Annotated in this window: 88 protein-coding genes and 2 pseudogenes (1 of these 90 running past the window's edge); 43 read left to right on the top strand and 47 right to left on the bottom strand. The window is 62.0% G+C overall.

Going from position 1 to position 90,820, the window contains the following annotated elements:
- On the top strand, nucleotides 1-426 hold a 426-nt coding region (locus tag B2S33_RS12445), incomplete at its 5' end, for a methyl-accepting chemotaxis protein (protein WP_288650381.1).
- A 480-nt stretch (nucleotides 427-906) separates the two neighbouring features.
- Here the strand turns inward: B2S33_RS12445 and B2S33_RS12440 are convergent.
- Together B2S33_RS12440 and B2S33_RS12435 are read right to left on the bottom strand one after the other, a co-directional pair.
- Complete coding sequence (locus tag B2S33_RS12440; protein WP_280076647.1) at nucleotides 907-1,167, bottom strand: hypothetical protein; 261 nt, start codon at nucleotides 1,165-1,167, stop codon at nucleotides 907-909.
- Nucleotides 1,168-1,352: 185 nt separating this feature from the next.
- Nucleotides 1,353-1,487: pseudogene (locus B2S33_RS12435) on the bottom strand (IS5/IS1182 family transposase); the annotation flags it as partial.
- A gap of 284 nt (nucleotides 1,488-1,771) precedes the next feature.
- Between B2S33_RS12435 and B2S33_RS12430 the strand changes: the two are divergent.
- On the top strand, nucleotides 1,772-2,266 hold the full coding sequence (locus tag B2S33_RS12430; protein WP_027913797.1) for a hypothetical protein: 495 nt from the start codon (nucleotides 1,772-1,774) through the stop codon (nucleotides 2,264-2,266).
- 135 nt (nucleotides 2,267-2,401) lie between these two features.
- Here the strand turns inward: B2S33_RS12430 and B2S33_RS12425 are convergent.
- From B2S33_RS12425 to B2S33_RS12405, 5 genes and pseudogenes are all read right to left on the bottom strand, one after another.
- Nucleotides 2,402-2,672: pseudogene (locus B2S33_RS12425) on the bottom strand (IS630 family transposase); the annotation flags it as partial.
- 215 nt (nucleotides 2,673-2,887) lie between these two features.
- A complete protein-coding gene (guaA, locus tag B2S33_RS12420) occupies nucleotides 2,888-4,465 on the bottom strand; it encodes a glutamine-hydrolyzing GMP synthase (protein ID WP_023533313.1) in 1,578 nt (525 codons plus the stop codon).
- Nucleotides 4,466-4,575: 110 nt separating this feature from the next.
- Nucleotides 4,576-6,045 carry an IMP dehydrogenase gene (gene guaB, locus B2S33_RS12415; protein WP_023533362.1) on the bottom strand — a complete coding sequence of 490 codons (1,470 nt, stop codon included), beginning with the start codon at nucleotides 6,043-6,045 and terminating at the stop codon, nucleotides 4,576-4,578.
- Between the two features lie 135 nt (nucleotides 6,046-6,180).
- Nucleotides 6,181-6,732 carry a hypothetical protein gene (locus B2S33_RS12410; protein ID WP_027913795.1) on the bottom strand — a complete coding sequence of 184 codons (552 nt, stop codon included), beginning with the start codon at nucleotides 6,730-6,732 and terminating at the stop codon, nucleotides 6,181-6,183.
- Nucleotides 6,733-6,780: 48 nt separating this feature from the next.
- On the bottom strand, nucleotides 6,781-7,548 hold the full coding sequence (locus B2S33_RS12405) for a sulfite exporter TauE/SafE family protein (RefSeq protein WP_288650379.1): 768 nt from the start codon (nucleotides 7,546-7,548) through the stop codon (nucleotides 6,781-6,783).
- 100 nt (nucleotides 7,549-7,648) lie between these two features.
- On the opposite strand from B2S33_RS12405, the gene B2S33_RS12400 reads away from it, so the two are divergent.
- The 4 genes from B2S33_RS12400 (at nucleotide 7,649) to leuA (ending at nucleotide 12,923) form a co-directional block, all read left to right on the top strand.
- Nucleotides 7,649-8,557, top strand: a complete 909-nt coding sequence (locus B2S33_RS12400) for a LysR family transcriptional regulator (protein WP_049695560.1) — start codon at nucleotides 7,649-7,651, stop codon at nucleotides 8,555-8,557.
- Between the two features lie 75 nt (nucleotides 8,558-8,632).
- A complete protein-coding gene (gene xseA, locus B2S33_RS12395) occupies nucleotides 8,633-10,012 on the top strand; it encodes an exodeoxyribonuclease VII large subunit (RefSeq protein ID WP_023533297.1) in 1,380 nt (459 codons plus the stop codon).
- A 3-nt stretch (nucleotides 10,013-10,015) separates the two neighbouring features.
- Nucleotides 10,016-10,843, top strand: a complete 828-nt coding sequence (locus tag B2S33_RS12390) for a M23 family metallopeptidase (RefSeq protein ID WP_027913793.1) — start codon at nucleotides 10,016-10,018, stop codon at nucleotides 10,841-10,843.
- A 406-nt stretch (nucleotides 10,844-11,249) separates the two neighbouring features.
- A complete protein-coding gene (leuA, locus tag B2S33_RS12385; protein WP_023533308.1) occupies nucleotides 11,250-12,923 on the top strand; it encodes a 2-isopropylmalate synthase in 1,674 nt (557 codons plus the stop codon).
- Between the two features lie 196 nt (nucleotides 12,924-13,119).
- Here the strand turns inward: leuA and B2S33_RS12380 are convergent, their stop codons facing one another.
- Genes B2S33_RS12380 through zwf form a run of 3 tightly spaced genes read right to left on the bottom strand, consistent with a single transcriptional unit; the run spans nucleotide 13,120 to nucleotide 15,999 of the window.
- Nucleotides 13,120-13,800, bottom strand: a complete 681-nt coding sequence (locus B2S33_RS12380; protein WP_288650378.1) for a bifunctional 4-hydroxy-2-oxoglutarate aldolase/2-dehydro-3-deoxy-phosphogluconate aldolase — start codon at nucleotides 13,798-13,800, stop codon at nucleotides 13,120-13,122.
- A gap of 17 nt (nucleotides 13,801-13,817) precedes the next feature.
- Nucleotides 13,818-14,543, bottom strand: coding sequence for a 6-phosphogluconolactonase (pgl, locus tag B2S33_RS12375; protein WP_414707716.1), 726 nt, complete (start codon nucleotides 14,541-14,543; stop codon nucleotides 13,818-13,820).
- Nucleotides 14,530-15,999 carry a glucose-6-phosphate dehydrogenase gene (gene zwf, locus B2S33_RS12370; RefSeq protein WP_027913791.1) on the bottom strand — a complete coding sequence of 490 codons (1,470 nt, stop codon included), beginning with the start codon at nucleotides 15,997-15,999 and terminating at the stop codon, nucleotides 14,530-14,532. The genes pgl and zwf overlap by 14 nt, the downstream gene beginning before the upstream one ends.
- A gap of 211 nt (nucleotides 16,000-16,210) precedes the next feature.
- On the opposite strand from zwf, the gene hexR reads away from it, so the two are divergent.
- Nucleotides 16,211-17,074 (top strand): DNA-binding transcriptional regulator HexR, encoded by an 864-nt coding sequence (gene hexR, locus B2S33_RS12365; RefSeq protein ID WP_173645906.1) that lies wholly within the window; start codon nucleotides 16,211-16,213, stop codon nucleotides 17,072-17,074.
- Here hexR and B2S33_RS12360 read toward each other — a convergent pair.
- The 11 genes from B2S33_RS12360 to edd form a co-directional block, all read right to left on the bottom strand.
- Complete coding sequence (locus tag B2S33_RS12360) at nucleotides 17,067-17,921, bottom strand: D-hexose-6-phosphate mutarotase (protein WP_023533397.1); 855 nt, start codon at nucleotides 17,919-17,921, stop codon at nucleotides 17,067-17,069. The two genes, hexR and B2S33_RS12360, sit on opposite strands and share 8 nt — an antisense overlap.
- A 116-nt stretch (nucleotides 17,922-18,037) precedes the next feature.
- Entirely contained in the window at nucleotides 18,038-19,330 is a 1,293-nt protein-coding gene (locus B2S33_RS12355) for a carbohydrate porin (protein ID WP_225806717.1), read from the bottom strand.
- 100 nt (nucleotides 19,331-19,430) lie between these two features.
- Nucleotides 19,431-20,585: an ABC transporter ATP-binding protein gene (locus tag B2S33_RS12350; protein ID WP_288650376.1), complete on the bottom strand. Its 1,155-nt coding sequence runs from the start codon at nucleotides 20,583-20,585 to the stop codon at nucleotides 19,431-19,433.
- 3 nt (nucleotides 20,586-20,588) lie between these two features.
- On the bottom strand, nucleotides 20,589-21,434 hold the full coding sequence (locus B2S33_RS12345) for a carbohydrate ABC transporter permease (RefSeq protein ID WP_023533435.1): 846 nt from the start codon (nucleotides 21,432-21,434) through the stop codon (nucleotides 20,589-20,591).
- Entirely contained in the window at nucleotides 21,427-22,335 is a 909-nt protein-coding gene (locus tag B2S33_RS12340) for a carbohydrate ABC transporter permease (RefSeq protein ID WP_023533407.1), read from the bottom strand. The genes B2S33_RS12345 and B2S33_RS12340 overlap by 8 nt, the downstream gene beginning before the upstream one ends.
- Nucleotides 22,336-22,565: 230 nt before the next feature.
- Nucleotides 22,566-23,852: an ABC transporter substrate-binding protein gene (locus tag B2S33_RS12335; protein WP_027913787.1), complete on the bottom strand. Its 1,287-nt coding sequence runs from the start codon at nucleotides 23,850-23,852 to the stop codon at nucleotides 22,566-22,568.
- A gap of 103 nt (nucleotides 23,853-23,955) precedes the next feature.
- Nucleotides 23,956-25,206 (bottom strand): AGE family epimerase/isomerase, encoded by a 1,251-nt coding sequence (locus B2S33_RS12330; protein WP_280077966.1) that lies wholly within the window; start codon nucleotides 25,204-25,206, stop codon nucleotides 23,956-23,958.
- A 141-nt stretch (nucleotides 25,207-25,347) separates the two neighbouring features.
- Complete coding sequence (locus B2S33_RS12325) at nucleotides 25,348-26,802, bottom strand: ATP-binding protein (RefSeq protein WP_027913785.1); 1,455 nt, start codon at nucleotides 26,800-26,802, stop codon at nucleotides 25,348-25,350.
- A complete protein-coding gene (gene gltR / locus B2S33_RS12320) occupies nucleotides 26,783-27,508 on the bottom strand; it encodes a two-component system response regulator GltR (RefSeq protein WP_027913784.1) in 726 nt (241 codons plus the stop codon). The genes B2S33_RS12325 and gltR overlap by 20 nt, the downstream gene beginning before the upstream one ends.
- A 72-nt stretch (nucleotides 27,509-27,580) precedes the next feature.
- A complete protein-coding gene (locus B2S33_RS12315) occupies nucleotides 27,581-28,543 on the bottom strand; it encodes a glucokinase (RefSeq protein WP_027913783.1) in 963 nt (320 codons plus the stop codon).
- Nucleotides 28,540-30,366 carry a phosphogluconate dehydratase gene (gene edd, locus B2S33_RS12310; RefSeq protein WP_027913782.1) on the bottom strand — a complete coding sequence of 609 codons (1,827 nt, stop codon included), beginning with the start codon at nucleotides 30,364-30,366 and terminating at the stop codon, nucleotides 28,540-28,542. The genes B2S33_RS12315 and edd overlap by 4 nt, the downstream gene beginning before the upstream one ends.
- A gap of 262 nt (nucleotides 30,367-30,628) precedes the next feature.
- On the opposite strand from edd, the gene gap reads away from it, so the two are divergent.
- From gap to B2S33_RS12280, 6 genes are all read left to right on the top strand, one after another.
- Nucleotides 30,629-31,630, top strand: coding sequence for a type I glyceraldehyde-3-phosphate dehydrogenase (gap, locus tag B2S33_RS12305; protein WP_027913781.1), 1,002 nt, complete (start codon nucleotides 30,629-30,631; stop codon nucleotides 31,628-31,630).
- A gap of 185 nt (nucleotides 31,631-31,815) precedes the next feature.
- The gene (locus tag B2S33_RS12300) at nucleotides 31,816-32,331 is read left to right on the top strand and encodes an RNA polymerase sigma factor (RefSeq protein ID WP_288650374.1); all 516 of its coding nucleotides are present in this window, start codon (nucleotides 31,816-31,818) and stop codon (nucleotides 32,329-32,331) included.
- Between the two features lie 79 nt (nucleotides 32,332-32,410).
- On the top strand, nucleotides 32,411-33,379 hold the full coding sequence (locus B2S33_RS12295; RefSeq protein WP_145280577.1) for a FecR family protein: 969 nt from the start codon (nucleotides 32,411-32,413) through the stop codon (nucleotides 33,377-33,379).
- 182 nt (nucleotides 33,380-33,561) lie between these two features.
- The gene (locus B2S33_RS12290; protein ID WP_288650372.1) at nucleotides 33,562-36,150 is read left to right on the top strand and encodes a TonB-dependent receptor; all 2,589 of its coding nucleotides are present in this window, start codon (nucleotides 33,562-33,564) and stop codon (nucleotides 36,148-36,150) included.
- 146 nt (nucleotides 36,151-36,296) lie between these two features.
- A complete protein-coding gene (locus tag B2S33_RS12285; protein WP_288650371.1) occupies nucleotides 36,297-36,881 on the top strand; it encodes a biliverdin-producing heme oxygenase in 585 nt (194 codons plus the stop codon).
- Between the two features lie 60 nt (nucleotides 36,882-36,941).
- Nucleotides 36,942-37,355, top strand: a complete 414-nt coding sequence (locus B2S33_RS12280) for a YbaN family protein (RefSeq protein ID WP_027913776.1) — start codon at nucleotides 36,942-36,944, stop codon at nucleotides 37,353-37,355.
- On the opposite strand, the gene arcD (B2S33_RS12275) is transcribed toward B2S33_RS12280, so the two are convergent.
- Nucleotides 37,335-38,762 carry an arginine-ornithine antiporter gene (gene arcD / locus B2S33_RS12275; RefSeq protein ID WP_028687067.1) on the bottom strand — a complete coding sequence of 476 codons (1,428 nt, stop codon included), beginning with the start codon at nucleotides 38,760-38,762 and terminating at the stop codon, nucleotides 37,335-37,337. The genes B2S33_RS12280 and arcD (B2S33_RS12275) overlap by 21 nt on opposite strands.
- 423 nt (nucleotides 38,763-39,185) lie before the next feature.
- Between arcD (B2S33_RS12275) and arcD (B2S33_RS12270) the strand changes: the two genes are divergently transcribed.
- From arcD (B2S33_RS12270) to gltS, 7 genes are all read left to right on the top strand, one after another.
- The gene (gene arcD, locus B2S33_RS12270; protein WP_288650370.1) at nucleotides 39,186-40,613 is read left to right on the top strand and encodes an arginine-ornithine antiporter; all 1,428 of its coding nucleotides are present in this window, start codon (nucleotides 39,186-39,188) and stop codon (nucleotides 40,611-40,613) included.
- A 31-nt stretch (nucleotides 40,614-40,644) separates the two neighbouring features.
- Nucleotides 40,645-41,898, top strand: coding sequence for an arginine deiminase (gene arcA / locus B2S33_RS12265; RefSeq protein ID WP_145280581.1), 1,254 nt, complete (start codon nucleotides 40,645-40,647; stop codon nucleotides 41,896-41,898).
- A gap of 66 nt (nucleotides 41,899-41,964) precedes the next feature.
- The gene (locus B2S33_RS12260; RefSeq protein ID WP_027913772.1) at nucleotides 41,965-42,975 is read left to right on the top strand and encodes an ornithine carbamoyltransferase; all 1,011 of its coding nucleotides are present in this window, start codon (nucleotides 41,965-41,967) and stop codon (nucleotides 42,973-42,975) included.
- Between the two features lie 88 nt (nucleotides 42,976-43,063).
- Nucleotides 43,064-43,993, top strand: coding sequence for a carbamate kinase (arcC, locus tag B2S33_RS12255; RefSeq protein ID WP_280076654.1), 930 nt, complete (start codon nucleotides 43,064-43,066; stop codon nucleotides 43,991-43,993).
- A 47-nt stretch (nucleotides 43,994-44,040) separates the two neighbouring features.
- Entirely contained in the window at nucleotides 44,041-44,409 is a 369-nt protein-coding gene (locus B2S33_RS12250) for a DUF5064 family protein (protein ID WP_027913770.1), read from the top strand.
- 71 nt (nucleotides 44,410-44,480) lie between these two features.
- Nucleotides 44,481-45,989, top strand: coding sequence for a sigma-54-dependent transcriptional regulator (locus B2S33_RS12245; RefSeq protein ID WP_027913769.1), 1,509 nt, complete (start codon nucleotides 44,481-44,483; stop codon nucleotides 45,987-45,989).
- A 165-nt stretch (nucleotides 45,990-46,154) separates the two neighbouring features.
- Nucleotides 46,155-47,354, top strand: coding sequence for a sodium/glutamate symporter (gene gltS, locus B2S33_RS12240; protein WP_288650368.1), 1,200 nt, complete (start codon nucleotides 46,155-46,157; stop codon nucleotides 47,352-47,354).
- Nucleotides 47,355-47,432: 78 nt separating this feature from the next.
- On the opposite strand, the gene B2S33_RS12235 is transcribed toward gltS, so the two are convergent.
- The 3 genes from B2S33_RS12235 to B2S33_RS12225 all read right to left on the bottom strand — a co-directional run bounded on the left by B2S33_RS12235 (nucleotide 47,433) and on the right by B2S33_RS12225 (nucleotide 50,049).
- Complete coding sequence (locus tag B2S33_RS12235; protein WP_110606857.1) at nucleotides 47,433-47,699, bottom strand: bacteriocin immunity protein; 267 nt, start codon at nucleotides 47,697-47,699, stop codon at nucleotides 47,433-47,435.
- A 105-nt stretch (nucleotides 47,700-47,804) separates the two neighbouring features.
- Complete coding sequence (locus B2S33_RS12230) at nucleotides 47,805-48,071, bottom strand: bacteriocin immunity protein (RefSeq protein WP_110606858.1); 267 nt, start codon at nucleotides 48,069-48,071, stop codon at nucleotides 47,805-47,807.
- Complete coding sequence (locus B2S33_RS12225; protein WP_288650367.1) at nucleotides 48,061-50,049, bottom strand: S-type pyocin domain-containing protein; 1,989 nt, start codon at nucleotides 50,047-50,049, stop codon at nucleotides 48,061-48,063. Before B2S33_RS12225 ends, B2S33_RS12230 begins: the two co-directional genes overlap by 11 nt.
- Nucleotides 50,050-50,603: 554 nt before the next feature.
- Between B2S33_RS12225 and gcvH the strand changes: the two genes are divergently transcribed.
- The 5 genes from gcvH to B2S33_RS12200 all read left to right on the top strand — a co-directional run bounded on the left by gcvH (nucleotide 50,604) and on the right by B2S33_RS12200 (nucleotide 56,206).
- Nucleotides 50,604-50,987, top strand: coding sequence for a glycine cleavage system protein GcvH (gcvH, locus tag B2S33_RS12220; protein ID WP_280076655.1), 384 nt, complete (start codon nucleotides 50,604-50,606; stop codon nucleotides 50,985-50,987).
- 11 nt (nucleotides 50,988-50,998) lie between these two features.
- Entirely contained in the window at nucleotides 50,999-53,854 is a 2,856-nt protein-coding gene (gene gcvP / locus B2S33_RS12215) for an aminomethyl-transferring glycine dehydrogenase (RefSeq protein ID WP_027913766.1), read from the top strand.
- A gap of 82 nt (nucleotides 53,855-53,936) precedes the next feature.
- Entirely contained in the window at nucleotides 53,937-55,058 is a 1,122-nt protein-coding gene (gcvT, locus tag B2S33_RS12210; protein ID WP_027913765.1) for a glycine cleavage system aminomethyltransferase GcvT, read from the top strand.
- Between the two features lie 357 nt (nucleotides 55,059-55,415).
- The gene (locus B2S33_RS12205) at nucleotides 55,416-55,628 is read left to right on the top strand and encodes a cold-shock protein (RefSeq protein WP_027913764.1); all 213 of its coding nucleotides are present in this window, start codon (nucleotides 55,416-55,418) and stop codon (nucleotides 55,626-55,628) included.
- An 89-nt stretch (nucleotides 55,629-55,717) separates the two neighbouring features.
- Nucleotides 55,718-56,206 carry an RDD family protein gene (locus B2S33_RS12200; protein WP_027913763.1) on the top strand — a complete coding sequence of 163 codons (489 nt, stop codon included), beginning with the start codon at nucleotides 55,718-55,720 and terminating at the stop codon, nucleotides 56,204-56,206.
- Nucleotides 56,207-56,300: 94 nt separating this feature from the next.
- Here the strand turns inward: B2S33_RS12200 and lptG are convergent, their stop codons facing one another.
- Entirely contained in the window at nucleotides 56,301-57,362 is a 1,062-nt protein-coding gene (gene lptG / locus B2S33_RS12195) for an LPS export ABC transporter permease LptG (RefSeq protein WP_023533306.1), read from the bottom strand.
- Nucleotides 57,355-58,470 (bottom strand): LPS export ABC transporter permease LptF, encoded by a 1,116-nt coding sequence (gene lptF / locus B2S33_RS12190; protein WP_288650366.1) that lies wholly within the window; start codon nucleotides 58,468-58,470, stop codon nucleotides 57,355-57,357. The genes lptG and lptF overlap by 8 nt, the downstream gene beginning before the upstream one ends.
- A gap of 301 nt (nucleotides 58,471-58,771) precedes the next feature.
- On the opposite strand from lptF, the gene B2S33_RS12185 reads away from it, so the two are divergent.
- The 5 genes from B2S33_RS12185 to rlmF all read left to right on the top strand — a co-directional run bounded on the left by B2S33_RS12185 (nucleotide 58,772) and on the right by rlmF (nucleotide 65,238).
- A complete protein-coding gene (locus B2S33_RS12185; protein ID WP_028687060.1) occupies nucleotides 58,772-60,265 on the top strand; it encodes a leucyl aminopeptidase in 1,494 nt (497 codons plus the stop codon).
- Between the two features lie 48 nt (nucleotides 60,266-60,313).
- Nucleotides 60,314-60,742, top strand: a complete 429-nt coding sequence (locus B2S33_RS12180; RefSeq protein ID WP_280077970.1) for a DNA polymerase III subunit chi — start codon at nucleotides 60,314-60,316, stop codon at nucleotides 60,740-60,742.
- A 5-nt stretch (nucleotides 60,743-60,747) separates the two neighbouring features.
- A complete protein-coding gene (locus B2S33_RS12175; RefSeq protein ID WP_280077971.1) occupies nucleotides 60,748-61,095 on the top strand; it encodes a DNA polymerase III subunit chi in 348 nt (115 codons plus the stop codon).
- Nucleotides 61,096-61,309: 214 nt separating this feature from the next.
- Nucleotides 61,310-64,156 (top strand): valine--tRNA ligase, encoded by a 2,847-nt coding sequence (locus tag B2S33_RS12170; protein WP_110606862.1) that lies wholly within the window; start codon nucleotides 61,310-61,312, stop codon nucleotides 64,154-64,156.
- A 128-nt stretch (nucleotides 64,157-64,284) separates the two neighbouring features.
- Nucleotides 64,285-65,238, top strand: a complete 954-nt coding sequence (rlmF, locus tag B2S33_RS12165; protein ID WP_027913759.1) for a 23S rRNA (adenine(1618)-N(6))-methyltransferase RlmF — start codon at nucleotides 64,285-64,287, stop codon at nucleotides 65,236-65,238.
- Nucleotides 65,239-65,288: 50 nt separating this feature from the next.
- Here the strand turns inward: rlmF and B2S33_RS12160 are convergent, their stop codons facing one another.
- On the bottom strand, nucleotides 65,289-65,570 hold the full coding sequence (locus B2S33_RS12160) for an HU family DNA-binding protein (RefSeq protein WP_003255106.1): 282 nt from the start codon (nucleotides 65,568-65,570) through the stop codon (nucleotides 65,289-65,291).
- Nucleotides 65,571-65,942: 372 nt separating this feature from the next.
- Between B2S33_RS12160 and yejK the strand changes: the two genes are divergently transcribed.
- Nucleotides 65,943-66,950, top strand: a complete 1,008-nt coding sequence (gene yejK / locus B2S33_RS12155; protein WP_027913758.1) for a nucleoid-associated protein YejK — start codon at nucleotides 65,943-65,945, stop codon at nucleotides 66,948-66,950.
- Here yejK and B2S33_RS12150 read toward each other — a convergent pair.
- The gene (locus B2S33_RS12150; RefSeq protein WP_104926496.1) at nucleotides 66,931-67,266 is read right to left on the bottom strand and encodes a GIY-YIG nuclease family protein; all 336 of its coding nucleotides are present in this window, start codon (nucleotides 67,264-67,266) and stop codon (nucleotides 66,931-66,933) included. The genes yejK and B2S33_RS12150 overlap by 20 nt on opposite strands.
- Before the next feature lie 36 nt (nucleotides 67,267-67,302).
- Here B2S33_RS12150 and B2S33_RS12145 point away from each other — a divergent pair, with 36 nt between their 5' ends.
- Nucleotides 67,303-68,175, top strand: a complete 873-nt coding sequence (locus B2S33_RS12145; RefSeq protein ID WP_288650364.1) for a hypothetical protein — start codon at nucleotides 67,303-67,305, stop codon at nucleotides 68,173-68,175.
- Here the strand turns inward: B2S33_RS12145 and B2S33_RS12140 are convergent.
- From B2S33_RS12140 to B2S33_RS12085, 12 genes are all read right to left on the bottom strand, one after another.
- Complete coding sequence (locus B2S33_RS12140) at nucleotides 68,154-68,639, bottom strand: nuclear transport factor 2 family protein (RefSeq protein WP_027913755.1); 486 nt, start codon at nucleotides 68,637-68,639, stop codon at nucleotides 68,154-68,156. The two genes, B2S33_RS12145 and B2S33_RS12140, sit on opposite strands and share 22 nt — an antisense overlap.
- 75 nt (nucleotides 68,640-68,714) lie before the next feature.
- Nucleotides 68,715-69,995, bottom strand: coding sequence for a CynX/NimT family MFS transporter (locus tag B2S33_RS12135; RefSeq protein WP_280077973.1), 1,281 nt, complete (start codon nucleotides 69,993-69,995; stop codon nucleotides 68,715-68,717).
- A gap of 123 nt (nucleotides 69,996-70,118) precedes the next feature.
- On the bottom strand, nucleotides 70,119-71,165 hold the full coding sequence (hisC, locus tag B2S33_RS12130; protein WP_128610213.1) for a histidinol-phosphate transaminase: 1,047 nt from the start codon (nucleotides 71,163-71,165) through the stop codon (nucleotides 70,119-70,121).
- A gap of 2 nt (nucleotides 71,166-71,167) precedes the next feature.
- Nucleotides 71,168-72,493, bottom strand: a complete 1,326-nt coding sequence (hisD, locus tag B2S33_RS12125) for a histidinol dehydrogenase (protein ID WP_110606866.1) — start codon at nucleotides 72,491-72,493, stop codon at nucleotides 71,168-71,170.
- A 126-nt stretch (nucleotides 72,494-72,619) separates the two neighbouring features.
- Nucleotides 72,620-73,255, bottom strand: a complete 636-nt coding sequence (gene hisG / locus B2S33_RS12120) for an ATP phosphoribosyltransferase (protein WP_023533364.1) — start codon at nucleotides 73,253-73,255, stop codon at nucleotides 72,620-72,622.
- Between the two features lie 121 nt (nucleotides 73,256-73,376).
- Complete coding sequence (gene murA / locus B2S33_RS12115; protein ID WP_027913751.1) at nucleotides 73,377-74,642, bottom strand: UDP-N-acetylglucosamine 1-carboxyvinyltransferase; 1,266 nt, start codon at nucleotides 74,640-74,642, stop codon at nucleotides 73,377-73,379.
- Nucleotides 74,643-74,665: 23 nt separating this feature from the next.
- Nucleotides 74,666-74,905, bottom strand: coding sequence for a BolA family protein (locus B2S33_RS12110; RefSeq protein ID WP_019471361.1), 240 nt, complete (start codon nucleotides 74,903-74,905; stop codon nucleotides 74,666-74,668).
- A gap of 117 nt (nucleotides 74,906-75,022) precedes the next feature.
- Nucleotides 75,023-75,328, bottom strand: a complete 306-nt coding sequence (locus B2S33_RS12105; RefSeq protein WP_027913750.1) for an STAS domain-containing protein — start codon at nucleotides 75,326-75,328, stop codon at nucleotides 75,023-75,025.
- On the bottom strand, nucleotides 75,325-75,972 hold the full coding sequence (locus B2S33_RS12100; protein ID WP_027913749.1) for an MlaC/ttg2D family ABC transporter substrate-binding protein: 648 nt from the start codon (nucleotides 75,970-75,972) through the stop codon (nucleotides 75,325-75,327). Before B2S33_RS12100 ends, B2S33_RS12105 begins: the two co-directional genes overlap by 4 nt.
- A 9-nt stretch (nucleotides 75,973-75,981) precedes the next feature.
- The gene (gene mlaD / locus B2S33_RS12095) at nucleotides 75,982-76,467 is read right to left on the bottom strand and encodes an outer membrane lipid asymmetry maintenance protein MlaD (protein ID WP_023533426.1); all 486 of its coding nucleotides are present in this window, start codon (nucleotides 76,465-76,467) and stop codon (nucleotides 75,982-75,984) included.
- Entirely contained in the window at nucleotides 76,467-77,264 is a 798-nt protein-coding gene (gene mlaE, locus B2S33_RS12090; RefSeq protein WP_023533432.1) for a lipid asymmetry maintenance ABC transporter permease subunit MlaE, read from the bottom strand. The genes mlaD and mlaE overlap by 1 nt, the downstream gene beginning before the upstream one ends.
- Nucleotides 77,264-78,073 carry an ATP-binding cassette domain-containing protein gene (locus tag B2S33_RS12085; protein WP_023533446.1) on the bottom strand — a complete coding sequence of 270 codons (810 nt, stop codon included), beginning with the start codon at nucleotides 78,071-78,073 and terminating at the stop codon, nucleotides 77,264-77,266. The genes mlaE and B2S33_RS12085 overlap by 1 nt, the downstream gene beginning before the upstream one ends.
- A 247-nt stretch (nucleotides 78,074-78,320) precedes the next feature.
- On the opposite strand from B2S33_RS12085, the gene B2S33_RS12080 reads away from it, so the two are divergent.
- From B2S33_RS12080 to B2S33_RS12035, 10 genes are all read left to right on the top strand, one after another.
- Nucleotides 78,321-79,295 (top strand): KpsF/GutQ family sugar-phosphate isomerase, encoded by a 975-nt coding sequence (locus B2S33_RS12080; protein ID WP_027913746.1) that lies wholly within the window; start codon nucleotides 78,321-78,323, stop codon nucleotides 79,293-79,295.
- 11 nt (nucleotides 79,296-79,306) lie between these two features.
- Entirely contained in the window at nucleotides 79,307-79,831 is a 525-nt protein-coding gene (locus tag B2S33_RS12075) for a KdsC family phosphatase (protein WP_027913745.1), read from the top strand.
- 8 nt (nucleotides 79,832-79,839) lie between these two features.
- Nucleotides 79,840-80,412, top strand: coding sequence for an LPS export ABC transporter periplasmic protein LptC (lptC, locus tag B2S33_RS12070; protein ID WP_028687057.1), 573 nt, complete (start codon nucleotides 79,840-79,842; stop codon nucleotides 80,410-80,412).
- Nucleotides 80,399-80,923: a lipopolysaccharide transport periplasmic protein LptA gene (gene lptA, locus B2S33_RS12065; RefSeq protein ID WP_023533341.1), complete on the top strand. Its 525-nt coding sequence runs from the start codon at nucleotides 80,399-80,401 to the stop codon at nucleotides 80,921-80,923. The genes lptC and lptA overlap by 14 nt, the downstream gene beginning before the upstream one ends.
- Complete coding sequence (lptB, locus tag B2S33_RS12060) at nucleotides 80,924-81,649, top strand: LPS export ABC transporter ATP-binding protein (protein ID WP_288650362.1); 726 nt, start codon at nucleotides 80,924-80,926, stop codon at nucleotides 81,647-81,649.
- 175 nt (nucleotides 81,650-81,824) lie between these two features.
- A complete protein-coding gene (locus B2S33_RS12055; protein ID WP_288650361.1) occupies nucleotides 81,825-83,318 on the top strand; it encodes an RNA polymerase factor sigma-54 in 1,494 nt (497 codons plus the stop codon).
- 81 nt (nucleotides 83,319-83,399) lie between these two features.
- Nucleotides 83,400-83,708, top strand: a complete 309-nt coding sequence (hpf, locus tag B2S33_RS12050; RefSeq protein WP_003255135.1) for a ribosome hibernation-promoting factor, HPF/YfiA family — start codon at nucleotides 83,400-83,402, stop codon at nucleotides 83,706-83,708.
- Nucleotides 83,709-83,720: 12 nt separating this feature from the next.
- Complete coding sequence (gene ptsN / locus B2S33_RS12045; protein WP_027913742.1) at nucleotides 83,721-84,185, top strand: PTS IIA-like nitrogen regulatory protein PtsN; 465 nt, start codon at nucleotides 83,721-83,723, stop codon at nucleotides 84,183-84,185.
- A 2-nt stretch (nucleotides 84,186-84,187) separates the two neighbouring features.
- Entirely contained in the window at nucleotides 84,188-85,042 is an 855-nt protein-coding gene (rapZ, locus tag B2S33_RS12040; protein WP_023533444.1) for an RNase adapter RapZ, read from the top strand.
- 19 nt (nucleotides 85,043-85,061) lie between these two features.
- Nucleotides 85,062-85,334, top strand: a complete 273-nt coding sequence (locus B2S33_RS12035) for an HPr family phosphocarrier protein (RefSeq protein ID WP_027913741.1) — start codon at nucleotides 85,062-85,064, stop codon at nucleotides 85,332-85,334.
- Between the two features lie 85 nt (nucleotides 85,335-85,419).
- On the opposite strand, the gene B2S33_RS12030 is transcribed toward B2S33_RS12035, so the two are convergent.
- The 6 genes from B2S33_RS12030 to pmbA form a co-directional block, all read right to left on the bottom strand.
- Entirely contained in the window at nucleotides 85,420-86,307 is an 888-nt protein-coding gene (locus B2S33_RS12030) for a ZIP family metal transporter (RefSeq protein WP_288650382.1), read from the bottom strand.
- An 11-nt stretch (nucleotides 86,308-86,318) separates the two neighbouring features.
- Nucleotides 86,319-86,930: a superoxide dismutase gene (locus B2S33_RS12025; protein WP_028687054.1), complete on the bottom strand. Its 612-nt coding sequence runs from the start codon at nucleotides 86,928-86,930 to the stop codon at nucleotides 86,319-86,321.
- Nucleotide 86,931: 1 nt separating this feature from the next.
- On the bottom strand, nucleotides 86,932-87,360 hold the full coding sequence (locus B2S33_RS12020) for a hypothetical protein (protein ID WP_028687053.1): 429 nt from the start codon (nucleotides 87,358-87,360) through the stop codon (nucleotides 86,932-86,934).
- Between the two features lie 27 nt (nucleotides 87,361-87,387).
- Nucleotides 87,388-88,764 (bottom strand): class II fumarate hydratase, encoded by a 1,377-nt coding sequence (locus B2S33_RS12015; RefSeq protein WP_288650360.1) that lies wholly within the window; start codon nucleotides 88,762-88,764, stop codon nucleotides 87,388-87,390.
- Nucleotides 88,739-89,158 (bottom strand): hypothetical protein, encoded by a 420-nt coding sequence (locus tag B2S33_RS12010; protein WP_027913736.1) that lies wholly within the window; start codon nucleotides 89,156-89,158, stop codon nucleotides 88,739-88,741. Before B2S33_RS12010 ends, B2S33_RS12015 begins: the two co-directional genes overlap by 26 nt.
- Before the next feature lie 149 nt (nucleotides 89,159-89,307).
- Entirely contained in the window at nucleotides 89,308-90,654 is a 1,347-nt protein-coding gene (pmbA, locus tag B2S33_RS12005) for a metalloprotease PmbA (RefSeq protein ID WP_027913735.1), read from the bottom strand.
- Nucleotides 90,655-90,763: 109 nt separating this feature from the next.
- On the opposite strand from pmbA, the gene yjgA reads away from it, so the two are divergent.
- A protein-coding gene (gene yjgA, locus B2S33_RS12000) for a ribosome biogenesis factor YjgA (protein ID WP_023533376.1) crosses the window boundary here: on the top strand, nucleotides 90,764-90,820 show its 5' end (the start). It continues 465 nt past the right edge of the window; the window shows 57 of its 522 coding nt (coding positions 1-57); it begins with the start codon at nucleotides 90,764-90,766; its stop codon lies beyond the right edge, outside the window.

The raw sequence follows: 90,820 nt of genomic DNA, 5'->3' as shown, positions 1-90,820 counted from the left end.
GGCGAACAAGGCCGCGGCTTTGCGGTGGTAGCCGATGAGGTGCGCACGCTTGCCGGCCGTACACAAACGTCTGCCAACGAAATCCAGGAAATGATCACCCATCTACGCGAGGCATCGTACGCTGCGGTCACCACCATGCAGCACGGTGCGCAGCGCACTCGCGAGTCGGTGCAGCAGGCCGTGGGCGTGGCCACGACCCTGGGCACCACCGTGGGTAGTTTCGACGACATCGTCCAGCGCGCCCAGCAGATCGCCGTCGCCGCCCAGGAGCAGAGCCACGTGACGCAGGAAATCAACGAGCTGGCGGTACGGATCCATGCGGCCAGTGAAGAAGGCGCCCGGGATGCGAGTACGCTCAGGGAGTTGGGCAAGGGGATGCAGTCGATTTCGGCGCGGCTGGGTGGGTTGAGTCGCGGCGGTCGTTAGGGCTTGGGCTTGGGCTTGGCAGCCAAGCATTGAGTGAAAGGCTGTTATCCAATGCAAATGGGGCCGCTAAGCGGCCCCGTCCCTTCCGGCCTCCTGTAAGGGAGCCGAAAGCGCTTCAGCGCAATAGCTCGGTGGCCAACACGCTGTTGCTAAATGGCGTGGATCACGCCCACGCTATTCCAAAAGCAGCCTTTCGTCTGCGTCGTCTCAATAGCCAATCTCGGCCAGTCGAGCAAATGCATGGTAGTGGCTATGAGATCAAGGGTGATTCATGGCGCCTGAGTTGGGAACCCATACTGGCTTGAATGAGCCAGCAGAAGCTGGCTCTTTCTTTTCTAGAGAACTACTTCAGGATCGGGATCTCAGCCAATCTACCCTTGAGCGTGATGGCGTCTCACGGCAGGTGCTCGGTGATACCCAAACCAACCACATCAGTCGCCTTGGATACACCGTTGATTAATCGCACGCCTTGGGCGACGCTCATTTTCCCTGCAGGGAAGCCTCGTAAGGGTCGCAGGCCGGGTTAGGCTCGCCGAAGAAGACCGAGCGACACTCAGTCGGATCCAGGACATCCAGATCGAATTGGATGGCCGGATGCTTGATCTCGTTGACGCGGTTCCACTCCAGCACGCTTGCACTAGATAAGATCTGCGCTTCTGGCGGCGCAACGTTCAGGCTATAGCGCTCGATGAACTCAGCCCCCTGACATGTCAGACCATCGTTCCGCAGCCATGCGAACATCACCTTCTTCGGTCAATATGCACCTTCACCTGCGCAGCGAGTGGGGTGTTTTATAAGTACCATGGAAACATCAATTACCCAGCGCTCTTGCTACACGAGCGACCCGTTGAATTTGCCTTGGTTCAACCGGCGCGCCGCCAGCCAAACGACACCCCCATCATGCATCAGCACTTGCATTCGGGAAGTAGCGACAGGCCTTTATCTTGAAGATAACCGTTAATGACCGCGAGCCTCGCGCAGGTCAGTGGATGCTATTCCAGTAGGTGCCGGAATGTCATGTTCGTGATGTCTTCAGGTATCGGGGCCCTCAGGGTAAGGCGGTCAGGCGTCATCACACTGCAGGACTTGACCGGCGACTTCCTCTCCGCGGCCATTACGCTAACACGGCGGTTAATCAACTGATATTTTTGCCAGTATGAAAATCTATAAGGGCGCATTACGTTAGGTACGACGAAAGACAGACTTGAAAACCTAGACAGGCTGCACGCGTCTATTTTTCAATGAGTTCGATTTTGTCTTCTGCGTCATTAACAATGACGCTGGGGCATGAAAATACTGTCTTTTTCCACAGCTGTAACATTCATCAACAGGATAGAGGTGTCTTATGGGAAAGCGAAGAGAGTCTGCCTTTAAACTTTACTTTGGCTATGACGAGAATAACTCTAAAGCCATTGTGAGGTTCACCGATGATGATGGGCTAGGTATCGGTCTTGACGGTGGCGATGTAGCCAAGACGACGGCGGGTGCAATCTACAATAAGGACAGATATGGACGCGCCTTTCGCACAGATCACACCGAAGGCAAATTAAGGTCTACGTTATGGGTTGAAGTTGTAGACAGCTGGGAAAAAGACGGTAACTGGGGTGGTTACCTTAAGGTTGCCTGCGAGCACTTGAAGGGTCAGTACATCGATAGCACAAAAGGATGGGTGAGGCCCTACAGTAAAAAGTTCGACCCCGTGACGTTCGTCGACAAGGGCGATTATTACGAGATCTGGCAAAGAGAGCCTGGGACGGGTAGGCCATTGAGTATTGAGGGGGGGGTCTTGAGGTTCATGGATGACAAGACGAATATTGGCCATTGGAATATCAAGGACTAAATAGCAAAGACCCGTGTTCCGCCTGGGTAGTTCGTTAATCTAAAAGCCTCTGAATCGTTGGGCTATTTATTCAAAAAGATAACGAACTACCCGTTCAGGGCACTCGTGTGGTGCTTCATAAGTATCATGGAAACATCATTTGCCCAGCGCGCTTGCTGCACGAGCGACTGAGAGGAGGCTGTCACCAGCCTTCTCATGCCACCGGAATGGTTTCGGAGTCTGGTTGACGTTTCCAAGTAGTGCTCAATCGATGCTTCTAGATCTTGACGCTAACCTGTGCCTGCCGCTTGATCCATTTCTCGCTCAGCGTTGAGAAAAAGCGCTCGACCCCATTCAGGCACGAGGCCGGAGTCGGTGTGAAGTGCATGTTGTAGCGCGGACGCGCCGCGAGCCAGGCCCTGACTTTCGATACAGTGTCAATACTGAGGCAAACGACATGGTATTGAGCGTCATGCATGGCATTAGATGCAGTCAATACCCCGTACCATGTCACACAAACACCGTGCTTGGCGATGCAGAACTCTATCCGAATTTGCCAAACGCAAAAAGCCAAAAGCCCGCAATTACGCGGGCTTCAGGGCATTTTTTGCTAGATCGTGCCGGGCTATACCGGACGCAGGATCACTCCCACTCAATCGTCGCCGGCGGCTTGCTCGACACGTCGTAGGTCACCCGCGAGATACCGTCGATCTCGTTGATGATACGGCCGCTCACGGTTTCCAGCAGTTCGTAAGGCAGATGAGCCCAACGCGCGGTCATGAAGTCCACGGTCTCGACGGCGCGCAGGGCGACGACCCAGGCGTAGCGACGGCCGTCACCGACCACACCAACCGATTTCACTGGCTGGAACACCACGAAGGCCTGGCTGGTCTTGTGGTACCAATCAGCCTTGCGCAGCTCTTCGATGAAGATATGGTCCGCGCGACGCAGAATGTCGGCGTATTCTTTCTTCACTTCACCCAGGATGCGCACACCCAGGCCCGGGCCTGGGAATGGGTGGCGGTAGACCATGTCGTAGGGCAGGCCGAGTTCCAGGCCGATCTTGCGCACTTCATCCTTGAACAGCTCACGCAGTGGTTCGACCAGCTTGAGGTTCATTTCCTCCGGCAGGCCACCGACGTTGTGGTGGGACTTGATCACGTGGGCCTTGCCACTCTTGGCGCCAGCCGATTCGATCACGTCCGGGTAGATGGTGCCCTGGGCGAGGAACTGGATGTTCGGCAGCTTGCTGGCCTCGGCATCGAAGATGTCGATGAAGGTGCGGCCGATGATCTTGCGCTTCTTCTCCGGGTCGGCTTCGCCGGCCAGGTTGTCGAGGAACTGCTGTTCAGCGTCGGCACGGATCACCTTGACGCCCATGTTCTCCTTGAACATGGCCATCACCTGGTCACCCTCGTGCAGGCGCAGCAGGCCGTTGTCGACGAAGACGCAGGTCAGCTGGTCGCCGATGGCGCGGTGCAGCAGGGCCGCGACCACCGAACTGTCCACGCCGCCGGACAAGCCGAGCAGGACGTTGGCCGAACCCACTTGCTCACGCACCTGGGCGATGGCGTCCTCGACGATGTTGGACGGGGTCCACAGGGCTTCACAGCCGCAGATGTCCTGCACGAAACGGGACAGGATGCGACCGCCCTGTTTGGTGTGGGTCACTTCCGGGTGGAACTGCACGCCGTAATAGCCGCGCGTGTCGTCGAACATGCCGGCGATCGGGCAGCTCGGGGTGCTGGCCAGTACGTGGAAACCGGTCGGCAGCTGGGTGACCTTGTCACCGTGGCTCATCCACACGTCCAGGCCCAGTACGCCGTCGGCGTCGATATGGTCCTCGATGCCGTCGAGCAGGCGGCTCTTGCCGACCACGTCCACGCGGGCATAACCGAACTCACGCAGGTCGGACCCTTCGACCTTGCCGCCCATCTGTTCGGACATGGTCTGCATGCCGTAGCAGATGCCCAGCACAGGCACGTTCAGGTCGAACACGGCCTGGGGTGCACGGGGGCTGTTGGCTTCGTGAACCGACTCGGGGCCACCGGCGAGGATGATGCCGCGCGGGTTGAATTCGCGGATCGCTTCATCGTCCATGTCGAACGGGTGCAGTTCGCAGTACACGCCGATCTCGCGCACGCGGCGGGCGATCAGCTGGGTGTACTGGGAGCCGAAATCGAGGATGAGGATCCGGTGAGCGTGAATATCGAGGGCCATGGGGAATCTCTGATTCAGCTGCGAGCTTGAAGCTGCAAGCTGCAAGTTGATCGGGGAAAACGCAGTGGCTGCGCGAACGCAGCCACCGTCTGGAGCTTACCGCTGAGCAATCAGCCAACCCGGTAGTTGGGGGCTTCCTTGGTGATCTGCACGTCGTGGACGTGGGACTCGGCCATGCCGGCGCCCGTGATGCGTACGAATTCCGGCTTGGTGCGCATCTCTTCGATGGTGGCACTGCCGGTGTAGCCCATGGACGAACGCAGGCCGCCCATCAGCTGGTGAATGATCGCGGCCAGTGCGCCCTTGTACGGCACGCGGCCTTCGATACCTTCGGGGACCAGCTTCTCGGCACCGGCCGAGGAGTCCTGGAAGTAACGGTCGGAGGAGCCTTGCGACTGCGCCATGGCGCCCAGCGAACCCATGCCACGGTAGGCCTTGTAGGAGCGGCCCTGGAACAGTTCGACTTCGCCCGGCGCTTCTTCGGTACCGGCGAACATCGAACCCATCATCACGCAGCTGGCACCGGCGACGATGGCCTTGGACAGGTCACCGGAGAAGCGGATGCCGCCGTCGGCGATCAATGGCACACCGGTGCCTTCAAGGGCGGCGGCGACGTTGGCGATGGCGCTGATCTGCGGCACGCCGACACCGGCCACGATACGGGTGGTGCAGATCGAGCCAGGGCCGATACCGACCTTGACCGCGTCCGCGCCGGCTTCGGCCAGGGCCTTGGCAGCCGCGCCGGTGGCGATGTTGCCGCCGATCACCTGCACCTGCGGGTAGGTTTGCTTGACCCAGCGCACGCGCTCGATCACGCCCTTGGAGTGCCCGTGAGCGGTGTCGACCACGACCACGTCCACGCCAGCGGCGACCAGGGCGGCAACACGCTCGCCGGTGTCCTTGCCGGTGCCGACAGCAGCGCCAACGCGCAGACGACCCTGGTCGTCCTTGCTGGCCAGTGGGTAGGCCTTGGCCTTCTCGATGTCCTTGACGGTCATCATGCCCTTGAGGCTGAAGTGCTCGTCGACGATCAGCACTTTCTCGAGGCGGTGCTTGTGCAGCAGCTCGCGCACCTCGTTCTTGTCCGCGCCCTCGCGGACGGTGACCAGGCGTTCCTTGGGCGTCATCACTTCGCGGACCCTGGCGTCCAGGCGGCTTTCGAAGCGCACGTCGCGGGAGGTCACGATACCGACCAGGTCACCGTTTTCCAGCACGGGCACGCCGGAAATGTTGTTCAGGCGCGTCAGGTCGAACAGATCACGCACGGTGGCGTCGGCCTCGATGGTGATCGGGTCCTTGACCACGCCAGCCTCGAACTTCTTGACCTTGCGCACTTCGCCGGCCTGTTGCTCGATGGTCATGTTCTTGTGGATGATGCCGATGCCGCCTTCCTGGGCCATGGCGATGGCCAGGCGCGCTTCGGTGACGGTGTCCATGGCAGCGGAGACCAGCGGGATGTTCAGCTCGATGCCACGGGTCAAACGGGTCTTGAGACTGACTTCATTGGGCAGTACCTCGGAATAACCAGGTACAAGGAGAATATCGTCGAAGGTCAGGGCTTCTTGGCTGATACGCAACATCGCGGGGGCTCCCGGGCGGGAAAAATGGAAGCGCGCCATTATACTCATGCGTGCCGTGCCACTCAATGTAAATCAAGCCTGAAGTTACAAGTGGCCGTTGCTGCCCTGCGCGCTACCGCCCTGCCCGGCCGCTCGTCAGGCGAGCCGGACCTGCACCACCGCCACCGGTTGGTCCAGCCAATCGGCGAAGCTGTCGATGAACGCCTGGGTGAACCCGGCATCGCCCCAGTTGTTGAAGATGAAGCCCAGGTTGGAAAAGGCACAGGGTTGCAGGAACAGAAAGCCGTTGATGTCGTCTTCGAACCCGCACAGCGGGCACGTGAAGTTGTCGCTGACCCCAGGCATCCACTCTTCCAGGCTGTCGAACAACGGCTCGCCCACTTCCCGCCGGCACTGCGGGCAGCCTGCCTCTTCCTTGAAGCCCTCGGTGGGCGTATAGATGCAGCGCTTGAGCATCACCTCAAGGCCGTTGACCGGCGCACCGAAGGGCAGTTTGTCGGGGTGCAGCGCCACCTTGCGAGCACCTGGCCCAAGGGCATGGGCCATGCGGTTGCCGGTACGCCCGCAGGTGGTCAGCTGCTCTTCCACGACCTTTTCGCGGACCAGCCAGCGCAGGATGGCGCGGGCGCGGGCCTCGTGCACCGGGACGGTGGACTGCCTGGGAACGATGATGCTTTGGGTATTCATGAGCGGGACAAGCCTTGGATCGGGTAGTCGGCCAATTCTACCCCCTGCTCAAGCGCTCACATAGCGAGCGATGAGCGCCAGGCCGCTGGCCAGCACCAACCAGGTGACCAGCCGCACGAAGACCTCGCGTGACAGCCTGTGCGCGAGCCTGCGCCCAGCCCACAGGCCGATGACCATCACCGGCAACAGGCAGGCCGCCATCAGCAGCAGTTGTCGATCGGCGTAGACACCGGCGACCAGGAACAGCGTCAGGCGCACCAGGGTGCTGCAAGTGATCAACGCGCTCTGGGTGGCGCGCACCTGCGCCTTGTCGGGCAGGCGAGCGCTCAGGTAAAGGGCGTAGAGAAAGCCGCCACTGCCGAACAAGGCCCCGAACAGCCCGCCCACGGTGCCCATTGGTGCCGCCCACCACCCGGCAAGCGAGGCCGGGCGTACCTTCAGCGCCAGGCTATAGAACGCGTAGGCGGTGATGAACAGCCCCATCAGCAGCATCAGCAGGTCCGATTTGAGCTGCAGCAGGAACACAACGCCCAGGGTGCACCCCAGCGCCATGAACGGCAGCAGGCGCAGCAATTCGCCCCGTACCACATCGCGCCGCGAGGGCAGCAGGTTGCCGAACGCCGCCACGAAATCGAGCAACACCAGCAAGGGAATGATCTGCGACAGCGGCATGAAATGGATCAGCACCGGGCCTGCCACCAACGCCGTGCCGAAGCCGGCGATGCCGAACACCACATAGGCCGCCGCGATACCCAGCACGATGGGTAGCCAGTCAAGCCCCGAGAACGGTAGTGCTATGGCGAAGTCAGCAAGCATCGGCGCATTGTCCTTGAAGGTTCAGCGCACCATAACCAAACCCGTGTCATGCCGGCTAATATGCAATCTCGCCTTGATCCATCTCGAAATGGCATCGCTCATGATCTCGACCCGTCAGTTACGTTACTTCGTGGAAATTGCCGAATGTGGCAGCTTCAGTGCTGCGGCCGAACGGCTGTATGTCGCCCAGTCCGCCCTCAGCCGCCAGGTGCGCGAGCTTGAATTGCAGCTGGACACGGCGTTGTTCGAACGCACGGCCAGGTTGCCTCGCCTGACCGATGCGGGCCGGGCGTTCCTGCCGCGTGCGCGCAACCTGCTGCTGGACCTGGACAAGGCTGGCGAGCTGGCCCGAGCCGTTGGCCAGGGCCTGCGCGGCAGCCTGAACATCAGCCACTCCAGCACGGTGCCGCTGACCGGTCGGTTGCTTGAGCACTTGGGTGAGTACTTGCGGACCAACCCAGGCGTGAGCATGGAGATCGCCCAGCTGTCCTCCGAAGGGCAGCTTGCAGCCCTGGCCGAAGGTCGCCTGGACATCGGGCTGCTGAGACTGCCGGTGCTGCGTCAGCACGATGGGTTGTGCGTCGAGCCGCTCTTCGAAGAGCCCCTGCTGCTGGCGCTTGCCCCTACCCATGAGCTGGCAGCGCGCGATTGCATCGCCTTGGCGGAGCTTTCGAGCCAGCCGTTCATCTCCATTCCCCACCACCAACGCGGTGGCCTGAGCTATCTGTCTGCCGAGCTGTGCATGGCGGCGGGGTTCTTTCCCCAGCCTGCGCGGGTGGTGTCGCGCAAGACCACGCAGTTGCAGCTGATCCAGGCGGGGTTCGGGGTGGCTTTGCTGCCACGCTGCATGCAGGACATCGCCCCTCCTGCGCTGCGGTTCATCCCGCTGACGGACCCCGGCTGCGTCAGCACCGTCGCCATCGCTCACCGTCGCGATGCCGGGCCGCTGGTTAGCCAGTTCATCGAGCACATGACCTGCGCAGCTTCGGCAATCGGTACGCCAGGGTAGGCACCCGCGATCCAGGTCAGTTCCTGATCGACCGGGCACGACACCCGGCCCCCTCATCCTTTATAGTGCCTTCCCATGATCAAAGACCCTTTCGAACGCCTCGGCCTTGACCGTGATGTGCTCACCGTCAGCCAACTCAATGGCCGCGCCCGGGTGCTGCTGGAAGACGTTTTCCGCAGCGTGTGGGTGGAGGGCGAGATTTCCAACCTGGCCCGGCCGGCCTCCGGTCACATGTACTTCACCCTCAAGGACAGCGGTGCCCAGGTGCGCTGCGCCCTCTTCCGGCAGAGCGCCACGCGGGTGCGCCAGGCACTGCGTGATGGCCTGGCGGTACGGGTGCGCGGCAAGGTGTCCCTGTTCGAAGGCCGTGGCGACTATCAGCTGATCCTCGATACGGTGGAGCCTGCTGGCGATGGTGCGCTGCGCCTGGCTTTCGAGGCGCTCAAGGAAAAGCTTGGCGCCGAGGGCTTGTTCAGCACCGACAGCAAGCGCGCGCTGCCTGCGCATCCCCAGCGTATCGGCATCATCACCTCCCCCACCGGGGCCGTGATCCGCGACATCATCAGTGTGTTCGCCCGTCGCGCGCCCCAGGTGGAGTTGAACCTGATCCCCACCGCCGTGCAGGGCCGCGAAGCCATCGCCCAGATCGTGCGGGCCATTCGCCTGGCCGACAGCCGCGGTTTCGACGCATTGATCCTGGCCCGCGGTGGCGGTTCGCTGGAGGACCTGTGGTGCTTCAACGAGGAAGCCGTGGCGCGCGCCGTGGCCGCGTGCAAGACGCCGATCGTGAGCGCCGTGGGCCATGAAACCGACGTGTCGATCAGCGACTTCGTAGCCGACGTGCGTGCCCCTACCCCGTCTGCTGCGGCCGAGCTGCTTGCTCCCGACAGCAGCGGGTTGCAGCATCGCCTGGACGGCCTGCAACGGCGCCTGACCCTGCGCATGCAGAACCGGTTGGTGCATGATCGCCTGCGCCTGGAGTCGCTGATTCGCCGCTTGCGCCATCCGGGCGAACGCCTGCGTCAGCAGGCTCAGCGCCTTGATGACCTGGACATGCGCCTGCGCCGTGCCTTCCTGCACAACCTCAATCAGCGCCGCGAGCGCCTGGTGCGCCTGGAGACGCGCCTGGCTGCGCAACATCCCGGGCGCACCCTGGCCCTGCTGGGCCAGCGCCTGGACAGCCTGGCCGAGCGACTGCCACGGGCCATGCGCGACGTGCTCAAGGACCGGCGCCAGCGCTTCCAGGCCCAGCTACAGACCCTGCAAATTGTCAGCCCCCTGGCGACGCTGGCGCGCGGCTACAGCATTCTGCTCGACGAACAAGGCCAGGCCATCCGCAGCGCCGAACAGACGCGCAACGGCCAGCGCCTCACCGCACGCCTCAACGAAGGCGAGCTGCAGGTGCGGGTCGAAGATAACCACCTGACTCCGGTCACGCTCTCACTTCTGGATTGACCCATGCCCCGCTTGCTCGCGTCACTGCTCGCCCTCGCCTTCACCGTCCTGAGCGCCACAGCCCAGGCCAGCTACATCACCCGCACGCTGAACAAGCCGGTGCCCGGCGGCGTTGCAGTGGTCGACCTAGGGCCGGCAGCCAGTGCCCCCAGCGCACGCTTCGATGGCAAGCCGGTGCTGGTGGTCAAGGAACAGGACAACTGGTTGGCCATCGTCGGTATCCCCCTGACCCAGAAGCCTGGGCAGGCGGTGGTGCAGCAAGGCAGCCGAAGCCTGCCCTTCACCGTGGGCCACAAGCAGTACCCCGAACAGCGCATCACCTTGAAGAACACCCGCCAGGTCAACCCCAATCCGGCCGACCTCAAGCGCATCGATCGCGAACTGGCCGAGCAGATCAAGGCCTACCGCAGCTTCAGCCCGGCATTGCCAAGCAACCTGATCCTCGACAAGCCGGTCAATGGGCCGCTGTCGAGCAAGTTCGGCGTGCGCCGGTTCTTCAATGGTGAAGAGCGCAACCCCCATGCGGGCCTGGATTTCGCCGTACCAGCGGGTACGCCGATCAAGACGCCAGCCAATGGCAAGGTGATTCTGGTAGGCGATTATTTTTTCAATGGCCGCACGGTGTTCGTCGACCACGGGCAGGGCTTCATCAGCATGTTCTGCCATATGTCCAGGATCGACGTGCAGAACGGGCAGCAGCTGCGTCGTGGCGATGTGGTCGGGCGCGTTGGCTCAACGGGGCGCGCGACCGGGCCGCACATGCACTGGAACGTCAGCCTGAACGATGCGCGTGTTGACCCGGCGATCTTCATCGGTGCCTTTCAGCCCTGAGGCCGGGCTGACTCTGCGTCGATAGACCCTTGAGCCGCCCGACGAAACGGGCGGCGGTTGCCGGGCCAACGCAGATCTGAAGCCCTTCTGAACGGTTGACACACCATTGCGCCAAAGAAAAATACTGCGCAACAGATGCAAAGCATTCAAATGCTAGCCACAAGAAAATCTCGCAATAGCGCTTTTTTTGAGCATTTCTCTCAATTTTTTTTCAACGCTTGCCAACCCTCAGCCCACTGGTTAGGGTTGAGGCCATGAAAACCTTCAGCACCCTCATCTTGCTCCGACAACATCGCAGCCTCTGCCTGGTCAGCGCTCGACTACCAGGCTGAATCGCGTCGCCTCGCCCCCACCTCGTTACTGCTCGGCAGGCCCGATCTCGGCCGCACATAAAAGGATTGCTTCCATGACCATGCTCAAAGACCCTTCGAAGAAATACCGCGCCTTCCCCACCATCGACCTGCCCGACCGTACCTGGCCGTCCAAGACCATCACCGAGGCGCCCATCTGGTGCAGCTCGGACCTGCGGGACGGTAACCAGTCGCTGATCGAGCCGATGGATGCGGAGAAGAAGCTGCGGTTCTGGAAGACCTTGGTGCAAGTGGGCGTGAAGGAAATCGAAGCCTCCTTCCCTTCGGCCTCGCAAACCGACTTCGACTTCGTCCGCACCTTGATCGAAGACGGTCATATTCCAGAGGACACCACCATCCAGGTGCTGACCCAGGCGCGTGAAGACCTGATTGCCCGTACCTTCGAGTCCCTGCGCGGCGCCAAGAAGGCCATCGTTCACCTGTACAACGCCACCTGCCCGGCTTTCCGCCGCATCGTCTTCAACCAGGACAAGCAGGGCGTGAAGGACATCGCGGTAAACGCAGCCAAGCTGTTCGTCAAATACGCCGCACAGCAGCCGGACACGCACTGGACATTCCAGTACTCGCCCGAAACCTTCAGCGCTACCGAGATGGAATTTGCCAAGGAAGTGTGCGATGCGGTCATCGAGGTGTGGAACCCCACGCCCGAACACAAGATCATCCTCAACCTGCCGGCTACCGTCGAAGTCGCCACGCCCAACGTGTACGCCGACCAGATCGAATGGTTCTGCCGCCACATCAACCGCCGTGACAGCGTGATCATCAGCCTGCACTGCCACAACGACCGGGGAACCGGCATCGCCGCGACCGAGCTGGGCCTGATGGCCGGCGCCGACCGTGCCGAGGGCTGCCTGTTCGGCAATGGTGAGCGTACCGGCAACGTCGACCTGGTGACGCTGGCCTTGAACCTGTACACCCAGGGCATCGATCCGGGCCTGGATTTCTCCGATATCGACGGTGTGCGCAAGGTCGTCGAAGAATGCAACCAGCTGCCGGTACACCCGCGCCACCCGTACGTAGGCGACCTGGTGCACACAGCCTTCTCCGGCTCGCACCAGGATGCCATTCGCAAGGGCCTGGCCAAGCAGCAGGAAGGCGAGCTGTGGGAAGTTCCGTACCTGCCGATCGACCCGGCCGATATCGGCCGTAGCTACGAGGCCGTGATTCGCGTCAACAGCCAGTCCGGCAAAGGCGGCATCACCTACCTGCTCGAGCAGGAATACGGCATCAGCCTGCCGCGCCGCATGCAAATCGAGTTCAGCCAGGTTGTGCAGGGCGAAACCGACCGCCTGGGCCTGGAAATGACGGCGCAGCAGATCTACAGCTTGCTGCACAAGGAATACTTGCAAGCCAATGCGCCATACGCGCTGGTCAGCCATCGCCTGCAGGAAGAAAACGGCCACAGTGCCGTGGAAGTGGAAGTCGCTGGCGAAGGCGAGACCACGCTGCACTGGCGCGGCAAGGGCAATGGCGCCCTGGAAGCCCTGGTTGCCGGCCTGCCGGTTGCCGTCGAAATCATGGACTACAACGAACATGCCATCGGCGCCGGCACCAACGCCAAGGCAGCGGCCTACATCGAGTTGCGTGTAGCCGGCGGGCGTCCTGTGCACGGTGTGGGTATCGATGAAAACATCACCACAGCCAGCTTCAAGGCCCTGTTCAGCGCGCTGAACCGCTCGCTGAGCCAGCAAGAGGCCAAGGCGGCCTGAGTGCTGTCAGGGAGAAAGCGGCCTCTTTAGCCGATGTTGTTGACTCGGGATTGTTGGGGCCGCTTTGCGGCCCCAACGTTCTAAAGGCACACTTACCTCTACCGTCTACGCGCTCACCACCCGCAAGCGGCAAACGGCAGGCAAAAAAATGGGCGCCGACCAAGCGCCCAAAAAGCCGTAAAGCACACACCGAAATTCAGTGACCGTCCACCAGCGCCATGGCCTCGGCACTGCAGGCCTCGATGCGAGCCCAGTCGCCATTCTTGATCCAGCTGCTGTCGAGCATCCAGGTGCCGCCTACACACATCACATTGGCCAAGGCCATGTAATTGCGCACGTTGGCCGGGTTGACGCCGCCGGTGGGGCAGAAACGGATATCGCCAAACGGGCCGGCAAAGGCTTTGATCGCCGCCACGCCACCGCTGATTTCGGCGGGGAACAGCTTGAAACGGCGGTAGCCCAGCGCGTAGCCCATCATGATTTCGGACGGGGTGCTGACACCCGGCAGCAATGGGATTTCGCTCTCCACACCTGCTTGGAGCACATCCTGGGTAATGCCGGGCGTGACGACGAACTGGGCGCCAGCGGCCTCGACGGCTGCAAACATGGCGCGATCGAGCACCGTCCCGGCGCCTACACACAGTTCGGGGCGCTGCTCACGCAGCACTTCGATGGCCTTCAGGCCATGCTGTGAACGCAGGGTCACTTCCAGCGTGCGGATACCGCCGGCTGCCAGGGCATCGGCCAGTGGCAGGATGTCCTGTTCGCGGGCGATGGTGATCACCGGCAGGATGCGCGCCGCTTCGCAGATGGCGTCGACCCGCGCGGCCTTGTCGGCCATCGAGAGCTTGGGCTGTGGACGTTCGAGGGTGATCATTGCTGTGGATCCTTGGCTCATGGGCACCAGTAGATGTCCAGGGGTGCGTGAAGAAAAGCGCGAATGGGCATTTCGGCGAAGTCGTCATCCGCCAGCGCGGCGCGCAGGGTAGCGAGTTTGCCTGGCCCTTGCACGGACAATGCGGTGAACCCTGCCGTGGCCAGCAGCGATCGGGTCATGGAAAGACGCTGATGGGGAACGGTTGGCGCCATTAGCGGTAGGCAACGGCGGGGATTGTTTGGATCAAGGCCCTCGGCCAAGTTGGGACTGGCTGGGAACAGCGAGGCCGTATGGCCATCGTCACCCATACCCAGTACCAGCACGTCGATGGGCGGCAGATCGGCCAGGGCGCGATCGGCCTGCTCTGCAGCTTCTTCCAGCGAAGGCGCTTGCTGGTACAAGCCAATGAAGCGCGCTTGGGCGGCCTGCCCTGTGAGCAGGTGCCGGGCCAACAGGCCGGCATTGCTGTCGGCGTGCTCCACCGGCACCCAGCGCTCATCGGCAAGGCTAACCGTCACCTTGCTCCAGTCCATGTCCTGCTTGGCCAGTTGCTCGAGAAAAGGCACCGGGCTGCGTCCACCAGACAGCACGACGCAGGCCTGGCCTTTAGCGTCGATGGCCGCCCGCAGGCGCTCACTCACATCCTTGGCCAATGTGTCAGCCAGGGTGCTTGCGTCGGGCAGTTGATGCACCTCGGTGCTCGTCGGAAACTGCAAGTCGGACAATGTTTCAGATGTCGCCATACCAGGCCCTCCCATCGCGGGTGATCAAAGCAATCGAGCTCATTGGCCCCCAGCTGCCCGCAGCATAGGGCTTGGGGGCGTCGCCTGTGTTGCGCCAGCCGGCAATCAGCTGGTCACACCACTTCCAGGCGTACTCGATTTCGTCCTTGCGCACGAACAGGTTCTGGTTGCCCCGCATCACTTCAAGCAGCAAGCGTTCATAGGCGTCCGGAATCCGCGCGCTACGCCAGGCGTCGGAAAAATTCAGTTGCAGCGGGCCACTGCGCAGTTGCATACCCTTGTCCAGCCCTTGCTCCTTGGTCATCACGCGCAGGGAGATACCTTCGTCCGGCTGCAGGCGAATGATCAACTTGTTGCCCACCTGCAAACGCTGTTCCGGGGCAAAGATGTAGTGCGGCGTTTCCTTGAAGTGGATGACGATCTGCGACAGCTTTTGCGGCATGCGCTTGCCGGTGCGCAGATAGAACGGCACGCCCGACCAGCGCCAGTTGCGAATGTCGGCGCGCAGAGCGACGAAGGTCTCGGTGTCGCTCTGGCTGTTGGCGTTGTCTTCTTCAAGGTAACCCGGCACCGGCTTGCCATCGCTGTAGCCGGCAATGTACTGGCCGCGCACCACCCGCGTGCTCAACCCGTCTCCGGTGATTGGCGCCAGCGCCTTGAGCACCTTGACCTTCTCGTCGCGAATGGCGTCGGCCGACAGCTCGCTCGGCGGGTCCATGGCAATCAGGCACAGCAATTGCAACAGGTGGTTCTGGATCATGTCGCGCAACTGCCCGGCCTTGTCGAAGTAGCCCCAGCGACCCTCGATACCCACCTTCTCCGCCACCGTGATTTCCACGTGGGAGATGGAGTTCTGGTTCCATTGGGTTTCGAACAGGCTGTTGGCGAAGCGCAAGGCGATCAGGTTCTGTACCGTCTCCTTGCCCAGGTAGTGGTCGATGCGATAGACGCGGCTTTCGGGAAAGAACCGCGCCACGGCATCATTGACCCGGCGTGAGGACTCAAGGTCGTGACCGATCGGCTTCTCCAGTACCACACGGGTGCGCTCGCTCAGGCCCGCCTTGTCCAGGTTTTCGCTGATGGCACCATACACAACGGCGGCCGTGGCGAAGTAGGCGATCAGGGGATGCCCGTCAGGCACTTGCGCGGCCAGGGCCTGATAGCCTTCTGGCTGCAGAAAATCCAGGTGCTGGTAATCGAGCCTTGCCAGGAAGCGCTCGAGCGCCGGAGCCTCGATGTCGGCCTCGGGCACATGTTTGCGCAAGTGGGCTTCGATGCTGTTCAGGTGATCCTGGGCGCTGCCAGCCTCACGCGCCAGCGCCAGCAGGCGCGTCTGGGCGTGCAATAGCCCGGCGCGGTCGAGCTGGTACAGCGCAGGGAAGAGCTTGCGCAGGGCCAGGTCGCCCAGGGCGCCAAACAGGGCAAATGTGCAAGGTTCGACACTGATTGCAGCCATGATGTTGGTTCTTTCCTAAAGTTGATTTAGAAATACCGTTTTCAGTTAGGGTTTTCAAGGAAAAATGTAGTAAAAACCATAACATTATTCGGATGTATGACAGACGAGTGGTGCGCAATCGGCGCCGCCAGTACGATAGACGACCCTGCAAACAGGCCTGCTGCTCCCTCAGCTGGCTGTCTTCCCGACCCAAGGACACCCCATGGACCGCGTGAGAAACCTCCTGGAACAGATCCAGGGACGCCTCGACGAGCTGAACAAGGCCGAACGCAAAGTCGCCGAAGTCATCCTGCTCAACCCGCAACAAGCCACACGCTTCAGCATCGCGGCGCTGGCCCAGGCGGCCAAGGTCAGCGAACCGACCGTCAACCGCTTCTGCCGCTCCTTCGGTGTCAGCGGTTACCCGGAGCTGAAACTGCAACTGGCGCAAAGCCTGGCCAGCGGCGCTGCCTACGTCAGCCGTGCAGTGGAGGCCGATGACGATCCGGCGGCCTATACCCAGAAAATCTTCGCCAGCGCCATCGCTTCGCTCGACAGTGCCTGCCAGCAGCTGGATCCCCAGCAGGTCAGCCGCGCAGTCGACATGATGATCCAGGCTCGGCAGATTCACTTCTTCGGCCTGGGCGCTTCCGCGCCGGTGGCGCTGGATGCCCAGCACAAGTTCTTCCGCTTCAACCTGGCAGTGTCGGCGCATGCCGACGTACTGATGCAACGCATGCTGGCCTCGGTGACCCATACTGGCGACCTGTTCGTGATCATTTCCTACACCGGGCGTACTCGCGAGCTGGTGGAAGTAGCCCGTCTGGCCAGGGAAAACGGCGCCTCGGTGCTGGGCCTGACAGCGGCCGGGTCGCCGCTGGCCAACGCCTGCAGCCTTAGCCTTCACATCCCCCTGCCCGAAGACACCGACATCTATATGCCGATGACCTCGCGCATCATCCAGTTGACCGTACTCGATGTGCTGGCCACCGGCATGACCTTGCGCCGGGGCGTGGATTTCCAGCCACACCTGCGCAAAATCAAGGAAAGCCTCAACGCCAGTCGCTACCCCATCGAGGACGACGAACTCAGCTGAGCCGGTGCGCCTGCAGACTCAAGTGCGCGCGCTGCCCCGGTGCCAGGCTCAGGCCGTCGTCGCTGCCGCTGGCAGCCTCCACACACACGAAACGCTGGCACTCGCGCCCGGTAACCCCCAATAGCGGCCGGCTGCCGGGGTGCCATACGACCGTGTCGTCGCTGTCGCCGGTGTCGATGCACAGCTGGCGCTGCCAGGCCGGGTCATGCAGTTGCACGCGCGGAATGCCCGGATAGACCCGCTGGCAGCCGCCCTTGGGCTTGAGCGCCCCGTCCTGGCGGCATGCCTGACGGTTGAGGTGGTCGTACCCCTCGATGTCCTCGAGCCCGGACAGCGCTACCTCCGACACGTCACTGATACGCCAGTAGGCCAGCAAGGCATGACTCAACTGGCACGGCTCGCTGTCCTGATGCTCGGTGCTCAGGCTCAACTCCATGCGGCTGCCCAGCCGCGCCTCCAGGTCGACCTGCCAGTCGCACAGTTCCAGGCGCCACTTGAGGACCACGCCCTGCTCATCCTCATGACTGTCCATCAGCTTCCAGTCCAGCAGGCGGGCCCAACCGTGGGCAGGCCACAGGTCTTCACTGGGATGGCGCCCGTACCAGGGCCAGCAGACCGGCACCCCGCCGCGAATGGCGCCCACCTGTGGCCACTGTTCTGCGCACCACAGCCAGGGCCGTTCACCTGTGGGCTGGAAATGCAGCAACTGTGCCCCCTGGCGACTGAAAGCCGCCTGGCACAGGGGATGATCGATGATCAGCACATCGCGCTGCTGGTAGCGCTCCCATTCGAACGTCGGCCGGGGCCGCCGCGCGGCGAAGAAGCGATGGAGCGGATGCTCAGGCATAGTGCAGGGCTCTTGTTGTTTGAGGTAGCGCTGTCTTGGCCTGTCCACGGCAACCACTGCAGGTCAGTGGTTGCCGGGCGCCAAACGGGATTGGCGTAAATTTACAACAAATGCACTTAGAAAGACGACTGAATCTTCAGGCCTGCCACCAGCGCATTGTCCACTTCATCCACGCCGCCGGGGCTCTTGATGTACTGAAGGTTCGGCCGCACGGTCAGCCAGTTGGTGACGTGGAAGCCGTAGTACAGCTCGGCGTTGTACTCGGTACGTTGCAGCGGGACGAAGCCTGGGTTGTCGTAGTCGTTGATGCCGCTCATGTCGTTGAGCTGGCGCGCACGCTTGCGCACATCGTCATTGACGTGGATGCGGGCGATACCGAAACCGATGTCATCCTTGGGCCGGGCGTCGAAGGCGCCTTTGTATACCATGCCCACCTGCTGGTAGTTGTCGACCACGTTGGTGGCCTTGTCGTGCACCGTGAAGTTGGCGAACAGGCTCAGCCCGCGGTTGACGTCGCCCGCCTGGGCCGTCACCTGCTGTTGCGCCACCACCCACCAGCCGTGCTTGCTAGAGTGCGACTTGAAGCCCGAACCACTGAGCCCTTGGGCGTTGCCGTTGACGTCCTTGTACACATCTTCGGCATCGGCGGTGCTGTAGTAATAGCCCAGGCGGTATTCGCCGGGCAGGCCGTTGAGCTTCGGCGTCCAGACCATTTCCACCGGCAGGATCGCGCCCTTGGTGCCGCTGCCGCTCAGCTTGAAGCCATTGCCGGTTTCCAGGTTGGACGGGTTCTGCTCGTAGGCACCGACTTGTACATAGAACTCGGGGGTGACGTTGTACTTGACGCGCGTCGCCCATTGGCTGACGGGCCAGTTGTACCAGATACCGCCCACCCAGTTACCCACTTGCGAGCCGCAGAACGCCAGGTTCTGGAAGTCGCAAGGGAAACTGTTGAAGTCCTCGCCCGGCCCGAAGCGGCCGAATTTCACATCCAGCGCGCCGTCGAAGTACTTCTGTTTGAACCACATCTGGGTCAAGCGCCAGGTCTGGCCGCGTCCCCACACTTCCTGCACCGAGCTGAACTGCCCGGCGCGTGGGTCGCTGATGCGGTCGTTGGACAGGTTGCGACCGCTTCGCTCGGTGATGGCCAGTTTGAATTCGGCATCGTGCCAGCCGAAGATCTTCTGCAGGTCCAAGTGCGCACCCAAGGCGAACTGGTCACTGTAGCGGGCGGTCTTGTCGTTGTTGTAGCCACCGTGGAGGTTGCTGGCCACTTCGCCAACGTAATCGACGGTGAAGTCGTAGCCTTTTTCCAGCAGCTCGGTGCGGGTGCCGCCCCAATCACCGGTCATCCATTTCGACTCGCTGGAGAAAGCTTCGGCAGCCTGCAGGCCAGTACTGACGGCCATCGCCAGCGGCGCAAGCAACGCCAGTGAGCCCCAGGTGGTAATACGATTGCGCTGTTCCATTGCGTTGCGTCCTCTTTTTCTTATTGATGGTGTAGACGATTCAACGGCCACCGAGGGCAGCCATGTTGTCCTTGACGGTATTGGCGATACGGGTTGCCTGTAGGCGCTCGCCGCTCTGGGCGTCGAACAGCAGCACCCGCGCCGGGTCGAACTGCAGGGCCAGGGTGTCGGCTACCTGGCAGGCCACGTCGGGGGCCAGTCGGCAGCACACCTTGGTCTGGTTGAGTGTCACGAACACCAGCATGTCCGGGCCGGTGGGCTCGGTGACCTGTACCTGGGCGCGAATGCTTGGCCCGCCGTTGCCACCCTCGGCGCCCAGGGCAATCTGCTCGGGACGAATGCCCAAGACGATTTCGCGCCCTTCCAGGCCCAGGTCGGCGCCGGGCAGGGGCAGCTCGCAGCGTGCCTGGCCACTGTCGAGTACCGCATGCACCTGACCGCCTTGTGCAACCAGCCGCGCCGGCACGAAGTTCATGGGCGGCGAGCCAATGAAGCTTGCGACGAACTGGTTGGCCGGGTCGTTGTAGATCTGCTGAGGCGTACCGAACTGCTGGATGATGCCGTCCTTCATGACAGCTACCTTGTCACCCAGGGTCATGGCCTCGATCTGATCATGGGTGACGTAGACGGTGGTGGTTTTCAGGCGCTGGTGCATCAGTTTCATTTCAGTGCGCATCTCGACCCGTAACTTGGCATCGAGGTTGGACAACGGTTCATCGAACAGGTAGATCTTCGGCCGGCGCGCCAGCGCCCTGCCCATGGCCACGCGCTGCTGCTGACCGCCAGACAGTTGCGCCGGCTTGCGCGCCAGGAGGTGCTCGATCTGCAGCAGCTTGGCCACCCGCGCCACCTCCTCGTCGATGGCGGCTTGGGGCATCTTGCGGATCTTCAGGCCAAATTCGATGTTCTCGCGCACGGTCATGGTCGGGTACAGCGCATAGGACTGGAACACCATGGCGATGTCACGGTCCTTGGGGCTCATGCCGCTGACGTCCTGCTGGTCGATCAGGATGGCGCCACCGGTGATCTGCTCAAGCCCGGCGATGCAGTTCATCAAGGTCGACTTGCCGCAGCCCGAAGGGCCGACCAGGATCAGGAACTCACCGTCCTTGATCGACAGCTGGATGTCCTTGAGGGTATCCGGCAGCCCGGCACCGTAGGTTTTGTTCACGTTGCGAAGTTCGAGCGTTGCCATGACTTACCCCTTAACCGCGCCGGCCGTGAGCCCGCGCACGAAATATTTGCCTGCCACCACGTACACCAGCAGGGTCGGCAGGCCGGCGATCATCGCGGCGGCCATGTCGACGTTGTACTCCTTGGCCCCGGTGCTGGTATTGACCAGGTTGTTCAAGGCCACCGTGATGGGCTGCGAGTCGCCACTGGAGAACACCACGCCGAACAGGAAGTCGTTCCAGATCTGGGTGAACTGCCAGATCAGGCAGACCATGATGATCGGCGTTGACATGGGCAGGATGATGCGCCTGAAGATGGTGAAGAACCCTGCCCCGTCCAGCCGTGCGGCCTTGACCAGGGCATCGGGAATGCTGACGTAGAAGTTGCGAAAGAACAGTGTGGTGAAGGCCAGGCCATAGACCACATGTACCAGCACCAGGCCGGTGGTGGTACTGGCCAACCCGAGCTTGCCCAGGGTGAACGAGGCCGGCAGCAGCACCGTCTGGAACGGCAGGAAGCAACCGAACAACAGCAGGCCGAAGAACAGCTGCGAGCCACGGAAGCGCCACATCGACAGCACATAGCCATTGAGCGCACCAATGGTGGTGGAAATCAGCACCGCGGGCACGGTGATCAAAATCGAGTTCCAGAAATAGCCGCTGACCGTGCCCCAGGCCTTGACCCAGCCAATGGCCGTGATCGCTGTCGGCCAGCTGAGCAGGTTGCCGGTACTGATGTCCTCGGGGGTTTTGAAACTGGTCAGCAGCATCACCACCAGTGGCACCAGGTACAGCACCACGGCGATCAGCAGCACGGCATGGATGGCGAGCCGGCTGGGGCTGAGCGCGGGTTTGTCGACAGGGCTATGCATGGCGTTTGCTCCGCAACTCTGAATACAGGTAAGGCACCAGGATGGCCAGGATCGCCCCCAGCATGAGGATGGCACTGGCCGAGCCCATGCCCATCTGCCCGCGGCTGAAGGTGAAGGCATACATGAACATCGCCGGCAGGTCAGACGAATAGCCGGGCCCGCCTGCCGTCATCGCAGCAACCAGGTCGAAGCTCTTGATGGCGATGTGCGAGAGGATCATCACCGAGCTGAAGAACACCGGGCGCAAGCTGGGCAGCACCACGCGCCAATAGATGCGCGGCAGGCTGGCACCGTCGATCTGGGCGGCGCGGATGATCGAGGGATCGACGCCCCGCAGGCCGGCGAGGAACATCGCCATGATGAAACCCGAGGCCTGCCACACGGCCGCGATCACCAGGCAGTACACCACCCGGTCCGGGTCCAGCAGCCAGTCCAGGCGAAAGCCCTCCCAGCCCCAGTCGCGCAGCAGCTTGTCCAGCCCCATGCCAGGGTTGAGCAACCACTTCCAGGCCGTGCCGGTAACGATCATCGACAGGGCCATGGGATACAGGTAAATGGTGCGGATGAACCCCTCGCGGCGAATGCGCTGGTCCAGCAGCACCGCCAGCAGCACGCCAATCGCCAGGCTGATGGTAATGAACAGCCCGCCGAACACCAGCAGGTTCTTGCTCGCCACCCACCAGCGGTCGTTGTCGAACAAACGCACGTACTGCGCCAGCCCTGCCCACTTGTAGGTAGGCAGGAACGTGGACGTGGTGAAGGACAGCACAAAGGTCCAGAGGATGTAGCCGTAGAAGCCCACCAGCACGATGAACATGCTCGGCGCCAGCACCAGCTTGGGCAGCCAGCGCTGTAGCGCATCCATGGGAGAAGCCCGCAGGCGGGCGGTGGTAGTGGTCATGGTTCACCTCGAAGGCGCTGCTGCGCAGGGCGCGCGGCAGCGACTGTCTTGCTCAGGTTTGAAGGTCGCCTTGGGCGCTGCGTGGCACCGGGGTGCGAGGCCGGTGGCCGCGCGAGACTGACGCAGCCACAGGTCGATGGGCCACGCAGCCTGCTTGTCACGCCGGGCCACGATGGCGCAGCGACCCGTCAGGCATCCCCGACACCGGGCCGCATTGGCCAGCCCGTGGGCTACTTGGCCGCTCGGATGGCGGCTGCCAGCTTCTTGGCCGCGTCTGCCGGGTCGGCCTTGGGGTCGTTGATGTAGTTGGTCACCACATCGAAGAAGGCGCCCTGCACGGCCAGCGTCGTGGCCATGTTGTGCGCCATGCTCGGCTGCAGGCCGCCGGTCTTGGCGTCGGCGAGGAAGTCCTTGGCCGAGGTCTGGGCGCACGCATCGAACCCATACTTGCCCATGTCGGCAAGCATGTCGTTGCGCACCGGGATCGAGCCTTTGTTGGTGCTGAACACCTTCTGGAACTCCTCACCCAGCACCTTGCGGGCGATGTCCTGCTGGCCGGCGGCTGTGCCCTCATCGTTCTGCTTGAACACCACCAGCGAATCGATGTTGTACAGGAAGGCCTTCTCGGTGCCAGGGAACGGCACGCACTGGTAGTCCTTGCCGGCGGTTTTCTTGGCCAAGGTCCACTCGCTCTTGGCCCAGTCGCCCATGATCTGCATACCGGCCTTGCCGTTGATGACCTTGGCAGCTTCCAGGTTCCAGTCCTGGCCTTTGCCATCGGGGTCCATGTACGTGGCGACCCGCTTGAGTTCGGTCAGGGCCTTGATCATGTCGGGCCCGGTCAGGGCATCGTTGTCCAGGTCGACCATGGCTTTCTTGTAGCCGTCGACACCCATCACCGACAGCACGACGCTTTCGAAGACGGTGCTGTCCTGCCACGGCTGGCCACCGTGGGCGAGCGGGATGATGCCTGCCGCCTTGAGCTTGTCGGCAGCGGCATAGAACTCATCGAGGGTGGCGGGCGCCTTGTCGATCCCGGCCTTCTTGAAGGCTTCAGGGTTGATCCACAGCCAGTTGGTGCGGTGGATGTTGACCGGAACGGCTACATAGTCGCCGTCGTATTTCACGGTGTCGGCGACTTTCTTGTCCAGCAGTGCATCCCACTTTTCCTGCTTGGCCACATCCTTGAGCACGTCGCTGTCGAGCAGGCCGGTTGCAGCCCAATCCTGGATGTCGGGGCCCTTGATCTGCGCGACGCCTGGCGGATTGCCAGCCACCGCTCGGCTTTTGAGCACGGTCATGGCAGTAGCGCCGCCGCCGCCGGCCACGGCGCCGTCCTTCCAGGTGAAACCGTCTTTCTCGACCTGGGCCTTGAGCACATCGACGGCCGCTTTTTCACCACCCGATGTCCACCAGTGCACCACTTCGACGGTGCCCTTGGCATCGGCAGCGTGCGCAGTCAGGGGGAACAGGGATGCCAGGGAGATCGCGGCAGCGAGACGAAGGTAGGAAGTCATTTCTACACCTTATTGTTGTTATGCCGTGCAAGTCGTGCGCTTGCGTTGCATGGAGTCTAAACAGCGTGCGCGCACCGCCAGGTAACGAAGCGATGCGCGAATGTCATCGTTTGGTTACATTCAGGGCCAACCCGCTCGCCAGGCTTCGTGCCAGCGGCAGGCCGGGTAGCAACAGGGCCTGGTAGGCATGGTACAGGTCGGGCTTACCGGGCCATATCGTGCCGGCAGGACGGTTGTCGGCATCGAGTTCGTGGTGCCAACTGCCGCCGTCAAGATCGATGAAATGCTCGGTGATGAAGTCCCAGCAGCGCCGATACCACTGCTCGAAGCGCGCCTGCCCCGTGCGCTGCAACAGGGCTGCTGCGCATGCGCAGGCTTCGGCGTGAACCCAATGCAGCCGGGCGCGTACCCGTGGCTGATCATCCCAGCCGAGGGTGTAGACGAAGCCAGGCTGGCCATCGACGCTCCACGCCTGTGCGCAGGCGGCGTCGAACAGGGCGCGGGCACTGTCGACCAGCCATGGCGGGGGCTGGTGCCCGCAGCGGGCCAGGCTGGCCTCCAGATGAAGCAGAAGCCGCGCCCACTCGAAGGCATGCCCAGGCGTCGTGCCGTAGGGTCGGAAGTGGTCGGCCGGGTGTGCTTGGTTGTAGTCCTTGAGCGGCCGCCAGAAGACGTCGAAGTGTTCCACCACTCGGTAGCCGTTGGCAGCCGCGTGGGCATGGATGATGCGCTCGGCAATGCGCAAGGCGCGGTGCAACCACACTGGGTTGCCGGTGACATCGGCCAGGGCCAGGAACGCCTCGGTCGCGTGCATGTTGCTGTTGGCGCCGCGGTAGGGCTCGGGCATCTGCCAGGCGCGGGCGTAGGCTTCGCGAAGCGCACCTTCCTCCTCGCTCCAGAAATGCCGCTCGATGATGTCGATGGCGTCGCTCAGCAAGGCCTCAGCATCATCGACGCCCGCCACCACGGCGGAGCTGGCGGACAGGGCGACGAACGCATGCAGGTACGCATCCTTGCCACTGTCCTGACGGCCGCCCGCCTGGGCAAACCAGCCGCCGTAGCGCGCATCCTTCAGGGGGCCGCGCAGGGCACTCACACCGTGGGCAGCCAGCCCTAGGTGGCCCGGCAGGCCTTGAAGGTGAGCCAGGGCGAAACAGTGGGTCATGCGGGCAGTGGTCAGGGTCTGGGCGCTTGCATCAAGGGCAAGCCTGCCTGCCGCATCCAGGTCACCAAACCCTTCTGCGAGCCGTGCAGCCCTGGCGAAGGCCAGCAACCGCTGCCCCTCGGCCAGCCGCCATGCAGAGTGCCCCGGAGCTTGGAGCCAGGACACCTGTGAAGAAAGATTATTGTTCATCGCCAGCGAGGTCCTTGCCAGTCGTGTGCCGATTCTAGCCAGCCAGGCCACGTGGGGTGTCACGAACGCGGGCATGATTGTCACGTGCCCGTGACATTTGGCCCTCTGCGCGCAGGTGCACGTTCAACGCGTACAGGTGCGTCAGTCCACGCCCCGTGGCAGGTACAAGGTCACCCGCAAGCCGCCTTCGCGCAGATTGAGCAGGCTGACCTCGCCACCGTGGCTGTGGGCGATGTTGCGGGCAATGCCCAACCCCAGCCCATAGCCTTGCTGATGACCGGCCAGCCGCACATGGGGTTCGAACACCTGCTCCATCTGCTGTTGCGGCACCCCAGGCCCCTGATCATCGACCTGCAGGACGAAGCCTGCCGCACCGTCGATGATACGCAGCCGCGCCCGCTCGCCGTACTTGATGGCGTTGTCGATCAGGTTGCCGATGCAGCGCCGCAATGCCAGTGGCTTGCCCGGATACGGCGCCAGGGCATGCCCTTCGAGTATGATCCTACCGTCTCGCAGGTACGGCTCGGCCAGCAGTTCGAGGATATGATTGAGGTCCACCGGCTCGATGTTCTCGTGAATGTCGGTGTCCTTCACGCATTGCAGCGCGCCCTTTACCAGCAATTCCAGTTCGTCCAGGTCCTGGCTGAACTTGGCTTGCAGGTGCTCGTCTTCAAGCAGTTCGACACGCAGGCGAAGCCGGGTGATGGGCGTACGCAGGTCGTGGGAGATGGCGCTGAACAATTGGCTACGCTCGGTGAGGTAACGGCTGATCCGCTCGCGCATGCTGTTGAAGGCCCGGCCCACCTCCACCACCTCGCTGCCGCCGCCTTCGGCCACAGGCGCAACATCGGCGCCCAGTGACAGCTCCCGCGCTGCACGGGCCAGGCGCTTGAGCGGCCAGCTCTGCCATTGCACCAGCAGCCCGATGAACAGCAACAACAATGCCGTAGTCAGGACGATGAAGCCGATCTGCTGGCGCGGCAGACGCTCGGCTTCCAGGCTGGTATAGGGCTCGGGCAACAACGAGGCGATGTACAGCCATTCGCCTTCGGCCAGACGAATCTGGGTGACCAGTACCGGCGGATTGAGCGGTTCGAGGGTGAGCGAATAATGGGCCCATGACCTTGGCAGCTCGTCGAGCTTGAGCCCGCTGTTGAAGATGCGCAGTTCATCGGGGTCGACGAATTCGACGGAAATGTCCATCTGCGGCCCTAGACGCTCATGCAGCACTTGCTGGAACACCTCCATCACTGCCTGCTTGCGCGGCGTGACAGGCAGCATCTGCATGTCCAGCGGCTTGGCGTTCAGCGAAACGAAAAACCGCGTGCCTCCCATGCTGCGCAACTGGTCGAGCACCATTGGCCGGTAAGCAACGGGCAGCGAGCGAAAGTAACTGACGCTGGCGCTCATCGAGTGGGCCAGGCTGCTGGCACTGGCACGCAGCCCTTGCAACTGGCTGGCGCGCAGCTGGGCCACCCAGATGATGCTCGACAGCCCTTGGGCCAGCAGAACCACCAGCAAGGTCAGCAGCAGCATGCGCCCCAGCAGCGAACGTGGCAGCAGGCGCCACCGCCGCTCAGGGTGCAGTGCAGACATGGGTCGCCAGCAGGTAGCCGCTGCCACGCACGGTGCGGATCAGCCGGGGTGGCTTCTCGGTGTCGCGCAAGCGCTGGCGCAGACGGCTGACGGCCATGTCCACGATGCGGTCCAGTGGCATCGGCTCTCGCCCTCGCGTGGCGTTGCCGATGGTGTCGCGGTCGAGGATCTGCTGGGGGTGGTCCAGAAACAGCTTGAGCAGCGCAAAGTCCGCGCCCGAGAGAATCACCTCCTCTCCGTCGCGGTGGAACAGGCGATGGCTGACCGTGTCGAGCCGCCAATCGTCGAATGCCAGCACCGCCCCACCCGGCGCTGCTTGCCCGAACTCGGCGCGGCGCAGCAAGGCTTTGATGCGGGCCTGTAGTTCACGCGGGCTGAACGGCTTGCCCAGGTAATCATCGGCGCCAAGCTCGAGCCCGATGACCCGATCGGTCTCGTCCGAGCTTGCCGTCAACATGATGATGGGCACCCGCGCATGGCGCGGGTGCTGGCGTACCCATCGGCACAGGCTGAAACCGTCCTCGTCCGGCAGCATGACGTCCAGGATAACCAGGTCACAAGCGGTGGTGTCCAGGGCATGACGAAACCCGGCGCCATCGGCCTGGGCATTGACCTGAAAGCCCGAGCGGCTGAGGTAGGTTTGCAACAGTTCGCGAATTTCCTGATCGTCGTCGACCATCAGGATGGATTTGCCGGCAGTGCTCAAGGGGGATGTCCTTTTGTGGTGGCGGGTCTTGTTGCCCGCTGACCTGTGTCGCCTTGCAGGGAGCCCAGGCGCCTAGCCCTGATCCAGCGCTTGCTGCAAGGCCACGCCAGCGCCCAGCAGCCCGGAAAACTCGGCAGTCACCAGCCATACGGGCACGCCTTGGAAGTAACCGCTCATGCAGCCTTTGTCGCCGAAACTGTCGGCGAAACCGCTGCGCAGGAACAGCTCGGCAAAGCGTGGGATCACGCCGCCGACGATATATACTCCACCACGCGCGCCCAGGGTAAGCACGTTGTTGCCCGCCACGCGTCCCAGGAACCGGCAGAATTGCTCGATCACCGCCCGCGCCCGCGGCTCGCCACCCAGGGCCGCATCGGTGATCTGCGCCGGCGAAGTGTGTCGCGGATTTTCACCATCCAGGGCGCAAATGGCCTGGTACAGGCGCACCAGCCCGCCGCCGCTGAGCACCGTCTCGGCACTGACATGGCCGATCTGGCCATGGATGTACTGATGGATCGCCGCCTCTCGGGCATTGCCCACCGGCAGGTCGACGTGCCCGCCTTCGCCTGGCAAGGCATGCCAGTGCTTGCCCCCCAGGCGCAACAGCGAGCCGACACCCAGGCCTGTACCGGGTCCGATGACCAGCGCCGGGCGCAGCGGATCGGCCTGACCTGGGCAGACTTCTCGACACTCACCCTCGCGCAGGCGGGTCATGCCAAGGGCCATGGCGGTGAAATCGTTGATCAGCAACAGGTGCCCGATCTGTAAGCGTTGGCAAAAGGCGGTCCGGCTCAGGCGCCAATGGTTGTTGGTGAAGCGAAACTCATCGCCATCGACCGGGCCGGCCACCGCCAGGCAAGCAGCGGCTACGCCACCCCGCGGTATGGCCAGGGCTTCAAAATACGCTTCGATGGCCTGTTCCGGGCTTGTGTAGTCCTCGGTGGCGAATACCTTCACCTCGTGCAGCTGGTTGTCACGCCATAACGCAAAACGGGCATTGGTGCCGCCGATGTCGCCAACCAGCAGGTCATTCATTTCAGGTTCTCCAGGGCAGAGGTAAAGGCGCTGGCGCCCTGCTCTGCCGGGCTGAACGCCATGCGCATGAAGCCGAACAGCTCGCGCCCGCAGCCCAGGTCATTGCCCTGGGGCGCGGTCGCCAGGTCACGCAGGGCCAGCTCGTCGGCCGATACCATTACCCGCAATGTACCTTCAGCGCCATCGACCCGCACGATATCACCATCGCGCAGCCGTGCCAGCGGGCCGCCGTCATAAGCTTCGGGGCACACGTGAATGGCGGCGGGGATCTTGCCCGATGCACCGGACATGCGCCCATCGGTCACCAGGGCTACCTTGTACCCGCGATCCTGCAGCACGCCAAGGAACGGGGTGAGTTTGTGCAGCTCCGGCATGCCGTTGCAGCGCGGGCCCTGGAAGCGCACCACTGCGACGAAGTCCCGCTCCAGCTCGCCTGCCTTGAAGGCGTCGGCCAATGACTGCTGATCGTGAAAGATGCGCGCCGGCGCCTCGACCACGCGGTGCTCTGGAGCCACGGCGGAGACTTTCATCACGCCACGCCCCAGGTTGCCTTCCATCACCCGCAACCCGCCTTCGGCGGAGAACGGCCGCGCCACGGGCCGCAGGATGCTTTCGTCCAGGCTCTGCTGTGGCCCTTCGCGCCAGACCAGCTTGCCGTCCTCCAGGAACGGCTCCTGGGTGTAGCGACGCAGGCCAGGGCCGGCGACGGTGTTGACGTCCTCGTGCAGCAAACCGGCATCGAGCAGCTCGCGGATCAGGAACGCCATGCCGCCGGCTGCCTGGAAGTGGTTGATGTCGGCCTTGCCGTTGGGGTAGACGTGGGACAGGGTCGGTACCACTTCGGACAGGTCGGCCATGTCCTGCCAGGTCAGCTGGATACCGGCGGCCTGGGCTATGGCCGGAATGTGCAGGGTATGGTTGGTGGAACCGCCTGTGGCATGCAGGGCCACGATCGAGTTGACCAGCGCCTTCTCGTCGACGATTTCGCCCAGGGGCATGAAGGTGCCGCTGGCCTTGGTCATGCGCGTGACCTGTTGCGCCGCCTCGGCGGTCAGCGCGTCGCGCAGCGGCGTGTAGGGGTTGACGAAAGAAGCACCCGGTAGGTGCAGCCCCATCACTTCCATCACCAGCTGGTTGGTGTTGGCCGTGCCGTAGAAGGTGCAGGTGCCAGGGCCGTGGTAGGACTGCATTTCCGATTCCAGCAGTTCCTCTCGGCTGGCCTTGCCTTCGGCATAACGCTGGCGCACATCGGCTTTCTGCTTGTTGGAAATACCCGAGACCATCGGCCCGCCCGGTACGAACACCGTGGGCAAGTGACCAAAGCGCAAGGCCCCCATCATCAGGCCCGGCACGATCTTGTCGCAGATGCCCAGCATCAGGGCCGCGTCGAACATGTTGTGGGACAACGCCACGGCAGTGGACATGGCGATCACTTCACGGCTGGCGATGGCCAGTTCCATGCCCGGCTCGCCCTGGGTGACGCCATCGCACATGGCCGGCACACCGCCGGCGAACTGGCCTACCGAGCCGACTTCGCGCAGGGCCTGCTTGATCTGTTCGGGAAAATGCAGGTAGGGCTGGTGGGCCGACAACATGTCGTTGTAGGCCGAGACGATGGCCACGTTGGCGGCATTCATCAGGCGCAGGGTCTGTTTGTCCTCGCTGCCGCAACCGGCCACGCCATGGGCGAAGTTGGCGCATTGCAGGCTGGCACGCATCGGGCCCTCGCTGGCGGCCCCGCGGATCAGCTGCAGGTAGCGTTCGCGGGTGGCGCGGCTACGCTCGACCAGCCGTTGGGTGACCTCAAGGATGCGCGGGTGCATGTACTGGACTCCAGGCTAATTGTAAGGGCGGTTTACCAAGTGATCGTGCCCGGCCGATTGCCGCCTAGGCTCAAAGGACAGGCGCGCACTGCTTCGGTAGGCTCACGATCGAACCGCTCGTTGTAGGTTTAAACAAAATACTGCCACTAAAAAGGCTTGTTTTCTATCTGCAACTGAATAATCTTGTAATTCCAACAACAAAACCGTTTCAGTGAAGCACCTTTGTGCCACAGGTTTGACTCGGACTGCCAGAGGTATCGCCATGACCCTTCGCATCGCCATCAACGGATTCGGCCGCATCGGGCGCAATGTCCTGCGCGCACTCTATACCCAGGGCTACCGCCAGGACATGCAGGTCGTCGCCATCAACGACCTGGGCGACAGCACCATGAACGCCCACTTGCTCAAGTACGACAGCGTGCACGGCACCTTCGAGGCCAGCGTCGAAGCCGACCACGAAAGCCTGACCGTCAACGGCGACCGCATCGCGGTGAGCGCCATTCGCAACCCGGCCGAACTGCCCTGGAAAGCCCTGGCGATCGATGTGGTCTTCGAATGCACGGGGCTGTTCACCGAGCGCGACAAGGCCGCTGCGCACATCGCTGCCGGCGCGGGCAAGGTGATCGTCTCGGCGCCGGCCAAGGGCGCTGATGCCACCGTGGTGTATGGCGTCAACCACGACGTGCTGCGCGCCTCGCATCAGGTCATTTCCAACGCCTCCTGCACCACCAACTGCCTGGCGCCCATCGCCCAGGTGCTGCACCGCGAGTTCGGTATCGAGCAAGGCCTGATGACCACCATCCATGCCTACACCAACGACCAGGTGCTGACCGACGTGTACCACAGCGACCCCTACCGCGCCCGTTCGGCCACCCAGTCGATGATCCCCAGCAAGACTGGCGCCGCCGAGGCCGTGGGCCTGGTACTGCCGGAGCTGGCCGGCAAGCTGACCGGCATGGCCGTGCGGGTACCGGTGATCAACGTGTCGCTGGTGGACCTCACCGTCAACCTCAAGCGCGAAGCCACGGCCGAACAGGTCAACCAGCTGTTCCTCGAGGCCAGCAAGCATTCGCGAGTATTGGGCTATAACGCCCTGCCCCTGGTCTCGTGCGACTTCAACCACAACCCGCTGTCGTCGATCTTCGATGCCAACCACACACGGGCCAATGGGCGCATGCTCAAGGTGCTGGCCTGGTACGACAACGAGTGGGGCTTCTCCAACCGCATGCTGGACAACTGCCTGGCGCTCTGCCGCGCTCAGTAACGGCTGTGCCAGCACGCCCTGACAACTGGTAACAGGTGCTGGGGCATCGAGCTCGTATCGCCGTAGCCGCTCTGCGGCACCGGCGATACTCGCGGCGCCGTTACGATTTGCCTACATTTCGCAGCTTGACCTCAAGCACGGATGATAAGCATTATCATTGGCCGCTTGTCAGGTCAGGTCGCTCCGTGAGTCAGTCCCGGTTCAATTCCGTATTCCTCAGCCAGAGGCCCATCTTGCTCCGCACGCTCCAGCGCATGGTAGGCAACCGTTGCACGGCCGAAGACCTGCTTCAGGAAACCTACTTGCGCGTCTCACGCGCACTGGGCGAGCGTTCGGTCCAGCACATCGAACCCTTCGTCTTTCAGACCGCCCGCAACCTTGCGCTCGACCACTTGCGTGCCCGCCGGGTACAGGCCCGAACCCTGGTCGACGACGTGGCTGACGAGGTAGTGAACAATGTCGCCGTGCTCGCCAGCAGCAACGAGGATGCTGCACATGCCCAGCAACTGCTGCGCCACCTGAGCGAAAGCCTGAAGCAACTGACGCCACGCCAGCAAAGGATCTTCACGCTAAGCCGGCTGCACGGCGCCACCTCTCTCGAAATCGCCCAGCAGCTGGGGGTTTCTGCGAGCACGGTGCAAAAGGAGCTGAAGTTGATCATGGGTATCTGCCTGGGTGTCGCCCATCGCCTGGACGCCTGACGGGCCGCCGCGATGAGGCCCGCTTGCCACATCGCGCCAGCGCCCTGATCATCTGCGCACGCCCGCTCAAGGACTCACCGTGACCGACAGCCCCGAACATCGCCCGTCACCAACCAGGCCCAATGCGCGTCGTCGTGCCACGGACGAGGCTTTGGCGTGGCTGGTCCGTCTTGAAACCGCCGAGCCCGCCGACCACCTCGCATTCGAAACCTGGCTGCAAGCCGCTCCCGAAAATGCCGAAGCGTTCGTGCAAGCCGAGGCATTGTGGAACGGCGCAGCGCTCAAGCAGGCCGCTGCACAGCTGCAGGGCTACCCATCGCGCCCTCGCGCAGGTCGCCTGCGTCGCCAGTGGAAACCGCTGGCCACCGCTGCCGCGCTGCTGGTAGGCCTGTTCACGTTCGGCAACGTGCCAGTGCGCCTGCAGGCTGATCACCTGACGGTCGCGGGGGAACGCCACCGGGTGAACCTTCAGGACGATGCCCGGGTGCTGCTCAATACCCAGTCAGCGTTTGCCAGCGAGCGCAATGACGGGCGGCAGGTCGCCCGCCTGCTGCAAGGCGAGGCATACTTCCAGGTGCCCAAGGGCGCGCCGGTACCGCTCGAAGTGCAAGCCGGCCCTCTGCGCGCCCAGGCACGCGACACCGATTTTGCCGTGCGCCTGCTCGATGGCCAGGCTTGGGTCAAGGTGCAACGCGGCGACGTCGACGTCGACGTGCAAGGGGGCCGCGTCCAACGCATCCGTTTGCAGGCCGGTCAGAGCATTCGCGTCGGGCCCGACGGGCTCGGTGCACGCAGGCAACTGGACATGCGCAAGGACCTGGCCTGGGTCGATGGGCGCCTGGTCTTCGAAAATTGCCCCTTGAGCCAGGTGCTGGCCGAGCTGCGCCGCTATTACCCCGGCTGGATCATCAATCGCAATGAACGGCTGGAGAACATCGCCGTCACCGGCAACTACCGCCTTGACCAGCCGCTTGAGGCGCTACGTGCATTGGCCCATATCACCTCGGCACAACTGCATGAGTATCCAGCGCTGGTCATCCTGAACTGATGCGCCTGCCTTGACCGCTACCAGCCCACCCGCGGCAGCGCCGTATGCCCTGCTGGGCGCCTGGGATTTATTTTTACGCGATACCCCCTCCCTGTCCGTCTCGTCATAGCCAATGCAATTGATTCTTGTTCAATCAAGAACGCACACCCTATGAACAGTTCGCGCGTCAGGGAGCGCTTTCGATGCCCACCAGTCCTATCCGTTCGACCCTACGGCCACGCCTCAAGGGGCAACTGTCCCTGTTTTCACTCGCCTTGCTCGCCACAGGCGCCTGTTCACTCCCCACGCTGGCGGTCGAGCCGGCGTCGGTGAGCACCTCGCGCATGGGCGACTACCACTTCGGCATCGCCCAACAGCCGCTGGTATCGGCCATCAATGCCTTCAGCCAGGTCACGGGCTGGCAGGTGGGCTTCGACGCTCGCCTGGCCGAAGGGGTCGCCTCCCCCGGCATACAGGGTTCACTGCCCCCCGAGCAGGCACTCAAACGCCTGCTACACGGCACTGGCCTGGTCCCGCGGACCATCAGCCACGGCAACGTGGTGCTCGAGCGCCAGTCAGGTCGCGGGGCCATAGCCTTGCAGCAGGTGACCGTCAGCGCCACCCGCAGTGCCCAGGACGTGAGCCAGGTCCCCAGCACGGTCAGCGTGCAGACCCGAGAGCAGCTGGACCGGCAGAACGTCAACACCCTCCAGGACCTGGTGCGCTACGAGCCGGGCGTCTCGGTGGCGGGGACCGGGCAGCGCAGTGGCCTGAACGGCTACAACATTCGCGGTATCGATGGCGAGCGGATACTCACCCAGATCGACGGCGTGGCGATACCGGACAGCTTCTTCTACGGGCCCTACGCCCAGACCCAGCGCAATTATGTCGACCCGGAAATCATCAAGCGGGTGGAAATCCTGCGCGGCCCAGCCTCGGTGCTCTACGGCAGCAATGCCATCGGCGGTGCAGTGAGCTACTTCACCCTGGATCCTGAAGACATCATCAAACCTGGCCGAGACGCTGGCGCGCGACTCAAAACCGGCTACAGCTCAGCCGATGACAATTGGCTGACGTCCGCCACCGTGGCTGGCCGTGAGGGCAGCCTGGACGGTCTGCTGCACCTGAGCCAGCGCAACGGTCACGAAACCGAGAGCCATGCCGATCACGGCGGCGTGGGCCTTGCACGCACCCGCGCCAACCCAGTGGATGCGCGTACCACCAACGTGCTGGCCAAGCTGGGCTGGGACTACGCCGACGACGCCCGCCTGGGCGTGACCTACGAACGCTTCAAGGACGACCGCGACCAGAACCTGCTCAGCGCCGTAGGCGGGCCATTCATCCCGGGCGTTGGTGCCATGAATTCGTACCGCATGCGCCAGGGCAACGACACGATTACCCGCGAGCGCTTCGGCCTGAACCAACGTTTCGGCCTGGACAGCCTGTTCGCAGACGATGTCAGGTGGAGCCTGAACTACCAGATCGCCAAGACGGACCAGCGCACCGACGAGCTGTACGTCGCTTCGGGACGTCAGGTACTGCGCGACCGCCAGACCACCTACAAGGACCGCCAGTGGATCTTCGATGCCCAGCTTGAAAAGGCATTCAGCCTTGGCCAGACCGACCACGCCCTGACCTATGGCACTACCCTCAAGCACCAGGACGTCACCGGGGCGCGCAGCGGTACTGGCACGTGCGTGAATGTGGGCGGCACCTGCCGGGGTATCGGCCAGGACAGCCCGCGCGACGGCCAGGCGCTGGTCAGCGACTTCCCGGACCCAACCATCGATACCTACAGCCTGTTCGTTCAGGACGAGATTCGCTGGGGCAGCTGGACGTTCCTGCCAGGTGCGCGCTACGACTACACACGCATGGCGCCTCACTTCACCGATGCTTTCCTGCGCGGCCTTGATGCCAGCGGCACGGCCCCGGCTTTCCAGGATGACTCAGACAAGAAGTGGCACCGCGTGTCACCCAAGCTGGGGATGACCTATGCCTTCAACGACCACTACACAGGCTACGCGCAATACGCCCAAGGCTTCCGTACGCCCACGGCCAAGTCCATGTACGGCAAGTTCGTGAACCTGGAACAAGGCTACCGCGTGGAGGGTAACCCTGGCCTGCGGCCTGAGCGCAGCAAGGGCCTGGAAACCGGGCTGCGCGGTCGCTTCGATACGGGCAGCTTCGATATGGCGGTCTACTACAACAAGTACCGTGACTTCATTGACGAAGACGCCGTGCAAGGCGCCAACCTCGAGCAGACCTTCCAGGCCAACAACATCAAGCGCGCGACCATCAAAGGCGCCGAGGTCAAAGGCCAGCTCGAACTCGACCAATTCGGCGCGCCACAGGGGCTGTATGCACAAGGCTCCCTGGCATACACCTACGGCCGCAACGACGACAGCGGCCAGCCGCTCAACACCGTCAACCCACTCAAGGGCGTCATGGGCCTGGGCTACACGCAGGGCGACATGGGTGGGCTGCTGAGCTGGACGCTGGTCAAGCGCAAGACGCGGGTCGACGACAGCACCTTCTATTCCCCCGATGGCTCGGCGTCGAAGTTCCGCACGCCCGGCTATGGCGTGCTGGACCTGACCGGCTTCTACAACGTTACCGATGACATCACCGTGAACGCCGGCCTGTACAACCTCACCGACAAGAAGTACTGGCAGTGGGACTCGGTGCGCAGCTATGACGGCCAGGGGGAGGCCGCGGTGACCCAGCCGGCCAACATCGACCGCCTGAGCATGCCGGGCCGTAACTTCGCCATCAACGTGGTGTGGGACATCTGAGGCGCTGGCGCAGCTGAAACCGGGCGGGGTCGCTGTGTTCCCGCCTTGGTTCCTGGCACCCACCCCTGTTCCTGCGGGGTTTTTTACGCCCCCGCCCCTGTTGATTCGTCTTGTATTGAAACGCTTCGCTTTCCAAGGACTGCATCATGAGCAACCGCGCTTCTTCGCGTACCCAACGCCTGAACCTGGTGACCCAGGCGCCCCATGCCGCACTCGACGCCCTGGTCAAATCCCATGCGCCATTCGATAGCCGCGAAAGTTTTGCCCGCTTCGTGGTGGCCCAGTACCTGTTCCAGGCCGAACTGCAGCCGCTCTACAACGACCCGCGATTGATCGCCCTCATACCCGACCTTGCCGAGCGCTGCCGAGCCCATCAGGCCCGCCAGGACCTGGCGGACCTGGACATGCAGGCGCCTGCCGAGCTGCCGGGGGCCGTGCAGCGCCCCAGCATTGCAGAGGCATTAGGCTGGATCTTCGTGTCCGAAGGCTCCAAACTGGGCGCCGCGTTTCTAATCAAGCGGGCGGCGGCGCTGGGCTTGTCGGAGACCTTCGGCGCCCGCCACCTGGGCGAGCCCGCCGGTGGCCGCGCCGAAGGCTGGAAGCAGTTCACGCGAACACTCGATGGCCTGATGCTGTCAGCTGGAGAAGAAGTGGCTGCAGAACACGGCGCCGTCGCAGCGTTCGAGCGCTTTACCGTCTTGCTCAAACAGGCCTATGCCGTGGATGCCTAGCAGGTTTGAAACACTTTCAAAGGCCCCCTGACCGGGGCCGTTCGTTCTAGCAGTGAGCCCATGACCCAACCTGCCCGCTCCAAAATTGCCCGACTGCTGTATGCGATCCTGGCTTACGCAAGCCTGGGGGTGGGCCTGGTCGCCATTGTCATTCCGGGCTTGCCGACCACCGAATTCATTCTGTTGTCGGCATGGGCGGCCACGCGAAGCTCGCCTCGCCTGTCCGCCTGGCTGGAAAATCACCGGTTGTTCGGCCCTATTCTGTACAACTGGCGCAACGGCAAGGTGATCCAGCGGCGGGCCAAGGTCAGTGCGACGGTCAGCATGTTGCTCTGCGCGGTTTTGATGCTGGTGTTTCTTGAGCATCACTGGCCGGTGTTCCTGGCCATCGCCGGCATGAGCCTGGGCAACCTGTGGATCTGGTCCCGCCCGGAACGGCCGTTCACAGCCGGCTCACAGGCTCAGCAACCCTGACCAGAGTGCATAGCCTGCCAGCGCCGCCCCCGACAGCACGGCGGCGAAGATCAGTTTCTCCATCAGCGTGAAAAGCGTGAGACCTTGTTCATGCTTGGCCCGCGCAAACAGGATCACCCCCGGTGCGTACAAGAGCGCCGAGAGCAGCAGGTACTTCAGGCCACCGGCATACAGCAGCCAAACGGCGTACACCACCGCGAGCGCGGCCACCAGCAGGTCCTTGCGCCGCCGGGCCGGTTGGCCTGCGTAAGTCTCCCCACGCACGGCCAGCGACATGGCGTAGGCGGCAGACCACAGGTACGGCGCCAGAATCATGGATGAGGCCAGGTAGATCAGGCTGGTATAGGTACCGGCAGATACCAGCGTGATCAGTAGAAAACCCTGGATCATGCAGTTGGTCAGCCACAGTGCATTGGCAGGTACCTGGTTGGCGTTCTCCCTGGCAAGGAAACGGGGCATGGTCTGGTCGCGCGCCGTGGCATAGAGGATCTCGGCACACAGCAGCGCCCACGACAGCAACGCCCCAAGCAACGAGACAGCCAGCCCCAGGCTGATCAGTAACGCGCCCCAGGGGCCAACGATGTGCGACAGAACCGCCGCCAGCGAGGGGTTCTGCAAGCCAGCCAGCTCCGGTTGCGTCATGACCCCAAGGGAGAGGACGTTGACCAGCACCAGCAGGGCCAGCACACCCACAAAGCCAATGACCGTCGCCCTGCCCACGTCGGCCCGGCGCCGTGCCCTGCCCGAATACACGCTGGCGCCTTCGATACCGATGAAGACGAACACCGTCACCAGCATCATGTTGCGCACTTGCTCGAGCACACTGCCGATCGCCGGAGTGCCCTGCCCCCAAATGTCCTGGGTGAAGATATCCAGGCGAAAGGCGCAAGCCGCGATGACGACGAACAGTACCAAGGGCACCACCTTGGCCACCGTGGTGACCAGGTTGATGAACGCCGCCTCGCGAATCCCGCGCAACACCAGAAAATGCACGGCCCATAGCAACATCGAGGCACACCCGATGGCCACTGGGGTATTGCCTTCACCGAACACCGGGAAATAGAACCCCAGGGTGCTGAACAACAGTACGAAGTAGCCAACGTTGCCCAGCCAAGCACTGATCCAGTAGCCCCAGGCCGAAGAAAAGCCCATGTAATCGCCGAACCCAGCCTTGGCATAGGCATAGACCCCCGAATCCAGTTCGGGCTTGCGGTTGGCCAGCGTCTGGAAAACGAACGCCAGGGCCAGCATGCCCACGGCAGTGATCCCCCAGCCGATCAGCACCGCCCCGGCCTGGGCACGGGCCGCCATGTTCTGGGGCAAGGAAAAGATGCCGCCACCAATCATTGAGCCCACGACGAGCGCCACCAATGCCCCCAGCCGGAGTTTCTGTCCTTGTTCGCCCATAGGTCTCCAAATATTTCCTGACAGTCATGCAGTTGTAACAACACACTGTTTATAAAGGCTGGTGTCATTACAGCCGTACTTCCATTTAGCCACTAAGCCATTAACGTCTAAGCGTGCGGTGGTTAAGAACCCCGAGGTTGCCAACCGGTTCACACTATTCCGATAAAAGCATAAATACCCGTAAAAAATTTGCGCTCTGCCCAGAAGCGACTAGTTTCAACCTTCGCAGGCAAAGAGGGATGAAGATGAGCAATACATGGAGGTGCCAGCGTACAAGGCCTGCAGCCATGGCAGTCGGCAGTCTCCAGGAGTTCGGTGAGGTGATTCAACGGCCTTACCTTGCAATGCACTGATCCATATCAGCGTGTGGCCACGGCGTCAGATTTAATCTGAGGCCAACTTTCTCCTGGCAGGAGTTGTTAAATGTCTGATTCTCCCGCAAAACTAAAACTCGGCGCATTAGTTGCGTTGGTCGTCGGCTCGATGATCGGTGGCGGTATATTTTCCCTGCCGCAGAACATGGCCGCCAGCGCCGGCGTGGGCGCGGTACTGATTGGCTGGGCGATCACCGCCGTGGGCATGCTGACCCTGGCTTTCGTATTCCAGACCCTGGCTAACCGCAAGCCTGACCTGGACGGTGGGGTCTATGCGTATGCCAAGGCCGGTTTCGGCGATTACATGGGCTTTTCTTCGGCCTGGGGCTACTGGATCAGTGCCTGGCTGGGGAACGTCGGCTATTTCGTGCTGTTGTTCAGCACCCTGGGCTATTTCTTCCCGGTGTTTGGCGAGGGCAACACGCCGGCCGCGATCATCGGCGCCTCGATCCTGCTGTGGGCCGTGCATTTTCTGGTGCTGCGTGGCATCCGTGAAGCGGCGTTCATCAACCTGGTCACCACGGTGGCCAAGGTGGTGCCGCTGGTGCTCTTTGCGCTGATTTGCCTGTTCGCCTTCCGGCTGGACATCTTCACCGCCGATATATGGGGCACCAGGACCCCTGAGCTAGGCGGTGTGATGAATCAGGTGCGCAACATGATGCTGGTGACGGTGTGGGTCTTCATCGGCATTGAAGGCGCGAGCATCTTCTCGTCACGTGCGGAAAAACGCTCCGATGTGGGCAAGGCCACCGTCATTGGCTTCATCACGGTGCTGTTGTTCCTGGTGCTGGTCAATGTGCTGTCGCTGGGCATCATGACCCAGCCTGAACTGGCAGGGCTGCAGAACCCCTCGATGGCGGCCGTGCTTGAGCATGTGGTCGGCCACTGGGGCGCCGTGCTGATCAGTGTCGGGCTGATCATTTCGCTGCTCGGTGCGCTGCTGTCATGGGTGCTGTTGTGCGCCGAGATCATGTTCGCCGCAGCCAAGGACCATACCATGCCCGCGTTCCTGCGCCGCGAGAACGCCAACCAGGTGCCTGCCAACGCCTTGTGGCTGACCAACGCCATGGTGCAGATCTTCCTGGTGATCACGCTGTTCTCCAACAGTACCTACCTGTCGCTGATCTACCTGGCTACCTCGATGATCCTGGTGCCCTACCTGTGGTCGGCGGCCTACGCCGTGTTGCTGGCGGTGCGCAGTGATACCTATCAACAGGCGCTGGCCGAACGCCGCAAGGACCTGTTCATCGGCAGCATCGCCCTGCTCTATGCCATCTGGCTGCTGTATGCCGGCGGGGTGAAGTACCTGCTGCTCTCGGCGTTGCTGTACGCCCCTGGCGCCATCCTGTTTGCCAAGGCCAAGCGTGAGGTGGGCCAACCTGTCTTCACCCCCGTGGAAAAACTGATTTTCGCAGCCGTGGTCGTCGGTGCCCTGGTGGCAGCCGTCGGCCTGTACGACGGCTTCCTGACGCTGTGACCCCTCTTCGACTCAATGGAGGATTGAAACCATGTCCGCTGAAAAACAGAAATACGGTGTGCATTCAGAAGCCGGCAAGCTGCGCAAGGTCATGGTGTGCGCGCCGGGCCTTGCGCACAAGCGCCTGACCCCGAGCAACTGCGACGAGCTGTTGTTCGACGATGTGATCTGGGTGGACCAGGCCAAGCGTGACCACTTCGATTTCGTCACCAAGATGCGCGAGCGCGGTGTCGACGTGCTGGAGATGCACAACCTGCTGACCGATATCGTGCAGCAACCCGAAGCACTCAAGTGGATACTGGACCGCAAGATTACGCCCGACACCGTTGGGGTGGGCCTGACCAATGAAGTGCGCAGTTGGCTCGAAGGCATGGAGCCGCGCCATCTGGCCGAATTTTTGATCGGCGGTGTGGCCGGCCAGGATCTGCCGCAAAGTGAAGGTGCCGAAGTGGTCAGGATGTACAACGACTACCTGGGCCATTCCAGCTTCATCCTACCGCCGTTGCCCAACACCCAATTCACCCGCGACACCACCTGCTGGATCTACGGCGGCGTCACGCTCAACCCCATGTATTGGCCGGCGCGGCGCCAGGAAACACTGCTCACCACCGCCATCTACACGTTCCACCCGCAGTTCACAGGCGCCGACTTCCAGGTCTGGTACGGAGACCCGGACAAGGACCATGGCCAGTCCACCCTCGAAGGCGGTGATGTCATGCCCATCGGCAACGGCATCGTGCTGATCGGCATGGGCGAGCGGACCTCCCGCCAGGCCATCGGCCAGTTGGCGCAGAGCCTGTTCGCCAAGGGCGCCGTGCATAAAGTCATCGTCGCCGGCTTGCCCAAGTCCCGCGCCGCCATGCACCTGGATACCGTGTTCAGCTTCTGCGACCGCGACCTGGTCACGGTCTTCCCCGAAGTCGTCAACGAGATCGTGCCGTTCATCATCCAGCCCGACGAAAGCCGGCCCTATGGCATGGACGTCCGCCGCGAGCACAAGTCGTTCATCGAGGTGGTGGGCGAACAATTGGGCGTGCGCCTGCGGGTGGTCGAAACCGGCGGCAACAGCTTCGCCGCCGAACGCGAGCAATGGGACGACGGCAACAACGTCGTGGCGCTGGAGCCAGGCGTGGTCATCGGCTACGACCGCAACACCTACACCAACACTTTGCTGCGCAAGGCCGGGGTCGAAGTGATCACCATCAGTGCTGGCGAACTGGGCCGTGGTCGCGGCGGTGGCCACTGCATGACCTGCCCTATCGTTCGCGACCCCATCGATTACTGACGTCCATCACCCAGGCCGTCCCTACCCGGCGGCGGCCCGGCGTTCACCACACCCAGGAGAAAAGTCATGGCGTTCAACATCCACAACCGCAACCTGCTCAGCCTGGAACACCACAGCACCCGTGAGCTGCGTTACCTGCTGGACCTGTCCCGCGACCTCAAGCGGGCCAAGTACACCGGCACCGAGCAGCAGCACCTCAAGGGCAACAACATTGCGCTGATCTTTGAAAAAACCTCCACGCGTACCCGTTGTGCGTTCGAGGTGGCCGCGTACGATCAAGGCGCCAACGTCACCTACATCGACCCGAATTCCTCGCAGATCGGCCACAAGGAAAGCATGAAGGACACCGCACGCGTACTCGGGCGCATGTACGACGCCATCGAGTACCGCGGTTTCAAGCAGGAAATCGTCGAGGAACTGGCCAAGTATGCCGGCGTGCCGGTGTTCAATGGCCTGACCGATGAATACCACCCGACCCAGATGATTGCCGACGTGCTGACCATGCGCGAGCACAGCGACAAACCGCTGCATGACATCAGCTACGCCTACCTGGGCGATGCGCGCAACAACATGGGCAACTCGCTGCTGTTGATCGGCGCCAAGCTGGGCATGGACGTGCGCATCGCCGCGCCCAAGGACCTGTGGCCCCACGATGACCTGGTGCAACGTTGCAAGCAGTACGCCGAGGAAAGTGGTGCCCGCATCACCCTCACCGAAGATGCCAAGGCGGCAGTCAAGGGCGTGGACTTCATTCATACCGACGTGTGGGTATCGATGGGTGAACCCATCGAAGCCTGGGGCGAACGTATCAAGCTGCTCAAGCCCTACCAGGTCAACGCCGAGCTGATGAAAGCCAGCGGCAACCCCAGGACCAAGTTCATGCACTGCCTGCCGGCGTTTCACAACTGTGAGACCAAGGTCGGCAAGCAGATCGCCGAGCAGTACCCGGACCTCACCAACGGCATCGAAGTGACCGACGACGTGTTCGAGTCCCCGGCCTGCATTGCGTTCGAGCAAGCGGAGAACCGCATGCACACGATCAAGGCGATCCTGGTGTCGACACTGGCCGACCTGTAGATCGCCACCTGCCCAGGCGTTGCGGCTGTTAGCGTGCCGCAATAGCCGTCGGGCAGCGGCTCAAGACTTTCGATAAAGGACATTCTTCATGCGTATCGTTGTTGCACTAGGCGGCAATGCCCTGCTGCGCCGTGGCGAGCCCATGACCGCGGAAAACCAGCGCGCCAACATCCGTACCGCCGCCGAGCAGATTGCCAAGATCCACCCAGGCAACGAGTTGGTGATCGCTCATGGCAACGGCCCGCAAGTGGGCCTGCTGGCATTGCAGGGGCTGTCGTACAAGCCGGACGAGGCCTACCCATTGGACGTGCTGGGCGCCGAAACCGAGGGCATGATCGGCTACATGATCGAGCAGGAACTGGGCAACCTGCTGGACTTCGACGTGCCGTTCGCCACCCTGCTGACCCAGGTCGAAGTGGACGCCCAGGACCCTGCGTTCAAGGACCCGAGCAAGTTCATTGGCCCGGTCTACAGCAAGGATGAAGCCCAGCGCCTGGCCGCTGAAAAAGGCTGGGTGGTCAAGCCTGACGGCGACAAGTACCGCCGCGTGGTGGCAAGCCCCAGACCCAAGCGCATCTTCGAAATCCGCCCCATCAAGTGGCTGCTCGAAAAGGGCAGCATCGTGATCTGCGCCGGCGGCGGCGGCATCCCGACTCTCTATGATGAACACCGTAACCTCAAAGGGATCGAGGCGGTGATCGACAAGGACCTGTGCTCTGCACTGCTGGCCGAACAGCTCGAGGCCGACCTGTTGGTCATTGCCACCGACGTGGAGGCGGCGTACATCGACTTTGGCAAGCTAACCCAACGCGCCATCGCCCAGGCCCACCCTGACGAGCTGGACAGGCTGGGTTTCGCGGCAGGTTCGATGGGGCCCAAGGTGCAGGCGGCCTGCGACTTCGCCCGGCACACGGGCAAGGTGGCGGTGATCAGCTCGCTGGCCAACATCGAGCGCATCGTGAGCGGTACCGCCGGCACGCGGGTTTCGACCGCTGCCCCCGGGATCAGCTACCGTTGACACAGTCGGCGGGCCATGTGCCCGCCCAACCTCGTACAGGAGAGCCCATGGCCAAATATGAACCCGGTCACGTCCACATCGAGCGCACTGCGCTCAACAGCAGTGACCACAGCTATGACCTCAAGGTGGACTACGAGGCCTTCACCGACCCCCGTGAAGGCAGGGGCATTCAGTTCCGCATGCAGGGCAGCATCGAGGGCAAGCCGGTCGACGAGGTTTTCTTTCTGCCCAAGGACCAGGTGCTGCCTAGCTTTCTGATGCAACTGAGTCGCCGCGCCCAGGCCTACCTGGCCCCACCGAAGAAGTTCGAGAGCCTGGCTTCACCTCACAGGATCTACGACTGGATGTTCGAAGACATTCGCGCCAAGCTGGACGTGAAGTCCGGTGACCCCATCAAGCCTGAACATCTGGAGTAGGGCGCGACCCGTCACGAGCAGGATCAGCTTGAGGCATACTAGCGCCCTACCCGGCCATTTCGTATTGCCCCATGCGTATCCACGTCAGCTTCATCGACCGCGTCGGCATCACTCAGGAAGTCCTGGCGCTGCTCGGTGCGCGCAACCTCAACCTCGATGCCGTGGAAATGGTGCCGCCGAACGTCTACATCGACGCGCCTACCCTCAGCCCCGCCGTACTGGAAGAGCTGCATGACGCCTTGTTCGAGGTGCAGGGCGTGGAGGCGGTGGAGGTGGTCGATATCCTGCCGGGGCAACGCCGTCACCTGCAGCTCGATGCGCTGCTGGCCGCCATGAGCGACCCCGTACTGGCGGTTGACAGGGCCGGCAAGGTGCTGCTGGCGAACCCAGCGCTGGTGGCGTTGTGTGGTCGGGAGTCGGCCGGGCGCTGCGTAGGCGAGTTGTTTGGCGACCCGGGCCTGCTGCAAGTATTGCTCGACAGCAACTTTCACCTGCCCATGCGCGAAATGCAGCTCAATGGCCAGAGCCTGCTGCTCGATGCCATGCCAATCACCCATACCGGCGGCTTGCTGACGCTCTACCCGCCTACGCGGTTGGGCGAACGGCTATCGGCCCTGCGCCATGACCATGCCGAGGGCTTCGACGCTCTGCTGGGCGAATCACCTGCCATCCGCACCCTGAAGGCTCGAGCCCTGCGCGTGGCCACCCTGGATGCACCGCTGCTGGTGCATGGCGAAACCGGCACCGGCAAGGAACTGGTGGCCCGCGCATGCCACGCGATCAGCAGCCGTCATGCGGCCCCCTTTCTGGCTCTGAACTGCGCCGCATTGCCTGAGAGCCTCGCCGAGAGCGAACTGTTCGGTTATGCACCAGGCGCCTTCACCGGCGCCCAGCGCGGCGGCAAGCCAGGGCTGATGGAGCTGGCCAACCAGGGCACGGTGTTTCTCGATGAAATCGGCGAGATGTCCCCCTACCTGCAGGCCAAGCTGCTGCGTTTTCTCAGCGACGGCAGCTTCCGCCGGGTGGGAGGCGACCGGGAAGTGAAGGTCAACGTGCGTATCATCAGCGCGACCCACCGTAACCTGGAGCAGATGGTGGCCGAGGGCACGTTCCGCGAAGACCTGTTCTACCGCCTCAACGTGTTGAACCTGCAGGTCCCACCCCTGCGTGACCGCGGCCAGGACATCCTGATGCTTGCGCACTTCTTCATGCAGCAGGCCTGCACACAGATCCAGCGGCCTGCCTGCAGGCTCACCCCCGCCACTCACAGCGCCATGCTGGCTAACCCTTGGCCGGGCAATGTACGGCAATTGCAGAACGTGATCTTTCGCGCCGCCGCCATTTGCGAAAGCAACCTGGTGGACATCGGCGACCTGGACATCGCCGGCACGTCTGTCAGTCGCACCCATGAAGGTGATGTGGCCAGCCTGGAGCAGGCTGTGGGTGATTTCGAGCGTGAACTGTTGCAACGGCTGTACACCAGTTACCCCTCGACCCGATTGCTGGCGGCCCGGCTGCACACCTCACATACCGCCATTGCCCAACGCCTGCGCAAATACGGCATTCCGGGGAAAACCTGAAGTTGTCGGCAAATGCTGCTGTTTTAGTAGACTTTTCCTAGGCGTTCCCCGGATACGTCCTTCCTCACGCCTCGTAGAATGGCGCCAGTGCAATCCCTGCCTGTCACCCCGCAAGACCACCCCAGAGTGGTCAGCGGTCCGTTATGGATTCAACGAGAGTACCTGATGTTCGAACTCGATTTTTACGGCACGCTGGTGGCCGCTTCCCTGGTGCTGCTGCTAGGTCGCGGCCTGGTCGCACGCATAGGTTTTCTGCGTGCCTACAACATTCCTGAACCGGTCGCCGGCGGCTTGGTGGTCGCGATTGCCCTGTTGGTGCTGCGCACCTTCGATGTGCAAGTTCGCTTCGACACCTCCCTGCAAACACCTTTGATGCTGGGGTTCTTCGCTACCATCGGCCTGAACGCCGATTTCGCCAGCCTGAAAAAAGGTGGGCGCGCGGTGGTGCTGTTCCTGGCGGTGGTGACCAGCCTGCTGGTGGTACAGAACGCCCTGGGCATCGGTCTGGCCACGGCGCTGGGGTTGGACCCGCTGATGGGCCTGCTGGCCGGTTCGATCACCCTGTCAGGAGGCCATGGCACCGGTGCTGCGTGGGGCGCCACCTTCACCGAAAAATTCGGCCTGGCCTCGGCCTCGGAACTGGCACTGGCCTCCGCCACATTTGGATTGGTACTGGGGGGTTTGATTGGTGGCCCCGTGGCCCGCTTGCTGATCAAGCGGGTCGCTAGCCCTGGTCGCGCCGACAGCACGCCTCAGTTGCCTTCAGGCTTCGAGCAGCCGGAGAAAGAACGCCTGATCACCTCGATTTCCGTGATCGAGACGCTTGCCCTGATTGCAGTGAGCCTGTTGACCGGCACCGTTTTGAATGAGCTGCTCAAGGGTACTGCCTTCGAACTGCCAAACTTCGTCTGCGTATTGTTCGTGGGCGTGCTGCTGCGCAATGGCCTGTCAGCCTTCGGCTTTTACCAGGTGTTCGAGCGGGAAGTGTCGGTACTGGGCAATGTGAGCCTGTCGTTGTTTTTGGCCATTGCGTTGATGTCGTTGAAACTGTGGGACCTGGCTGCACTGGCACTGCCGTTCTTCGTGCTGCTGGCGGCGCAGACGCTGCTGATGGCACTGTTCGCCATCTTCATCACCTTCCGAGTCATGGGCCGCACCTACGACGCGGCTGTCCTGTCCGCCGGCCATTGCGGCTTCGGGTTGGGGGCAACGCCGACGGCAATCGCCAACATGCAAGCGGTAACCCAGCGGTTCGGGCCTTCGCACGTGGCATTTCTGGTGGTGCCGATGGTGGGGGCGTTCTTCATTGACTTGATCAATGTGGTGGTGATCAAGGTGTATTTGGCATTGCCGTTTTTTCAGTAAGCAGGCCATGATGGCGTTGCTGAACCGCTAAGGTTAAGACTCCCGCATGATGAGCTGCGGGAGTCGTCTGTTCTGGATTCAAGATGGCTTGAACCCTGGAAGTCCCTGCTCAGCCCGCCACCGTTTCACTTCATCAACCACCGCTTGAGGGGAGGATTGAATCCCGACCCTGTGGGGGCGATAAATTAAGTTCCACTTTGCCGGATGCTGTGCCAAGCGATCAAACTCAAGAACGCCGCGCGTGTGCTCTTTGTCATTAGGAAAGTACTGCGGGTCGCCATGATACAGGGCATACACCAATTGAAAAAACTCTTGCTCGGTATAGTCAGTTATTTCTTTGGGCATAGGTTTATTTTCCGTTTGGGCAAGGCTTGCCTGGGACCAACTGTAGCTTGCTTTTCATGCTCTGAGGGCCTTTGCATATCATGCAGCTTATGGTGCCAAGGTTACTCAGGCATCTTTGAAACCCGGCAACCCTTGATCCTTACGCCACTTCTTTACAGCCTCGACTACGGCTTTCGGAGAATCATCGATACCTACTTCTTGAGGGTAGTAAATCAAATCCGAACCGCAGGGATGCTCACTGAGGCGCTCGAACTCAAGCGTGCCTTTGGCATGAGCCCTGTCTGACGGATAAAGCACAGGATCTGCGTGATAAATACCGTAGACCAATTCGTAGAATTCCCGCTCCGTATAATCAGATATCTTAGTTTTCACTGTTCACCTTCTCTTGATGAGCCTGGATATGAAATTTCGGTGCGAGAATCACCATGTTATCGACATCATAAACCTCACCCCCATCGGCAATTCTCTTCAAATGATGAATTTCATACTTCTTTCTAGCACCCACCGTTTCCTTAAAACGGGCATGTGGCGCCAGACCTCTTCTCATTTCCAGGAGCTCAGCTTGGCTGAACTGCCCTTCAAACAATGGACTCCGCCCCACCAGCTGCCACAATCGACGCCGAAATGCTCCCCAACTGCTGAATTTTTTGCCCCTCAGTTTACTAGCGATTTGCTGCGGAATTGGCACCCCCTCGCGGTTCCCCGCCGTCAAAAATGTGCCTGTGATCAGCTGTCCCTTACCTTTCACCACCCCCGGCATGTTCCGACGGCTCTTGAACATCACGTAGAGCGGTGGCAGCCCGGAGTCGCTGGGGAATATGATGACAGCATCATCAAACCCGATGTCCGGCAAGTCTGGATACGTGTCCAAACGCCCTTGAAGAGGTTCGAGCATGGGGCCAATGAGATTGGCAGGAGACGGCGGTGCAGGTGGCAGGCTTGTGGAACTGTCTGTCGGTTCGACCGCCGGTGTCCAGGTCAGGGTTCTGGGCGGCACATCGTCGGTGACGACCGTGTACTGACCGCTGTGGGCGTCGTATGCGGCCTTCATTACGGGCACCGCCGAAGGGATCACCTGGCCATCGGTGGTGGCCACGAACAGTTCGGTTGGCCCGGCCAGCGTCTGCACCTCGCCCATGCGCAACGGCAGGTCGATCATTGCGCGCTCGACCGCTTGCGTTTGAGCGGCGGAATCAAGCTCGATCGACAATTCGGTCAGGGGCACACTCAGCAGATAGTTGCCAAGCGGCAACACCTTCCGCTTGCGCTCCCCATTACCCAGCTTGGGCGCATGCAACAGTGCGGCAATGCCAACCAGAAACGGGGTGGCAACCGCTTCCAATGACGCGCCTTTCAACGCAGAGATGGCTCCGCGCAAGGCTGCTCCAAGCGAAGCGCCAGCGGCGAGGCTAACCGGCGCAGCGCCAGCAGACAGGCTGATATGCGCCTGTGCCTTCGCGATGGCCAGCGGCACTGGGTAGGTATTGGCCTGTTTTAGGGCTTGCTCGGCCAGGGCTTTTTCAGCGGCGGCTTTGGCGGCGGCTTCACGCGCCGTCGCCTCGGCCTCGGCTTTTGCTTTTGCCAGTGCCTGTGCTTGTTTGAGCGCCTGCTCCTGAGCGCGTGCCTGAGCTTGGGCCTCAGCGCGTGCCCGTGCTTCAGCCTCGGCACGTGCCTGTGCCTCAGCATGAGCGCGTGCCTGAGCTTCGGCTATCCGTTGCGCCTGCGCGTCAGCGAGCGCCTGCGCCTCGGCTTGTGCAAGCGCTTGCTGCAATGCGCCGATCTGACCCTGAAGCATCTGAATTTCGGCATCGCGTAGCTGCGTCTGATAGGCGGCCGAGAACGATTCCTGGATCAGCGTGCGCAAGACGTCCTTTCTCACGACACCTTTTTCAAACCATCTGTAGGTGGCGTCGATATAGTCTTTTCGCGTCTTGCCCAGTGGCGTCGATCCAAAATAGCGGTCTGCTACTTCAGACTGAACATGACGGTCTTCAACTTTACGAGCGATCAACAGGTTACGCGCGGCAATACCGTGTGCGAGCATGCTGACCGTTGACGTGGGGGGTGGCCCTAGCGTCTGCTTGACCACAGCGACTTCTTGCTCGAGGGTTTGAGCCGCATGTCCTAGCGCTTGCGTAAATACTGCACTGGCATGGCCATTTACAGTTTCCAGGATCCGCGGCTCACTGTTTATCACATACCGGAAATGCTCAATGATTGTACTGCCTGGGTGATACTGGTCAGCGGGAAACAACGGACCTGAATAGCCGGGAGGAAGAAGATTTGATCCTATGGGTGTACCTCCCACATAGGTAGGAGGCAATTCAACTTGCCTGCGCTTGCGTGTCATACATCATCCTTAATCAAGCTTACAAACAAGCCAAGCATCATGAACATGCCTGACGGTCGTTATGAGCGACCCGCCTGACTTGTGACTTAGTTATGCGACGGATCACGCATGAACAGTACAGGCGGTTTTTACGGATGATGAGAGGGTTAAAGTTCCCGACAGCTAAAGTTATACGGGTAGGAGATCCTACTTAAACGTTGTCGGCCCCGTTAGGGCCCCTTGATCATTCACCAACCTCTTAGATCCTTGATTATCGCTATACAGCGTCACGCTATTGGCGAGTAAGGCATGAGAACAATCGTATCGAATTCAATACACTGTATCCAAAACGTTACACACTACAAACCTACGACGTACTGAGAGAGGATGGCGCCCAATGGCATTAACAGGACGTGAGCGTATCGAATTCGTTACAACAGCCCATGTGATGTTCAGCAAGCTAGCACTCCGCCCCCCGCTTTCCCGGGCCTACGCCCAGTTGGCCACGTTATTGCTTACTGAAAACCCACCAGAGCGCGAACCTAATCGCGCCACCCGGTCCACGAGGATTTTTCATGAGCGAGTTGCGTTTCACCGACGACCACGAATGGCTGCGTGTAGAAGCTGATGGCAGCGTCACCGTAGGTATCACGGCCTACGCCCAGCATGCACTGGGGGATGTGGTGTTCGTGCAGCTGCCGGAGCTGCAGCACTATGACAAAGGCAGCGAAGCGTCCACCGTAGAGTCGGTCAAGGCTGCTAGCGGGGTGTACATGCCGCTGTCCGGCGAGGTGATCGAGGTCAACGCCCAGCTCGAAGAGCGCCCCGAGCTGGTCAACGAGGACCCGCTGGGCGAAGGCTGGTTCTTCCGCATCAAGCCTGCCGACGCCAGCGCTGTGAACGCCCTGCTCGACCAGGAGGCCTATGACCGCCTGCTCAACGCCAACGACGACGCCTGAGGAATCACGCCATGACCATCAACCTCGGCACTGCCAATGAGTTCATTGCCCGCCACATCGGGCCACGCAGCGAAGACGAGCAGGCCATGCTCGCCACCCTGGGCTTCGACTCGCTGGAGGCCATGACCGACGCCGTCATCCCCGCCAGCATCAAGGGCACCAGCGTGCTGGGCACGGACGATGGGCACAGCGAAGCGGATGCGCTCGCCGCCCTGAAGGCCATCGCCGGCAAGAACCAACTGTTCAAAAGTTACATAGGCCAGGGTTACTACAACACCCACACGCCCGCGCCCATCCTGCGCAATCTGCTGGAGAACCCGGCGTGGTACACCGCGTACACGCCCTACCAGCCAGAAATTTCCCAGGGCCGGCTGGAAGCTCTGCTCAATTTCCAGACCCTGATCAGCGACCTCACAGGGTTACCGATCGCCAATGCGTCGCTGCTCGATGAGGCAACGGCCGCTGCCGAGGCCATGACGTTCTGCAAGCGCCTGTCGAAGAACAAGGCCAGCAACCGCTTCTTTGCCTCAATGCATTGCCACCCCCAGACCCTCGATGTACTGCGTACCCGCGCTGAACCTCTGGGCATCGAAGTCGTGATAGGCGACGAGCAGACGCTCGACGATGCCAGCCCGTTCTTCGGCGCCTTGCTGCAATACCCCGCCAGCACCGGTGGTATCTTCGATTACCGGGAGGTGGTGCAACGGTTCCACCACGCCAATGCGCTGGTGGCCGTGGCGGCGGACCTGTTGGCCTTGACCCTGTTGACCCCGCCTGGCGAGTTCGAGGCCGATGTGGCCATTGGCAGCGCCCAGCGCTTTGGCGTGCCCCTGGGCTTCGGCGGGCCTCATGCGGCCTACTTCGCTACCCGCGATGCCTTCAAGCGCGACATGCCAGGGCGCCTGGTGGGCGTGTCGATAGACCGCTTCGGCAAGACGGCACTGCGCTTGGCCATGCAGACACGTGAGCAGCACATTCGCCGCGAAAAGGCCACCAGCAACATCTGCACCGCCCAGGTGCTGCTTGCCAACATTGCCAGCATGTTCGCCGTCTATCACGGCCCTGAAGGTCTCACGCGCATTGCCCAACGTACCCATAGCCTGACCGCCATCCTGGCCCAGGGCTTGCGTGCAATGGCTGTGACGGTGGTGGGCGACACGGCATTCGACACCCTGACCCTGGCCACTGGCGATGCCACCCTCGGCCTGCACGAAAAAGCCCGTGCACAAGGCATCAACCTGCGTCAGGTCGATGCCGGCCATGTGGGCGTATCGCTGGACGAAACCACCACTCCGGCGGATGTGCAGGCGCTGTGGCAGCTGCTTGGCGATGGTCAAACGCAACCTGACTTCCAGGCGCTGGCCGCCAGCAGCGGTACGCTGCTGCCCGAGGCCTTGTTGCGCCGCTCGACGTTCCTGGAACACCCCGTGTTCAACCGCTATCACAGCGAAACGGAGTTGATGCGTTACCTGCGCAAGCTGGCCGACAAGGACTTGGCCCTGGACCGCAGCATGATCCCGCTGGGCTCGTGCACCATGAAACTCAACGCTGCCAGTGAAATGATCCCGGTCACCTGGGCAGAATTCGGCAACCTGCACCCCTTCGCCCCGGCGCAGCAGAGCCAGGGCTACCTGCAATTGACGTCGGAGTTGGAGGCCATGCTCTGCGCAGCCACGGGCTACGATGCCGTATCGCTGCAACCTAACGCCGGTTCTCAGGGCGAGTACGCGGGCCTGCTGGCGATCCGCGCCTATCACCGCAGCCGCAACGAGGGGCATCGCGACATCTGCCTGATCCCTTCTTCAGCCCACGGCACTAACCCGGCAACGGCCAACATGGCCGGCATGCAGGTGGTGGTCACGGCCTGCGACGCGCGCGGCAACGTCGACGTCGCCGACCTGCGTGCCAAGGCCATCGAGCACCGTGAACGCCTGGCAGCGCTGATGATCACCTACCCGTCCACCCACGGGGTGTTCGAGGAGGCGATAGGCGAGATTTGCGCCATCATCCACGACAACGGCGGCCAGGTTTACATCGACGGTGCCAACATGAACGCCATGGTCGGTCTGTGCGCACCGGGCAAATTCGGGGGCGATGTGTCGCACCTGAACCTGCACAAGACCTTCTGCATTCCCCATGGCGGCGGTGGTCCGGGCGTTGGGCCGATCGGTGTGAAATCGCACCTGGCGCCCTTCCTCCCGGGCCATGCTGCCCTGGGCACTGCCGAAGGCGTGGTATGCGCCGCACCCTTCGGCAGCGCCAGCATCCTGCCGATCACCTGGATGTACATTCGCATGATGGGCGGCGCAGGGCTCAAACGGGCTTCGCAGATGGCCATCCTCAATGCCAACTACATCGCCCGCCGCCTGGAGGAGCACTACCCGGTGCTGTACACCGGCGGCAATGGCCTGGTCGCCCACGAATGCATCCTGGACCTGCGCCCGCTCAAGGACAGCAGTGGCATCAGCGTCGACGACGTGGCCAAGCGGTTGATCGACTACGGCTTCCATGCCCCGACCATGTCGTTCCCGGTGGCAGGCACGCTGATGATTGAGCCGACCGAAAGCGAATCCCGGGAAGAACTGGACAGGTTCTGCGCGGCCATGATCCAGATCCGCGAGGAAATCCGTGCGGTAGAGGACGGCACGTTGGACAAGGATGACAACCCGCTCAAGAACGCGCCGCACACCGCAGCGGAACTGGTGGGCGAATGGGCTCATGGTTACTCCCGCGAGCAAGCGGTCTACCCGCTGCCTGGCCTGGTGGAAAGCAAGTACTGGCCGCCTGTGAGCCGGGTCGACAACGTCTTCGGCGACCGCAACCTGGTCTGTGCCTGCCCCTCGATCGAAAGCTACCAGGACGCCTGACAGCGCCGGATCGTGAGTGTGTCATTCGCCTGGCGGTCAATGTCCCCGGACATTGACCGAAAACCCATGCAAGGAGTCATCGATGTCCGAAACACTGCTCAAAACCCCACTGCATGCCCTGCACCTGGAACTGGGTGCGCGCATGGTGCCCTTCGCGGGCTACGACATGCCGGTGCAGTACCCTCTGGGTGTGCTTAAAGAGCACCTGCACACCCGAGAACAGGCCGGGTTGTTCGACGTCTCGCACATGGGGCAGATACTGCTCAAGGGTAGCGACGCTGCCAGGGCGCTGGAAACGCTGGTGCCGGTCGATATCATCGACCTGCCCGTTGGCATGCAGCGCTACGCCATGTTCACCAACGAACACGGCGGCATCCTCGACGACCTGATGGTCGCCAACCTGGGTGACGACACGCTGCTGCTGGTGGTGAACGCCGCCTGCAAGGATCAGGACCTGGCGCACTTGCAGCGGCATATCAGCCAACGTTGCGAGGTACAGCCACTGTTCGATCAACGTGCTCTGCTCGCCTTGCAAGGGCCGGCAGCGGCCAAGGTCCTGCAGCGTCTGGCGCATGAAGTGGCGGACATGACGTTCATGCAGGTGCGACCTGTCACGTTGCTGGGCCACCTGTGCTGGGTCAGTCGGTCGGGCTACACCGGGGAGGATGGTTATGAAATCTCCGTGCCGGTGGCAGGTGCCGAGACGCTCGCCAGAGCGCTGCTCAAGCAGCCAGAGGTCCAGCCGATCGGGCTGGGGGCCCGTGACTCGTTGCGTCTGGAAGCCGGCCTGTGCCTGTATGGCCATGACATGAACGCCGACACTTCACCCGTGCAGGCGAACTTGTTGTGGGCAATGTCCAAGTCGCGCCGGGCCGATGGTGCGCGTGCTGGGGGCTTTCCGGGCGCACAGGCCATCTTCGATCAGCAACGTGAGGGTGTGAAACGCAAGCGGGTCGGTTTGCTGCCCCAGGAACGCACGCCTGTACGCGAAGGCGCCGAGATTGTCGATGCAGAAGGCACCTCGGTTGGCACCATCTGCAGTGGCGGCTTTGGACCCACACTCAGTGCCCCTGTGGCGATGGGTTATGTGGACACCGAACAGTCCGCACTGGACACGCTTCTATATGCACTCGTGCGTGGAAAGAAGGTGGCCTTGAAAGTCAGTAAAACCCCATTCGTTGCGCCCCGTTACTATCGCGGTTGAGGCAGACTCATCAGCGGCGTGGCAACGTTCGGCATCTTCGTTTGCGAACGTTGCCCGCGCCACTGCGAACATGGCGCCAGGCCAGGCACCATGCACTGTTCGGCGGTTTGGCCGCTGGTTGTAAAACAGTCACTTTCCACCCGCTGGAAGGCTTGTTTTTCGCTCGGCAGTTGGCGTAGAGTCAACGCACTGTGTTTGCATGGGTCGCAACAGTTCGTGACCTGGGCCAGTAGCCGCAATCTGCTACAACCCGTTCGACGTCTCTTACTTTCCTGCAACCCAGCCCAGTACTCTTTTGCTTGTTTGAAAGCGAAAGAAAACTGTCATCCAAACCTAAGTTTCATAGGAAATAAGATTATGTCTACCCGTCAGAACGGTATCGTCAAGTGGTTCAATGACGAAAAAGGCTACGGCTTCATCACCCCAGAAAGCGGTGCTGATCTGTTCGTGCACTTCCGCGCCATCGAAGGCAACGGCTTCAAAAGCCTGAAAGAAGGCCAGAAGGTCACTTTCGAAGCCGTTCAAGGCCAAAAAGGTATGCAAGCTGACAAGGTACAGGTTGCTGAATAAGCCTTGTCACCTTCCAAAAAGCCCCTGCTCAGTGCAGGGGCTTTTTTTTGCCCGTAGAATGGCGCCTTTGCATGATGGAGCTGTTCTGCATGTCCAAGCCTGTGCTGCTTCCCCAAGGTGATTTCCCTCCGGTCGGCCTGGGCAGGCGCCTGGCCGCGGTGTTCTATGACTTTTTACTGTGTACGGCCCTGCTGATCGTCACTGCGGGCCTCTACAAGATGGTCCAGATGGCGATCATCGGCCAACAGCGTATGCGCGAACTTACCGAAGCAGGCGCGCTCGACGGCGACCCTTTGCTGTCCACGGTGCTGCTGTTCGTGCTGTTCGGTTTCTTCGCCAAGTTCTGGACCCATGGCGGGCAGACGCTGGGCATGCAGGTCTGGGGCGTGCGTGTGCAGAACGCCGATGGCTCGCCCATCACGCTCTGGCAGGCGCTGTTGCGGTTTATCGTTTCCATTGCCTCGTGGCTGTGCCTGGGACTGGGTTTTTTCTGGGCCCTGATCGACAAGCGCAAACGCAGCTGGCATGACATCTACTCCGAGAGCCAACTGGTTCGAGTCCCCAAGCCGAAGAAGTGAGCGCTCTACTCAAGCGGCAGCGGCCATGAAACACAAGGGGCCGCAATAGCGGCCCCCAGGGTCAAGCACGCAGCCATGGGGCTGCGCAGCAGGCTTATCCAGCGCGGCGCAACAACCACAAGCCTGCCACGGCACAGATGCCGGCTGGCAGCACCACCGCAAGCAACGGCGGGAAGCCGAACACCTGGCTGGATGGACCCAGCAGGTCCTGAGCGATACGGAACACGAAGCCCACCAGCACGCCGGTGAAGACACGCTGACCAAGCGTCACCGAGCGCAGCGGGCCGAAGATGAACGAAATGGCCATGAGTACCAGGGCTGCCGTGATGGCCGGTTGCAGGACCTTGGTCCAGAACGCCAGCCAGTAGCGGGCATTGTTCAACCCTTGGTCGGACAGGTAGTGGATGTAGTCCCACAGGCCGGTGATCGACAGCGATTCAGGCGCCAGCACCACCGTGTTGAGCAACTGCGGCGTGACCGACACATCCCACTGTTCTTCAGGGTTTTGCACGACTTCGGTACGGTCACCATGGAACAGCGTGGTGCGCACATCGGTCAGCAGCCAGTGATCGTTTTCGTAACGCGCCCGGCGCGCGAAGCTGGAGCTGATGATCTTGCGCTGGTCGTCGAACCGGTAGCGGGTCACACCCAGCAGAAGGCCGTTGGGCTGCACGGAGTTGATGTGCACGAACTCCTCGCCCTGCCGGTGCCACATGCCGCGCTTGGAGCTTTGCGCTTCACCGCCACCCTGGGCGAGGGAGCGATCGGCCTGGGCTTTGTTTTCGGTAACCGGTGCCACGTACTCGCCGATCAGCAGGCCAACCAGCATCAGCACCAGCATTGGTTTCATCACCGCCCAGACGATGCGACCGATCGACACCCCAGCAGCGCGCATGATGGTCAGCTCGCTGCTGCTGGCCAGCGTACCCAGGCCGATCAGGCAGCCGATGAGCGCGGCCATCGGCAGCATGTCGTACAGGCGCCGCGGTGCGGTGAGCAGCACGTACTTGCCTGCTTCGAGCACCGTGTAGGTATCGCTCAGGTCGCCCATTTCGTCGATGAAGGCGAACAGCGAGGCCAGCCCCAGGATGATGCCCAGGACAGCCAGAATAGCCACCAGCACGCTTTGGCCGATATAACGATCGAGCTTAGCCACGGGCCACCTCCGCACGACGGGCTGCGCGCTTGAGGCGAAGAGGTTCCCAGTACATCAGGCCCAGGCCGATGAGCAGGAACAGCCCATGCACCCACCACATGCCAAGGGCGATGGGCAGCTTGCCCTTCTCGAGTGCACCGCGCACGGAAATCAGCATTGTCAGGTACGCCATGTACAGGAGGATGGCTGGCAGCAGCTTGAGGAAACGCCCCTGCCGAGGATTGGCCCGTGACAGCGGCACGGCGAGCAGGGTCACGATGAACACCAGGATCGGCAGTGACAGACGCCATTGCAACTCGGCGCGTTCACGCAGGCCCGTAGCGCCGAATAGTTGGGTAGTGGGAATGGCCTCCCGCTCGGTGACCTCCTCGCTGACTTCAGGCTTGGGCAACAACACGCCATAGGTGTCGTACTTGATGGCGCGGTAGTCGGCCTGGCCTGGGTTGCCGTCGTAGCGGTAGCCGTTTTCGAGCACCAGATAACGGTTGCCATCGGCCTGGATTTCCTGGTGCCCGCGCTCGGCCACCAGCACCGACGGGGCGCGGTCCTTGGTCTTGTCCTGGTTGAAGCGTTTTTCGGAGATGAACACGCCGCCCAGGTTTACCCGGTCATCTGAAAGCTGCTCGGTGTAGGTCACCCGCGAACCATCGCGCAGGGTCTGGAAGCGGCCCGGCACCAGGGTGTCGAATTCGGTCAGGGCATCCTGCTGGCTGATGATCTTCTGCACCTGGGCCACGCCCAGGGGTGCAAGGCTCAGGCTCAGCCAGGCCACCAGCAGGGCCACCAGCGCTGCAGGCGCCATGGTCATGGCCAGCAAGCGCTGCTGGCTCATGCCGGTGGCCGACAACACGGTCATTTCGCTTTCCAGGTACAGCCGGCCATAGGCCAGCAGAATACCCAGGAACAACCCCAGCGGCAGGATCAGTTGCAGGAAGCCCGGCAGGCGGAACCCCATGATCAGGAACAGTACGCCAGGGTCGAGCACCCCCTGTGCAGCCTGGGCCAGGTATTTGATGAAGCGCCCGCTCATGATGATCACCAGCAGCACGGCGCTGACGGCGCTCAAGGTCACCAGGACCTCGCGGGAAAGATAACGAAAGACGATCAAACCAGACACTCCTGGGTTGTCAGCACGGACTGCCAATCGATGGCACCAGACGATGACTTAGTACATCCAAGGCCAATGCTGGTTCGCCCAAGGCGAACCTCCATATAAAGTGCGCGCATTATCCTGTGATTGACCGCGCCTGTCACTTGGCCGCGCATCGCACAGCACGCCGGGGTTGTCAGCACGCCGGCCGCAGGCTCAAACTGGCAGCTTTTCCACTGGCCTGCCACTGCGCAGCCAGTCGCGTTCCAAGCGCCGGCCAGCACGGCGCCACACGTATCGATCATTCGGGGACCCTGAGATGGAACTGGTTGTAAAAAGCGTAGCCGCTGCATCGCTCAAGACCGCAACGCTGGTCATCCCAGTCGGTGAAAAACGTGCCTTGGGCACCGTGGCCCAGGCCGTGGACCTGGCAAGCGAGGGCGCCATCAGTGCGGCGCTCAAGCGTGGCGACCTGGTGGGCAAGCCTGGCCAGACGCTGCTGCTGCACGCCGTTGCAGGCCTGAAGGCCGAGCGTGTGCTGCTGGTGGGTAGCGGCAAGGACGAGGCACTGGGTGATCGCACCTGGCGCAAGCTGGTGGCCAGCGTTGCCGGCGTGCTCAAGGGCCTCAACGGTGCCGACGCCGTTCTGGCACTCGATGACATTGCGCTGAGCAACCGCGATGCAGGCTATGGCAAATATCGCCTGCTGGCCGAAACCCTGCTCGACGGCGAGTACGTGTTCGATCGTTTCAAAAGCCAGAAAGCCGAGCCTCGTGCGCTGAAAAAAGTCACCCTGCTCACCACCAAGCTCGGCCAGGCCGACGTGGAGCGCGCCGTGCGCCACGCCAATGCCATCGCCACTGGCATGGCCTATACCCGTGACCTGGGCAACCTGCCGCCCAACCTGTGCCATCCAAGCTACCTGGCCGAGCAGGCCAAGGAGCTGGGCAAGGCGCACAAAGGCCTGAAAGTCGACGTGCTGGACGAGAAGAAGATCAAGGACCTGGGCATGGGCGCGTTCTACGCCGTCGGCCAGGGCAGCGATCAACCTCCGCGCCTGATCGTGCTCAACTACCAAGGCGCCAAGAAAGGCGACAAGCCTTTCGTGCTGGTGGGCAAGGGCATCACCTTCGACACTGGCGGCATCAGCCTAAAGCCCGGTGCCGGCATGGACGAGATGAAATACGACATGTGCGGCGCAGCCAGCGTGTTCGGCACCCTGCGTGCGGTGCTGGAACTGCAGCTGCCCATCAATCTGGTGTGCTTGCTCGCCTGTGCCGAGAACATGCCCAGCGGCGGCGCCACTCGCCCCGGTGACATCGTGACCACCATGAGCGGCCAGACCGTTGAGATTCTCAACACCGACGCCGAAGGTCGCCTGGTACTGTGCGATACCCTCACCTACGCCGAGCGCTTCAAACCCCAGGCGGTGATCGATATCGCCACGCTTACCGGCGCCTGCATCGTCGCCCTGGGCAGCCACACCAGCGGTCTGATGGGCAACAACGACGCGCTGGTCAGCCAACTGCTCGAGGCGGGCAAGCGTGCCGATGACCGCGCCTGGCAATTGCCGCTGTTCGACGAATACCAGGAACAACTGGACAGCCCGTTCGCCGACATGGGCAATATCGGCGGCCCGAAAGCCGGCACCATCACCGCCGGTTGCTTCCTGTCGCGATTCGCCAAGGCCTATGACTGGGCGCACCTGGATATCGCGGGTACCGCCTGGATCAGCGGCGGCAAGGACAAGGGTGCCTCCGGTCGCCCGGTGCCCTTGCTGACCCAGTACCTGCTGGACCGCGCTGGCGCCTGACGGCAACCGCCGGCAGTGCCTCGGGCATTGCCGGCTGACGGAACCCACATGAGCAAAGTCGACTTCTACATACTGCCTACCGATTCGCTGGAGGCGCGCCTGGATTTCGCCTGCAAGCTGTGCGACAAAGCCTGGCGGCTCGGCCATCGCGTCTACCTGCACTGCCAGGATGAGGATCAGCGTGCCGCTTTGGACACGCGTTTATGGGCATTCAGGGGCGAAGCCTTCGTGCCCCATGACCTGGCAGAAGATCACGCCGATGCGAGCGTGGCGCTTGGCGTCGGTGATCACGCCCAGGGGCACCAGGACTTGTTGATCAACCTGGGCGCCGATGTTCCCGGCTTTGTCAGCCAGTTCGAGCGGGTTGCCGAGATCGTGGTTGAAGAGGCAGCGATCCGCCGATCGGCGCGTGAGCGATTCCGTTTCTACCGTGAACAAGGCTATGCTCTGCAAGACCACCGCTTACAGCGATTTTGATGACGATGGACAAGCACGCTCCCCTGCCCGGCTCTACCCACCTGCTCGACGATCTTGAGTCGATTCGCCAATTGCTTGGCGATGCCGACCTGCAACCGCCTTTGCTCACCGACACGGTGGAGCAGGTGCCTGTACGCGTTGACGCCGCTGCCGATCCGGCTGCCAGCGACACCGCCCAGGACGACCCGCAGGCACGTCGCCAGGACACCCTGCTGCACCTTGAAAGCGAACTGCGCGCTGCAGCGCAGATGATCATGCAGGATGTGATCAACGACTTTACCCCGCACATCGAAAACGAGATCAAGCGTCGCCTCGATGCGCGCATCGAGCGGTTGATCAAGCGTTCGGAGTGAAGGGGCTACCGGGCACCTGCTCTTCACCCGCCTGCAAGCTACTGCTCCTACTGGCGAAGCTGTAACGTTCTGCTGCGGCACAGGACGCTTGCCGTCACGCGGCTGTCTTTCCCCGCACCGGGCAAACCCGCCCAGCAGCCGCTTGTCGCCTGCGCCCTCCGGCTTGGTTATACTTCCCGGCTTCCCCGAATAAATGCACAGGGTCCCGCCGCGCATGGATAAGACCTACCAGCCGCACGCCATCGAAACTTCCTGGTACAACACCTGGGAAGCCGAAAACTATTTCGCTCCACAAGGTGCAGGCGAGTCCTACACCATCATGATTCCGCCGCCGAACGTGACCGGCAGCCTGCACATGGGCCATGGTTTCAACAACGCGATCATGGATGCCCTGATCCGCTTCCGCCGCATGCAGGGTCGCGACACCCTCTGGCAGCCTGGTACCGACCACGCGGGCATCGCCACGCAGATGCTGGTCGAGCGCCAGCTTGAAGCCAAGGGCCTGAACCGTCATGACCTGGGCCGCGAACAGTTCCTGGAAAAAATCTGGGAGTGGAAAGACCAGTCGGGCGGCAACATCAGCCGGCAGATTCGTCGGCTCGGCTCCTCCGTGGACTGGAGCCGCGAGCGCTTCACCATGGACGATGGCCTGTCCGAAGCGGTCAAGGAAGCGTTCGTGCGCCTGCATGAAGACGGCCTGATCTACCGGGGCAAGCGCCTGGTCAACTGGGATACCAAGCTGCACACCGCCATTTCCGATCTGGAAGTCGAAAGCCACGACGAGAAAGGTCACCTGTGGAACCTGCGCTACCCGCTGGCCGACGGTGCCACCACCGCCGAGGGGCTGGATTACCTCGTGGTCGCCACCACGCGTCCGGAAACCCTGCTGGGTGACGCTGCCGTCGCGGTCAACCCCACCGACGAACGCTACCAGGCCCTGATCGGCAAGTTCGTCGAGTTGCCGCTGGTTGGCCGTCGCATCCCTATCGTTGCCGATGACTACTGCGACCCTGAGTTCGGCACCGGTTGCGTCAAGATCACCCCGGCCCACGACTTCAACGACTATGAAGTCGGCAAGCGTCATAACCTGCCGCTGCTGAACATTTTCGACAAGAATGCCGTGGTGCTGCCAGCAGCCCAGGCATTCAACCTCGATGGTTCGCTCAATGACCAGGTAGACACCGCCCTGCCGTCCCAGTACGCCGGCCTCGATCGCTTCGTTGCACGTAAGCAGATCGTTGCCGACCTGGAGGCTCAGGGCCTGCTGGTCGGCATCGACGACCATGCCTTGAAAGTGCCCAAGGGCGACCGCTCGGGCACCATCATCGAACCGTGGCTGACCGACCAGTGGTACGTTTCCACCAAGCCGCTGGCCGAGCCTGCCATCGCTGCGGTCGAGGATGGCCGTATCCAGTTCGTGCCCAAGCAGTACGAGAACATGTACTTCTCCTGGATGCGCGACATTCAGGATTGGTGCATCAGCCGGCAGCTGTGGTGGGGCCATCGCATCCCGGCCTGGTACGACGAGGCGGGCCGGGTCTATGTCGGGCGCAACGAGGAGGAAGTGCGCAGCAAGCACGGCCTCGGCGCGGACGTGAACCTGCGCCAGGATGACGACGTGCTCGACACCTGGTTCAGCTCGGGCCTGTGGACCTTCTCAACCCTGGGCTGGCCGGAGCAAACGGAGTTCCTCAAGAAATTCCACTCCACCGATGTGCTGGTCACCGGCTTCGACATCATCTTCTTCTGGGTTGCGCGCATGATCATGTTGACCATGCACCTGATCAAGAACGAGGACGGCACGCCCCAGGTTCCGTTCAAGACCGTGTACGTGCACGGCCTGGTGCGTGACGGCCAGGGCCAGAAGATGTCCAAGTCCAAGGGCAACGTGCTGGACCCACTGGACATCGTCGACGGCATCACCCTCGATGCCTTGCTGGAGAAACGCACCAGCGGCATGATGCAGCCCAAGCTGGCCGAGAAGATCGCCAAGCAGACCAAGGCCGAGTTCCCCGAGGGTATCGCCAGCTACGGTACCGACGCCCTGCGTTTCACGTTCTGCTCCTTGGCCTCGACCGGTCGCGACATCAAGTTCGACATGGGCCGCGTCGAAGGCTATCGCAACTTCTGCAACAAAATCTGGAACGCCGCCCGCTACGTGCTGGACAAGGGTGAGGACTGTGGGCAGAACGGCGAGGCCTACGAGCTGTCGCTGGCCGACCGCTGGATCATCTCGCAGTTGCAGCGCACCGAAGCTGAAGTGACCCGTCAGCTCGAACAGTTCCGCTTCGACCTGGCCAGCCAGGCACTGTACGAATTCATCTGGAACCAGTACTGCGACTGGTACCTGGAGCTTTCCAAGCCAGTGTTGTGGGATGAGCAGGCCCCTGTGGAACGCGCCCGTGGCACGCGCCGCACCCTGGTTCGCGTGCTGGAGGTGGCACTGCGCCTGGCCCACCCGTTCATGCCGTTCATCACCGAGGAAATCTGGCAGCGCATTGCACCGTTGGCCGGCGTCGAAGGCAGGACCATCATGCTGCAGCCCTGGCCTCAGGCCAATGACGCCCGCATCGACGTGGCCGCCGAAGGCGACATCGAGTGGCTCAAGGAGCTGATGGTCGGCTTGCGCAACATTCGCGCTGAAATGAACATCGGCCCTGGCAAACCCCTGCCGCTGTTCCTGAAGAACGCCAGCGCCGACGACCAGCGCCGCCTGCAGGAAAACGAAGCCTTGCTCAAGAAATTGGCCAAGGTCGAATCGTTCACCGTGCTGGGCGACAACGACGAGGCGCCATTGTCCGCCACGGCGCTGGTGGGTGACCTTCAGGTGCTGGTACCGATGGCCGGGCTGATCGACAAAAATGCCGAACTGGCTCGCCTGAACAAGGAAATCCAGCGCCTGCAAGGCGAAGTGGCGCGCGTGGGCGGCAAGCTGTCCAACGCCGCGTTCGTCGACAAGGCACCGCCTGCCGTCATCGAGAAGGAGCGCGCCAAGCTGGCCGAGTCCGAGCAGGCGTTGGCGAACTTCACCGAGCAGCATGCGCGGATTGCAGCGCTGTAACCTGACCGTGCAGTGCTGACTGACGAGGGCTCAGCCCTCGTTCGCGGCCAGCCCCGGGGCAACCGGGCCGGCCGCGACCGGGCCGTCCAACGGTCTGGGGGCCAGCACCTGCAACACCGGACCCGAGCATGACCCAGAGCAAACCCACCCTGCACCCGCGTAACCGCCATCAAGGGCGCTACGATTTTCCCAGCCTGATCAAGGCACACCCTGATCTGGCGCGCTTCACCCTCACCAACCCCCATGGCAAACCCAGCATCGATTTCGCCAACCCCGAAGCGGTGCGAGTGTTCAACCGTGCCCTGCTCAAGGCCCAGTACGGGATCCAGCATTGGGACATCCCCGCCAACTACCTGTGCCCGCCGATTCCAGGTCGCGCCGACTACCTTCATGTGGCCGCCGACCTGTTGGCTGCCGATAACGCAGGCCAGCTCCTCAAAGGCGCTCAGGTGCGCGTGCTCGACATCGGCGTGGGTGCCAACTGCATCTACCCGCTGCTGGGCCATAGCGATTACCGCTGGCGCTTTCTGGGCTCGGACATCGATCCGGTAGCATTGGCGTCGGCCAAGGCGATCATTCAGGCCAATGGCTTGGACAAGGTCATCAACCTGCGCCAGCAGAGCAACCCTGCGCATATCCTCAGCGGCCTGCTCAAGGACGACGAGCGCTTCGACCTGACCCTGTGCAACCCGCCCTTCCATGCCTCACGCGAGGAAGCCACCCGTGGCAGCCAGCGCAAATGGAAGAACCTGGGCAAACAGGACCCCAAGCGCAAGCTGCCCGTGTTGAACTTCGGTGGCCAGAACAACGAACTGTGGTGCGAAGGCGGTGAAATCCGCTTCGTCACCCAACTGATCAACGAGAGCGCGCAATACGCCAGCCAGACACTGTGGTTCACCAGCCTGGTGTCGAAGGCCAGTAACCTGCCGGCACTGGAGGCAGCCTTGAAAAAGGCGGGGGCCGCGGCTGTGCGCGTTGTTGAAATGGGCCAAGGACAGAAACAAAGCCGCATGCTCGCCTGGAGCTTCCATGACGATGCTGCGCGCCAGGCATGGCGCGCCAAGCCCATTTCACAGGCATGAAAAAACCGCGCTCGGGTAACCCGGGCGCGGTCAGGTCACTGCATCGACAATTACTTGTTGATGGCGTCGGTCAGCACTTTGGCCGGTACGAACTTGACGACTTTCTTGGCAGCGATTTCGATGGCAGCGCCAGTCGAAGGGTTGCGGCCGGTACGGGCAGGACGCTCGGAGACTTTCAGCTTGCCGATGCCTGGCAGGGTGATTTCAGCGCCGTTTTCCAGTTGGTCGGCAACGATCTGGCCCAGTTGCTCCAGAGCGTTCTTGGCGGTGGCTTTAGGCGCTGCGATCGATTCGGCGATGTCGGCAATCAGTTGGTCTTTGGTCAATGCCATGGTGGTGTTCCTTCCCTATCAAATTCGATGGTTATGCAGCGAACGACGACGTTATCGGGCCAGCCCCGACGAGATTGGAGGGCCGCGCCAATTGGGTATGTAGATACGCAAATCAGCGTTTGGTTCGACACGCCGAGCGCGTACTGCAGCAATGCGCCACAACAGGGGCGCAAGACGGCGCAAAACTACCACAGCAGCGGATAAATATCCGCTGCCACCCCTGATTTAATGCAGGTTTTCAGGCCTTGATGATGAAAAGACCGCAGATTTGAGTAAAAAACCGCCAACCTGCGATTCTGCTTCGATCCGCCCACTGAATCACCCAGCGTCTGAGGTAAACTTCAGTGCTTTTGTACCTGTCCGAGACTCCCCATGCCAATCCGACATTGCATCGTTCACCTGATCGACAAAAAGCCCGATGGCAGCCCTGCCGTATTGCACGCACGTGACGCCGAGCTCGCGGCCTCGGACGCCATCGAGAACCTGCTAGCCGACCTCAATGACAGCTACAACGCCAAACAAGGCAAGGCTTGGGGGTTCTTCCACAGCGAGTCCGGCGCTTATCCGCTCAGTGGCTGGCTGAAACAGTACCTAGAGCAGGAGCAGGATTTCACCGCCTTCAGCCGGCAGGCTGTGGAGCATCTGCAAAAGCTGATGGAAGAGTCCAATCTGTCCACCGGCGGGCACGTTCTGTTCGCGCATTACCAGCAAGGCATGACCGAATACCTGGCCATCGCATTGCTGCACCACAGCGAAGGCGTTGCCGTGAACGCCGAGCTCGATGTCATGCCTTCGCGGCACCTGGACCTGGGTCAGTTGCACCTGGCAGCACGCATCAATCTTTCGGAATGGAAGAACAACCAGAACTCCAAGCAGTACATCTCGTTCATCAAAGGCAAGAACGGCAAGAAAGTCTCGGATTACTTCCGTGACTTCATCGGTTGCCAGGAAGGTGTGGACGGGCCGGGCGAGACGCGCACGCTGCTCAAGGCGTTCAGTGACTTCGTGGAAAGCGAGGACCTGCCTGAGGCCTCTGCCCGCGAAAAGACCCAGACGCTGGTGGACTACGCCACCACGCAGACCAAGTTGGGCGAACCGGTGACGCTCGAAGAACTGTCCAGCCTGATCGATGAGGATCGGCCCAAGGCGTTTTACGACCATATCCGCAACAAGGACTACGGGTTGTCACCGGAGATTCCTGCCGATAAGCGCACCCTCAACCAGTTCCGTCGCTTCACCGGCCGTGCCGAAGGGCTGTCGATCAGTTTCGAGGCGCACCTGCTGGGCGACAAGGTGGAGTACGACGAAGCTGCTGGCACCTTGATCATCAAAGGTTTGCCCACGACGCTCGTGGATCAGCTCAAGCGTCGCAAAGACTGACCGCACGGCATGCAGGTTCGGCGTTGTAGGAGGACACCAGTGCCTCTTTCGCCGACTTGCGCAGGCGCTTGACCAGCCTTTCCTGGCGCAAGGCTTCGCTTTTGTCTGGCCACCGCTCCATGTAGACCAGGGCCTGGGCAGGGCTGCTTTTGAAAAAGCGTGCCCCCTGGCCTTTGCGGTGCGCCTCGAAGCGCCGCCGCGGGTCATCGCTGATGCCACAGTAGAGCGCGCCATTGGCCGCCCTGACCAGGTACACATACCATGGTTTGATTACCTGATCCGGTACTCTTTCACTCACCACAACGGTTGTATCCATCATTAACTTCATGAGCCCACTCGACGAGGGCTCATCATGCTCCATTTGCAGATTCGTTCACTGCTGGCCACTGCGGTACTCGCTGCAACTGCCAGCGCACAGGCTTCGATTGGCGCCCAGACCGCCGCCCGCATGCAGGAAAACTATAACGCCACCCCCACCCAGTGCGAGGGCAATGCCGTGCCGGCCCATGCCTGCTCTGGCGTCTTGCTGAGGTCCACGCTTCCATCTCCGTACTATCACACCTGGCATCATAGCCAGAACAGCAAGGACAAAGGTGGTGTTTCGTTTTCCTACCTGCGCAGTGACTTGCCGACCACTGGCCTGGCCGCCGATGGTCGCAGTGGCTTCACCTTGTATCCGCTGATACAGCGACCCGCTGGATCCCTGCGCTATGAAATGCTCTGCGCATGGCCCACCGACGGCGACACCTGGGAACGTGACAACCGGGGGTGCGGCGACAATCGACAGACACCCGAACGTGAAACGGCTTGCCATGAGCAAGGCGTGCACACGGCCGAAGACTGGATCGCACGCTTCAGGCTGACCGGCGACTACAAGCGTCAATGCGCCTTCGACATACGCCGGGCGCACATACCGGAACGCGCGGAAGCCTTCCACCAGACCCTGCGCACGCAACGGTTGTTTGCTGACGAACTGCCCTTTGTCTGGAACGAGATAGTCATCGGCGCTTGGGATGAAGCCCGCGCGGGCGAGCTGCCCATCCAGTCATTCTTTTACATCGACGGGGAGTCCGGTGCCCTGGAGCAGGCCCAGGCAGATCAGAAGGACTGGCACCGCACCCATGGCGGCTTCATACCCGTCATCAAGGTACGGCTACCCTGGCCGGCCGGCGAGCGTGCCACGTTCACCTATCACGACCGTGATCAGGCCGTTGCCGCCCCTTGAGCGTGCTGGTACGCCCGCAAGCCCTTGAATGCCTGGTGGCGTACTTTGGCCTGTAGCCAAGGTGTCCAGCCCAGCAGTAGCCCTGGCGCACCCAGGGCCTGGCGGGACCAGGCCCACAGGTCGAAGTCGTCTTGATGCCGGTGTATCAGCCCATCGCGGATCTCGAAGCGTGCCTGGATGGTGTTGACCACGTCTCGTCCGGTCTGGGCGAAGACGTAAGTGGCAGTCCATTGCGCCGAACCACCGCGCTCATCGGCACACACGTTGTCGTAGCGCAGGGAGAAATCCTTGGCGCGCCGGGTCAGCATTCGCCACATGTCGCCGGCGTCCCTGCCACGCAGCGTGCCGAAGACCGGATCACTGAACACCACGTCATCGCTGTAACAGGCGACCATGGCCTGGGCATCAAGCCGCTGGAACGCCTGGTAGAAACGGGTTATCAACTCGCGGTTGGCATCGCTCATCAAAGGGCCTTCCCTTGGGTTAAAACCGCACGATAATCCGCGTCGCCGGGTTACGCCAGTACCACCGTGAAACCATCAGACCTTCTCGCTGGTGACCTGCACATGCAACGCGCGCCCTGCCCCCAGGCCAAACACGATGGCCCCTGCACCGAGCACCGCAAACACCCAACCCAAAGCACTCCAGCCTCCGGTCAGGTCATGCACCAGGCCCACGGCGAACGGACCCATCGACGCCAGCGTATAGCCAACGCCCTGAGCCATGCTGGAGAGGTTTGCCGCCACATGCGCATCCCTTGAGCGCAGCACGATCAAGGTCAGTGCCAGGGCAAACGTGCCACCCTGGCCCAGGCCCAGCAGCACTGCCCAGCCCCACAGCCCCGACAAGGGTGCGTAAAGGCAGCCGAACAGTCCGCAAAGGGTCACCAGCATGACCACCACGATCGCTAGGCGCTGATCACGTCCACGGGTGGCCAACCAGGGTGCCGCAAGCGAGCTGAACAGTTGCATGATCACCGACCCCGACAGCACCAGGCCCGCCTGGGTTGGGCTAAGGCCGCGGCCAATCAGGATAGAGGGCAGCCAGCCGAAGACAATGTAGGCGAGCGAGGACTGCAGGCCCATGTACAGTGTGACCTGCCATGCCAGCGGATCACGCCAAAGGCCACGCACGCGATAGGCGACCTTGTGCACGCCATGACCGTTGCGCGCCTGTGGGAGCCAGACCAGCATGGCCAGGATGGCCGGTAGCATCCAGAACCCGAGTGCAGGCGCCCAGCTGTCGCCAAAGGCATGCGCCAGCGGCACGGTTGCGCCTGCTGCCATCGCCGCCCCCAGGCACAGCGCCATGGTATAGACGCCGGTCAGCGTGCCGGCATGCTGTGGAAAGTCGCGCTTGACGATACCCGGTAGCAGTACACCGATGATGCCGATACTGGCACCGGCCAGCAGGCTGCCCAGAAACAGACCCGTCGTGTCCAGGGTGCTGCGCAGGACAATGCCCAGTGCCAGGGTAGCCAGAATGCCAAGGACTACCCGCTCGCTGCCGATTCGTCGCGCCAGCATGGGCGCGAGTGGCGCGAACAGACCCAGGCACAGGACCGGCAAGGTCGTCAGCAAGCCTGCCTGCGCTGCGCTGAGGCCCAGCCCGTCCGAGACCTGCCCCAGCACCGGCGCCATGCTCGACAACGCAGGGCGCAGGTTCAGGGCCACCAGTACCAGACCGAGCAACAGCAGCCAGGGTTTGTGCCTGACCGGCGGCTGGCTCTGCACCTGCTCGTCGTCCGCCTCGGCGTCGATGAGCAACGGATCGCTGTCATGATCCACTGCTGGGGTTTTGGGCATTCTGGATTCAGGCATTGGTAACTCGTGTCAGAGGGCGAGCAAGATCAGGTGCGTCGCCTGGGCCGCACCCGTGGTTGGATAACCTCGAAACAAAGACGCACGCCATGAGCCTTGCGGGACATGGCGAACGCAGCGACGTCATGCCAGGGCGTCGAGCAACGCCTGATTCATTTCAGGGGTGCCAATGGTGATGCGCAGGAACTGATCGATACGCGCCTGCTTGAAGTGACGCACGATGACCCCTTGCTCGCGCAACTGCGCCGCGAGGGCGGCGGCATCGTGTCGAGGATGGCGGGCAAAGACGAAGTTGGCTGCCGATGGCAGCACCTCGAAGCCACGCGCTTGCAACTCGGCCACCAACGCTTCGCGGCTGTCGATCACTTTCTGGCAGGTCTGCTGGAAATACGCTCGATCGGCGAATGCCGCTGCTGCACCGACGATGGCGGCGCGGTCCAGTGGGTAGGAGTTGAAGCTGTTCTTGATCCGCTCCAGTGCCTCGATCAGGTCCGGATGACCTACGGCCAAGCCCACCCGCAGGCCGGCCAGGGAGCGCGATTTCGACAGGGTCTGGGTTACCAGCAGGTTGTCGTAACGGTCTACCAGGCTGATCGCCGTCTGACCGCCGAAATCGATGTAGGCCTCATCGACGACCACCACCGAATCCGGGTTCTGCTGCAAGAGTTGCTCGATGGCCTGCAACGGCATCAGGCAGCCAGTCGGCGCATTGGGGTTGGGGAAAATGATACCGGCGTTGGGCTTGCGGTAGTCCTCGACACGAATCTGGAACTGCTCGTCCAGGGGCACCTGCTCATAGGCAATGCCGTACAGCCCGCAATACACCGGATAGAAGCTGTAGCTGATGTCTGGAAACAGCAGAGGCGCATCGTGCTGGAACAGGCCATGGAAGATGTGCGCCAGCACCTCGTCCGAGCCGTTGCCGACGAATACCTGGGCAGCGGTGACGCCGTAGTAGTCCGCGACCGCTTGCTTCAGGTGATCGCCATTGGGATCAGGGTACAGGCGCAGGCTCTCGTTGATTTCACCGCGCATGGCTTCGAGCGCCTTGGGCGACGGGCCATAGGGGTTCTCATTGGTGTTCAGCTTGACCAGGCGGGCAAGCTTGGGCTGTTCACCAGGAACATAGGGCACTAGCGCCTTGACGAAAGGGCTCCAGAATCGACTCATGCTCAGTTCCCCTTCTCGGTAGTCAGAATGCGGTATTCGGCACTGCGCGCGTGGGCGGTCAGCGACTCGCCGCGGGCCAGCACGGAGGCCGTGCGCCCCAGTTCGGAAGCGCCCTGCTCCGAACAGAAGATGATCGATGAACGCTTCTGGAAGTCATAGACCCCGAGCGGGGACGAGAAGCGTGCAGTGCCAGAGGTGGGCAGTACATGGTTCGGACCCGCGCAGTAGTCACCCAGTGCCTCGCTGGTGTGACGCCCCATGAAAATGGCGCCAGCGTGACGGATGTGCGGCAACCACGCCTGTGGATCTGCCACTGACAACTCGAGGTGCTCGGGCGCGATACGGTTGGCCACCTCGATGGCCTGCTGCATGTCGCGCACCTGGATCAATGCCCCCCGCCCATTGACCGACTTTTCGATGATGTCGGCCCGCTCCATGGTCGGCAGCAACTTGTCGATGCTTTCCGCGACACGGTCGAGGAATGCAGCGTCCGGGCTCACCAGGATGGCCTGGGCGTCCTCGTCGTGCTCGGCCTGGGAGAACAGGTCCATGGCGATCCAGTCTGGATCGGTCTGGCCGTCACACACCACGAGGATCTCGGAGGGGCCGGCGATCATGTCGATCCCGACCTGCCCGAACACATGGCGCTTGGCCGTGGCGACATAGATGTTGCCCGGGCCGACGATCTTGTCGACCTTGGGCACGCTGGCAGTGCCATAGGCCAGAGCAGCCACGGCCTGGGCGCCACCGACGGTGAACACGCGATCGACACCGGCGATACAGGCCGCGGCCAGCACCAGTTCGTTGACCTCGCCACGCGGTGTAGGCACCACCATGACCACCTCGCCCACACCCGCCACCTTCGCGGGAATGGCGTTCATCAGCACGGATGAGGGGTAGGACGCCTTGCCGCCAGGCACGTACAACCCGGCGCGATCCAGCGGGGTGACCTTCTGACCCAGCACGGTGCCATCGGCTTCGGTGTACTGCCAGGAGTCCTGTTTTTGCCGCTCGTGGTAAAGACGCACGCGCTCGGCGGCTTTTTCAAGGGCCGCACGCTGGGTGTCAGTGATGCGGGTCAGTGCGAGCTCGAGCCGCTGACGATCGAGGATCAAGTCCTGGATCGAGTCGGCTTGCAGGCCATCGAAGCGCTGGGTGAACTCCACCAGGGCGTCGTCGCCGCGCTCGCGCACAGCCTTGATGATGTCGAGCACGCGCTGGTTGACCGCCTCATCGGACACACTCTCCCAGCTCAGCAGATGATCCAGATGTCGGGCGAAGTCCGGGTCAGCAGCGTTGAGACGGGCAATTGCAGTGGACACGGTCATGGCGAGGGCCTCGGTTGATGACGAATGCTCAGGCGCCCTAGGCTACCAGTCCATCCGCGCGGGCACCTGAGAAAAGTGGCTATGACGCGGATAGACGGGCGCGACAGCGAAGGTCGCGCGCAGAAGTCAGCCGCGGTGTCGCGATTCGACCGCTTTACGCAGGGTGTCGATCAGGCTCTGGATGCGGGCGTGCTGCATTTTCATGGAGGCCTTGTTGACCACCAGGCGGGAGCTGATGTCGGCGATCATCTCCTGGGGTTCCAGGCCGTTGGCACGCAAGGTGTTACCGGTATCGACCACGTCGATGATCTTGTCGGCCAGGTTGATCAGCGGCGCCAGCTCCATGGAGCCGTACAGCTTGATGATGTCGACCTGACGGCCTTGCTCGGCATAGTAACGTTTGGCCACGTTGACGAACTTGGTGGCCACCCGCAGACGCCCCTTGGGCTCTGGCGCACCAACCACCCCGGCGGTCATCAGCTTGCAGCGGGCAATCTGCAGGTCCAGCGGTTCGTAGAGACCTTGGCCGCCGTACTCCATCAACACGTCCTTGCCAGCCACGCCCAGGTCGGCGGCGCCATGCTCGACATAGGTCGGCACGTCGGTGGCACGCACGATCAGCAAGCGCACGTCGTCCTGCGTGGTGGGAATGATCAGCTTGCGGCTCTTGTCCGGGTTCTCGGTGGGTACGATACCGGCTTCGGCCAGCAACGGCAGGGTATCGTCGAGAATACGGCCTTTGGAAAGCGCGATGGTCAGCATTGGAACGTCAGTCCTTAAGCGGCTACTGCTGGCCAGGTCAACGACCTGGCGGCATTCAATTCATGAGGCTCAGGCAGGGCAAGCGAGGCTGCACGCTTTCCTGCACTGCGCCAACGGGCTCCTAGCCCGGCACGCGACGGATCTTCGCGCCCAGCATCTGCAGTTTTTCCTCGATGCATTCGTAACCACGGTCGATGTGGTAGATGCGGTCGATCAGGGTGTCCCCTTCGGCTACCAGGGCCGACAGTACCAGACTGGCCGAGGCGCGCAAGTCGGTGGCCATGACCGGGGCGCCCTTGAGCGCATTGACCCCAGTGACGATGGCCGTGTTGCCCTCGACCTGGATCTGCGCGCCCATGCGGTGCATTTCATACACGTGCATGAAGCGGTTTTCGAAGATCGTCTCGATGACGGCGCCAGTGCCTTCAGCGATGGCGTTGAGCGAGATGAACTGCGCCTGCATGTCGGTCGGGAAGGCAGGATAGGGCGCGGTGCGCAGGTTGACGGCCTTGGGCCGCTTGCCGTGCATGTCCAGCTCGATCCAGTCGGTACCGGTGCTGATGTCGGCACCGGCTTCCTTGAGTTTTTCCAGCACCGCTTCAAGGATGGTGGGATCGGTGTCCTTGACCTTGACGCGGCCACCGGTCACGGCAGCGGCGACCAGGTAGGTACCGGTCTCGATACGGTCGGGCATGACCCGGTAGTTGGCCGAACCCAAACGCTCCACGCCATCGATGGTGATGGTGTCGGTGCCTGCGCCTTGCACGTTACCGCCCATGGCATTGATGAAGTTGGCCAGGTCGACCACTTCAGGCTCGCGCGCGGCGTTCTGCAACACGCTGCGACCCTTGGCCAGGGCTGCGGCCATCATGATGTTCTCGGTACCGGTCACGCTGACGGTATCGAAGAAGAAGTGCGCGCCGCGCAGCCCGCCTTCGGGCGCCTTGGCCTTGATGTAGCCGGCCTCGACTTCGATCGTTGCGCCCATGGCTTCCAGGCCGCGGATGTGCAGGTCGACCGGGCGTGAGCCAATGGCGCAACCGCCAGGCAACGCCACTTCGGCTTCACCGAAACGGGCAACCATGGGGCCGAGCACCAGGATGGAGGCACGCATGGTCTTGACCAGCTCATACGGCGCTACCAGGGTCTTGATGCTGCGCGGGTCGATTTCCACCGCCAGCTTTTCGTCGATCACAGGCTCGATGCCCATGCGCCCGAACAGCTCGATCATGGTGGTGATGTCGTGCAGGTGCGGCAGGTTGCCTACGGTGACCGGGCCATCGGCCAGCAAGGTGGCGGCCAGGATTGGCAGGGCGGCGTTTTTCGCACCCGAAATGCGGATCTCGCCGTCAAGACGCGCGCCACCAGTGATAATCAGTTTGTCCATTTGGAATCTCGCCGCCTTGTGGCTCAGGTGCGCTCAGCCCAAGCTGCGCTGCTGAAAAATTTCATGGTTACCGCATGGATGCTGCCATTGGCGATCCATGGATTGAGGTGGGCGTAGATCGCCTGCTGACGCTTGACCGGGCTAAGGCCAGCCAGCTCGTCGCTGATCACGTTCAACTGGAAGTTGCAGCCTTCGCCTTCAACTTCGACCCGGGAACCCGGCAATTTTTCTTCAAGGAAGCTTTTAACTTCTAGGGCCTGCATGCTCAACCTCAATCGGCGCCCGATGCGCACGGGTCGGCCATCATACAAAAAAGCCCCTCGCCTGCGAAGCCCAACGAGGGAGTTCACTGACCGAGGGGCGATTCTACCGCCAGCGCTTCAGCTCGCCAGCACCTCGTCGAGGTCATAAACCTGGGCGATGTCACGCATGTCATCAGGCAGGCCCTGCACCTGGCAGCGCTTGCCAGCGGCCTGAGCATCGCGCATGAAAGCCAGCAACAGCGACAGGCCCACGCTTGTGGAATGCTCGACGGCCGTGCAGTCGATGATCAGCTGCGCATCACCGCTGGCCTTGATCAGCGCCTGGCCCTGCTTGCGCAGCGCAGGGCCACTGCGGTAGTCCAGCACGCCGGCCAGGCGCAGTACGCCAGGCTCGTTCATGCTTGCGGTGGCGGCCGGGCTCATTTGACAGCCTTCTCCGGGGAGCTGTCGGCGCTCTGCTTGGCCTTGGCCACTTCGCCGGCCCAGCCGTCGATGGTCTTGTCCAGGTTGTTGCCATTGCGCTGCATGGCATCGGCGAACTGATCACGGAACAGCTTGCCGATGTTGATGCCGTTGACAATCACATTGCGCACCTTCCACTCGCCAGCGATGTTCTCCAACGTGTACTGCACCGGGTACACCGCACCGTTGTTACCGGTGACCTTCATGCCAACACTGGCACGCTTGCCATCATCGGCCTTGGCCGGGTCGACCACGATTCCTTCGTTGTTGTACTCAAGCAGGGCATTGCCGTAAAACTGCAGCAGGCTGCGCTTGAAGTTTTCCTGGAAGCGCTGCATCTGCTCGGGCGTGGCCTTGCGCGAATACTTGACGGTCATGATGCTCCTGGAGATACCGTCGGCATCGACCACCGGGCCGAGAATCCGATTGAGCGACTCGTAGAACGCATTGGGGTTGGCCTTGTACTGCTGCTTGTTGGCCTTCAGGTCACTCAGCAATTCGTTGGTGGTGCTCTGGATCACATCGTGGGGCGATTGTGCCGCCACGGCCAGCAAGGGGAAAGCCGCCAGCAGAACCAGCAGGCCACGTCGCAGAATCGATATCATGGAAACTCCTCAGTTGTCCGGTTGCGCGTCTCTGGGTTCCTTGCCAACGGAGTTGAGCAGGAACTTGCCAATCAGGTCTTCGAGTACCAGCGACGATTGGGTATCGTGAATGGTCGCACCCTCCTTGAGCACGTCTTCCTCACCGCCCACGCTGATGCCAATGTATTTCTCGCCAAGCAGCCCGGCAGTCAGGATCGACGCCGTGGAGTCGGTCGGCAGGTTATCCACCGACTTGTCCAGTTGCAGCGTCACCCGACCGGTGTACGAATCACGGTCCAGGTCGATGGCGGTGACCTTGCCAATGGTGACGCCGGCCATGGTCACCTTCGCTCTGACAGTCAAACCGGCGATATTGTCGAAGTAGGCATAAACTTTGTACGTATCGGTGGCGGGGCTGGCCGACAGGCCACTGACGCGCAGGGCCAGCATCAGCAACGCCAGAATGCCGGCCAGGAGGAACAGGCCGACACCGATTTCCAGGGTGCGGTTTTGCATCAGAAATCTCCAAACATCAAAGCGGTCAGAATAAAGTCCAGACCCAGTACAGCCAGCGAGGCATAGACCACGGTCTTGGTAGTGGCACGGCTGATCCCTTCGGAAGTGGGCTCGCAGTCATACCCTTGGAACACGGCAATCCAGGTGGTGACGAAGGCGAACACCAGGCTCTTGATCAACCCGTTGAGCACATCGTCGGTAAAGGAGACACTGTTCTGCATGTTGGCCCAGAAAGACCCTTCATAGACGCCCAGCCAGTCGACCGCCACCCACGAGCCACCCCAGATCCCCACCACGCTGAAGATCAGCGCCAGCAACGGCAATGAGATGAACCCTGCCCAAAGACGCGGCGCAACGATGTATTTGAGGGGGTCTACGCCGATCATCTCGAGGCTGGAAAGCTGCTCGGTGGACTTCATGTTGCCGATCTCGGCCGTCAGGGCGGACCCGGCTCGGCCCGCGAACAGCAAGGCGGTCACCACCGGGCCCAGTTCGCGCAGCAGGGTCAGGGCAACCATCTGCCCCACCGCCTGCTCGGAGCCGTACTTGGTGAGGATGCTGTAGCCCTGCAGGGCCAGCACCATGCCGATGAACATGCCCGAGACCACCACGATGGCCAGGGACAGCACACCCACCGAATACAGCTGGCGAGTGAGCAGTTGGAAGCCGCCGCCGATGCCGCCGCGCCCAACCAGGGCATGGAACAGGAACAGGCAGGACCGCCCTAGCACCGCCAGCACGTCAATGGACGAGCGCCCCAGCAGGCGCACACGCTCAAGAATGGATTTCTGACGCATCAGCGCGCCCCCAACAGGTCGGCGCGGTAATCGGGCGCGGGGAAATGGAACGGCACGGGGCCATCGGGATCGCCTTTCATGAACTGGCGAATGCGCGGGTTATCGGAACCCATCAATTCGTCCGGCGTACCTTGCCCCAGCACCTGGCCATCGCCCACCACATAGATGTAGTCGGCGATGCTGGCAGTTTCTGCCAGGTCATGGGACACCACGATGCTGGTAATGCCCAGGGCATCGTTGAGCAGGCGAATCAAGCGCACCAGCACCCCCATGGCGATCGGGTCCTGGCCTACGAAGGGCTCGTCGTACATGAGGATCTGCGGGTCCAGGGCGATGGCCCGGGCCAGAGCCACGCGCCGCTTCATGCCGCCGGACAATTCGTCCGGCATCAGGTCGATGGCGCCGCGCAAGCCCACTGCCTGCAGCTTCATCAGCACGATGTCGCGAATCATCTCGTCCGGCAGTTGTGTGTGCACGCGCAGGGGGAACGCCACGTTTTCGAAGACATCGAGGTCGGTGAAAAGGGCACCACTCTGGAACAGCACGCCCATCTGCTTGCGTGCATCGAACAGGTCACTGCGCGAAAGCGCCGGCAGGTTCTGCCCGGCCACCCACACTTCCCCACTTGCAGGGCGCAGTTGCGCACCCATCAGACGAAGCAACGTGGTCTTGCCGCAACCCGATGGCCCCATGATGCCGGTGACCTTGCCGCGTGGGATACGGATGTCGACATTGTTGAAAATGCTGCGTGAACCGCGTTTGAAGGTAACCCCCTTCAACTCGACCGCGCAGGCGCTATCCACACTCATCTAGACTCCTTGCTAGTGCAGCCCTGTCCTAGTGGACGTCAGCCTTCATCGGGAAGGCACACGCCCCGGGCCAGGCCGAATAGCCGCGAACTATAACACCGCTCTGAACGCCGCCCCAAGGCCGTACCGCCCGCTGTTCAGCTAGTCGACAGCGTTTGGGGATATTGCCTACGACAATCGAAAGCGTGAGGGTTTCAATCATTACCGCTATAATCGCCGCCTTTTTATCAGACACTGCTTTTTCGACATGAGCCAATCCAGCGAGCTGATCCAATCCGCCCAACGCACCCTGCGCCTGGAACTCGAGGCCGTCACGGCCCTGATCGAGCGTATCGGCGACGACTTCGTCAAAGCCTGCGAGCTGATCCTGGCCAGCAAAGGCCGCGTCGTGGTGGTCGGCATGGGCAAGTCCGGGCATATCGGCAACAAGATCGCCGCCACCCTGGCCAGTACCGGCACACCGGCCTTCTTCGTGCACCCGGCCGAAGCCAGCCATGGCGACATGGGCATGATCACCCGCGACGACGTGATTCTCGCGCTGTCGAACTCTGGCAGTACTGCCGAAATCATCACCCTCTTGCCACTGATCAAGCGCCTGGGCATCAAGCTGGTGAGCCTGACCGGCAACCCGGCCTCGTCCCTGGCCCAGGCCGCCGACGTCAACCTCGACGCCAGCGTCGCCCAGGAAGCCTGCCCGTTGAACCTGGCGCCCACATCCTCCACCACCGCCTCGCTGGTGCTGGGGGATGCCCTTGCCATCGCCCTGCTCGAAGCACGCGGGTTCACCGCCGAGGATTTTGCCTTCTCCCACCCCGGCGGTGCGCTGGGGCGCAGGTTGCTGCTCAAGGTCGAGAACGTGATGCATGCCGGCGACGACCTGCCCAAGGTGACGCGCGGCACACTGCTCAAGGACGCCCTGCTTGAAATGTCCCGCAAAGGCCTGGGCATGACCGTGATCATCGAAGACGATGGCACGCTGGCCGGCGTCTTCACCGACGGCGACCTGCGCCGCAGCCTGGACCGCAACATCGATGTGCGCACCGCCTTGATCGAGGAGGTGATGACGGTACACGGCAAGACCGCCCGGGCCGAAATGCTGGCCGCCGAAGCGTTGAAAATCATGGAAGACAACAAGATTGGCGCACTGGTGGTGGTGGACGCCCACGACCGCCCCACCGGCGCCCTGAACATGCACGATCTGCTGCGCGCTGGCGTACTGTGAGGAGCTCCACGATGAATCAGGATCTGATGCAACGCGCCAAGGCCATCAAGCTGGCGGTCTTCGACGTCGATGGTGTACTCACCGACGGGCGTCTCTATTTTCTTGAAGACGGCAGCGAGTTCAAGACCTTCAATACCCTCGACGGGCACGGCATCAAGATGCTGATGGCGTCTGGCGTTACGACCGCGATCATCAGTGGGCGCAAGACACCGGTCGTCGAGCGCAGGGCGAAGAACCTCGGCATCGCGCATCTGTATCAGGGGCGCGAAGACAAACTCGTGGTGCTCGACGGCCTGCTCGCCGAGCTGGGCCTGAGCTATGATCAGGTGGCTTACCTTGGCGATGACCTGCCGGACTTGCCGGTCATTCGGCGCGTAGCTCTGGGCATGGCCGTCGCCAACGCGGCGCCGTTCGTGCGCGAGCACGCTCACGGCGTGACCCAGGCCCGCGGCGGCGAAGGCGCCGCACGTGAATTCTGCGAACTCATCATGCAGGCCCAGGGCACCCTGGATGCTGCCAACGCCAACTACCTGTAAGGTTGCCCATGTTCAGCAAGAAAGCCAGAAACATCGTGCTGCTCGGGGCCATTGCGGCCCTGCTGGTGGCCGTCGGCTACTGGAACGTCAGCCCGGAGAGCTTCCTGGAGAAGCCAGTCGCCCAGGTCGACGAGAGCGCCATCGACTACTACGCCATCAACGCCCACAGCGTCCAGTTCCTGCCCGACGGCAGGCTCCAGTACGAAATGACCGCCGACAAAGTCGAACATCTCAAGGCCAGCGAGGTCACGATGTTGACCACGCCGGACTTGCACCTGTACCGCGGCACGGCGTTTCCGTGGCATGTACAAAGCACCCGCGCCGAGGTCAACCCCGACGGCAGCGAGGTCGAGTTGATCGACAATGTGCGGGTTGCCCGCACTGACGAACAGAAGCGTGAGACCATCATCACCAGCTCGCGCATGACCGTGTTCCCGCAGAAGCAATATGCGCAGACCGAGCAAGCCGTTAGAATCGACGGCGCCGGTGGAACGACCACGGGCAAAGGAATGAAAGCGTACCTGAAAGAAGGCAGGATGGACCTGCTCTCTAACGTAAGAGGACAGTATGAGGCTCGTTAAAACCCTCCCCCTTTTGCTCAGCCTGAGCGCAGCACTGGGAAGCGCGAGCGCCCTCGCCCTGCCGAACGACCGTGACCAGCCGATTCGCATCCAGGCCGACAATGCGCACCTGGACGACAAGAAAGGCGTGGCCACCTATACCGGTGACGTGATCATCACCCAGGGCTCTATGATGATCAAAGGCAACACCGTAACCATCACTCGCACGAACGGTGGCGACATCGACGTGGTGACCTCGGTGGGCAACCTGGCCTATTTCGAGCAGCAACAAAGCGCGTCCAAGGCGGACAAGATGAAAGGCTGGGGCGTTACCATCCAGTACCAGGCCCAGAAAGACCTGGTGGTGCTCACCGACCGAGCCAAGGTGGAAAACGAAGGCAACACCACCGAAGGCGAGAAAATCGTCTACAACACCCAGACACAAGTGGCCACTGCCGGTCGGGGTGGCAACGTAACCACGCCACGTCAGCGTATCGACATGGTGATCCAGCCCAAGAAGAAGGCCGAGTAAATGGCAACCCTCAAAGCCCAGCACCTGGCCAAGAGCTACAAGGGCCGCCAGGTCGTGCGAGACGTCAGCCTGTCGATCGACAGCGGTCAGATCGTCGGCCTGCTCGGCCCCAATGGCGCCGGCAAGACTACGTGCTTCTACATGATCGTTGGCCTGGTTCAGGCCGATCAGGGGCGCGTGCTGATCGACAGCCTCGATGTCAGCCACCAGCCCATGCACGGTCGCGCCCGGGCCGGTGTCGGCTATCTACCGCAGGAAGCGTCGATCTTCCGCAAGCTGTCGGTGGCCGACAACATCAAGGCGATCCTGGAAACCCGCAAGGATCTTGATCGCGAGGGCCAGCGCCAGGAGCTCGAAAGCCTGCTTCAGGAATTCCACATCAGCCACATTCGCGACAACCTGGGCATGAGCCTGTCCGGCGGCGAGCGGCGGCGTGTCGAGATTGCCCGGGCATTGGCAACCTCTCCAAAATTCATCTTGCTCGACGAGCCCTTCGCAGGCGTGGACCCCATTTCGGTCGGTGATATCAAGCAGATCATTCATCACCTCAAAGCCAAGGGCATCGGTGTGCTGATCACGGACCACAACGTGCGTGAAACGCTGGATATCTGTGAAACGGCCTACATCGTCAACGACGGCCGCCTGATCGCCGAGGGCGATGCCCAGACCATCCTGGCCAATGACCTGGTGAAAGAAGTTTACCTGGGGCACGAGTTCAGGCTTTGATCACGACGCGCGCCTTGGGCACCAACAAAGACGCCCCCAAGTCGGGCCAAGTTGTTACAGTGCTCTAGGCAAACGCTACAATTTAAGGCATAAATCTTGCTTGAAATGGCGCCCCGGCGCCCTCGTGTAGTGGAAGGCGCATGTGCGCCGGCGAACAAGGTACAAAGCATCTGCCATGAAACCATCGCTCGTCCTAAAAATGGGCCAGCAACTGACGATGACACCGCAGTTGCAACAGGCCATCCGCCTGCTCCAGCTTTCCACCCTGGACCTTCAGCAGGAAATCCAGGAAGCCCTGGAGTCCAATCCGATGCTCGAGCGCCAGGAAGACGGCGACGACTTCGACAACACCGACCCCATGGCGGACAACGCCGAGAACAAACCGACCAGCGACGTCCAGGACAACAGCTTCCAGGAAACCACTGCCAGCGCCGAAAACCTCGAAGACGGCGAGTGGAACGAACGCATCCCCAACGAGCTTCCTGTCGACACCGCCTGGGAAGACATCTACCAGACCAGTGCCAGCAGCCTGCCAAGCAATGACGACGACGAGTGGGATTTCACCACCCGCACTTCGGTTGGCGAGAGCCTGCAAAGCCATCTGCTGTGGCAGTTGAACCTGGCGCCGATGTCCGACACCGACCGGCTCATTGCAGTCACCTTGATCGACAGCATCAACAATCAGGGCTATCTGGAAGACAGTCTGGAAGAGATTTGTGCAGGGTTCGACCCTGAGCTCGACATCGAGCTGGATGAAGTCGAGGCAGTGCTGCATCGTATCCAGCAATTCGAACCTGCTGGTGTCGGCGCCCGCACGCTGGGCGAATGCCTGTTGCTGCAACTGCGCCAGCTGCCGGCCAGCACCCCGTGGATGACCGAGGCCATGCGCCTGGTCAGCGACTTCATCGACCTGCTGGGAAGCCGCGACTACAGCCAGCTCATGCGCCGCATGAAACTCAAGGAAGATGAGCTGCGCCAGGTCATCGAACTGGTGCAGAGCCTCAACCCTCGCCCAGGGTCGCAGATCGAGTCCAGTGAGCCCGAGTACGTGGTGCCGGATGTGATCGTGCGCAAGGACAGCGAGCGGTGGCTGGTGGAACTGAACCAGGAGGCGGTGCCACGCCTGCGCGTTAACGCGCAATACGCCGGGTTCGTACGCCGCGCCGACACCAGTGCCGACAACACCTTCATGCGCAACCAGTTGCAGGAAGCCCGCTGGTTCATCAAGAGCCTGCAAAGCCGCAACGAAACCTTGATGAAGGTGGCTACGCAGATCGTCGAGCATCAGCGCGGTTTCCTGGACCACGGCGACGAGGCGATGAAGCCGCTGGTGCTGCACGACATCGCAGAAGCTGTGGGCATGCACGAGTCGACCATTTCCCGGGTCACCACCCAGAAGTACATGCACACCCCCCGCGGCATCTACGAGCTGAAATACTTTTTCTCGAGCCACGTCAGCACCTCCGAAGGCGGGGAATGCTCGTCCACGGCGATCCGCGCGATCATCAAGAAACTGGTTGCGGCGGAAAATCAGAAAAAGCCATTGAGTGACAGCAAGATCGCTGGTTTACTGGAGGCACAAGGCATCCAGGTCGCCCGTCGCACTGTCGCCAAGTACCGCGAGTCCCTGGGTATCGCACCCTCGAGCGAGCGCAAGCGATTGATGTAGCCCCTGAGATGTGCCACCGCGTTTGTGTGGCAGGTGCAACACCTGCCTCTTTGATGCACGGGCAACAAAAGGAGAAGCTGTATGCAAGTCAATATCAGTGGACAGCATGTAGAAGTCACCCAACCCTTGCGTGATTACGTGCTCGAAAAGCTCGCCCGCGTGGAGAGTCACTTCGACAAGATCACTAACGTGCAGGTCATCATGAAAGTCGAGAAGCTGCAGCAGAAGGTCGAAGCGACCTTGCAGATTCCTGGCGGTGAAGTGGTAGCCAACGCCGAACACGAAGACATGTATGCAGCCATCGACGCCTTGGCCGACAAGCTCGACCGCCAACTGAAAAAACACAAGGAAAAACAGCAAAGCCTGCTGCAAGGTGCAGCAGCCCGCTGATCCCCCTCATCCATGATCCGACTTGAAACCATCCTGACCCCCGGCCGTTCCCTCGTGAACGTGCCGGGCGGCAGCAAGAAGCGCGCCCTGGAAAAGGTCGCCACCCTGATTGCCGATCAAGTACCTGAACTTGAGATGCAAGACGTCTTCGAAAAACTGGTGGCCCGCGAAAAGCTGGGCTCCACTGGTTTCGGCAATGGCATCGCCATCCCCCATTGCCGCCTCGAAGGGTGCTCCTCACCGGTCAGCGCCCTTCTGCACCTTGACGCCCCCATCGATTATGACGCGATCGATGGCGCGCCCGTGGACCTGCTTTTCGTTCTGCTGGTTCCGGTTGCGGCCACCGATGCTCATCTGGAACTGCTGCGCCAGATAGCCAGCATGCTCGATCGCAAGGACGTTCGTGATCGCCTGCGTGCAGCCCAGAGCAGCGAGGCCTTGTTCCAGGTCGTCCTGGACGTACAGAACGAGCATTGAACATGCGCTTGATCATCGTAAGTGGCCGGTCCGGCTCCGGTAAGAGCACGGCCCTCGATGTCCTCGAAGACAACGGTTTCTACTGCATCGACAATTTGCCCGCCGGGCTGCTGCCGCAGTTGGCGGAAAGCGCGCTGCTCAACACCGAATTGCCGCAGCCCAAGGTTGCCGTATCGATTGACGCACGCAACCTGCCAAGCCACTTGTCGCGCTTTCCCGAACTGCTCGAACAAGCGCGTGCTCGTCACATCCAGTGCGACGTGCTGTACCTCGATGCCGACGAAGACACGCTGCTCAAGCGTTTTTCCGAAACCCGCCGACGCCACCCGTTGACCAATGCCGATCGCTCACTGGCCGAGGCGATTCGCGTCGAACGGGATTTGCTGGGGCCGATAGCTGACCTGGCCGATCTCAAGATCGACACCACCCGCCTGAATCTCTATCAGCTGCGTGACTCGATCAAGCTGCGCTTGTTGGACAAGCCAGAACCGGGTACGGCTTTTCTGGTGGAGTCATTCGGCTTCAAGCGGGGCATGCCGGTCGATGCCGATCTGGTGTTCGACGTGCGCTGCCTGCCCAACCCATACTGGAAGCCAGAACTGCGCGAGCATTCCGGCCTTGAACAACCCGTCATCGACTACCTCGCGGCTCAGCCGGACGTCGAAGAGATGTTCACCGATATTTCCAGCTACCTGCTCAAGTGGCTGCCACGGTTCGCCGCCAGCAACCGTGCCTATGTCACCATCGCCATCGGATGCACTGGCGGCCATCATCGCTCGGTGTACCTCACCGAACGGCTGGGCCAGTTGCTCCAGCAATCTTTGAAAAACGTCCAGGTTCGCCACCGCGACCTCTAGCCCAAGGATCCGCCAGCTCATGCCCGCCCGCGAAATCACCATCATCAACAAACTGGGTCTGCATGCCCGGGCGGCAGCCAAATTCGTCGGGGTTGCCGGTCGCTTTCCCTGTCAGGTCAAGGTAGGTCGTGCACCGGACAAGCTGGTCGATGGCAAGAGCATCATGGGGGTCATGATGCTGGCGGCGGGTAAAGGCACTCAGGTCCACCTGCTCACCGAAGGCGAACAGGACAGCGAAGCCATGGAGGCACTGGTCGAGTTGATCAACAACTATTTCGACGAGGGGGAGTAACACCTCGGCACGGCCAGCAAGCGTTTACATCGGCCGCCGCCAAGCGTGACGCCCTCCTCCTCGCGCCCGCAGTCTGGCGGGCGCTTCAGGACATCGCGGTATCCATCACCATCATCAGGCAGAAACCGATGCACAGCCCCAGGCTGGCCAGGCGGTGATTACCGTGGCTGCGTGATTCGGGGATGATTTCCTGGGTCACGACCAGCAGCATCGCCCCTGCAGCGCAGGCGAGGCCCAGGGGCAACAGCAGTTGCGCCACATTCACCAGCCAGGCGCAGATAACGGCTGCCACGGGCTCCACCAGACCGGAGGCGGCGCCGATGAGAAAGGCCTTGAAGCGCGACATGCCAGCCCCGGCGAGCACCAGCGCAATGACCAGCCCCTCCGGTACATCCTGCAAGGCGATGCCCATTGCCAGGCTGTCGGCATCTGCCATGCCCCCGCCTGCAGACACGCCTATGGCCATGCCCTCTGGAATGTTGTGGGCGATGATGGCGAACACGAACAGCCACACGCGCGAAGCGATGACCGGCTCGTCAGGGGTCAGCCCTGAGGACGAGCCTGGCGAGAGTTTCAGGTCCACCAGGTAAAGGCACAACGCGCCTGTCAGCAGGCCCGCGCTGATGAGGCCGCCGGCTCCCCATGCACCAAAACCAATGGCCTGAGCGGCCTCCAACCCAGGCACTATCAGCGAGAAGGCCGTGGCCGCCAACATGACGCCAGCACCAAAGCCCAACAGTGTATCGGCCAATGCCACGGGCATGGTGCGGATAACCAGTACCGGCACCGCACCCAGGGCCGTCCCCAACGCGCACAGCGCGCCGCCCTCAAGCGCGCGCAACATACGTGGGTCCAGGTCGAGCCAGGCAAATGCGCGCGCCACCAGCAGCGCGGTACCCGCCAGCAGCAACAGGGTTCCAAGCGCCAGCCTGAACAGGCGCACGCTGCTGACGGACATGACTTCGGCGCGCATACCTGCCTGGCTCATTTCATGGCATCGAGGTAGCGGCGATTCACTTGCGCCCAGTCGATGACGTTGTAGAAGGCCCCGATGTATTCAGGCCGACGGTTCTGATACTTCAGGTAGTACGCGTGCTCCCAGACGTCCAGGCCGAGGATCGGTGTGTGGCCATGCATCAACGGGCTGTCCTGGTTGCCACTGCTCTCGACCACGAGGGTCCGCTGCGGGGTAACGCTCAGCCAGGCCCAACCACTGCCGAAGCGGGTGAGCGCGGCCTTGGTGAAGGCTTCCTTGAATGCCTCGAAGCCACCCAATTGTGTGTCGATGGCACGGGCAACTTCGCCCTGGGGCTCGCCTCCACCACGGGGGGACATCACCGCCCAGAACAGGCTGTGGTTGGCATGTCCGCCGCCATGGTTGGTCACGGCGCCTCGCAGGTTTTCAGGTAACTGCTCGACCTGCGCCACCAGCTTTTCCACCGGCCAGTCGGCCCATTCACTGTTCTCGACCGCTGCGTTGAGGCCATTGACGTACGTCTGGTGATGCTTGGTGTGATGGATCTCCATGGTCTGCGTGTCGATGTGCGGTTCCAGCGCATCGTAGGCGTAGGGCAGTGCAGGCAATGCATGAGGCATGTCAATGGACTCCGTGGGCAGGTTGAAGTGAACAGGCGCTGTGTCGGTTGAGCAGGTGCTCGGTGCGCGGGTACTGGCCGTGTTCGGCGATGAAACTCAACAACTCGGTGTAGGTACGGGCGCTGTGGCGCAGTGCGGCATCACGCAGCGCCCGTGGCAGGCACACGTCCTGACTGGCCTGCAACAGCCGTTGGTGCACGGCGCACAGGTAATCGGCGCTTTCATGGGGCTGCTGCAGACGCAGGTGCAGGTCGGCCAGGTTGTGATGCGCGATCACCAATGAGGCCACGGCTTGATCGGCATCCTCCCAGCGCGTGAACAGCACTTGGGCCAATGCCAGGGCCTGGAGGTAGTGTTCGCGAGCATCCACCAGCTCACCTTGCGAGAACAGCTGATTGGCGACTTGCGTGATGCGTTTCCAGTGCTGCATGACGAGCCTCCAGGGCCATTGCGCTGTTCAGATACCACCGGCGGTCAGCTTTTCCGGATTCAGCAAGGCCTGCAACCGATCACGGGAAAGGTCGGTGTGCTCCAGCGCCACATCGATGATGGGCCGCCCTTGCGCATAAGCGGCCTTGGCGATCTCGGCTGCCTTGAGGTAACCAATGATCGGGTTCAGTGCCGTGACCAGGATCGGGTTACGCGCCAACGCCTCGTTGAGTTTGTTTTCATTGACCTTGAATGTGGCAATGGCTTTGTCTGCCAGCAACCGGCTGACATTGGCCATCAGCTCGATGCTTTCGAGCAGGTTACGGGCGATGACCGGCAACATGACATTGAGCTCGAAGTTGCCGGACTGCCCCGCTACCGCGATCGTTGCGTCATTGCCGATGACCTGAGCGGCGACCATGGCGGTGGCTTCAGGAATCACCGGATTGACCTTTCCAGGCATGATCGACGAGCCAGGTTGCAAGCCCTGCAGCTCGATTTCACCCAAGCCCGCCAAGGGCCCCGAGTTCATCCAGCGCAGGTCGTTGGCGATCTTCATCAACGCCACCGCCGTGGTCTTGAGCTGGCCAGACAGTGCAACGGCAGTGTCCTGGGAGCCGATCAGGGCAAACAGATTCTGAGCAGGGCGAAACGCTACGCCCGTCAACGCGCTGAGGTGACGGGCGAAGCCGGCTGCGAAATCAGGATGGGCGTTGATCCCGGTGCCCACGGCCGTGCCGCCCTGGGCCAGGGCCTGCAGGCTAGGCAAGGTGGCCTCTATGTGCGCCTTGGCACCAGCGACCTGCGCCGCCCAGCCATCGAGCACTTGGCTCATGCGTACAGGCATGGCATCCATCAAGTGCGTACGGCCTGTCTTGATATAGGGACGAACCTGGATCGACTTGGCTTCGATCACCTGCACAAGGTGGCTCAGCGCTGGCAGCAGTTGCTCGTGGAGCGCAAGGGCTGCGCTCACATGAATGGTGGTAGGAATGATGTCATTGCTGCTCTGCCCGCAATTGACGTGGTCATTGGGATTGACCGCTTCGCTCGAGGCTCGGCTGGCCAGCGTTGCAATCACTTCGTTGGCGTTCATGTTGGAACTGGTGCCGGAACCGGTCTGGAACACATCGACCGGAAAATGCACGCTGAAGTCTTCTGCCAACAGTTGCTGTACGGCCGTGACGATCGCCTGGCCTTGCTGCTCAGACAACTGCTCCAGTTCGACGTTGGCGTTAGCCGCCGCTGCCTTGGCCAGCAGCAGCGCGCGTATGAACTGGGCAGGCATGCGCTGGCCACTGATGGGGAAATTGTCGACCGCACGCTGGGTCTGCGCGCCGTACAGCGCGTCTGCCGGCACGTGCAACTCGCCCATGCTGTCACGCTCGATGCGGGTATTGATCATCATCGGGTCCTTGCATCAATTCATCGGGGGAAATCGAGGGCAGCAAACGGCAATTGGCCAGTTGCAGGGCATAGGGCTGCCAGCGCTGGTTCTGTTCCTGTCGGTCGAGGTTGCGCAGGATCAACAGTGGCCGCCAGGCCTGATCCAGGCACTGGCAGCGCCAGTGCCAAGGCAGCATGCGGTCGCAGGCGGTATCGAGCAGCAGGCGGAAGGAGGTCAATGCCACCGTCCAGGGTGACGTCTGGGTGCAACACACCAGGTAACGCCCTTCCGCCAGGTAATGTTCGATCAGGCGCGGCTCATCGGGCTCGAGCGCACAGCGGATCCGGCGACTGAGCCAGCGCCAGTTTTCGAGATAGGGCAGTTCGCGAAGGGCGGTCGTCATGAACATCATCATCGTGCAGCTGTGAAATGATATTCATTATTAATTGATAAACAGAATCAATTCAACCCATAGATGGTGTGAAGGGGCCGCCGCTTGATCTTCTGCCGCGAAAAAAAAAGGGGCCGCTGCGCGGCCCCAACGGCTTCACATGAAGAGGATCAACTACCGGCAACCATCATCCGCTCGATCAACACCGAGCCTGTATGAATGTTGCTGCGGGTCTCCAGGTCGCTGCCAATCGCCACGATCTGCTTGAACATGTCCTTCATGTTGCCCGCGATGGTGACTTCCTGGACGGCGTACTGGATCTCGCCATTCTCGACCCAGAAACCGGCCGCGCCACGGGAATAGTCCCCTGTCACCATGTTCAGGCCATGGCCCATCAATTCGGTGACCAGCAGGCCGCGCCCCATGCGTCGGATCAACGCGGCCTGGTCTTCACTGCCATGGGTGACGAACAGGTTGTGCACGCCGCCTGAGTTGGCGGTACTGGGCAGACCCAGTTTGCGCCCCGAGTAGGTACCGAGCAGGTAGGACACCAGCTGGCCCTTATCCACGAACGGTTTGGCGTAGGTTGCCAGGCCATCACCATCGAACGCTGCGCTGCCCAACGCGCGCGGGATGTGAGGGCGCTCGTCCAAGGTCAGCCAGGCAGGGAACAACTGTTGGCCGAGGGCGCCTTCAAGGAAGGAGGACTTGCGGTACAGGTTCCCACCGGAAACCGCCGACAGGAAGCTGCCGAACAGCCCGCCTGCCAATTCGGCCGAGAACAGTACCGGCACCTCACAGGTCGGCACCGGCCGTGCGCCCAGGCGACTGGCGGCGCGTTGGGCGGCGCGGATACCGATGCTGCGCGGGTCAGCCAGCAGGTTACCTTGGCGATTGACGTCGTACCAGTAGTCACGCTGCATCTGCCCATCGCCCTCGGCGATCATCACGCAGCTCAGGCTGTGACGGGTGGAGGCGTAGCCACCGACAAAGCCGTTGCTGTTGCCATACACCCTGCACCCCTGGTGGGTGTTGAGCGAGGTGCCATCGGCGTTGAGAATTCGAGGATCAGCGTCGAAGGCCGCAGCTTCGCACGCCAAGGCCATTTCAATGGCCTTCTCCGGCTCCAGGTTCCAGTCGTGGTAGAGGTCGAGGTCCGGAACATCGCGGGCCATCAGGGCGGCGTCGGCAAGCCCGGCGCATTCGTCCTCGGAGGTGTGCTTGGCAATGGCCAGCGCAGCTGCGACGGTTTCGCGAATGGCGTCCGAACCACTGGCCGAGGTGCTGGCCGAGCCTTTGCGCTGCCCGACGTACAGGGTGATACCAAAGCCCTGGTCACGGTTGAACTCAACCGTCTCGACCTCGCGCTGGCGGACCGTGGTGGACAGGCCCTGCTCCAGCGACACCGCCACTTCGCAGGCGCTGGCACCCTGGCGGCGGGCCTCGGCAATGATCGCTTCGACCTGCTCTTGCAAGGCTGGCAGATCGTTCGGGCCGATACTCTGGACTGCACTCATGGTTTTCTCCACTCAGAATTCTGCGTTCGGCAAGGGCCATTCAACGGCCGGGCCGGACAAGCGGCCCCCGACTGGTTATCATGGCGGCGATCTTTAGCGGACTGCCACCATGGTTGATTCAAACGACGACGCCTTCGACGGCGAAAAAAGCAAAACCCAGATCAAG

Source organism: Pseudomonas sp. UBA5568 (genome assembly GCF_002425525.1).
Taxonomy (GTDB): domain Bacteria; phylum Pseudomonadota; class Gammaproteobacteria; order Pseudomonadales; family Pseudomonadaceae; genus Aquipseudomonas; species Aquipseudomonas fulva.
Note: the sequence above shows the minus strand (reverse complement) of the source record. Positions and strands in the feature narration are given on the sequence as shown.

Bases quoted from the DNA above. Each gene is read 5' to 3' on its own strand.
- lptA (WP_023533341.1), top strand. From the start codon at position 80,399: ATGAGGCTCGTTAAAACCCTCCCCCTTTTGCTCAGCCTGAGCGCAGCA.
- B2S33_RS12135 (WP_280077973.1), bottom strand. From the start codon at position 69,995: ATGCCTGAATCCAGAATGCCCAAAACCCCAGCAGTGGATCATGACAGC.
- hisG (WP_023533364.1), bottom strand. From the start codon at position 73,255: ATGCTGACCATCGCGCTTTCCAAAGGCCGTATTCTCGACGATACCCTG.
- B2S33_RS12380 (WP_288650378.1), bottom strand. From the start codon at position 13,800: ATGATCACCCTCGAACGTCCACAGCCCAAGCTCTCGATGGCCGACAAG.
- B2S33_RS12390 (WP_027913793.1), top strand. From the start codon at position 10,016: ATGCCCCGCTTGCTCGCGTCACTGCTCGCCCTCGCCTTCACCGTCCTG.
- B2S33_RS12335 (WP_027913787.1), bottom strand. From the start codon at position 23,852: ATGACTTCCTACCTTCGTCTCGCTGCCGCGATCTCCCTGGCATCCCTG.
- xseA (WP_023533297.1), top strand. From the start codon at position 8,633: ATGATCAAAGACCCTTTCGAACGCCTCGGCCTTGACCGTGATGTGCTC.
- B2S33_RS12325 (WP_027913785.1), bottom strand. From the start codon at position 26,802: ATGTCTGCACTGCACCCTGAGCGGCGGTGGCGCCTGCTGCCACGTTCG.
- B2S33_RS12350 (WP_288650376.1), bottom strand. From the start codon at position 20,585: ATGGCAACGCTCGAACTTCGCAACGTGAACAAAACCTACGGTGCCGGG.
- hisD (WP_110606866.1), bottom strand. From the start codon at position 72,493: ATGACCGTGTCCACTGCAATTGCCCGTCTCAACGCTGCTGACCCGGAC.
- gap (WP_027913781.1), top strand. From the start codon at position 30,629: ATGACCCTTCGCATCGCCATCAACGGATTCGGCCGCATCGGGCGCAAT.
- B2S33_RS12250 (WP_027913770.1), top strand. From the start codon at position 44,041: ATGGCCAAATATGAACCCGGTCACGTCCACATCGAGCGCACTGCGCTC.
- arcD (WP_288650370.1), top strand. From the start codon at position 39,186: ATGTCTGATTCTCCCGCAAAACTAAAACTCGGCGCATTAGTTGCGTTG.
- B2S33_RS12170 (WP_110606862.1), top strand. From the start codon at position 61,310: ATGGATAAGACCTACCAGCCGCACGCCATCGAAACTTCCTGGTACAAC.
- B2S33_RS12015 (WP_288650360.1), bottom strand. From the start codon at position 88,764: ATGATCAATACCCGCATCGAGCGTGACAGCATGGGCGAGTTGCACGTG.
- B2S33_RS12175 (WP_280077971.1), top strand. From the start codon at position 60,748: ATGGACAAGCACGCTCCCCTGCCCGGCTCTACCCACCTGCTCGACGAT.
- B2S33_RS12260 (WP_027913772.1), top strand. From the start codon at position 41,965: ATGGCGTTCAACATCCACAACCGCAACCTGCTCAGCCTGGAACACCAC.
- B2S33_RS12160 (WP_003255106.1), bottom strand. From the start codon at position 65,570: ATGGCATTGACCAAAGACCAACTGATTGCCGACATCGCCGAATCGATC.
- edd (WP_027913782.1), bottom strand. From the start codon at position 30,366: ATGCACCCGCGCATCCTTGAGGTCACCCAACGGCTGGTCGAGCGTAGC.
- mlaE (WP_023533432.1), bottom strand. From the start codon at position 77,264: ATGCGTCAGAAATCCATTCTTGAGCGTGTGCGCCTGCTGGGGCGCTCG.
- B2S33_RS12035 (WP_027913741.1), top strand. From the start codon at position 85,062: ATGCCCGCCCGCGAAATCACCATCATCAACAAACTGGGTCTGCATGCC.
- B2S33_RS12200 (WP_027913763.1), top strand. From the start codon at position 55,718: ATGTCCAAGCCTGTGCTGCTTCCCCAAGGTGATTTCCCTCCGGTCGGC.
- gltS (WP_288650368.1), top strand. From the start codon at position 46,155: ATGTTCGAACTCGATTTTTACGGCACGCTGGTGGCCGCTTCCCTGGTG.
- pmbA (WP_027913735.1), bottom strand. From the start codon at position 90,654: ATGAGTGCAGTCCAGAGTATCGGCCCGAACGATCTGCCAGCCTTGCAA.
- B2S33_RS12010 (WP_027913736.1), bottom strand. From the start codon at position 89,158: ATGATGTTCATGACGACCGCCCTTCGCGAACTGCCCTATCTCGAAAAC.
- B2S33_RS12150 (WP_104926496.1), bottom strand. From the start codon at position 67,266: ATGGATACAACCGTTGTGGTGAGTGAAAGAGTACCGGATCAGGTAATC.
- pgl (WP_414707716.1), bottom strand. From the start codon at position 14,543: ATGGCGACATCTGAAACATTGTCCGACTTGCAGTTTCCGACGAGCACC.
- B2S33_RS12110 (WP_019471361.1), bottom strand. From the start codon at position 74,905: ATGCAGGCCCTAGAAGTTAAAAGCTTCCTTGAAGAAAAATTGCCGGGT.
- B2S33_RS12225 (WP_288650367.1), bottom strand. From the start codon at position 50,049: ATGACACGCAAGCGCAGGCAAGTTGAATTGCCTCCTACCTATGTGGGA.
- murA (WP_027913751.1), bottom strand. From the start codon at position 74,642: ATGGACAAACTGATTATCACTGGTGGCGCGCGTCTTGACGGCGAGATC.
- B2S33_RS12290 (WP_288650372.1), top strand. From the start codon at position 33,562: ATGCCCACCAGTCCTATCCGTTCGACCCTACGGCCACGCCTCAAGGGG.
- B2S33_RS12405 (WP_288650379.1), bottom strand. From the start codon at position 7,548: ATGCTTGCTGACTTCGCCATAGCACTACCGTTCTCGGGGCTTGACTGG.
- B2S33_RS12075 (WP_027913745.1), top strand. From the start codon at position 79,307: ATGAATCAGGATCTGATGCAACGCGCCAAGGCCATCAAGCTGGCGGTC.
- B2S33_RS12330 (WP_280077966.1), bottom strand. From the start codon at position 25,206: ATGAACAATAATCTTTCTTCACAGGTGTCCTGGCTCCAAGCTCCGGGG.
- B2S33_RS12205 (WP_027913764.1), top strand. From the start codon at position 55,416: ATGTCTACCCGTCAGAACGGTATCGTCAAGTGGTTCAATGACGAAAAA.
- rapZ (WP_023533444.1), top strand. From the start codon at position 84,188: ATGCGCTTGATCATCGTAAGTGGCCGGTCCGGCTCCGGTAAGAGCACG.
- B2S33_RS12145 (WP_288650364.1), top strand. From the start codon at position 67,303: ATGCTCCATTTGCAGATTCGTTCACTGCTGGCCACTGCGGTACTCGCT.
- B2S33_RS12360 (WP_023533397.1), bottom strand. From the start codon at position 17,921: ATGCCTGAGCATCCGCTCCATCGCTTCTTCGCCGCGCGGCGGCCCCGG.
- hpf (WP_003255135.1), top strand. From the start codon at position 83,400: ATGCAAGTCAATATCAGTGGACAGCATGTAGAAGTCACCCAACCCTTG.
- leuA (WP_023533308.1), top strand. From the start codon at position 11,250: ATGACCATGCTCAAAGACCCTTCGAAGAAATACCGCGCCTTCCCCACC.
- B2S33_RS12340 (WP_023533407.1), bottom strand. From the start codon at position 22,335: ATGACCACTACCACCGCCCGCCTGCGGGCTTCTCCCATGGATGCGCTA.
- B2S33_RS12285 (WP_288650371.1), top strand. From the start codon at position 36,297: ATGAGCAACCGCGCTTCTTCGCGTACCCAACGCCTGAACCTGGTGACC.
- B2S33_RS12355 (WP_225806717.1), bottom strand. From the start codon at position 19,330: ATGGCCGTCAGTACTGGCCTGCAGGCTGCCGAAGCTTTCTCCAGCGAG.
- rlmF (WP_027913759.1), top strand. From the start codon at position 64,285: ATGACCCAGAGCAAACCCACCCTGCACCCGCGTAACCGCCATCAAGGG.
- guaA (WP_023533313.1), bottom strand. From the start codon at position 4,465: ATGGCCCTCGATATTCACGCTCACCGGATCCTCATCCTCGATTTCGGC.
- yejK (WP_027913758.1), top strand. From the start codon at position 65,943: ATGCCAATCCGACATTGCATCGTTCACCTGATCGACAAAAAGCCCGAT.
- arcD (WP_028687067.1), bottom strand. From the start codon at position 38,762: ATGGGCGAACAAGGACAGAAACTCCGGCTGGGGGCATTGGTGGCGCTC.
- zwf (WP_027913791.1), bottom strand. From the start codon at position 15,999: ATGGCTGCAATCAGTGTCGAACCTTGCACATTTGCCCTGTTTGGCGCC.
- B2S33_RS12100 (WP_027913749.1), bottom strand. From the start codon at position 75,972: ATGATATCGATTCTGCGACGTGGCCTGCTGGTTCTGCTGGCGGCTTTC.
- B2S33_RS12055 (WP_288650361.1), top strand. From the start codon at position 81,825: ATGAAACCATCGCTCGTCCTAAAAATGGGCCAGCAACTGACGATGACA.
- B2S33_RS12430 (WP_027913797.1), top strand. From the start codon at position 1,772: ATGGGAAAGCGAAGAGAGTCTGCCTTTAAACTTTACTTTGGCTATGAC.
- B2S33_RS12245 (WP_027913769.1), top strand. From the start codon at position 44,481: ATGCGTATCCACGTCAGCTTCATCGACCGCGTCGGCATCACTCAGGAA.
- B2S33_RS12280 (WP_027913776.1), top strand. From the start codon at position 36,942: ATGACCCAACCTGCCCGCTCCAAAATTGCCCGACTGCTGTATGCGATC.
- hisC (WP_128610213.1), bottom strand. From the start codon at position 71,165: ATGAGTCGATTCTGGAGCCCTTTCGTCAAGGCGCTAGTGCCCTATGTT.
- B2S33_RS12315 (WP_027913783.1), bottom strand. From the start codon at position 28,543: ATGAATGACCTGCTGGTTGGCGACATCGGCGGCACCAATGCCCGTTTT.
- B2S33_RS12030 (WP_288650382.1), bottom strand. From the start codon at position 86,307: ATGCGCGCCGAAGTCATGTCCGTCAGCAGCGTGCGCCTGTTCAGGCTG.
- B2S33_RS12105 (WP_027913750.1), bottom strand. From the start codon at position 75,328: ATGAGCCCGGCCGCCACCGCAAGCATGAACGAGCCTGGCGTACTGCGC.
- B2S33_RS12345 (WP_023533435.1), bottom strand. From the start codon at position 21,434: ATGCATAGCCCTGTCGACAAACCCGCGCTCAGCCCCAGCCGGCTCGCC.
- B2S33_RS12140 (WP_027913755.1), bottom strand. From the start codon at position 68,639: ATGAGCGATGCCAACCGCGAGTTGATAACCCGTTTCTACCAGGCGTTC.
- B2S33_RS12400 (WP_049695560.1), top strand. From the start codon at position 7,649: ATGATCTCGACCCGTCAGTTACGTTACTTCGTGGAAATTGCCGAATGT.
- arcA (WP_145280581.1), top strand. From the start codon at position 40,645: ATGTCCGCTGAAAAACAGAAATACGGTGTGCATTCAGAAGCCGGCAAG.
- ptsN (WP_027913742.1), top strand. From the start codon at position 83,721: ATGATCCGACTTGAAACCATCCTGACCCCCGGCCGTTCCCTCGTGAAC.
- B2S33_RS12020 (WP_028687053.1), bottom strand. From the start codon at position 87,360: ATGCAGCACTGGAAACGCATCACGCAAGTCGCCAATCAGCTGTTCTCG.
- guaB (WP_023533362.1), bottom strand. From the start codon at position 6,045: ATGTTGCGTATCAGCCAAGAAGCCCTGACCTTCGACGATATTCTCCTT.
- lptB (WP_288650362.1), top strand. From the start codon at position 80,924: ATGGCAACCCTCAAAGCCCAGCACCTGGCCAAGAGCTACAAGGGCCGC.
- mlaD (WP_023533426.1), bottom strand. From the start codon at position 76,467: ATGCAAAACCGCACCCTGGAAATCGGTGTCGGCCTGTTCCTCCTGGCC.
- B2S33_RS12180 (WP_280077970.1), top strand. From the start codon at position 60,314: ATGAGCAAAGTCGACTTCTACATACTGCCTACCGATTCGCTGGAGGCG.
- B2S33_RS12410 (WP_027913795.1), bottom strand. From the start codon at position 6,732: ATGAATACCCAAAGCATCATCGTTCCCAGGCAGTCCACCGTCCCGGTG.
- B2S33_RS12025 (WP_028687054.1), bottom strand. From the start codon at position 86,930: ATGCCTCATGCATTGCCTGCACTGCCCTACGCCTACGATGCGCTGGAA.
- gcvH (WP_280076655.1), top strand. From the start codon at position 50,604: ATGAGCGAGTTGCGTTTCACCGACGACCACGAATGGCTGCGTGTAGAA.
- B2S33_RS12085 (WP_023533446.1), bottom strand. From the start codon at position 78,073: ATGAGTGTGGATAGCGCCTGCGCGGTCGAGTTGAAGGGGGTTACCTTC.
- gcvT (WP_027913765.1), top strand. From the start codon at position 53,937: ATGTCCGAAACACTGCTCAAAACCCCACTGCATGCCCTGCACCTGGAA.
- lptC (WP_028687057.1), top strand. From the start codon at position 79,840: ATGTTCAGCAAGAAAGCCAGAAACATCGTGCTGCTCGGGGCCATTGCG.
- B2S33_RS12440 (WP_280076647.1), bottom strand. From the start codon at position 1,167: ATGTTCGCATGGCTGCGGAACGATGGTCTGACATGTCAGGGGGCTGAG.
- gcvP (WP_027913766.1), top strand. From the start codon at position 50,999: ATGACCATCAACCTCGGCACTGCCAATGAGTTCATTGCCCGCCACATC.
- B2S33_RS12080 (WP_027913746.1), top strand. From the start codon at position 78,321: ATGAGCCAATCCAGCGAGCTGATCCAATCCGCCCAACGCACCCTGCGC.
- B2S33_RS12185 (WP_028687060.1), top strand. From the start codon at position 58,772: ATGGAACTGGTTGTAAAAAGCGTAGCCGCTGCATCGCTCAAGACCGCA.
- B2S33_RS12235 (WP_110606857.1), bottom strand. From the start codon at position 47,699: ATGCCCAAAGAAATAACTGACTATACCGAGCAAGAGTTTTTTCAATTG.
- arcC (WP_280076654.1), top strand. From the start codon at position 43,064: ATGCGTATCGTTGTTGCACTAGGCGGCAATGCCCTGCTGCGCCGTGGC.